We start from the raw sequence: 115,343 nt of genomic DNA on the forward strand, positions 1-115,343 counted from the left end.
CCTTTACTGCGGAGGCTGCTCTGTGGTGGCCATCTGCAATATAGACAGAGGAGATCCCGCCAAAAAGACTATGTATAGTCCGGATCTTTTCTTCCTCATCTACAACCCATACACGATGTGTGATCTCATCATCGGAAGTAAAATCATACACAGGAGCATGTGCATTTTTCCATTCTTCCATAAGAGTAAGAAGCTCTGCCGGATATCTGCACGCCAGAAAAATAGGGCCTGTGTTGGCATCACAGACATCCACATGACGGATGCGGTCCTGCTCCTTATCCTCTCTTGTAAGCTCATGCTTTTTGATCACACCATTCATGTAATCATCAATGGAGCTGACACCTACGATCCCGGTCTGGGATCTTCCCTTACGGATCAGTTCATACAGATAATAGTTCGGTTTCTCATCCTGGATCAGGATCCCTTCTTTCTGGAAACGATCCAGATTTTCCCTTGCCTTCTGATAAACCATCGGATCATAAAGATCGGTTTCCGGATCCAGATCCATCTCTGCACGGTCTATATGGAGAAAAGATTCCGGATTTTTTTCCCCGATCTCTCGCGCTTCCTCTCTGCTGACTACGTCATAGGGAAGTGCAGCCACCTTTTCTGCTTTTTCCGAAGCAGGTCTTACTGCCCGAAATGCCTGAAATAAAGCCATTATGTTTTCCTCTCATTCCTGCCCGGCCATACGCCGGACTTTCAAATCATCCCGTCCATTCTAACACATATCAAAATTTCCCGCAAACCCTTATCCGGCCCGTTTAAAGTCACTGTTCACTCCGTTCTCAGTAACACACTTCGCGATGCACAGAATTTATGCTAATCGCATAAATTCGCGCGGCCCGTCTTATGCCTTACGTTTGTTCAGCTCCGGCAGTACCGTTGCCAGCATGGTAAAAAAGCATGCACAGCCGCCTACAAGGTTGGAAACTGGTTCCGCCCAGAACACGCCGTCTGTTCCCAGGCCATTCACGTGAGGCAGCAGGAGCGTCAGCGGTACCACGATCACTACCTTTCGGAACAGAGAAAAAAAGGTAGCCTTTTTTGCCTTTCCAAGTGCTACGAACACACTTTGTCCGGTAAACTGCAAGGCCATAAAGCAGAAGCCGAAAAAGTAAATATGAAGGGCAGGAACTCCCTTTTCCAGAAGCCCGGGATCGCTGTTAAAGATCCGGATGAAAAATTCCGGAAGCAGCTTCAGGATTCCCCAGCCTGCCAGGGTATAGATCACACAGACAGCTGTAATAAATTTAATTGCTTTTTTGACTCTGTCGTATGCTTTTTCTCCATAATTGAAGCTCATGACCGGAGAAGCACCTGTAGTAAGCCCATGGACCGGCATGGTGAAAATGTCACGGACAGAATTTAAAACTGTCATGACACCAACGTAGATATCACCACCCCAGGTCTGGAGTGTGGCATTGCATACCACCTGCACAAGACTGTTTGTAAATGCCATAAAAAAACCGGACATACCCAGGCTTACGATACTGCCCACTCTTTTCCAGGAGATCCTCATGGCGCTTTTTTTCAGGTTCAGGATCGCCTTTTTTCCTGTAAGGAAGCGTAAGACCCAGATGGCGGAACAGAACTGGGAAATGATAGTCGCCAAAGCCGCTCCCCGGACTCCCATGTGCATCCCAAAGATAAACAGGGGATCCAGAAGAATGTTCAGTACAGCACCGATCAGTATCGTGAGCATCCCTGTGTTTCCAAAGCCCTGGCTGTTGATAAACGGGTTCATTCCCAGAGTGATCATCACAAACAGGGTTCCCAGAAGATAGATCCTTATGTAGTCTGACGCATAGGAAAAGGTTACATCACTGGCGCCAAAGGCATATAGGATCGGTCTGTAAAAGATAAGGCCAATGGCTGTCAGGATCACTCCTGTGCCGATCAGCATCACAAAGGTGTTTCCCATGAGCATTTCTGCTTCTTCCCGGTTTCCTCTTCCCCGTTCCATGGAGCAAAGCGGTGCTCCTCCATTTCCAAAAAGATAGGTAAATGCGGTGATCAGGGTGATAATAGGAAAACACAGTCCCACTCCTGTCAGTGCAGTGGCTCCGATCTCAGGAATCCTTCCGATATAGATCCGGTCTACAATGTTGTAAAGGAGGTTTAGGATCTGTGCAATGATCATCGGCACAGCCACTTCCATAATGTTACGATAGACATTTCCTGTTGAAAAGTCTGTCTGATGTATCTGCATTTCTTTACACCTTCCTACTTTTTTACTATTGTAAATAATACTATATCTGATATGCAAAGTAAATATTTCCCTGTAAGGCTGCTGTGGAAATATCAGACGTTACTGTTTGTTCACTGTAATATCCCGCAAACTGTTTTTTGTGAGCGAAGATCACAGAAAACCCGAGACATACCGCGCGAACTTATGCGATCAGCATAAATTCTGTACATCGCGAAGCATGTTGCTGCAAACGGAATGGACAGTAACTATCTGATTATCCGTGTATTTATTTCTTGCTATTTTTGTCTAAAAAAGTTATAATAAAGCCATAAAAACGGTAATGATTCCACGTAAAATCGGTCAAAAAACCACATCACTGGGAATCTGTTCCGCATGGAGGTATTTTTATGGATAATAATTATAAGGGCATGGCTGTAGGTGTTTTTGAGCTTGATAACCTGGTTGCCTGTTTTGTTGCTCTTGATGCTGCTTCCAAAGCAGCCAATGTCAGGATCCAAAGTGTTGAGCGTAACCGTCTGAAGAGTGGCGCCTGTGTCAAGATGCGTGGTTCTGTTTCTGACGTTAATGCAGCTATGGAGGTTGCGCTGGAGGCAGCCAAACCTCTTGGTAAGGTTGTTTCTCATACTGTGATCGCTTCTCCTTCTGAGGATACTGAGATTGCACTGAAGATGACGATCAATAAATAAAGGGGGCGACGGATTTATGAATTATGGTGCTTTTGGTTTAGTTGAGGTTGTTGGCAGCAGTAATGCAATCCTGGTGATCGACCAGATGCTGAAGACTTCTGATGTTTCTTTTCTTACCTGGCAGACAAAGTGTGGTGGACATGCCACTGTTTTTCTGACTGGTGATGTTTCTGCTGTTACGGCTGCCGTTGACAGTGTAAAAGGGAACCCGCCTTGTGAGATCGTAGCTTCAGCAGTGATCTCCAATCCTTCCGGTGAGACGGTTCGTCTGGCTGAGGAAGAAGCGGCTAAGAATCATTTTATTTGAGATTTGTCTACCTTATAATTATAAATTATAACGAACGTACGCAGGGAACCGCCCTGGCGTAGCGGGAAGGGCTTCGTCGTCCGCTGGCTTCTAAGGTGCTGCGGCTTCTGCTAAAACCATTCCAAAAAGTTCTGAACTCGCGTCCAGACGCTCAGACAGCAGAACTTTTTGGAATAACGCAGAAACCACACCACCTAAGAATCAGCAGGACTCCTGCAGAACATCCCACTACGCCAGGGCGGTTCCCTGCTGGCTTTTGTATGCGTGAAAATTGCCTCAGACACAGTGCTTTCACCCTAGCTCACTCTCTATGCCACACGTCAACAGCTCTTTTTGTCATCTTCTTCAACCTCACACCTTCACTCCAGCACATTCCCTCTGTCACACGTCAACAGCTCTTTTCGCTATATTCTTCGACCTCACGCCTCCACTATAGCCTTCCACTCCTTCGCACGTCAGCCGGCGAGGTACCGTCTGGTTTGGGCTGGCTCTGCAGGAGGGGTGCGCTTCTTAGGCGGTGGGAATCTGCGTTGCTGGAAAAAATCCAGCTGTTTGAGCGACGCAGGAGCGAGTTCTGGATTTTTTTCAGCGGTTTTAGCAGATTTCCAGCGCCTTAGAAGCCAGCCCCCGACGAAGCCCCAGCCCAAACCAGACGGTACCTCACCGGCGTCCGTCCGCAAAAACCACATCCACATCCACCATCTCCCGTCCATCTTCCACCTTCATCACAGCCACATCCCCCCGATGTGCCACAACCACCCTCTTCCCTCCGACATCACCGGAAAGTTCCATCAGCTCCCCATAATACTTCTTCGAAAAAACACAGGGATTCCCCATCTTCCCATCATGCTCCACACAGGCAATCCCCTTCCCATCTCTCAAAAACACATCCACCAGTCCAAAAACCGTCTCCCACCGCAACCACGGCTGATCTGCCACCGTAAACAAACAAGCATCCATCTCCCGGTTGACCCGCAGCCCAATCTTCAGTGAGGAAGATATCCCCTCATCCGGATGCAGATTATAAAGAAACCGCGCGCCAAGCTTCTCTGCTTCCTGCGCGATCTCCTCATACTGTGTGACAACTGTGATCTCACACCTGTGCCCCTGTTCCTCCAGTGCTGCTTTCACATTTTTCAGTTCCAGGAGAATATGCCTGTACATCGGCATTCCGTCTATCCCGTACAACAACTTATTGCTTCCAAACCGCCGGCTGTTTCCTGCTGCCAGCATGATCAGTCCCAGTTTCATATCACCGCTCCACTTCCTTTCGATTCTAGTACAGCGAATATTAAGTAACCGCCATATTGACTTGCCTGATTTTTCATCTGCTGCGTTGTCGTCAATCGTCGTAGCCACCGCTACGCCTCATTCCTCCGCCTTGCAGATGAAGAAATCATCCTGCGTCAATATAGCAGAAACTTAATTTTCGCTGTACTAGCTGTTTACACTTCTCTGCAGGCTTCCGCAGATCATCATGATCCCAGACTCCTGACCTTGTGCCATAAGCTTCTCCACCACACAAGGATCCTCCAGAGTATCTGCCTTGTTCAGATACGCAAGAAATCTTCGCCCGTCCACGCCTTTTTGCAATCCGTCTTCAGACCGGATGATCTTCCACACATCCATCCATGTCACAGGCTCATCTGTACGCTTTCCCAGAAATCCCGCCACATCATCCGGACGGTGTGCCGTATCACAGATCCTTTTGCCGATGCAGTCAAGACCGATCACTCCTACTACCATATCTGCAAAAGAAGGGATCACCGGCTCATGAACAGCCGGCACTTTAAGGGGTCGGCGCCTGGATCCGTCAGCTTCCACAAGAAGAAGATCACAAAAGCCGGGCAGCTTTTCCAGGATCTCCTTTTCGGGGCCGGAAATCTTTGGCTGCCCGGCCTTGTGATGAGCCGCGATGACGTATCCGTATTGTTCTATAAGCCGGCATGCTCCCGGAATGTCCTCTGCCTCCGCAAAAGGACGTTCCGGTTCCCATGCCATATGCGTGGTTGTGGTCACGATCACACGTTTTCCCTGTCCGGAAAATATTTCTGCCAGTCCAAGGATCAGACTGGTCTTTCCGCCGCCTCCTGTGAATGCCACAGTAAGCACTTTTTCATTTTTCTTCATGACACACTCCATTTATCTTCTAACTTCTTTCAGGAACACCAGGCTCTGTATCGGTCACAGATTCTCATTCCTCACAGATTTCTCTGTTCCCGGAAGCACTCCGCAGGAAAGCAGCACCTCCAGTACTCCCCCTGCGATACACCTCGCCTTGTCTGAGATCGTAAAACAGTTTTTCTTCTGTTCTGCCCTTGGGTCGATGTCCGCGATCTTCATTCCCTCAAAAACAGGGTAGCCGTCCCGGATCAGCCCCCGGATCACGCCGGAAATAGTAGCCTTCACCGGCGTATCACCTACCATGGCGATCACCTGGTCTTTTTCAACAAGATCTGCGATCTGACAGATGTTTTTCATGTTACCGGCTGCCGGTGAATGGATCACACGTTCCTTTCCGATCCCTGCGATCAGTCCCGGCACTCCGGTATTCGGCAGGGCACTGCCTGTTTTTATGATCCTTCCCAGGTTATGGCCGCGCATGGTCTCGATCACGTAATCCACATCCTCCCCTGCGGTAAAGCCCGGGCCAAGTCCCACAGTCAGTGGTGCCATATCCCTGCTGGTCCCAAGATTCTTTTTTGCAAGGATGGCATCGATCACTGCTTCCGGCTCCAGTTCGCGGATATGTTTTCCATGGGTATCTGTCAGAAGAGGGATCTCTCCCTGTGCCCAGCATTTCCTGCACTGGGTCCGGATATCGTTCTCCGTGATCCTCCTGCACACAACGCCTTCTACCTCCGCAGTTCCGTCATAAACAGCTTCACAGAAAGCCACATGACGGCGGATAGCACTTGGACGGTCACATTCCAGGATCAGGACCTGATAGCCACTCTGATGAAGCTTGTGGATCACTCCTGTGGCCAGATCTCCGCCACCTCTCACAAGGATCATTTTATTAGTAAATGCCGCTGCTTTCATCTTCATACACCTGCTGTCCGTTTCCCGGCATTCCTGCCGCAAGAGTATCATAAAGCTCCGCATAGGTTGCATCCTTATACGGGGATACATAAAAGAGTCCCGCGATCCCGGCCGTAATTGCCGAAAGGACAGACCAGGGAATAAAGGAAAGATCCAGGATAAAGGTATCCATCTTCTGTCCGTTCATCATCTCACGGCTTTTTGCAAACACTTCCTTTGTGCTCATATCCGGATATTCCGCAAGAAGATAAGGGATCATCTTATATTCGTAGGATTTTACCACTCCGGGAAGAATAAAAAGCAGCGTCCACAATACAAGATACAGGTCCCGTAAAAACATGGTTTTTACGATATTACCGTAATTCCCGGAACGAAATACACTGAGGAGCTTTCCGGGCCCGGGTACAGAATAAAGGTTCTCAATGTAAAAATCTCTTCCGCCTACCTCCAAAACATTTCCCACAAAGAAATGAAAAAGAATTCCGATCAGAGCCACAGCTACCACGGCACTGGCACTCAGAAGTGCAAAAAGCACTGCCAGTGGGGAGCGAAATACATGGCTGACATAAGAAGTAACACCATTGATATCCGTACCCAAACGATACGTTGTAACACCGTAGTCCGGACTTACCACATTTCCGGCACTGCCAGTGGCCGCACCGCTTCCGCCGGTTGCCATCACAATAGCCAGCACCAGACTTACCAGCACTGCTGACCAGTAATTTTTTTTGAATGCCTGTTTTCCACGCCATTTCAAGTCGCTGCGTTTCCAGCTGATCTTCTGCTCATTCATAACTTAACCCTCCATATATGATTCACGGACACAGAGCTCTCTCCGTCCCTTCTGCCACAGCGCAGGCTCCAGCTCTGCCAGATAACCGCCGCCGTTTTTTACATGCCATTCATAAAAAGCCCTGGGTCTGTCCGCATATTCTTCCATAATGTTCATGATCGTACCGCCATGTATCACAAGAGCCGCTGTCTTTATGTTGTTGCGGATACACTGTGTGACAGCCTTCTGAAATCCTGTAAGGCTCCGGTGCTTAAACGCTTCTCGACTTTCTCCTCCCGGAAAAGGAAGCGTTCCATTGCTATCAATCCACCTCTGATAATCCTGATTTCCGGAAAGCTCTTTATAATTTTTATTCTCAAACTCTCCAAAATCACACTCGGAAAGCTCTTCGATGATATGAAAGCTTTTTCCCGGAAAAAGGATTCCCGCAGTTTCCACACAGCGGCAGAGCGGACTTACATAAAGGGCCTCCGGCATGGGATAGGTCAGCTTTTCCAGAAATTCCTTTCCCTCCGTGCTCAGCGGTTCATCCGTTGTTCCGATATAACGCTGAAGCTTATTTCCGGGTGTCTGTCCGTGTCGTATCAGATATAATCTAATCATCCTTCAGCACCGTCCCGATCCCGCATACCACTCTTGTGACCCTGCTGCTTTTTGCAGCCAGTGCAGTGCACACCCGGCCAACAGCTTCTCGGTACTGCCGTTCAAAAGCATCCGCCGGAACGATCCCGTAGCCTACCTCCTCACTGACAAGGATCACATCCGGATCCTGCTGTGCCAGCTTTTCTGCCAGGCCGGTGAGATCTTCTCCTGCCTTCAGAGCTTTTCTTATGTATTCCTGAAATCCCAGAACACCCGCTGCCTTCAGAAGCTCCTCTTCTGTGATCTCTCCTCCGAATTTCCAGTCCACATCCGGGAACTGTGCTTTTGCATAGTCAGCTTTTCCCTGATATGCACCTCCGATTATCATTTCCATAATATTTTTACCTCATCCAAATCTTCATTACAGATTAAACGTGCCACCAAGAGCAAGCACCAGTGCCATCACAACCTCGCAGATGCAAAGGAAAAATCCGGAAAGATCACCTGTGGTCCCTCCAAAATATTTCAAAGCCATATGGTGATACCACCAGAATACCAGAAGTGCGCTGACAACTGCCAGAACACCCAGGACCGGATCTACCCATATCATCAGCGCTGCAAGGATCACAAACATCGTGATAAGAACATTTCGCACTGCGATCTCTGACGCATTTCTGGAAAATTCTGCCACAGTCCCGTCTGTCCTTGCCTTGGGAAATGTAATCACACCGATCCCGGAAAGACATCTGGACATCATAAAGCCCAGGCTCATGATACAGATCCCGTTATAATTTCCAAGGAGCTGATCCCAGGCTCCCAGCCAGAGGATAAAATATACACAGGCTGTGATAATGGCAAATGCACCTGCATGGGAATCCTTCAGGATCTCCAGCCTCCTTGTGCGTTCCTGCCAGGAGCTTAATGCATCTGACGTGTCCAAAAGCCCGTCTACATGAATGCCGCCGGTAATAAATACCGGGATCACAGTAAGGATCACAGCGAGAAAAAATGGCTCCAGAGCTACGTGTACACCGAGGACCCCTCCTGCAAGCCAGGTCAGGATGCCGATGGCAGTCCCCACAAAGGGGAAAAAGCACATCATATATTTTATGTTTTCCTTCTTCCAGTCCACCATGGGCATAGGAATCTTTGAAAACATGGCAAAGGCTGCCTTAAAACTGTTCCATAAGCTTTTCATGCTTCCTTTCCTCCTTTATGCCATACAGGGATCCCGTATACGACTTCCACAACCTCTTCTGCCAGCTCTGCCAGCTTCTGGTTGATCTGTCCCAGCTCTTTTTTGTACTGTTCTGATTCTTCCTCGTAGAGGATCCCGTCTGAAAAGATCTCGTTGGTGACGATCACCACATGCTTTGCCTGGGAAAGAAGATTTTTCACCCCTTCTGTGATCTTTTCTGCCACCTCCGGGTGGAAGCCGCCTTCCCGGAACATCTCATTTGCAACCAGATTGGACATGCACTCCAGAAGGACCACGCAGTCCTTCGGGATGAGCAGCTCATCCAGCTCTGTATATCTTTCAATTGTCTCGAAGCCTTTTCCTGCACGCATGTGCCGGTGTCTGCGGATGCGCCTGTGGCTTTCTTCGTCAAAAGCCTGCATGGTGGCGATATAGATCCTTCTGGCTTCGCCAAGGGAAAGTACGGTTTCTTCCGCAAAAGCAGATTTTCCGCTTCCGCTGCCTCCTGTTACAACAACCAGCATATTATTTCAGCTCCTCGTACTGTTCTACATTGATATCACCAAAGGTACTCATGGAATTATATACTGCACAGGACAGATCCATCATCGGAAACAGTGCCACAGCTCCGGTTCCCTCGCCCAGGCACATGCCTGCGTGGATGATCGCTTCCTTGCCAAGCTCCTTCAGGATCAGCTGTGCTGCAGGCTCTTTGGATACATGAGACGCAAGGATATGATCACTTACCTGCGGGCAGATCTTTATTGCGATCAGTGCAGATACGCAGGAAATAAATCCGTCCATGACAACCGGCATTCCAAGTGCTGCTCCTCCAATGAATACTCCTGCCATTCCTGCAATATCCAGTCCACCTACCTTTGCCAGGACGTCAATGGCATCTGAACGATCCGGATTATTCAGGGCGATCGCCTTTTTGATCGCATTGATCTTCCGTACAAGCCCTTCACTGGTCAATCCGGCACCACGTCCGGTCATATCTTCCACCGGTTTTCCGAGAAGCACAGCTGCTACCGCACTGCTGGTGGTGGTATTTCCAATGCCCATCTCGCCGGTTGCAAGAACCTGATAGCCTTTTTCCTTCAGCTCCTCTGCCATGGCAATTCCGGCTTCGATGCCACGGATCGCCTGATCTCTTGTCATCGCCGGCTCTCTGGTCATATTTCTGGTCCCATAAGCAACCTTAAGATCTGTACGGACCTTTGTATCTGTGACCATTCCCACATCTACAGGAAAAAGCTCTGCTCCACACTGACGGCACATCACACAGCAGGTAGTAGTCCCTTCCAGAAAATTCTCAGCCACAACAGCCGTCACTTCCTGTCCGGTCTGGGTCACACCCTCTTCTACAACTCCGTTATCCGCGCACATGGCAACCACTGCTTTTTTCTCCACACGTACCTCCGGTGTACCTGTGATACCGGCGATCTGTGTCAGCATATTCTCCAGCTCTCCCAGAGAATGCAGGGGCTTTGCAATACTGTCCCATCTCTTTCTCGCCCCCTCCATAGCCTTTTCATCCAGAGGGCGGACTTTCTTCACTGCCTCATCCAAAGTCATCATTTGCTACCTCCAATCCTTTTACCTGTGGTAAAAATAATAAATTTACTAAAGATATAATTCAACGCCAGCACGATAAATTGTGTGCAGAATTTTGCAAACATATCCCGGAATCCCAGGATCTCCGCCAGAAGCCATACGCCACCTACCTCAATGACCATGGTCACCAGACGGGCACTTATAAATTTCAGAAAGGGCCGTATATGATCCCTCCATGTTTCACAGCGGTCATGAAATACAAATCTGGAATTCACAACATAGGCAAACAGGATCGCCAGGATGATCGATATGATGTTGGCACTCATCAGTGGAATTCCCATTGCCCTCATGATATAAAAGCTTAACAGATTTACGAGAGTCGTACAACCACCCCAGAAAATATAACGGATCACATCATTTTCATAGAATTTAAGGATCCACTTTTTCATTGGTATCTCCTCCTCGTATGATCTTTGATACGATATATCTTGGACGGCGTTTTACTTCCTCATAGATCCTGGCAATATAATATCCGATGATCCCAAGGCTCATCATCACAGCACTTCCAATAAAGAGCATCACGATCAGAAGTGTGGTATAGCCTTCCACCGCATGCCCGGAAAAATACCGGACCAGAGAATAGACCAGAAGGAGCAGGGAGCACCCAAAGCAGCCCACAGCACCGGCTGTTACAAACTGCAGTGGAAGTGTTGTAAATGCCACGATATTCCGAAACGCATAGCTGATCAGCGTTCCTGCAGACCATTTGGATTCTCCGGCCTCACGCTCCTGCACCTCAAAAGGTACGGAGATGCTTTTGAAGCCTATCCAGGATGATGCCGCCCGGAAAAACATGCTGCGCTCAGGCATGGCGAGAACACTCTCCACCGCTTTCCTGTCCAGCAGCTTGAAGTCGGAAGCATTTTCCATATCAAAGCCGGTGGCATGGGACATGATCCGATAGAAAAATCCGGCACTTTTTCTGTGAAAAAGAGTTTCTTTTCCCCGTTTTTTCTTAATACCCTCCACAACCTCGTAGCCCTGCTTCCAGAGCCGGTACATTTCCAAGAGGATTTCCGGTGGATGCTGCAGGTCACAGTCCATCACTGCCACCGCATCTCCGCATGCCTGTGCAAGGCCGGCCACAATTGCTGCTTCTTTCCCGAAATTTCTGGAAAAATGCACACCTGTCACATTTTTATCTTCCCTGGATACTTTTTCTATGGCTGCCCAGGTCCCGTCAGAGGAACCGTCATCTACCAGGACCAGTTCATAACGGATCCCGGCCTGCCCCAGGAGCTCTCTGAGAGTCCGGCAGGTTTTCTCCACCATCGGTTCCTCGTTACAGGCAGGCAAAACTACCGATAATCGGCTCATTTCTCCTGTTTTCCCCTTTCTTTTTGTTTTCTCTGGCGCCGGTAAGATATCACGATTACGGCAAACAGGATCAGGCCGATCACCGTCAGTATCATTCCGGGCACAATATACGGTGTACAATATCTGAGTGCGATCGTATGCCTGCCTTTTTTTAATTCCAGCCCCATATACATACTGTTTGCCTGCACAAGTTCTGTTTTTTCTCCATCTACATAGGCGGTAAAGCCTGCGCTGTAGGGAAGGGAAAATACCAGGATCTTATCGGAAGTGGTTGTGATATCTCCACGAATGCAATTTGTCTCCATTTTGATATTCTGAAGACTTTCTTTTCCAAGCTCCTCTGTCTGTTCTTCAACAGAAGCCATGGGCTGACATACCACATACAGATCATCAAAGGTATATTCTCCCGGCATGGAGAATGTCAGTGTCATAGTTCCTGCAGAATAGTTTTTATATCCCATATTCAGAAGAAAATTATGTCTTCCGCTGTAGCCGTTGTATTTATCTGTAAAGATCCGGATAGTCTTGTCCACGGAGCCCATTGAAACATCCACTGCTGATTCCTTGCTTTCTTTCCAGTAGCGCCAGTTATTGTCTTCATAACGCACGGTATTCTTCTCATATTCTGTCATGGAATCCCATTTTTTATCACTGACCACTGCACGTGGAGAATAGGCATTAAAATCCAGATTTTTTGCCACAAGATAAACCTCAGCCTCCGGCTCTCCCTGATATCCGATCTGTACGGTTGCTCCTTTTTTGGCCACAATGATCTTTCCGTCTTTTATCTTACAGCCTTTTCCTGCTTCCAGTGTAAAATCTGCTTTCTTATCGTCAAAGGTGAGGTCTGTCTCAGGAAGACTGCTGTCCTCCAAAACTGCCCCCTGCAGGAGCGCCTGCTGCTTTTCGGTCACGGAAAGCTTTTCATACTTTTCTCTGGGGATCCAGGAATCGTAGGTATAACCAAGAGGAAGGGAATCCTCGTCTTCGTAGATCCTGTATTTTTTTGTGACTGCCGCTTCGCTGTCATAGCCGTATGGCAGAAACCCATATCCGCTTTTTTTGATGGCAAAATATTTCACCGAGGCAAGACGGTCCAGGATACTCCGTCCGTCCAGGCTGCTGTAACGATAATCCCAGGGGGTATTCAGATACATTTCATCAAAGAAACGGCTGATATTTCCATTTGCCACACTGAAATAATAGGAAGTACTGTTGGTTCCCATATACATGGCCGTATTCACATAGGAGCCCGTTTTGTACTGATCATATCTGGTAACCGCTGAATCGTCCATTGACAAGATCGCTTTGTCCGGTCCGGACTGAAGCTTCTCCAATGCCTGATTCTTTTCCTCGAATTCTGGCAGATAATTCTTTTCGTAAGAATACTGGTACGAAACATTCAGAAGGATACTTGTCACAAGCACGGCGACGATCATTCCACAGAGATATTTTCCCTGTGTAAATATGTTTCCGTAGGAAACCACGGTAAACACAGCCAGGACCAGCATCATCAGTGCCATGATATTGCGTTCCGTGCGGGCGGATTCTGAAAACAGTGCCAACCCGCAATATACCAGCAGCATTACAAATATCCGTCGTTTTTCCCTGATGCCCAGCGTAAACAGTTCCGGATATGCCTGTACCAGGATATATGCGATCAGCATTCCATATGCCCAGATCCATCGGTTGGACACGTATGAAAATCCATTCAGTACATGACCAGCAAAAGGGATCAGCAAAAACAGGTTCAGAAGCACAAAGCCCAGCTTCAGTCCCGTATATTTTTTCTTTTTGGAAAAGATCACAAACACGCCTGCCATTGCGACTGCGGAATATCCAGCAACTCCCCACTGGATCATATTTTCGCCGATCAGGCAGCCGAGATATTTTTCGTAGTAAATGCGGTCATATAACAGTGGCACATAATTCTGCGCCTGAAAGCGCTCTGTTCCAAACAGAGTCATGACCACAGGTAAAAAGATCAGTGCAGCGATCATAAGTGCGACCAGATAAAAGCCAGCAAATTTCAGGAACCACTGAAATACATCTTTTACTGAACGCTTGCGGAATATTCCAAAATACCGGAAAGCTGCATACAGCACCATAAAGATACTGATCATATAAAAGAAATAAAAATTAGACATTGCCGCTACAGCCGTCGCACAGATAAAAAGGTATGGCTTTTCTTTTTTGTAAATCTTTTCAATTCCCATAAGGACCAGCGGCAGATAGATCATGGGATTGGAAAAATATGGATGCTTCATGGACGCATAAATGGTCCATCCTGCAAAAATATAAACAAGGCTTCCAAGAAATGTAGCCTGTTTGGGATTCTTGCGGTAAAAGCAGTAAATGCTGAATGTAATACCCGCCAGATAAATGCGGAGAAAGATCAGAAGCTCATATAAGATCTCTGTGTCTTTTTCCGGTACAAAAACGGACAGTAAGGTCAGCGGATCACCGATCACATAATAATGAAGTGTTGTAAGGATATCGGAACCGTATCCGATATGCATATCCCACATAGGAAGGGAAAGCTTATGCTCCGTCACCAGCGTCTGCAGAACATTCCGCAGATATTTTCCATAATAGGCCAATGCATTGATGTGCTGCGGAACACCGTCATGACTCCAGATCAGGGATTTTCCATTAAAATAAAAACAACTGTAAATAAACAGCGAGATCGCCGCAAAAACAATCGTATACAGAATATAAAAATCTGCTTTTTTCTCTTTCCGGGATTTCTCCTTCGAAAAAATTCTCTTCATGTATATCTCTCCTGTATATGAAAAAAGGCCTGCGGTGCGCTAAACACCGCAGGCCTGTCACCTAATGCTTAATCAGCAAGCACACTGTATAAACAGTAACTATTGATCAATAATTAGTCTTCTTTCTTATCTGCTCCGTAAAGAGTGATAAGTTTCTGCAGATACTCATATCTAGCCTGAGCCTCAGACTCGTTCTTAGCAAACAGTCTTGCAGCTTTCTCAGGATTCTGACGCTGCAGAGAATTGTAACGAACCTCACCGTTCAGGAAGTCCATATAGTTCTCCATATCCGGTGTCTTGGAATCAAGGCTGAACTTGTTCTCAGCAGCCGGGTTGAATCTGAAGTTGTGCCAGTATCCGCACTTAACTGCCAGCTCTTCCTCTGTCTGAGCTTTGCTCATACCTTTCTTGATACCATGGTTGATACATGGAGCGTAAGCGATGATCAGGGATGGTCCCGGATATGCCTCTGCCTCTGCGATTGCTTTTACAGTCTGGTTGAAGTCAGCACCCATGGAAATCTGTGCTACATATACATAGCCATAGCTCATTGCGATAGATGCCATATCTTTCTTCTTAGTCTCTTTTCCGCCTGCTGCGAACTGAGCGATCGCACCTGTCGGTGTAGATTTGGAAGACTGTCCGCCTGTGTTGGAGTAAACCTCTGTATCGAATACCATAACGTTGATGTCACGTCCGCTTGCAAGAACGTGGTCAACACCACCGAATCCGATATCGTAAGCCCATCCGTCACCACCGAAGATCCACTGGGATTTCTTGGAGAGGAAGTCTTTCTGTGCAAGGATCTCGTTAGCCTTGTCACATCCGCAAGCCTCAAGAGCTGCAACGAGTTTCTCTGTAGCTGCACCATTTGTTGCGCCTACAGCATAAGTATCCAGCCATTCCTGACCAGCTGCCTTAACATCCTCGTTTGTTCCGTTAGCTACAAGGTCTTCGATCTTCTCTTTCAGACCGCCACGGATCGCACGCTGTGCAAGAAGCATACCATAACCGAACTCTGCGTTATCCTCGAACAGAGAGTTTGACCATGCAGGTCCCTGTCCCTTAGCGTTTGTTGTGTATGGTGTAGATGGTGAAGAGTTACCCCAGATAGAGGAACATCCTGTAGCATTTGCAATGTACATTCTGTCACCAAAGAGCTGTGTGATCAGCTTAGCGTATGGTGTCTCACCACAACCTGCACAAGCGCCGGAGAACTCAAGGAGCGGCTGTTTGAACTGGCTGCCTTTTACAGTTGTCTCTTTATATTTAGCGATAACGTCTTCCTTCTGAGGAAGTGTTACACCGTAATCGAAGAATTTCTGCTCTTCTGTGTTAGCTTCAAGCGGAGCCATCTCAAGAGCTTTGTTGCCTTTCTTTCCTGGGCAGACATTTGCGCAGGAACCACATCCTGTACAGTCAAGAGCGGATACAGTCATTGTGAATGTATAGTCTTTCATTCCTGTAAGTGGAAGTGTCTTGATTCCCTCTGGAGCGTTAGCTGTCTCATCTGCTGTCATAGCAACCGGACGGATTGCAGCATGTGGGCAGACGTATGCACAGCGGTTACACTGGATACAGTTGTCCGGAACCCATACAGGAACGTTAACTGCGATACCACGTTTCTCATATGCAGCTGTTCCGGATGGCGTTGTACCATCTACATAATCCTTGAATGCAGATACTGGGAGGCTGTTACCTTCCTGAGCATTGATCTTGCACTGGATGTTGTTTACGAAGTCCTGAGCTTCCTGAGCACCGTGGGATGCGTGAGACATGAAGAGTCCCTCGTCCTCAGCGTTCTTCCAGCTCTCCGGAACCTGAACCTCTACGATCTGTTTAGCACCAGCATCGATAGCTGCCCAGTTCTTCTTAACAACGTCATCACCTTTACGTCCGTAAGTAGCTTTAGCAGCAGCTTTCATAAGCTCGATAGCCTGCTCCTCAGGAATGATTCCTGTAAGTTTGAAGAATGCGGACTGAAGGATTGTGTTGATACGTGTTGGTCCCATGCCAGTCTCAATACCAATCTTAACACCATCGATGGTGTAGAATTTGATATTGTGGTTAGCGATGAAAGCTTTAACCTGTCCTGGAAGATGTTTCTCAAGTCCTTCCATATCCCAAGCACAGTTCAGAAGGAATGTACCTCCGTCAACAAGCTCCTGTACCATGTTATATTTGTTAACATAGGACGGATTATGACATGCAACGAAGTTTGCTTTGTGGATCAGGTATGTGGATTTGATCGGTTTCTTACCGAAACGAAGGTGAGACATTGTAACACCGCCGGACTTCTTGGAGTCATAATCGAAGTAAGCCTGAGCGTACATGTCTGTGTTATCACCGATGATCTTGATGGAGTTCTTGTTAGCACCTACAGTACCATCAGCTCCAAGTCCCCAGAACTTGCAGTTTGTTGTTCCCTCTGGTGTTGTAACAAGTGGTGCGCCTGTCTCAAGAGAAAGGTTTGTAACATCATCCACGATACCGATTGTGAATTTCTCTTTCTCAGTGTTCTCATATACTGCTACGATCTGTGCAGGTGTTGTATCTTTGGAACCAAGTCCATAACGTCCTGTAAAGATCTTAACATCGCTGAACTTGCTGTCGCGAAGAGCTGCAACAACATCAAGATACAGAGGCTCGCCAAGAGCTCCTGGCTCTTTTGTTCTGTCAAGAACAGAGATCTGCTTAACTGTATCCGGGATTGCATCGATAAGAGCCTGTGCACAGAATGGTCTGTAAAGACGAACTTTAACAACACCGACTTTCTTGCCAGCTGCCATAAGGTAATCGATTGTCTCCTCGATGGTATCGTTTACGGAACCCATAGCTACGATGATGTGCTCAGCGTCAGCAGCTCCGTAGTAGTTGAACAGTTTGTAGTCTGTTCCGATCTTCTCGTTAACTTTGTCCATGTACTCCTGAACAACTGCCGGAAGAGCGTCATAATATGGATTACATGCCTCTCTTGCCTGGAAGAAGATATCCGGGTTCTGAGCGGAACCTCTCTGACATGGATGGTTCGGGTTCAGAGCACGGTTACGGAACTCTGCGATTGCGTCCATATCTGCCATATCTTTCAGATCTTCATAGTCCCATGTCTCGATCTTCTGGATCTCATGAGATGTACGGAATCCGTCGAAGAAGTTGATGAATGGAACTTTTCCTTTGATTGCTGCAAGATGAGCAACCGGTGTAAGGTCCATAACCTCCTGTACAGAAGACTCACAAAGCATTGCACATCCAGTCTGACGACAGGCCATAACGTCGGAATGGTCACCGAAAATACAAAGTGCGTGGGAAGCAAGTGCACGGGCAGATACGTTGATAACTCCCGGAAGCTGCTCACCGGCGATCTTGTAAAGGTTCGGGATCATAAGCAGAAGACCCTGGGAAGCTGTGTAGGTTGTAGTCAGGGCACCTGCTGCCAGAGAACCGTGAACGGCACCTGCTGCACCTGCCTCAGACTGCATCTCTGTAACCTGTACTTCCTGTCCAAAGATGTTCTTTCTTCCCTGAGTTGCCCACTCGTCTGTAGCCTCAGCCATTACAGATGAAGGGGTAATCGGGTAAATAGCAGCTACATCAGAAAAAGCGTATGATGCATGAGCGGCTGCATGGTTACCATCCATGGTTTTCATCTTTCTTGCCATTGTTTTTTCCTCCTTAAAGGTTTGTTAAAAAATATATTATTTAGGCTTATGAAGGCCTAAAATTCCATTGGTTATTATATCATAGATTCCCAGTTATGTCCATTTTCTTTCATTGTTTTTTGTATATTATCCTGTACAAACGCCGTTATCTTTTTCACAAATAAAAAAGAGCTGTTCGGAATTTTTCCTCTCCAAACTGCTCTCCTTATCATCTCATACGCTTATCCCAACTCACATCCGGGAATCACTTCTCCTCTTTTCCGAAAAGATCCTTCATGGATTTCCGACGGAGCATTGTCCACAGCTGATCCTGGATCTCCTGAAGCTCATCATGTGCATGGCAGGGAACTCCGTCCTGTCCGTTCCTTGGACACTGATATGTACCGTTCAGGCACTCAATGATGGACATATCCGGATCGATCGCACTGTATATCTCATATAATGACAGTTCTTCCGGATCTCTCTTCAGCGCGTAACCGCCATGAACTCCGCGGTATCCTTCCACGAGCCCTGCATTCTGAAGCTTCTTCAGTATCTTGTATGCAAAGGGTGCTGTGATCGATTCCCTCTCACAGATCTCGCTGACGCTCAAACGCGGCTCCCACATCAATGCGCGGATAACCCGCATCGCATAATCGCTTTCTCTGGTGATAAACATTTTTAACCTCTCTTCTGTTCAACTAAGCTGCTGATTTATGATAGTTTCCGCATTCCATCCGATCTGCCACGTTCCTGGGTGTTTCTGATGTGCCAGAGAGCCGGATATCCATATCCCCGGAATACTTCATTACCACATACGACAGTATAACCCATTTTTTTATATAATAAAAGGTTATTATTTTCCTGTGATTCATAGTAATCCCCTGTTTTTCCTTTATTTAGCCGAAAAAAGGAAAATACAGCTTGCAAATTTTTCAGTTTACGGTACAATAGGAAACGATTGTAATGCTTTCGTATGTAATTGAAACGATATTTATTTAATGAAAAAAGAGGTATGATATGATTTCAGCAAATAACATCACACTGCGCGTTGGAAAAAAAGCGCTGTTTGAAGACGTTAACATCAAATTTACAGAGGGTAACTGTTATGGATTGATCGGCGCCAACGGCGCAGGAAAATCTACATTCCTCAAAATCCTTTCCGGTCAGCTTGAACCTACCAAGGGCGACATTGTGATCACCCCCGGTCAGAGACTTTCTTTCCTGCAGCAGGATCACTTCAAATATGATGCTTATCCGGTTCTGGATACTGTCATCATGGGTAATGAAAGACTCTATCAGATCATGAAAGAGAAAGAAGCCATTTACGCAAAGGAAGATTTCACAGACGAAGATGGCATCCGTGCCAGCGAGCTGGAGGGTGAGTTTGCAGAAATGAACGGATGGGAAGCAGAGTCCGATGCTGCTACTCTTCTCAACGGTCTCGGAGTCGACACCGAGTTCCACTATACACAGATGGCAGACCTTACCGGTAGTATGAAGGTCAAGGTTCTTCTTGCACAGGCTCTTTTCGGAAATCCTGATATCCTTCTTCTTGATGAGCCGACCAACCACCTGGATCTTCCTGCCATCGAATGGCTGGAGGAGTTCCTGATCAATTTTGACAATACGGTTATCGTAGTATCCCATGACCGTTATTTCCTGAACAAGGTCTGCACACATACTGCTGATATCGATTATGGCAAGATCCAGCTTTATGCCGGAAACTACGACTTCTGGTTTGAATCCAGCCAGCTTCTGATCAAGCAGATGAAAGAAGCCAACAAAAAGAAAGAGGAGAAGATCAAAGAGCTCCAGGAGTTCATCTCCCGTTTCAGCGCCAATGCTTCCAAATCCAAGCAGGCGACTTCCAGAAAGCGTGCCCTGGAAAAGATCCAGCTGGATGACATGCGTCCTTCCAGCCGTAAATATCCATACATCGACTTCCGCCCGAACCGTGAGATCGGAAACGAGGTCCTCATGGTGGAAAATCTGTCCAAGACCATTGATGGAGTAAAGGTTCTGGACGACATTTCCTTCACTCTTGGTCGTGAAGATAAGGTTGCCTTTGTGGGCGCCAACGAGCAGGCCATCACAACCTTCTTCAAGATCCTTACAGGTGAAATGGAGCCGGATGAAGGAAATTACAAATGGGGCGTTACCACTTCCCAGGCATATTTCCCGAAGGATAACACACAGGAATTCGATAACGACCTTACTATCACCGACTGGCTGACACAGTACTCCGAGATCAAGGACGCAACCTACGTCCGTGGATTCCTTGGCCGTATGCTTTTCCCTGGTGAGGATGGTGTAAAACGTGTCCGTGTTCTTTCCGGTGGTGAAAAAGTTCGCTGTCTTCTTTCCAAGATGATGATCTCCGGTGCCAATATCCTGATCCTGGATGAGCCAACCAACCATCTGGATATGGAGTCTATCACAGCACTGAACAACGGACTGATCAAATTCCCGGGAGTGATCCTTTTCACCTCACACGATCACCAGTTTGTACAGACAACTGCAAACCGCATCATGGAGATCCTTCCTAACGGCAAGCTGGTAGACAAGATCACCACTTACGACGAGTATCTTGCCAGCGACGAAATGGCCAAGAAGCGTCACGTATTCCAGGTTAACGAAGAGGACGCACAGGATAACTAAATCCCATGCTTCTGTAACAAAAAATCTCCCCTGCTTCCGCCTTTACAGGCAGTCAGGGGAGTTTTTTTATCTGTTTTATATGCGCTTACTCCATGGTGATCGGAGCAAGCTTGCCCTGTGTTACATCCAGAAGATCTTTAAGCGGTACCTTCAGGGTAAGGCCTACTCTTCCACCACTTACATAGATCTCATCAAAGTTTTCGGCAGACTGGTCAAACACCACCGGATAATTTTTTTTCATTCCAAGAGGGCTGCAGCCTCCGCGGATATAGCCCGTGATCTTTGTAAGATCCTTTACATGGATCATATCTACTGTTTTTTCGCCTACAGACTTTGCGGCTGCCTTACGGTCCACCTCTTTCTCGATCGGAACTACAAACACATAGTAGCCGCCGCTTTTCCCTTCCATGACCAGGGTCTTAAAGGACTGATCATGAGGGGCTCCTGTGATGTCTGCACAGTGGATCCCATCTATGAACTCTCCACAGTCATATGCGATTGCTTCATATTTTACTTTTTTTCGATCCAGCATTCTCATCGCGTTTGTTTTGGCTTCTTTTCCCATTTCTGTCACTCCTCGGATTTTTCTCAGTTGTCTTTCCACTCATCAAGCTCATCCAGATCCTCATCATTCATCAGATCCGGGTCATTCCTGTAATTTCCATATTCTTCCTGCTCATCAAAATCCGCCATATTTTCAATATCCATCCGGCGTCTTTTCTGCTGCAGTTTTTCAAAATCTTCATAGCTGTCCCTGTTTTCCGACTCATCAAAACGATCATAGTCTTCATGATCCTCCGGATCTGCATAGCGGGATCTGCTTCCCGTTCCTGCATTCCTTCGTTCCCTGGTGCTGCTGCTCTGGCTGTATCTGCGGCCTCTTCTGTCATCCGAAGCATAATTTCTGTCGGAGGTTCTGTTTCTGCCGGAGGTTCCGGAAGTGCTTCTTCTTTCAGTGGAACTGCCTTTGCTGTTTCTTTCGCTTCCGGATCTTTTTCGGCTGTCTGCATAATTTCTTTCTCGTCTGTCAGAGTTGCGTCCTTCTCTGTCAGATGGTCTGCGGGAACGTCTTTCACCCCGGCTTTCCCGGTCATCGTTTGCCCGGTTTTCGTATGTATATCTGTGATCGTCCCTGTTACGGTCAGAGGTGTATTCACGACTGTTTCCTCTACGGTCCCTTCCTGCCGGCTTCCTGGTCTCCTCCGGCAGAGTTCCATCGTCGTCATCCTCTTCTTCGTCATCTTCCTCATCGTATCGGTCTTTGTTGATGGCGAACTGGATCAGCATACCAAGGATCGCAATTCCCGCTGCCATACCGACGCCATATGGAAACTGCGCCAGCCCTGCGATCTTTGCAATGGATAATCCTGCCAGAACACCACCCAGTATACTGGTTCCGACAATGATCACTCCTTTCGCATAACGCATAGCAAGTACTCCCAGTCCCACGCCGATAAGGATGCACAGGAAAAAAGAAAAAGAACTGGTCGGATGGACCAGATAGATACTCAATGTTATTCCGATACCAAATCCCAGTACAAAGATTCCTGCCCTGTAGATCAGAAACGAAACAACAGCCAGTACGATCCCCAGTCCCGCCATGGCACCTGCGATCACCATTTTATCCTGAACACCGGACATATAGGTTACACCAAAGCCGGCGCCTGCTCCGATGATAAATCCAAAGATCATCATCCAGAACCGGAGGATACGATATCCCAGGATACAGTTCAAAAGCCCGAAAACGCAGAGCACTCCATATACGATCACCATCAGCTGGCTGATCTGTTCCATACCTCCTGCTCTCTGCAGTATGTCAAATCCTCTTGACAACATATCCATATTCATAACTTACTCCTCTCTTTCCAAAACCTCCGGAAATCTTCCCGAAGATGTTTCAGAAAATAAAATATATGGTATAAAAATTATCCATCACTCCATAATGATACTCCACCTGACCAAGTCCGTGAAGTTTCATATAATACTGTGCCACATTCTGTACCACGCCATCATCCAGCAGTTCCTGACAGGCTTCGGAAAAAGCTTCCTGACTGCCAAACTTGAAACGCACTACAGCCGCACCATTATCCAGTCTCATCTTACAATAATCATATATGTCCTGCCAGCTGTAATCTTCAAAGTACCCCTGGTTCAGCACATAAAAATCCAGATCCTTCGCAGTACATGCCGGAACTGTCAGTTCTTCCGATGGTGTATAGGTTTTTTCATATTCTTCCGGGAAAGGGCAGAGATAATCGTAAATGATCGTCTTATGTTCTTCCAGCTGTGCGGCATCTCCATTTAAAAAATCCGGCTGATCCCCATTGGTAGCATCTACATAATAATACTCCTGGCCTATTTTTACAATATCCCATGCATGACCCTCTGTACTTCCTTTTGTGCTTCCGTCCACATAAATACAGGGAATATCCAGCCTTTCCAGAAGATACTGGACAGCTCCTGCATATCCGGCACAGACTGCGGATTTTTTCCAGAAAACACCTGCTATGCTCTGATCATCCTCCCCGGTCTGATACTGGGTATGGTCAATAACATACGTATAAACAATGCGTACCTTCTCGTAGTCACCGGCATCCTCCGGGATCAGGGCTCTGACCTCCTGAAAGCTCTGCTCCATGGCCGTCTGTATCTCATCGATCTCGCTGTCTGTATAAGTATAGCCCGGAGTAAAAACGCAGTAATCACTGTCTGAATACGTAGTTTTGTAGATTTTTTCACGATTGTGGACCCAGAATATCTCCGGGTGGTCTTTCAATACTGCATGATAGCTTCTGTCAATACTGTCATCATCGGAGATCGTCAGATAAAACTCCTTTTCCCGGGCACGGATTCCTTTCAGCAGCTCCCGATATACTCTCTGCTCTTCTTCCGTAAGCTGTTTGAAATAATATTCCTGATGCCCTTCTTCGCTCTGGGCAACCTCCATCTGACGCAATTCCTCTACTTCCTTTGGTTCGCCTGAAATAATGCTCTTTGCTATGGAGCGGATCTGACCCAGTGCCCCTGCCGAAGTGCTAAAGGGCTGAAGGATCACTGCAGCTGTAAGCACTGCGGCTGCCATGGGGCAGAAATTTCTTTTTTTCATAATATCATGTCCTATGTCTGAAGCAGCGATTGTAAGAAAGGGCAGCCTCCCGTGGGAGACTGCCCTTATCTTCAATCGCTGTCCCTTAGTTTTCCATTTCCAGTGTTTCTACATCATCATCAAATGTATCCACTGCATCGTCCATGGTCTCCTGATCCAGAGTCAGCGTCTCAACTTCATCTTCTTCCTCATCCTCCTGCAAAGCCTTATTCTTAAAATCTGCAAGAAGGTCACTGGAAACAGTATCACCGGATGCCAGTGCATCCTTCAGTGCATCAGATCTAACCACATCCGTGAGGAGCTTTTCTGCACTCTCCTCTGTCAGAACATCATTCTCTGTAGCTGTGGTCTTATTTTCCTCCGCTGTTGTATCCTGATAGAAGGATGGCTTTCTGATATAACGGAAGCTTGCACTGTATGCCTCACCAACCGTTACACCATTCTTGCTTGAGGAACAATGTACTGCGATCCAGTCGCCGGAATCCGTCTTTCCGCACAGGATACCAACGTGGTTGTTGCTTCCTGCTTCCGGTCCTCTCTGGAATACCAGATCTCCTGGCTGTGCATCTGCTTCGCTGACAACACCGGCCTTCTCCCACTGGTCAGAGGTTCCGTCTCCAACTGCTGCCTGCATTCCCTGATCCTTATATCCATTGATCACTGCCCAGGTAACAAAGCCGCTGCAGTCCAGACCATATGCACGGAGCGTACCGGAGCTTCTGCTACCGTCTGCTGATACCTTCTCAACGGAGCCCCAGCTTGGATCTTCTCCAATCACCGTAGATTTGCCGCCCCAGAAATATCCGACCTTGCCAACCAGTGAATACGCTGCGGTGATAACATCTACACGATCCTCAGAAACATTGTCTCCCACGCTTTCACGGACAAAGCCTTTGGATGCGGTAACTACCGCACAGAGAAGCTTACAGTCTGTTTCCACATATTTCTTAAGGACGCTTCTGTCTTCCTTTGCAATATTGTTCTTCTTGATGTAGTAGTTGATCTTACGATTTCCGTAGGATATCTTGGTAATATCCTGCTTGTCCCTGACGATGGGGTTCATCTCCGCAAAGATCCTTGCCAGATCATCCTTGCAGGATGCATCCAATGTAAATGACGTTGCTCCTGCTTTGCTCTTTTCGTAAATATAAACAGCAAGGATATCCTGCCAGTTTCTTACCAGAAGTGTATTCTCCGTATCGGTAAGCTTGTTCTTCTCTTTATATTCTCTTTCGATCTCTTCCATTACAGAAGCAAAATCATCAGAGAAGGACAGATGATAATTGCTCTTAAGACTATCCAGATAAAAATCCTTGCCCGCATGGAGATTGGATACCATATTTGTCACATAAACAGGATCTCCGATCTGTGTTGCTGTGGCGTTATTTCCATCTGTGATCTCTGTATTCTTGTTATCTTCCGTGCTGCTATCATCTTTTTTGTTGCCTTTTTTGTTATCACTGTCGTTCTTGTCGACAGCTGCAAGCTTGGCTTCTGCCTCAGTCAGGATCTTATAATTCGTAACCTTGGCCTTTTCTGTATTAGACAGTGCCTCATAAGCTGCACGTACGCTATCTATCTCCGCTTTATCTGCTGCTGTGATCGTTCTACCTGCCAGTGCTTTGATCTTCCGGATCACCGCCTGTACCTTTGCAGAGTCATCCCTGGCCGGTGTTGCCGTCGGTGCAGGTGTTGCGGTTGGCTCCGGCGTTGCCGTTGGTGCAGGTGTCGCTGTCGGTTCCGGTGTTGCCGTTGGTGCAGGTGTCGCTGTCGGCTCCGGTGTTCCCGTCGGCGCAGGTGTTGCAGTTGGCTCCGGTGTTTCCGTCGGCGCAGGTGTCGGTGTATCTGTTGGCTCCGGCGCTGTAGTTGGTTCCGGGTCAGGTGCAGCAGTTATTTCCGGTTCCGGTGCAGCTGTCGGCACCGGTTCTGCCGGAACTTCCGGTTCCGGTTCACTTACCTCACTCCCGTCTCCTGAAACACCTTCCTCAGCAACAACATTATCTGCTTCCTCGGCGGCTTTTACTCCGGTTGGAATTGCCAGTACCATAGCTGATAACATCGTGATGCAAAAAAACTTATTCAGGTACTTGTTCTTCATATTTATTAAGATGCTCCCTTCTTTCCTTGAACATCCCTTTACTTCCCCTATAATAAAGGTCTGCCTTAAACCGTTTGATAACTTAAAGTTTAATTCAATTTATTTTAGCATACGAAAATCGTGAAATCAACTGTTCTGGTAGGATATCTCCTTCAATTCATCTATTTTTCACTTTTTATTCACATTTTTGTAAGATTTTTTAGAGTTTACCATAACGTGAAAAAGCCACAGTGCTCTCACACACTGCGGCTTTTTATATACTGTCAGACAGTCACTGCCGGCTGTCCACCCATATGAAACTGTTTTCTGACACAGAGCTGAAAAATCCCCTGTACAACCTGATAGCACACCCGAAGGATAAAACGGATGTCATCGGCAATGCACCGCGGGCTTTCCAGATAATATGCATGACGCTCACAGATATATTCCACAAGTTCCTCAAAGCTTTCAAACTGCTTCGCTTCTTCCAGCTGGCTGTCTGCTGCGCCGCTGAGGATACATTCTCTCAGGCGGTTCTTCAGCTCAGCTTCATAAGAATTATGTGCTGCAAGATTTCCTTTGTATGTTTTGTTATGAGGAAAAGTAAAATAATCAGCCATATAATGCATGACCTCACCGAATCTTCTCCAGTATACTCTGGCATTCTCTTCCTCCGGGTTCTTCTCGACAAGCGCCCTCATCTTATTCTGGAGGTGATCGAATGTTCCGAAAAACTCATGTCTGGTGGTGAGAAACGATGGTTTCAGATCAGGCATGATATTGCCCAGGCAAAACGCTTTTCTGTGCTGCTGGAGACTGTACACCTCAGACATCTGGTCAGCCAGGTATCTGCCTAACAGTATATGTGATTTTTTACGCAATTTTTTCCCTCTTCCTTCTTTCCTGATCCAGATCCTGACCGGTCAACAGTAATTTGGTTCCGCCCGGTCCTCTTCTGGGATCCATAAATCATCCTTTTACCGGAACCAACTTTACTATAGCACTGTTTTTTCAAATAATCAAATAAAGATTATGTAAATTTAATCCAGATCAAAAAGCTGCCGCTGCTTCAGATCAATAGATGCCCAGACGGTACTTGTCTTCGGTTCTCCGTAAAGATAAACCGTGCTGGAAACCTGAGCAGCATATATAATTCACTTTTTGTTCCAATCCCTCCGTCAAGTCCAACACTGTTGTGCGCAGCTTCAACCAGGATCTTTGCCCTATCTTCAGTAACTCCTCTGCCACGCATCTTTTTATCATGCCAGATCTTTCAGATCCCATTTACTCCAAGCGCAATCACATCTTTTGGCAATGGTGCTTTTTCAAGCACTGCCAGGCCGCTTATTGCATCAAATCGTGTATATAATCCCAGATATTCCGAGAAATGTATTGCAAGCCATCTCTGAATCCTGTTTGCAGATATGTTGTGCTGCTTCATGATCCCGTCACGGCTGTATACCAGGTCTCTTATCAGAACTGCAATCTTTTTATTCTCAGTCTTAAGTGTCTCTGCCCAAAGGCTGAAAGAATTGAACCCTTCCAGATCGTTATGAAAAGAAAAAATACGTTTTGTAAGTTCGCGTCCTCTGTTATCAAAAGCTCTTGCATAATGTATCTGGCTTCCGATATCAACTCCGACAACCATTGTTGAATCTGTTACTTGCTCAATCTTTTCATTCTGTGTATAATTCATTTGGAACCTCCAGTGCTTGATTGTTTTGTTTACATCCGCCAAGATGCAACTCAATCATACCTTGAGGTTCTTTTTTATTCAATTGGCGCTTTTAATTAATTACAGGAATGCTCCTTATTATATTTTTCAATCTCGTCATCAATAATTGAATCTACATGAGGGAACAGACAACCGGGACCTCCATAGGTAATACATGGAATGAAATGTCCGTGTGGTGCATACTCCTCACATGCTCTTCTGACCTCCTTGCGGATCTCTTCTTCTGTGGAATCCACTCGGTCTACGATCGAAGCATCGATTCCGCCCATAAGTGTCATTCTTCCGTTCAGCTGTTTCTGGAGCTTCGGAATATCATTCTGCGGAAGTGTTCCCTGCCAGATGTCAATCCCAAGATCAACCATATCCTCTATGATCGGTTCCATGAAGGAATCTGCGTGATGCATGACGATCACTCCATGGTCTTTCATATATTTATAGGATCTTTCATACTGTGGTTTGATAAATTCTCTCCATGTGTCCGGACTGATGAACAAGGACTGCTTGGAACCCCAGTCATCGTGGGAAAGGATGATATCCGGGTGGAGATTATCAACGATCAGCTTTGTAAGCTGGAACCGGTACTCCCCAATGGCATTGCAGAGATCCATCATATCCTCCGGCTCAAGAAGGAAGTTCACCAGCATATCCTCAAATCCCATCAGGAAGTGAAGCCTCTCAAAAACACCTGTAGGCATAAATGCCATGAAAAGGCTTCCTGAATCCTTTATCTCCTGTGCCTTCTGTTTAAATGGTTCCCATAAAGCCGGATCCGAGCACTGACCGACAATATCCGGGATCACCAGCTGCTCTTTCCATTCTGTGATATCATCAATGACCTTGTTGTCCTCTGTTACATGTGGCATTGCAGCCAGCTGTTCCTGGGGCCAGAGGATCTCAGTTCCGAAAAGATCCTTCATAGGCTCCATACCACGGTGACGGTTTCCACGCACATAATTATTTGCCGGGTTCGGCGGGTAAAAGGTCGCACCCTCATACTGTCTCAGAAGTCGTTCCGGCCTGCCATCCTTTTTTATCGTTTCAAGTAAAATCTCCGATGCTTTCAACATAATGCTTCCTCCTTTATTATCCTGTGATCTTTCGAAATACCCGATCACTTATCTTTATGATCTTGCGTCAATCTCAGCCTGATACTGAAGAACCTTTTCCTTTGTGATCTTAAATCCAAACACCAGAAGCAGAAGACCTGCCAGACAGAAAATAGCCGGAACAAGTGCAAAGGAAATCGTCATTCCCTGACGAGCCGTCCCCTCAAGAACAACTCCAGATTTCCAGCCTACCGCCACAAGACAGGCGCTGAGGATCGTTCCTCTTAAGAATACGGCAATCTTCAGCGGAAGATTCTGTAATCCCATGATCCATCCGGATGCATCTTTTCCGCTCTTCCATGTTGCATACACTACAGTGTCCGCATAAAGTGCAGGTGAAGCTGCAAAAGCCATACCATAGAAGAACTGGGCAAGTGTCATAAGGGCGATCACTGTCATTGCATTTCCATAGAAAATATATACAAGGAACAGTGATACTGCCATTCCTGCATAAGCAATGATCATAGTTGTACGGGACGATATTGCTTTTGCAATGTATCTCATGGAAAAAGCTCCGATGATGGCACCGATGGCAACACAGAGAAGATAAGTGGTCATCAGTCCCGGATTTCCCATTGCATCCCTGAAATAGTAAATAGCAGATGCTGCTGTTACAAATTTCACACACCATTTTGCAAGGTCTGCCAGCATCAGGACCATAAGAGGCGGATTCTGAAACAGGGAAGCAAACATCTCTCTGATCGTGATCTTTGTTTTGTCATTTTTCTTTCCTGCTGTTTCTGTTTCAATCTCTTCATAGCCTTCCGTCATCTTGAAATGGGCAAAATAGGTTACGACCATCAGAATACCCAGGCAGAAAGCTGCTGCTGCAAATTTATTTTTCTCACCGACATATCCGGCAAGAAGTGTTGCAAATGGAAGACCCATATAGGAAAACAATAGACCGCCTATGTTATTCCAGGTTGCCCTGGAGGATGCAAGCGTTGCTTTGTCTTCCGGTGTTTTGCCAACAATACTGATCAGGGTTGCATTGGCAACATAGCTGAAATTCCATGCCACATGAGATGCGATGGATGCGGCAATGATCACCACTGCCGAAAGCCATTCATTATCACTGACACGTATGAACATGAATGCGTACAGAAACGGCACCATCCACGGAACCATGATCAGCCAGGAACGATAACGCCCCCATTTCTTTGCTTTTGTGCCATTGATGATTCCTCCGTAAAGCCAGGACAGACATGCATCAACAATGGTAAATACGGAATTGATCACACCAGCTACACCAGCTGCAAAGCCTGCCAGATCCGTCAGAAATGTCATAAAGTAAAATGTCTCGATATTACTCATAAGAACAAATCCGGCATCACCAACACCAAAGAAATATTTCAGGGCATTTGTAAGACCCTTTTTCTGTTTCGGATCTTGTTTCGGTATTTCATTTTTACTCATTTTCTTTCCCCCTTCGCTGTTTTTTGTGGGGCCGGCCATTTCCACAACTTCACGTTACCTTTGATGGTTATAGTATAGTTGTTTTTTTCTTGTTCGTAAATCCGCACACTTCTTCATTCTTTCTCCAATGCTTCATACTTTTTGTACAGTTATTATTGTAAATATGCACAAATAATTTCCCCTCCGTTTTCTTTTTATTTTCCGTCTAATATGTTATAATTTCCTATAAATACAAGGCTTTTATGAATTGGAGGAAATATTTTGAATAAAAGAGAGCATTTTGTGAATAGCCCGCATACAGGCTTCCATCTTAATCTCCAGATCATTGCTGACGATTTTGCGGAGAAAAAAGAGGATGTTTCCATCCTCTGCCGTGAAGACCCCCTGACGCTGGATGGTCTTCGCATATATCAGGCAGGAGCCCTGCTGAAGCCATGCTACCTTTATCTTGTCTTCGGCAATTCTCTTTCCGAAAGCTTCCTGCGATACCAGAACATCGCATTTGTAGTGGTGGGCTCCGGTGATCTTTCCTGCTTTTCCGAAAGCTGCAGGATCCTTCACATTAAGGGAACCCTTTCTTTTTCTGAGGTCTTCAACCAAATACAGCAGACCTTTGACAGATATTCTGACTGGGACAGTAAACTCCAGCTTGCACTTGGAAGTATCGATCCGCTGAATGAGATGCTGGAAGCCAGTCTGGATATATTTCATAATCCGGTTTTTGCCCACGACACCAACTTTTATATCCTTTCTTCTCCCCGGCACGTAACCGGTATGTCCGAATGGGTCCATGACCAGCGTACAGGAAGACTCATCGCACCTTTAAGCCTGATTCAGGATTTCAAGCTTGACGCCGAATACCAGCGCACACTTATCACCCACGGCGCCAATATTTATTCCGAAGAGCTCCGCGGTTACCGTATCCTCTACATGAATCTCTGGGTCAGCGGCAATTATCAGGGCCGGCTTTGTGTGGATGAGCTCCAGACGGAGATACAGCCCGGACATTTTTCTGCTCTTGAGTATCTTGGCTCCTTTATCGAGCTGTGCATTCGTCGGCACAATCTGTTCCAAATTTCAATGGGAAATGACTCCCGGCAGTTTTTCACGGAGTATCTTTCCGGAAAGCTCACAGAACTACAAGCAGTTACCGATCAGATCCAGTATCTGAACTGGAATCGCCATGACCGGTATCTTGTACTTCGTCTGGAAACCCAGCAGCAGGATGACCGTATGCACTCTTCCATCGCCACACTGGGACACATTGAAGCCCAGATCCCGGAAGGTCTGGCTTTTACCTATCAGCAGGGAATCGTTGTGATCGTTAATCTGTCCTTTAAGCACTCTGTATCTTCCGATGTTATCAGTTCACTTGCGATCATCCTGCGCGAAGGGCTTTTTAAAATGGGAGTAAGCTCTGAATTTCGTGATTTTCTCCTGATCCCTCAGGGCTATATTCAGGCTGTTTCCGCCTTGCGCCTGGGCAAAAAAAGTCAGAGCATGGCCTGGTGCTATCATTTTGATGCTTATCTTCTGGAATATATGCTTTCCCAGATCAGCCATCAGATCAGTCCCGAGCTTCTGGTCTCTTCACGGCTGGATGCACTGCAGAATTATGACCGAAAAAACAATACTGAGCTGTATCACACACTCAAGGTCTATCTGGAGCATGAACGCAATTCTCTTCAGACAGCCCGGGAGCTTTTTATACACAGAAGCTCCCTGACCTACCGTCTGGAGCGCATCCAGAAGCTCACAAAGGTTGATCTGGATAATCCGAAAGACCGGCTTCTTCTGCAGCTCTGCTTTCTTCTGCAGGAAAAGGACCAGACTGTCACCTGACAACCTGGTCCTTTTTTCTGTTTATATCTGTAAAAACTCCAATCCGAAATAATGTTCCATCCATAGCCTGATGGTTTCTTCCGAATCACTTATTTTCGTTTCAATGGATCCATCTTCCTTCTGGATCGTAAGAACATCCCCAGTCAGCGCAACACTTCCTTCCGGTCTGCAGATGCTCACTACTCTTTTTCTGGTAAATAATACATCTGGAGATTTTGCACAATAGAAATTCAGCAGTTCAAAATCTGCTTCTACTGTAGGAGTCTGTGAAAATCTGAGTATTGGCAGATATTTTTCTTCTTTCCTTCGTTCAACAAGTATCTCTCCGTTTGTATTTCCCGGCTTCATGTTAACACGGTACCATCCGTTTTTTTCTCTGTGGATACCATCCTTCATAAGAACCGGCTTCTTGGGACCGGGACCTCCGTATCCTACATCACAGTAATAGCTTCCTTCCTCAAAAATAACAAGGGTTGCCCGGTGCAGGACCGGCGGAAGCTCTTCCCGGTTCCACAATATCCTTACCGCCACAGGGATCACACGGAAATCCAAAGCTTTCAGAAGCTCATAAAACAATTTATTCAGCTCAAAGCAATATCCGCCTCGTTTTCTGACAATGATCTTCTCATAAATATCTTCCGACCTCAGAGAAGGAATCCTTCCCTCGTCAAAAACTTCCAGATTTTCAAAGGGAATACTGCAAAGATGAAGGTCCATTATCTTTTCCAGACATTTTTTATCTGTTCTTAATTCACCCTCATATCCGATCCTGTTCAGATATGCCTCCCGTTCTCTGTCATTCATTTTTTCACTCCTGTTCTATTCAAGAAGATAACAGCTGGTATAGGCGATCGTACAGGGACCATAATAGTATTCCAGACCATTTGCCTGGCATACCTGTGTTACCAGCATTCCATAGGCTTCCATCGAAGAAAATGCCTGTTCGGGGAAACGGCATGGAGCATCCGGATATGTACACGTTTTACATTTTGTACAGCACCCGGCCCCTATGGGGAGCATGCCCGGCCATCTTTCTCTGAGCATTTTTTCAAATTCATAAAAATTCTGTTTATGAACCGCTTCGGTCTCCATCATCGTCTCTCCGTCCAAAGGATCCTCCAGTTTCCCCACTGTCTGGACAATAATGCCTTCCCTGTACTTTTCTATCTTTTTTCTGCATACTTCAAGATCTCCGCATCCGGGAGGACAGCTCCAGCGTTTTGCATACATATGGCAGGTATTATTTTTGCACATTTCCCTTACCTCCGGCATAAGCTGGATCGAATCGCTCTTCAGAAGTGCTACATGAGAAAATCCTGCCTTTTTTCCCATCTCTTCCAGTTCTTTTATATTAAGCATATCCATTCTCCTCGCATTACGGAAAGCATAAGCCATCCACAAAACAGTCCTGGAACTCCGGCGAAGCTGCCAGCTCCACAAAATCCATATTTTTGACAGTCCGATCCATTTCTTTTCTTTCCTCTTCATTCAGAAGCGCGATCCTTGCACCTTCGCCTGCCGCATTTCCCACCGGCTGTATCCTGGGCAGCAGTCCGGCCGGGAACATCCCGATCGCTGCCGCACTTTCCGGATTCATGTAATTGCCGAATGCACCGGCAAGATAGACCCGTTTAATATCCTTTTCTGTGATCTCCAGTCTTTTCATAAGAAGAAAGATTCCCGCTGCGATAGCCGCTTTTGCCAGCTGTACCTCTCCGATATCCTTCTGTGTCAGATAAACGCCCCTGTCATTTCCCGACTTTTCCGGAGGTACCAGCACAAACACTCCCGCCTTTTCCTGGCCGCTTTCCAGATGACCACTTTCATCAATAAAGCCAGCCAGGTACAGCTGTGCCACAAGATCGATCAGACCTGAACCGCATAAGCCTGCCGGAGCCTTATTTCCTATAGTCGTGTATTCCCATTTTCCATTTTTGTATACTACATGATCTACTGCTCCTGCTCCTCCACGCATCCCGCACTCGATCTTTGCACCTTCAAATGCCGGACCGGCAGCTGTTGAACAACAGGCTAATCTCGTTTTATTTCCAAGGACCATCTCCCCGTTCGTTCCAATATCGATCATAAGGCTGATCTCGTTCTGCTGATCCTGTCTGAGCGCCAAAATGCAGCCACAGGTATCTGCCCCTACATACCCGGCTATATCAGGCAGCATAAGCAGCTGCCCCTTTCTGTGGATATGGAGCCCATATTGCTCTGCATTCAGTGTAAGCCCCTGACTGATCGCCGGATTATACGGTGCATGGACCAGCGATGCCGGAGAAATCCCAAGAAAAAGATGATGCATGCAGGTATTTCCTACCACAGATACCTGACAGATATCTAATGTGCTTCTTCCTGCTTCCTCTGCCAGTTCCTGGAGCATTTCATCAACCGCATTCCGTATGCAGCCGGTCAGCTGCTCTACGCCATGCTCCAGAGCATGATCCGCCCGCATGATCACATCTGCGCCATACTGAGTCTGTGGGTTCATTCTGCTCTTGAGAGCCAGCTGCTTCCCGGTCAATGCATCCATAAGATAGCCGACCACCGTCGTTGTACCTATATCAAAAGCCGCAAAACAGATTTTTTTCTCTTCTCTGCTGATATCCAGGATCTTATTTCCTGCACAGATCACATACCATTCTTCTGCTTCTTTTCTGCAGCCATAAAGCTTCGATGCAATTTCAGTATCAGGCAGAACAGGTCTTTCCACATCCAGCTGTTCTGTCAGCCGCTCCCATTCAGAGCGGTTGTCTCCTGTCTCCGGTTTCTTAAGAATCACTTTTTTCTGTTTCAGATCAGGCCTGAACGCAACCGGTCTCTGCATTCCTTCTGTAAGGATCTCCTCTTCCTGGCATCCGGACAATGTATCTACTTCAAGGTCACTGTGGATTTCCGTCTGACATGCAAGCACCATGTGATCTTCTATTTTAACACGACATTTCCCGCACTTTCCCCGGCCTCCGCAGGGTGCATCAGGAACCAGCTTTGCTTTTCTTTCCGCCTCAAGGATCCTGGTACCCGGTTCCACCAGGATCTCCTTTTCCTCCCTGATAAATTTTATTCGGTACATTTTCATCCCTCCGATGGTCACTGTAAAGCAAAAGCCGCTCTGCCGTCTATGCCATGCACAGACAATACAGAGCGGCCCGTTTTATTTTCCCTTATGCTGCCAAAGCTTTTGCAAGAACTGCTGCGCTTGCTGCATCTTCTGAATATCCATCTGCGCCGATCTCATCTGCAAATTCCTTCGTGATCGGTGCTCCTCCAACCATGATCTTAACATTGCTTCTGAAATCTTCCGCATTAAGTGCTGCAACTGTATCCTTCAGAGCCGGCATTGTAGTTGTGAGCAGCGCTGAAAGTGCAATTACCTTAACATCCGGATTTTCTTTGTAACATTCAATAACCTTCGATGCAGGTACATCAACACCGAGATCAATAACTTCAAAGCCGGCACTTTCGATCATCATAGCAACAAGATTCTTTCCGATATCATGAAGATCTCCTGCTACAGTAGCGATGATAAGTTTTCCCATACTTCCTGTAGCGCCGGATGCAAGATGCGGTTTCAGAACCTCAACACCCTTTTTCATTGCACGGGCTGCTACCAGCATTTCCGGAACAAAGATTTCTCCGTTCTTAAATCTTTCACCTACAACAGCCATTGCATCGATCATGCTGTTAAGAATCTCTGTTGCCTCACAGCCTTCATCAAGAGCTGACTGTACAGCTGCACCTACAAGTTTTGCTTTTCCTTTTTCTACCAATTCTGCTACTTCTGTGATTTTTGACATAATCAAACACCTCCGCTTTTTATTTTTTATCCGCATTCCGCATATGCGTTTTATTTATTTTTTTACAGGTCCGATCAGACCTTCTCTGTATGCTCCGATGTATTCCATACAGTAATCATCCAGACCAAGCAATGCCTCTGTTGCATATACAAGTCCAAGCATATCTCTGTTTGTAGGATCCATGATTGCACTGTCAAGGCCGGCATTCATTGCAAGTACCACAAATCCGAAATTGATAAGCTTACGTACCGGCAGATTGAAGGAAATGTTGCTGATCGCCGCTGTAATGTGGATCATCGGATACTGTTTACGGACACTTGAAATTACTTCCACGTTCATCGCAATACCATCTTCAGATGTACAGAGCATCTCAACCAATGGATCAATATGGATACGATCCGGTGAAATTCCGTACTCTTTCGCTTTTGCCATGATCTTGTCAAATACCTTCAGCCTGTCTTCCGCACTTTTGGGGATACCTGTATCATCGCTTAGAAGTGCGATAACCTGCCACCCTTTATTTTCAGGCTGTGCCATAAGAGGAAAAATCTTATCGATCTTATCCCCTTCACCGGATACAGAGTTAAAAATACCCGGTTTTCTGCAGAATTTGTAAGCTTCTGTAAGAACATCTGCACTGGGACTGTCTACGGAAATCGGAAGATCTGTCACTTCCTGAATACAGTCGATCATCCATTTCAAGGTTTCTACTTCTTCTGCTTCCGGAACAGATGCGCAACAATCGATATAGCTTGCTCCTGAGTTTGCCTGAGCAAGTGCCCGCTGCTTGATGAATTCTGCATCTCTGTTTGCGATCGCCTCCGCCACAGAGGGGATGGATCCATTGATTTTTTCACCTATGATTATCATATTATTTATCCTCCCGTTAACATATTCTGGTCTGCATCAAGAATTGTTACTGTTCATTCCGTTCTCAGTAACACGCTTCGCAGAATATTACCAATGAACAGTAACCAGGAATTCTTATTTCAGTTCCATGTCTTTCATATAATGATTGTATCAAAATAAATGCAAAAAACCAGCCGCATTTCATACCATAAACATTGCATTTATTCCTACATTTTGTAGGAATGTTTTTCAGTGTTAAAGTCCGCTTGAAACAGCCAACCTAAGACCAGCAGAAACAACCAATCTGAGTCCAACAGAAAAAGCCACTCCGAGTCCAATTAGAAAAGCCATTACCATATTAATTCATGTTTTCTTCCTACTACACTATGAGTTGGAAACACTATAATACAGAAACTAAGAAAATCGAGGTTGTAAGAACTCTTGTCGGTGACATGGAGCAATTCGGGGCAATCGTTATGGAAGAAGATACATGGAATGTAATCTTGCAGGTCTCAGAACGTGTGCCATGGAGCAGACAGTCACGCATGAACACATTCGTTGATGATCTTCTTTTGATACTGGAACGCAGAGAAAACGAAACCGGAGATCCTTTTATCAGCAGACCATACGATTATATTATTCACATTGCACTTGATCCTGACGCTCAGAAAGATACTGCTCTTATCAGTGTTCAGAGAAAAAGCACCTATGAGTTTGTATGCAAAGATATCAACATCCCATTGAAAGAATTATAATCTTCTCTCCTGCTGCCGGGTTCACTCTCTGGCAGCAGGATTTCCAAGGCAATAGAATCCATCAGAAAGGCGGTATCCATTATGAGGAACTACGTACTTGCAGAAAACAGACCTTATACAGTTTGTCCCATCTGGAAAAAAGATCTCAGAAAGCTGATGATTGATTTCTGTATACCGGAGCCAACCATTGACCAGATCATTTCTCAGACCGAACAGGAAGCGAAACCAACAGAAACAGCTCGACAGGTTTATAACCGTGCATGGCAGAAATTCCGTAAACATCTGCTGACAAATTAGTGGTAAAAGTAAGGTAGTATGCAAAAAGTAGTAAAACCATTACTATTTCAGGCTCCAAGGCAGTCTTATTACAGTGTCATTTTAAGGGAGCCTTAAATTTACTACAGGAAGGGAACATCATGAACAGATATTTTGGTTACGCAAGAATCAGCACACCACAGCAAAGCATTGAAAGGCAGATCAGGAATATACTTGCTGCATATCCACAGTCTGAGATCATCCGAGAAGTTTTTACCGGAACGAAATTTCAGGGACGAAGAGAATTTGAAAAGCTCCTGAAGAAGCTCAACGCAGGTGATACCATTATCTTTGATTCTGTTTCCAGAATGTCCCGTGATGCAGAAGAAGGTTTTACCATGTATGAGGATCTTTTCAGCAAAGGAATTAATCTTGTATTCCTGAAGGAACCACACATAAACACAGAAACCTATAAAAGTGCGCTGCAAGGTGGCATCCCAACTACAGGGACCGACATTGACTGTATTCTGGAAGGGATCAATAAATATTTGCTCCTGCTTGCCAAGGAACAGATCCGACTTGCTTTTGAACAGTCAGAAAAAGAGGTTCAGGATCTCAGGCAACGTACTAAAGAAGGAATGCAGACCGCAAGGCTTTCCGGTAAACAGATCGGACAGGCTTCCGGTTCAAAGCTTGTAACGAAGAAATCTATAGCAGCAAAAGAAATCATCCTGAAGCATAACAAAACGTTCGGCGGATCACTCAACGATCTGGAAACCATTACTCAGGCCGGGATTACCAGAAAGACATTCTATAAATATAAGAAGGAACTGCTCTCTGAAATGATAGAGCAAACGAATCAGCGTTGAATGTTTTGCTGCAATCCGTTATAATGAGAACAGGGACATGACTTATTAAGAAGGGAGTGTGAAATATGCCATTACTCAAAGAAAATACTTATACTATAGAAGATATATATGCACTTCCAGAGGGAGAACGTGCCGAACTGATTGACGGACAGATTTATTACATGGCTCCGCCTAGTCGCAAGCATCAACGGATTTCAACAAGGCTCACCAGTATTATTGATCGTTACATTGAAGATCATCAGGGACAGTGCCAAGTTTATGCTGCCCCGTTTGCAGTTTATCTGGATGAATCCACGAACACATATGTTGAACCGGATATCTCTGTTATCTGTGATCCAAACAAGCTGAATGATAAGGGCTGCAATGGTGCTCCTGACTGGATTATAGAGATCGTTTCTCCTGCAAGTAAACGGATGGATTATTATACCAAGCTCTTTAAGTACAGAACGGCAGGTGTAAAAGAATATTGGATTGTTGATCCTGACAAGAGCAGAATTATTGTATACAATTTTGAACAATCAACAATGGACGAGTATTCCTTTACGGATTCTGTTAAGGCTGGAATCTATAATGATCTGTTGATTGATTTTAATGTGTTAAGTTTTTAACATAGTCATGCGCTGACCATGCTCAAAAATTGAAGCTTTTCTGAAAAATAAAAGTTGGCGTAAACCCTTGCTCTATATAGGGAATCGCCAACTTTTTTATTGTGTCTCTGTTGAAATTCTAAATTGCTACAGACTGCATATGGAATAACGCTGGATCATTCTGATCCGTCCTGATCGTAGAAGGATAATGTGATCCAGTCTGAAAAAGCTTGTATCTGGCAGCAGGAATTACTTACAGTGAGGAATAATACTGTAATCTCCTGTTAAAAGGACAGCGCAGATTATTGGTTATCGTACTCATATTCTGTGGATGAATACATATGAGTGCTCGCTCACATGTTAAGAGTTTGTCAATCCCACCGATCCATCACCAACCAGGCACATCTCATTCCGCTCACCTGCCAGATCCAACTCGGCCCCGATTTAACAATATTCATCTTGGATTCTTCTATCTTCCAGTCCTCAGATTTTACTCCAACCATCCAACCCGATCCGTCCTCTCACCACCACAACTCCGTCCCGGCTCCACCGCAGCTCCATCTCACACTTAGTACAGCTATTTCTCCTAGATCTTCCCTGCACTTTCTACAGATCTGACCTTCTTTTCATCCTCTCTGAATCGACCTTACCGGAGCAACAACGGCTGCACGATAACTTAAGCTTAATACAACCTGCTGCCGTTTGCTCTTTCCGGTGATTTTCGGGTCGATTCTGTTCAATTCCAGTGATCGAATTTTACACCACTCAGGACGAATAAACTGAGTGTTTTAACGGATTTTCCGATAGACTAACCGACAAAAATTTTGAGGGTAACAATCGGAATAATCGGTGTGATTGCTGGGAAAATTGGAAATATGTTCACATCATCATTCCTATAATTAAAAAACTTTTTGTTCTTCCATAAGATTCAAATTGTGTTTGAGCATGTAAAAGATATACTTTATGAAATGGGACGGGGTCAAGTTTTTTACATATATCATTTGGTGAAATAATGGTATATATTCTTTTTTCACAATCTGGATTCTCTCGATACAACCTATAACATTCTTCAGCAACACCACCTGTATCAGTTTCATTTGTAATCGTATAATTTTTTAGATTTGTTATTAAAACTCCTGAACGTTCCCATTCTCTCAAATTTATAAAATTTCTCATAATAATAAGATATCCTATATTAGTATCTAAAAATAAATAGTCTTTATCCGAATGCTCAAAGTCACTCATTGCTTTTTTTGTACTGCCATATATATTTTTTAACATACTATTTTGTGATGTAATCCTTCTTGTTAATTGAAGAATGTTGAGATCAATCATGTTCTCATAATGTTCTATAGCTTCTATTTTTTTTTGCAAAGTATTCTTTACTTTTTGATGTAATTTTAACAGATTTTTAAACTCTCCATTCTCAACATTTTCCACAGACATATTATCTAACATTTTTATTAGTTTATATTTATTAAGTGAATTCTTTTGAACATCATCCATACATTCATTCGAAACAGTTATATACCAATCTATATAACTATCTTCTTTATGCTTTAAAGATAAATATTCACTGTAATAATCATTACTTTCTTTTTCAATTTTTTTCAGTTCTTCAGTATATATTTCCTCTTGAAGTTCTGTAAATGACATTTTCCCCATATTATTCTCTCCCCTTGTTATATTACTTTTACTTCTTAATGTACTTATTAATGATCCTCTTCTCCAATGTTTTTCCAGAATCCCGGTACCATGGCAAGATCACGCCGCAGTATTCCTGTACTCTCATGGAGTATATCTCGCCACATATCATAAACACAATTAATCCGATTGCAGCAATCAGTCCTCCGTTGGCCACAATACATAATAGCAGACATGGTACAACCCAATACCAGTTATATGAGAAATGACACCATTTCACCAGCCATTCTTCACTCATCATATCAAAACGTCTAATCTCATCCTGAGATAAAGAAGTCTTAGGAGGATTTGCAGCTGCCTTGCGTCTCATTAATTCAGCATAACCAACCGTTGGTTCGTCCGGGCTGGTATATTTCTTAACATCCTCCTGCATCTGCTTTATTCTGCGTTCTTCCTCTTCTTTCTTCCTTCGCAAACTAGGACTGTTCCTATATTTAAACTCCTCATACGTGTTTCTTATTAACTGTTCCATCTGTGGAGGAGTTCCTGATTTAGTACAAATTTGATTATAAATATACTTCATCTCTTCAAGCTCTATATATGCTTTAGGGACGCTGTAACGTTCATAATAATTTTTCATACTTTCCGTTTGGCGTTTTGCTCCTTTTACAGCATCTTTTACATATCGCACATAGTCTTCGTAATGTTCTTTATTTGTTATTATACGATCACCGAACTGAATAATACAATTACATTTTGCATTTGCCTCTTCAGGAGTAAGATTATTAACAATATCCTCACACTTTTTAATCAGGTCGTCCGTAGAATCTGCATACTCCTTATAATTCTGTGCATCTTTAAAACTCATAATCATAAGTGTTTACCTCCCTTCCTTTTGTATTAGTAGTCCTGTATGTGCTTTCTGATTTTAATTTCAAAAATATTCTGAATTTATTTTTTGGTGTAAAAAAAAGATACACTATACCTGTGTATCAAACAATCACTTTATTTTTACTTTTGCTTACCTTAGCAAGCGGTGTTCTTCTATATGACATGGCATAATAATCCTCAACGTGGCATATCCCGCATGGCATATACACTACCTTCTCAACGAGCGCAAAGAAGGAATATACATTTACTAATTATTTTCCAAGACTTTGTAAGGTACGCTTACAGCACATTTCTTCTGTAATCATTTTAACCATAGCACCGTTAGTTGAAGTTGTAAAGAAAATTTATATATTTCAGCAATTAGTCTAAAAACGGATCGTAATTTTCGGTAATTATTACCAGATATCAGTATTGATATTTTTAGTTCATTTTGTTCTATGAGATAAGATTTTATCCTCTTAGTCCTCAAAAAATTCCTCATAGTCTACAGCAAATAATTTCTGCAATGCTTTAAGATCACTGGCTTTTATGTTTCTTCTGCCCGATTCAATATTAGCAAGTGTACTTCTGGACATACTGCTTCCCATCAACTGTAACTGACCTACGACTTCAGCCTGTGTCATGTTCTTTTTCATCCGTATGTTCTGGATATTTCTACCTATTGGAACGTCCTGTAAAATCCACTGCATAAGATATACTCCTGTGACTAATTAGTAACTTTTGTATTGAGTATATCTGGAAAACATGATATTATTGTCACTAGATAGAAACAATCGTATTAGAGAGGAATATAGCATTATGGATATCATAGATCAGCTTTACAACTCACATGTAAGTGCAGCCACACTGGACACCCTGGACAAGTACCGTATACATAAGGATCAGGCTTTACATGGTTATCATGTTCTTAAAGAACAACTCACAGAAGATCAGGCTGCCGCTCTGGATCAGGTCATGAATGAGAACCTTAATCTTCTGACAGACGAGTTGGAGCAGAATTTCAGAAACGGCTTCTGTCTTGGAGTGAAGATGATGTGTGAGGTGTTTGGGAAAGATGTGTAAGTATGCTATAATATATAAAAAGCTGACCTGTCAAATCGACGGTGCAGGTCAATAAGTAAATTTGGTGGCAGGGTACGCAAATTATATAAAACCTTATACCTAATTCAGGTATCTGGTTTTTGTACCCCTTCTTCCACTTCCCAGTGCGAAATCTTTAATCATCCAGAATTCGGAAATCTGCGCTGCATTGAGAAAGATGGAGAACCTTGGTTCGTGGGAAAAGATGTGGCAATGGCGTTGGGATATAGTAATACAAGAGATGCATTAAGTCGTCATGTGGATGTCGAAGATAAGGGCGTCGTGAATCACGACACCCCCTCTGGAATCCAGAAAATGACCATTATCAATGAATCCGGTCTCTATTCTCTCATCCTCAGCAGTAAACTTGAATCTGCAAAACGTTTCAAACGCTGGGTAACATCTGAGGTATTGCCGTGTATCCGGAAACATGGTGGATACTTAGAAAATTATTTTTACCTTGTTCTCCTTCATCATTTGCAGTATTCTTATGATATCAAGAATCATTGAAGGAGGAAACATCTATGAAAAAGAAGCTCAAAAAATCACTTATCATTCTTTTGTCTGTTATCATGATCTTCTCACTCCCGATCTCAGCATCAGCAGCCACCAGAAAAGACGTAACAAAAACATACCGCAAATCGGTTACTAAGATGTTAGAAGGATTTGACAGTTATTTTGCTTACTGTTGTGGTAGAAGGCAATATTTCAAATTCGATGATTACGCCAGAACAACCATGGTAACTATGAAAAATTACAATTTGTGGGAGAAAAATATTTCTTACGTAAAGAAAAAAATTCAGCCACAACTGAAGCTTTACTTCAATACTTCTACCGTAAAATTTACGAAATTTACAAAATATGGTATCCCTAGAAATCCTTCTTACTTGCTTTGTAATAAGAATGGTAAGATTGTTTATACTGGCGGTAACTGGGGCGAAGATTCTCCAAATGGTGTCGTAAAAAAGATCATGAAAACAGGTTCCAAGACATACGAAGTAACATATAATCTTTACTTTTATAATTGGATGACCAAGAAAAACTATGGGTATATGGGAACATACAAAATATATTTAAAAAAAGCCAATAACAAAAACGGCTTCATTATTACCAATATCAAACAAACTGTAAATAAAAAGAACTCTCTTTAGTCTTTTCATAGAGGGGCAGATTCCTAAATCGGGGATCTGCTCTTTTTTCGGCCTTGTAATTCGTCCTATAATCCGTTTTTATTTTTCAAGCGAACAAATCCTCGTCTTAACGCTTTCAATCCCTTTACAGATCAAATACGTACTCACAGGGCAGCTATATATGCAAGTCCCGGTGAAGATGTGAATACTGGATAAATAACAGATAAACGATATGAAAATTTGGCATAAAAGTTCAGAATAAAAAGTAAAAAAAGGCTCATGACTTGTCCGCAAACTATACCTCTACAGTCTCGACTTATCATGAGCCTTGAAATTCGTCTCTCATATACTACGACAGATGGGTTATTTGCTGAAAAGGTTCCATCGTATATGTAGGATTTTCTCTACGCCATTTTTTCTTGTTCTTTACGCCATTTTTACCCCATTTTTGTAAAAACTTACGTGAAATTACGGTAACTTACGTGAAGTTATTCGCCCTCGGACTTTTTTGTGTCAAATCCCGGGAAATGGCTCAACCATGCGGGTTTCATATTCCTTAAATTTCCCTGAAATCCGGTGTCCCGTACAGGTCATACGGAGTACTCTGGTATACGTAATAATTCAACCAGTTCGTATACAGGTTGTTGGCATGGGCCCTCCAGGTAAGGAGTGGTTTGTTGTTTGGATCGTCATCTTTGTAATAGTTCTTCGGGATTTCAATAGGCAGACCCTTGGCAAGGTCTCTCTTATATTCGCCATCCAAAGTCACGCGGTCGTATTCCGGATGTCCCATAACAAAGATTTTACGTCCTCCCTCTGCCATTGCAAGGAACAGACCAGCCTCTTCGCTTTCCGCCAGGACCGTAAGGTCTTTGCATGCATGGATATCTGCAATAGGAACTTCTGTGTGTCTGGAATGCGGCGCAAGAAATACATCATCAAAGCCCCGGACCAGAGGGATCTTACGGTTCAGTACCCTGTGCTGGAAAAGTCCGAACATTTTCTTATCCAGAGGTTTTTTCTCCAGGCCATAAAAATGATAAAGACTGGCCTGCGCTGCCCAACAGAGAAAGATCGTGGAAGTCACATGCTTCTCAGTCCAATCCATGATCTCAGTCAGCTCATTCCAGTAATCCACTTCCTCAAAAGGCATCTGCTCCACCGGTGCTCCTGTGATGATCATTCCATCAAATTTACGTTTCTTTATATCGGTGAATGTTTCATAAAACTTGTTCAGATGGCTGAGAGATGTATTCTTGGCTTCATGGCTCTCCACAGCCATAAATGTCACATCCACCTGCAGCGGTGTATTGGAAAGAGAACGCAGAAGCTGCAGCTCTGTTTCTTCTTTCAGCGGCATCAGATTCAGGATCAGAATATGGATCGGACGGATATCCTGGTGCATGGCACGTTTTTCGTCCATTACAAATATATTTTCTCTCTCCAGGATCTCCTTTACCGGAAGATCCCCCTGTGTTTTGATCGGCATTGTTTGCCCTCCTTATATATAAAGCGTCTCTTATAAAGGAGCCGCTCGGCTTTTTTCTTCAGATAAAAAGTATCTCCAGTCTGTACGGCCTTTACTGCACTCCGGCAAGTTTCCGAAAATCTTCTTCTGAAAGGATCGGAATCCCCAGTTCTCTTGCCTTTTTGTTTTTGGATGAATTGGACTGGATGTCGTTATTGATCAGATAATTGGTCTTTTTGGTAACTGAACCGGTAACCTTGCCTCCCAGGGATTCGATCAGCTCTTTGGCCTCACTTCGATTTTCAAAGTGCACCAGACTTCCTGTGATCACAAAATTCATTCCTTCAAAGATCTGTTCCTGTTTGGGACTGTCCTCCTGAATATGAAGAAAGCTCATCAGATGATCCAGGCGGCGATCATTATCCTCATCCCTAAAATAAGCTACCAGATTTCCGGCAATGACCGGCCCGATGGTATCAATATCACTGACCTCTTCCAGACTGGCATGACGTATCCTGTCCAGATCATTGTCAAAATGGCGGCAGATCACTTTTGCATTAGCCAGACCGATATTTGCGATCCCAAGACTGTAGATCACTCTTGGAAGTGTAGTCTCTTTCGCCCGTTCCAGACTTTCCATAAGATTATCATAGGATTTCTGCCCAAAGCCTTCCATTTCCACGATCTCATCTTTATACCGGCTGATCTCAAAAATATCGCCAAAGTCATGGATAAATCCCCTGGCAATAAATTTCTCCAGTGTTGCCTCGGAAAGTCCGTCGATATTCATGGCATCCCTGCTTGTAAAAAGCCCAAAGGATTTGATTTTCTTGGCCGGGCACTCCGGATTGACGCAGAAAAGACATTCCACATCGTTTTCTTTCTTCACTACCGTTTCCTGTCCGCAGGCCGGGCAGGTATGCGGGATCGGTGCATTACCGCTTCCGGTCAGATTTTCCGCGATCTGAGGAATGATCATATTTGCTTTGTATACACGAATGGTATCTCCAATCCCCAGCTTCAGTTCCTTCATGATACTGATGTTATGCACACTGGCCCTGCTCACTGTGGTTCCTTCCAGTTCCACCGGCTCAAAAATTGCTACCGGATTGATCAGTCCGGTCCTGGACGGGCTCCACTCAATCTCCAGAAGTCTCGTATCACGCATCTCATCGGCCCATTTAAATGCCATGGCGTTCCTTGGAAACTTGGCCGTAGTTCCCAGAGATTCTCCGTAAGCAATATCATCATACAATGCCACAAGCCCATCTGACGGAAAATCATTGGTCGTAACTGCTTCCGCAAAGTAATCCATCGCTTCATCCAGAGTTTCCGCTGTGACTTTTCGATATTCCACAACCTCAAAGCCCTGTTCATTCAGCCACCGGAACTGCACCTCCCTGGAATTCCGGAAATCTACGCCTTCCGCACTCACTAAAGAAAAAGCATAAAACCGAACGTTTCTCTTCGCTGTAATTTCGTTATTCAGCTGGCGGACAGAACCACTGCAGAGATTTCTGGGATTTTTGTATTTGGCATCTGCATCTCCGATAGTTTCGTTGATCTTTTCAAAATCCGAATAGGTAATGATGGCTTCTCCGCGAAGTACCAGTCTCCCTTTAAAAGAAATTTTCAGAGGTATGTTCTTAAATACTCTGGCATTATTGGTAATAACCTCTCCCACAATACCATTTCCTCTGGTAACTGCCTTTATAAGCTCTCCGTTTTCATAGGTAAGCACGATCGTTAAGCCATCCAGCTTCCAGGATAAAAGTGTAGGATGTTCCCCGATAAACTCTCTCAAAGCTTCTCTCTCTTTGGTCTTATCCAGAGACAGCATCGGTCTCTCATGTTCCTCCTTGGGGAGCTGCTCCACTGCCTCATATCCTACATTAACGGTTGGACTGTCTGCCAGAACGATCCCTGTTTCTTTCTCCAGTGCGCTCAGAGTGTCGTACAGGGCGTCGTACTCCACGTTGGACATGATCTCCCTGTCTTCCTGATAATAGGCCCTGGACGCTTCCCGGAGCTTTTCTCCCAGCTCTTTCATTTTTTTTATGGATGATTCGTTCATGGCTTCCTCCCGTCCTTTTTTCTGATTTTTCGGAGGAAAGCATCTCCTCCAGTTCTTTTCGTTCTTCCGGCCGGATCTCACGATATTTCCCCTCTTCCAGGCCATCAATATACAGATTCATGATCCGAACACGTTTCAGTGTTACGACTTTATATCCGAAATATTCACACATACGACGGATCTGGCGGTTCAGACCCTGGGTAAGGATGATACGAAAACTGTTTTTCCCTGTTTTTGTAACCTTGCAGGGACGTGTGACCGTATCAAGGATCGGCACTCCGCCGCCCATACCACGGATAAATTCTTCTGTCACCGGTTTATTCACGGTCACCTGATATTCCTTTTCATGGTAGTTCCCCGCCTTCATGATACGGTTCACCAGATCTCCTTCATTGGTAAGGAGAAGCAGTCCTTCGGAATCTTTATCCAGCCGTCCTATGGGATAGATCCGCACCGGATAATCCAGATATTCTGTTACTGTCATCTCATTCCGCTGTTGTCTGGTGCTGCAGACAATCCCTTTTGGTTTATGAAAAAGAAGCAGGATCTTTTTTTCCTGTTTTTTTACAGGCTTTCCGTCAATACAGATCTCCGCATCCGGAAGGATCTTCATTCCTGTGGAAACAAGTTCTCCATTAGCAGTAACTCTCCCCGCTTCTGTCAGTCGGTCTGCCTCTCTTCTTGAGCAGACTCCTATATCGCTTAAATATTTATTGATTCTGATTTTTTCGTCCATTGTTCTATTATATATTTTTTCCCACGTGTTCGCAACCGGTTATTTTTCTTGTATTTTCTTTCTCATTATTGTATGATAAACAGAAATATACTTAAATATCAGGAGGAAAAACATGTCAGAGCATACTCCACGTATGAACCGGCTGCTGATCTTTGTCGCTGTTTTCCTGTGTCTGATCTGCGGTATTCTCTTTACCCAGTCATCGGCCGGTCCTTTTGAAAGCAGCAGTACCTCCGTAGTTTCCATAAATACCAGCGATATTTCGACTATTGAACTAAGTTCAGATCGCGATCACCATACAGATGCATCGATATCTTCCGGCGCTCCCTCACCTTCAGCCACACCGTCTCCTGTTCCCACAGAGATTCCCGAAACAGAAAAGGTTTCGCCGGAGGCAGAAAACGGAGTCTGGACACCGGATGGCACCAACTGGAAATTTATGGTTGACGGAACCGCCTATACCGGATGGCTTACCGACACAGATGGTCATCGATATTATTTCAATAAGGACGGAATCATGCAGACCGGCTGGATCACCCTAGGCAAAAAACGTTATTATCTGGACGAAGACGGAATCATGCAGACCGGAACCATCACCGTAAATGGAAAAAAATACACATTGGCAGCAGACGGTTCACTCAAAAAATGATCTTTCGTTATATCAGAGCAACAAAAATGCAGGTTCTTCCGGAACCTGCATTTTATTAACCCTTATTATTCTAACAGACCACTATAGACATAACCGGTCTGTCCATCATAATCAACCTGTATCCAGTCGCCTTCCTGCCCTTTCTTTTCAACTTCCGTTCCTGCAGAAAAACCACCGATAACCTCACCCTCTGAATCTGCGGAAGCACGAACATTACAATCCTCTGTAACTGTAAGCATTGTTCCTGCATCTGCGGAAGCACTGGCATCTTCACCAAGGCCCTGAAGGAATTCTGCCAGAGAGGGATCACTCTCCTGCGCAGCTTCATAGTCCGTCTTTACCTTTGTGATAAGCTCCTGCACATCCTTCTCAGATTCCAGTTTTTTCACATAGGCACTGATATCTGCATCGTCATCAGCACCACCTTTAATCTTCAGATTGCCGTCACTGCCCGTCTCCACATAAAACTGGCTCAGTGCCGGAACCGGAGTCTCAATTCCAGTACAGATATAATTAAAGACTACATAAACGACATACGAATCGTCCGTCAGTCCCTTCTTAGCGTAAACATTCTGTACTTCATACCCATCAATATAATCCCTTGAATTAATCTGCGACTCGTCAGCCGGCGTAAATCCGTCCTCAATCGTCTTAAGTGTTGCAATGTCTTTTTCCCCAAAAGCTTTATAATAGCTCTGAATCAGCTCGGTTACTTCCGTGCTGGCTTTTTCCATGGTTGTCTCCGCATCCGTATCTGCCGCGGAACTGGCGTCTTTCTTCTCGTCTGTCTCCCCATCATTTGCCGGAGAAGAAGGATCATTTTCCTGGTTACTTTGGGCTGTTGTCTGATCTTTATTGGAATTCCCCTTCTTACCTCCAACACAGGCGCGGACGCCAAAGATCAGAACAAGCACGATCACCAGAATGGCTCCGCCTAACATAAAATAGCGAAGGTTATCTGATAACCATTCTCTGAAATCATCCAAGTTCTTGTCCTCCTTATCATAACAACACGCCGGAACAATTCCCACTGTTCCGGGTAACACACCTGAAGGGAATCGAACCCCCGCACATGGTACCGGAAACCACTGCTCTATCCACTGAGCTACAGGTGCATAATGAAAAACATAACTTCTAAATTCAGGTATGAAATTATCAAAGTAGGTTTACACTGTTTATGATTTTAACACAAATCCATGAAATTGTAAAGATTTTTTTAAACAGTACATATTCATCACACATTTTATGGTTGCTGTTCACTCCGTTCTCCGTATCATTTTACGCACTTTAGTCATTTTTCCAGGCCAGAAGGGCGAATATATTCACCCTTCAAACCTGTATACCACATATTTTTCTGTCTGCGCAATAGGGGTACATCCTGCCTGACGGATATAGTCATGATTTGTAAGATCTACCGGAAGAACAAGATAATCGGTTTCCGTTCTTTTCAATACCTGCCGGAACTTATCGATCCCTACATCCATCTGATAACTTATCACATCCATGATCACTTTCTGGATCTGGTAGGCCTTGCTGTTTTCGTAGTTTCCTACCACAGTACTTCCTGCACGATACAGGATAAAATTACGATCCAGAACAAGGATCAGTGACGGATCATACTGTCTAGCCACCAGATTCAGCTCATTGTCAAAAACAACCTTGGGTTGTTCTTTATCGCAGTCCTGATGGATCACATCGCATACTGAGCGCAGCTCATTCGGGACTTTATAGATGTTTTCCGCCATCACATAATCTTTTGCAATGCCGGGAACAGGTGTCCCCGTAGTGACGATCACTGCCGCAAGGATCAGCGCTGTTACAGCCTTCAGCCATCGAAACCTTACCGCTTCCACGATCCGTACAGCATAATAGGCAGCACCCGGGATCACCGGAAGGATCCAGATAAAACGATAATATTCACTTTCAAAATGTACCTTTGGTATCACATCTTTTACAAGAACCGGATTATATACCGTAAGTGCCAGAAAGACTAGATAATACAGGAACACTCTGGATTCTTTTCTCCTGCGGTAAAAAATATCCCAGAGTATACCTGCCAGAAAAAATACAGGCAGCAGACAGCCACTCCAGTAATTCTCCATACAGATCTGCACAAAACGCAATCCCAGTTCTTCGATCGTTACTCCCGCCATTTTCTTCTCCTATCTATGGTATCTTCCCAGTTTCTTATGATGCCGGAAATGCGATCCATCCAAGCTTCGCCGAAAAATAAACCAGGGCATACAAAAATCCCGGCAGCATACAAAGCGCATAGGGAATCGCGTAGGAAAGCTTTTTCTTCAGCACCATCACCGGAAGGATCGCCGTACTGACTACTGCAGGATAAATAAGGGAGGATCCTGAAAACGTCAACGCACTGACTGCAGCAATGAAAAGCAGCACCCAGCTCTCTTTATTTCTGCCATCTTTGTTGAGCCAGAGCCGTATACTTACCAGAAGCGCTGCCGGAATGGAAATATTTGCCAGCAGGGCCTTCCCTTCATAAACCCGCATAAACGCAAAGGTTCCTGTTGTATAGATAGAAAAAGAAAACAATTGCATCAGACACACAAAAAGAACCATCAGGTCTGCTTTTTTTTCATCTCCACGAAAAAAGCTTTTTCCGATCTGGTAGATCAGAAGGTTGATCATCAGCATGTTGATCACAGACATCACGACCTTGGACTGAACGATCGGGTGGATGCCCAGAAGGACACACCACACCGCATTGTTCATCGGATATGCAGAAAGATCATAGCGGAGATTAAAATTTCTCTGGATAACACCGGTAAGCGGACTGTATCGGGCAAGAGTGTCTGTATACACAGAAGTGCTTACTGCACCAATATAATGTGTTGCATCTGCAGTAACGTCCTGATATGCAGCCACCAGAAAACACTGCAGGATCACTGCCGCAGCGGTCAAAAGCAGCAGCAGTGAATGCTTCCGAAATGTTTCTCCTATCCGGTCCAGCTGTCCCTTCCAAAGTTTATGCGCAAACAGACATGCTGCCAGTACACAAGCTGCCATGATCACCATCCACAGATACGAAAAGGTACTCAGTTTTACCCATTTCAGTGTCATAGGAACTGCAAGTATCTCAAAAGCCGCAAAATACAGAAGATATCCCAAGACCAGTTCCATGGTTACTTCCGCCTTCATTTTCAGTATCCGTGTCAGCAGACTTCCTGCACAGAAAAATACCAGCAGCTCCAGGATCAGTCCGGCAATTGCCAGTATCAGCTCCTGCATTTCACACCTTCTCTCCGGCTTCTCTGGCAAGGATTCCCATTGCAACCTTCTCCGGAGTGATCGGGAGCTCTCTGACACGTACACCTGTTGCATTATAAACCGCATTGGCAATAGCCGGACAAGGTGTATCGATCACAAGCTCACCAATGGATTTTGCACCGAAAGGACCTGTCTTCTCGTAGCTGCTCTCAAACTCGATCCGCACCTTCGGAATATCCATACGGTTGGGGATCTTATACTGCATAAAAGAATTGTTACGGATCTTTCCCTTATCTGTATACTGCACATCCTCATACAGAACCATTCCGATTCCCTGACCGATACCGCCTTCTGCCTGCACTCTGGCAAGATTTGGATTGATCGGAGTTCCACAGTCGATCACGCCCACATAATCAATGACATCGATCTGTCCGGTCTCTTTATCGACCTCCACTTCAGCGGCACCTACCATAAACGGTGGCGGAGAGATCGGAGAAGAATATTCTTTTACAACCTGAAGCTCACTGCAGACTCCACAGGTCGCTTTTCCTGCAATCTGCTGCAGCGTTACCTCTTTTCCGTCTTCTGTGCGGACTTTTTCTCCGTCAAAATCAGAATCCTCTGCAGATACTCCAAGCATCTGTGCGCCAAAAGCGTGGATTCTCTTTCTGAGTTCTCCGCAGGCCTGGATCACGGCATTTCCGGTTGCATAGGTTGTGGAAGATGCATAAGAACCGGAATCATAGGGAGAAATATCTGTATCCACACTGAATACCACGATATTTTTCATATCTGTATCCAGACAGTCTGCTGCCATCTGAGCAAGAATGGTATCACAGCCGGTTCCCATATCAGAACATCCAAGTGCCAGGGTATAGGAACCATCCTCATTTAATTTAATGTCTGCTCCGCCGACATCGATCCCTGCAATAGATGAGCCCTGCATAGCCATAGCGATACCGACACCCCGTACTTTGCCGTTACCCATATCACGGAACGGATATTTCTCATCCCATCCGATCATTTCCTTTGCACGGGCGAGGCATTTATCCATGGTACAGCTGCCGTTGATCGGTACATCCGGATATCCCGGAAGTGCCTCTCCCTCCATAGGCATGTTCAGCTCACGGAATTTTACCGGATCCATCCCCATCTTATGAGCCAGCTCATCTGCTGCGGACTCCACAGCAAAAATACCCTGTGTGGCACCATAGCCACGATAAGCGCCAGCTGCCTGCATATTGGTGTAAACAACATCATAAGCAAAACGGTAGGCTTCCGTATGACGATACAGCGCAATGGATTTATGGCCTGAAAGTCCTACGGTTGTAGGCCCATGCTCTCCATAGGCACCGGTGTTGGAAAGAGTATAAAGATCGATTGCCTTTACAATACCGTTTTCGTCTGCACCCATACGGATATGGACTTCCATCTCATGACGCGGAGAAGACGCGATCATGGATTCCTTTCTGGAAAAAACGATCTTGGACGGACGCCCGGTAACCCATGTTACCAGTGCCGGGAAAACCTCACTGACAGAAGACTGTTTTGCACCAAAGCCCCCGCCGATACGAGGCTTGATCACACGAACTTTGGAAGACGGAATGTTCAGCGCATTTCCTACGATCCTTCGGATATGGAACGGGATCTGGGTGGAAGAAACCACCGTCAGTCTCTGAAAATGGTCCATATAACAGTAGGTACGGAAGGTCTCCATCATGGTCTGCTGATTTGCCTTTGTGTGGTAAACCTGGTCTACTGTATACGCACATTTTTCCAGCATGGCATCCACATCACCCACTTCTTCTACATTGGAGGAACAGAGATTACGCTTATTATCTCCGCCGGCCGGGATCGGCATATACCAGTCATCCTCCGGGTGCACCAGAATGGGATTATCCTTGGCTGTGTGGATATCCAGAACCGCTTCCTCCACACGATATTTTACCTTAATGCGTTTCAGGGCTTTATCTACTGCCTCTTCTGTCTCACCGGCTACGATGGCAACCGGATCCCCTACAAAACGCACATGCTTATCTATGATATAACGATCCCATGGACTGATCTCCGGCGCTGTCTGCCCGGCCAGAGTAAATCTTTTGTGGGAAACATCCTCATAGGTCAGAACACAGGCAATCCCCTCGATCTTCTTTGCAGCCTCTGTCTTGATCTCTTCCACCCAGGCATTGGCATGAGGACTTCTTAAGATCTTGACGATCAGGCAGTCAGAAGGTGCAAGATCATCGGTATAGACCGGTTTTCCGGTTACCAGCGACATTGCATCTGTTTTTGGCACCGGCTTGTTTACGTATTTCATTTTCCTTCCTCCTGTCCTTTTTTATAGTCGAGAAATTTCAGGATACTTCTGGTCTGTCCCACAAATCCCGAGCAACGGCACAGATTTCCGGAAAGATACTCCAGGATATCCTCTTCTGTGGGATCTTCCAGTTCCTTTAACATGGCAAATACATTCATGATAAATCCCGGATTGCAGAAGCCGCACTGCTCTGCTCCCTCATTTGCCATAAAAGCGCCGAATTCCTTTGCTTCCTCCTGCATTCCCTCCAGAGTCACGATCCGTTTCCCGTCTGCGCGGGCAGCCAGCATGGAGCAGGACAGTACCGGACGTTCATCCATCAGCACAGTACAGAGACCACAGTTTGCAGTCTCACAGCCACGTTTTACGCTGTAACAGCTGTTTTTCCGCAGGAAATCCAGAAGCAGTTCATCCGGACGTACCTCTGCCTGCCGTTTTACACCATTCAGCCAGAAAGTGATATTCATTCTGCTCTCCCTCCGATCTCTTCCCAGGCTCTTCTTGTAAGGACTTTCACAAGAAGACTTCTGTATTCTTTTGAAGCACGCATGTTCTTGTCTGTAGGAACATGTTCCGCCGCATATGCGGCAAAAGATGCTGCTGCATCCTTTTTCTGCTGTGCATTCATCTGTACAAAATCTTTTAAGATTTCCTCTTCATCTTCCACGATCATTGCTTTTCCGGGTCTGGCCCCAATGACAGTTCTTGCTTTTCCGCCAATAAGAGCGGCCGCACAGGTGAGCACAGGAAAATCTGTGGAATTGTTCCGCTGACTTAAGTACACACTGTTCAGCGGCTGTTTTTTTACAATGATATTTACCAGGATATCGTTATCCTTTTCCATGGATGCAAACTGTGCCAGCGGAATGGTTCCGCCATTGTACAGCTCCACCCAGGTATCCAGTGCCAGAAACATGGTCAGTACATCGGAAAATCCGAATCTTCCGAAAATACTTCCGCCCACTGTGGCACAGTTTCGAAACTGCACACCCACAATGTGCCGTACACTTTCACGGATAGCACTGTTTGTATAGGCATTCAGCTCTTTGTGGGTTTCCAGCGCATGAAGTGGTGTCATGCAGCCGATCACAAATGCTTCTTCTGTTTCTGTAATAGTATCCAGCCCAAGACCTGACAGATCAATGGCTGTCATAATGTTCCGGTTTCCCATTTTCAGCCAGACCATACCGCCCAGCACACAGGCTGTTCTTTTCTGGTTCAGTTCATATGCCTGTTCAAGGCTTTCTGCCTTTACGTAATTCTTTATCTTCAGCATACTTTATTCCCTTCTGAATTCTCATTCTCTTTCTTTACGGCTGTTTTTTCAGCCGAGCATTTATTTTAACAGACTGTCAGCTAAATAGCTATTGTTTTTTTCTCTGCTGTTCTGATGCCGCATCAGTCAGCGGTCTCCAGAACGATAAACTGATACGGTTTCAAAATGATTTCTTTTTCTGTGATCTCCACAGCTTTCTGATTATTCAGAAGCACCTCTTTTACTTCTCCCGGCAAAGATACCTTCTGTGACTGTGCCTGCATATTTCCCAGGATCAGAAGATTTTTCTCACCGTTTCTTGTATATGCGATCAGATTCTTCTGTTCTTCCTGATATGGAGCGAATGTTCCGTATACAAGCGTTTCTTTATATTCCGGAGCTTTTCTCAATGCAGTCAGCTTTTTGTAGAAAGAAAGGAGGGAGTTACTATCCGTTAATTGAGACTCTATATTGATCTCCTTATAATTCGGATTAACCCCAAGCCACGGCTCTCCTTCTGAAAATCCCGCATTTTTCTCTGCGCTCCACTGTACCGGAGTTCTGGCATTGTCTCTGGAAAATGCGGAAGCAGCATCAAGCGCTTCTTTTTCACTGCATCCGGCACGGAGCGCTACCTGGTATTCATCGATGGTACTGATGTCATCGATCTGATCCATAGAAGTAAACTCCATATTTTCCATACCGATCTCCTGCCCCTGATAAATAAACGGAATTCCCTTCAGCAGAAAATAAACACCTGCCAGGAGCTTCCTTGAATCCGGACAGCGGTCTTCCGGAGAAATATAGTGACAGACACCTCTTGGCTCATCATGATTCTCAATAATGTTGGAGATCATGCCGGTATCCCCAATCTTTTTCTGCGTATGGAAAATACACTTCTTGTACTCTTCCGGAGTCAGGTACGGTTTGGATGCATACCAGCCATCCTCGCTCTTTCCGTAACAGGTTTCTTCAAAATCAAACATGGATGAAAAATATCCGTTTTCTCCGATAAAATCTTTGATCTCATCTTCCTTTTCATTGAAGACCTCTCCTACAGTAAAAGCATCATAGGGATGAAAGCACTTCTCAGCCATCTCTCCCAGAAATTCTCCAATCCCTTCTGCCTCCTCCAGCATCCTCCCGACGCTGCAGAGCCCATCTGCACGATCGGCAGGATAATCGGAAAACGGAAGCTTCTTCTTGATATTGATAATGGCATCAATACGGAATCCGCCAAGCCCTTTTTCCATCCACCAGCGGATGTTTTTGTAGACTTCCTCTCTTACTTCAGGATTCTCCCAGTTGAGATCCGGCTGCTTCTTGTGGAATACATGGAGATACTGTTTATCCGGATGTCCCGGAAGCTCTTCCCATACCGGACCACCGAAATAGCTTCTCCAGTTGCAGGGAACTTTATCATCCTTTTTGTCCCGGATATAAAAGAAATTTCCATACTTTCCGTCCGGATCCTTAATGGCCTGCTGAAACCACTCATGCTCATCGGAGCAGTGATTTACCACCAGATCCATAAGGATGTACATTTCTCTTTTTTTTGCTTCTGCGATCAGACGATCCATATCCTCCATGGTCCCAAACCTCGGATCAATCGCATAATAATCTGCAATGTCATATCCCTGGTCTGCAAGGGGAGATTTATAGATTGGGGAAAGCCAGAGGATATCTGCTCCCAGTTCCTTAAGATAATCAAGCTTGCTGATGATTCCCGGGATGTCTCCGATCCCGTCTCCGTTGGAATCATAAAAGCTCTTGGGGTATATCTGATATACCACTTTGTCATGCCACCATTTTCGTTTCATCGTAATTCCTCCTATGCCTGTTTGATCATGCAGTACTGCTTCAGATCAAATCCTTTTTTCTGTACAATGCCGTATAATTTAAATCCGAATTTCTCATACATGGAAACATTTGCCGGATTATGGGTTTCCAGAGAGATCATCAGCTTATGCCTGTCCGCATAATCGATCACCTCATCCATCAGCTTTTCAGCAAGACCGTGATGCTGCATCTTCGGCGCCACTGCCAGATAGATCACATGAAGCCTTTCTGCTGTATGAAGCTGGGAAGTCCAGCTGGAATTCAGATAGTCTTTTCCCTGGATGAATTTCCGCAGGGTCGCAAGACTTGGATCCTCTTTGATCAGATAGCCATCTGTTTTCAGAAGGGCAAAAAAATCCACCATCAGATTATGTAAGGCTGCTTCATGCTCCGTTCCGTCGGATACTACCAGGATACTGTTCAACTCACTGCTGTCTGCATAAATCTCGCAGGTCTCAAAAAACTCCGTAAGATCACAGGTAAAAAGCTCCGGCATCAGCCGTTCTCTGGTATCCCTGTCCGGGATCAGTGCATGATACAGAGGATCCTCCGAAAAACATACGGTCAATATCCGGATCAGCTTATCCAGATCTTCTTCTTTCACTCGGTATAAATTATGGCTTTCCATTCTTTCCTCCAGGTATGGTTTTATTCTGTTCCTTTTTCAAACATATCACTGACCTCGCAGATCAGATTCCTGAGCTTTTCCGCTGCACGGATCAGATATTCAATATCATCGGCATAATAACGCTTCTGTCTTTCCCAGGCTTCCTTGAGGCTCTGCTTTTCCGCCTCCAGACTGTCACCCGGCTTCTTTTCCTTCAGCCTTTCCACAAGATCATAAAGGTTCTCATGATGGATGATCCTGCCCTTTCCCCACATCAGGCGATCCGGGGACTGCTTCAAGATATATTCCGTAAAATGATAAAAGACTTCCCGCTCAAACTGAAAGGCATAACAGTTGTTGTCAATACTGTAAAAAGCCTCCAGCGCAGGTGCGATCTCTCCTTTTTCCAGATATCCCATCGCTTTCTTCAGTGCATAAAGATTGTTCTGCACTGCCTGCTGCGGAAAGATCACATTGTCATCCCAGTCCAGACGTACCAGATAATCCTGGGATTTTCGGAATACACCGAGAAGCTTTTCGGTAATGGCATCGGCTTTTTTCCAGTCACGTTTTTCTTCCGGAAGGCTGTTGAAGTGCCGTACCTGCTCTGCAAGGATGGCAGCCGCTTTTTTTGCCTCTTCTGTTTTTTTCAGAAGGAGTGTACTGTCGGCGCCGGTCTGCATACACAGATCCGTATCCAGGGTCTTAATACTTTGGTCCAGTACCCGCCCGAAATCCATTGGCGGCAGAGCAAGGCTGTCAATAGCCAGAAGAAGTTTCAGATAAAATTCATGATGGAATCTGTATACCTCTTCCTCATAAACATCCTGGTTATCGTATTGGGAATGATAATAATTTTCCATAAACGGGCCACCGCTGAAATCATTGACCATGGACGGGATCCCGGAAATAGCCATGGTAAAATCATCAGACCAGGTTTCAATGGGATACAACGTGGTCATGCCCTCCGGATAAATCCCCTCCGGCATCTGCACAGCATCCACGAAGCTGCGCACAAAATCCGCATACTCATAGGTACATCGTACTGCATCTCTGGTACTGTGTGCATGAGCCGGAAGCTCAAAATTCAGATCTGCGATCACGTGCCCCTGCCACTCCGGTCTCGCCTCAAATACCTGGCGGTAAGCACCTGTGGACCAGTCATATTTTGTGTCGGAAATCCCCCATTCTTCTGCTGCAAGAGCACATACCACAATAGTATGGCGAGGTTTATAGCCACCACGGAGCAGCGCCCTGGCAATTCCAATGATCATGGCCACTGCCGCATTATCGTCCTGAAATCCCTCAAAATAGGAATCATAGTGAGCACTTAACAGGATCATGGAATCCGAATCGGTTCCCGGGATTTTGCCAACGATATTGTAGGTATACTGGTCTTTGATCACCTCTGTGTCCGCATCAAATTCCACGGAAAGCTCCGGAACACGATTCCCATTCTCATTTTTTTCCTCCATCAGCTGACGGATCATAAGAAAATCTGCCCGTGACATGGAAAATGCAGGCGCACAGGAAGGTCCTGCGATATCCTGTGCATTCAAAGCCGTATCATCGATCTGTGCGTATCCTCTGCTCTGTACAGCGATCAGAGCTGCTGCACCCTTCAGGTGTGCCTGATACACCGGGTAGTTGATCCACCATTCTTCTCTCTGATTGATCTCGATAAGAACCAGCTTTCCTTTCACATTGATATCCTTATATTCGTCAGCTGTACCCTTTCCAAGATATACAAGATCAAACCTCTGAAAGCCATTGGTCTTAAAATCTGTCTGATATGCGCCAAGCTGGATCTCCCGGCAGGTTCCCTCTCTGTCATGGCAGCGCATCACAGCTTTTTTAAATTCCCATGCATCCACACGGATCTTATCTTTTTCTACCTGTGTGAGACCGGCTTTTTTCATTTCTTCCAAAAGCATATCTCCGGTTTTTCGCTCTGCCAGGGAGCCTGCTGTACGGTATCCCAGAACCGGATTTGTTTTTTCCTGTTCCATGCGCCTGGCCAGATCATAAGATTCTTTTATATTCAGGCATGAAACACATTTCTCCACGATGTTCAAATTTACTGTCATCCCTTTCTCGGCAGTTCCCTGCCGGCAGTTCCGTCCTCCCGGCAGAGATATTCCTCTAACTGTTATAGATTATACCTTATCAATGTGCGGATTTCCAGATAAAAAAACGCGATTTGTTCTGATCATCAGAGACATGGTGTTGGTGACACCGAACATGGCTTCCATGATCTCTGACTGATCCACAATGGAAAAAGCGTCTTCGTCCTGCTCAAAGCGTTCCATCAGGAGCTCTGTAAACGCATTTTCTGCCAGATCCAGCTTACCGGTACCCACACTCGTCTTGGAAAGGTTCCCTTTTTTCGCCTCCGCCGATTGCGTTTTCGCTGCTGTTTTCTGCGCCAGCTTCGTATGCGCCACTTTAAAATATCCCACAGTTCCCGCACCTGCCACACAGACAGCCGCCACCGGGATGATCACCATAAGCCTTTTACACCGTCGTTTCATTTTCCTTAACCTCCAAATATGCTGTGTATGTTCTCTCTGTTTTAAAAATATTTTAAAAAAAATGTGTAAAGTCTTTGTGTGATCTGTGAAAAAGGCATCCTGTTTTTTATATACAAATACAAATAATTAATTATATTTTCTGTCTGCTACCATTATTTTTTGTATATATTAAATATTATTTTAAAAATTATATATTATTTTCTGGTATTTTTTACCGAAATATGTTATAAAAGAAATAAGAAAAACTACCGGAAATCAGATATTCCTGCTTCCGGTCCGAGATAAAGGAGGTATCTTTATGGCAAAACGTATTATCACCATCAATCGTATGTTTGGAAGCAACGGACGCCTTATCGGCAAGACTCTGGCTGAAAACCTGGACATCGGTTTTTATGATAAAGAACTGATCGACATGGCTGCCAAGAAAAACAATATCCCCTTCGACACCCTGGCAAAGGTAGACGAGAAAAAAGCCAGTCAGTGGGTATTTCCCGTTGACAGTGAGCTGCAGTTTACAGATAATTTCTCTTTTGTACCAATGAACGATGTGCTCTATGATCTCCAGAGAAAGATCATCCTGTCCCTTCCGCAGAGAGAGGACTGCGTAATTGTCGGCCGCTGTGCGACCAATATCCTGAAGGATAAATCACTTAAACTTTTTATCCATGCACCTTTTGAGGAAAGAGTTCAGAATGTGATACGCCGTACCAGCAGAGAAGAAGCCAGCGCACGGAAGCTGGTCAAAAAAATGGATAAAGAGAGAAAAGCTTACTATGAATACTTTACAGACAGCAAATGGCTGGATATGACACAGTATGATCTCTGTATTGACAGCAGCCGGTTTTCTATGGAGCAGATTATTGAGATTGTAAAGAGATGTCTTTAGGATTCTTTTTTTCTGAAAATTCTTTTCTGAAAAATGTTTTTACGCTTTGGAAGCGTAAGTGAAACCGCAGGGGAGGGGAAGCACTCGTAGTTGCGAAAGGCCGTTTCCCCTCCCCTGCACCCCTTCCCTCAGGCCCCGCTAGAAATCGTACGTTTTGGTCATGTTACGTTACTGACAGGGCGATGGATTCTGCGTTTGTTTAAAACGCCAGGCTGTGCCGATCTCATCGGCATAACACCTTTCAACAAGAAGACGTATCCTTCCCACCATTCCAACACATTGAGCAACACCAAAATATTTATTGACCAGACGCTATCCTTCCCACATCTCCAACTGCGGACGCTCAACTCATCAAAACGTAAGGACAGGACACCACGCGTCCGCTTCCACCTCTCCGTCTGAAACGTCAGCCGGGGAAGTGACAGTCCTCCGGGCTGCTACGGAGGAGGGGTGATGATGGTTAGGTTGCGGGAGACGGCGTTATTGCGGAAGGGCCCAGCTGTTTGAGCCGAAGGCGAGTTCTGGGCCCTTCCGCAATGGTTTTAGCCGGCTCACGGAACCTTAGCAGCATCCCCCGACGGAGTCCGGCCCGGAGGACTGTCACTTCCCCGGCGTCCGTTCACCAATATACTCTTTCAAAAACTCATATATATCCCCCTCCAGCGGCGGACACCCCTCCACATAATTCTGAAACTTACAGGTACAGTGTCCCACACCAAGCACTCCCGTCTTACCACGATACCCCTGTCCGATGCAGATCTTTTCATCCAGCTTCTCAAAAAGCCCCTCTTCCTTCAGCATCTCCAATGCCGGGATCAGATACCCGTAGCAGGCACTGCAGGATTCCACTTCCTCTACGGCATCCGCAAGCTCCACAACCTTTCTGGATATCGGCATCCTCTGATCCGCACCATCCTCCAGAAATCTGACATCTGCTTTGGAAATATCTGAGCAGCCCACGCCAAGCTCACCTGCCAGCTTCACATAAGGAACCTCAGCTACCTCATAATGCATCATCTGACACACATATGCATCCACAAGAACCGGATCACAGGCAGCCATCACCCGGTTCATCACGACAGGATTTCCGCCATCCTCAAAATCCAGATCCCCGCAGATATTATCCACAACAATAAAGTCCTGCTGTATCCCCATATTCAGATGAGCAATGGGTTTATGAAGCCCCAGAGAATGAAACCGTCTCTTTTCCTTATTTGGGATCAACCCCTTCATATTCTTAAGGGCACAGGTGATCTTTGTCTGACAATGGCCTTTCAGAACCGGCACATTGATCAGAAAATCAAGCTCCTTTACCCGCTCACAGACATTCAGCTCCATTCCGCCGCAGTCCACAGAAATACCCTTATCCTTCTGCATATCCCAGAACGGCACCTGATACTCTTCCTCAAGCCTGTCAAAGCCACAGGTCTCAAAGGCCTCCCTTGTCTTATCTCCTACCCAGGATCCCTCCAGCATCACCATATCCCGGAAGCCATGCTCCTTCAGATACTCGATAATTCCTGCAACCACTTCCGGATGAGTCGTTGCACCCCAAGAAGCCTCTGAAGGAGAAACCAGATTCGGCTTGATCCCGATCTTTTTCTTTCTGTCCCCGATATGGGACTGAAGATCCGCTTTTTCCAGAAGCTCCTTTGTCATTCTTTTATATTCCGTACCACTGGTAATAAAAATCTGATTTTTATCCATAATTATCAAAATTCCTTTCTTTCTGCAATGTGAATGTTGATCCAGATCCACACCAAAGCCCTGCAAAGCTTTTATCATCAGATGAGCCAGACAAAACAGCCGACAAATACAGCAGTCATCACATGCATCACAATCATAAAAAATACCCTCTCTACCGGTTTCCCGGTAAAAAGGATATTTTATCCGACACAGCAGTCTCGTATTATCTTTCGATCTTTGCCCCGTTCCACCATGGGAATTCTCGGTTCAGCCATTTTCCTGCAAGCTCACTCCATGGTTCACAGGCTCTTGCGATCCCTCTGCCGTTTTCGTTGGCAGTCAGCTCATTTGCCAGGCCGATCCCATGGGGTCCCTGCGGAAAAACATGATACTCCACTGGAATGCCCTTTTTATAGAGTGCCTGAACAAAGAGAAGTGTATTATCCAGCAGCACCGTCTGATCCTCAAAGGTATGCCAGATAAAGGTTCTGGGTGTATCTTCCGTAACCTGAAATTCCAGAGACATCCGATCTTTCAGCTCCTCATAACGATCTCCCAGAAGATTTCGAAAGCTTTCTTCATGACCAGCTTCCCCTGAAGTGATCACCGGATAATTCAGGATCATACCATTGGGACGGATCCTCTCGTTTTCCATTCCCGTGATCCCTGCAAGCTCCTCCGTATTCCAGAATACTCCCAAAGAAGCTGCCAGATGGCCTCCTGCTGAAAAGCCGGACACAATGATCTTATTCTTTTCAATATGCCACTTATCGCTGTTCTCTCTGAGAAGAGCTACTGTTTTTGCCAGCTGACGGAGGGCCACCGGATATCTGGCAGGTGCCACACTGTAACGAAGCACCACTGCGTGATAGCCCATTCCCATAAACCGGACAGCAATGGCTTCTGCCTCTCTGTCTGAAGTCATGCCATAAGCTCCGCCCGGACAGATCACTATGACCGGACGCTTCTGCCCCGGATAGAGTTCTTCCGACTCCTGCCAGAAATAGGTCTCTATCCATGCCTCATTATAGTCCTTTGTTTTTTCTTCGATCACAATTCTTTCGTTGATCATTCCGACTTTCCCTTCTTCATTTCATTGCTTCTCTGATCGCTGCAAGAAGTTCATCGTACTCTTCGTAAGCCGGAATTTCCGGATGATCTGCACGGATCTGTTCTGTACTGCGGAAGAGGAAGCCTGCTTTGCTTGCCTGGATCATTCCAAGATCATTGTAGGAATCTCCACTTGCGATAGTCTCAAATCCCATGGACTGCAGTGCCTTCACAGTTGTCAGCTTGGATTTTTCACAGCGCATCTTAAAGCCTGTGATCTCTCCGTTCTCTGCTACTTCCAGGGAATTACAGAAAAGTGTCGGCCGTCCAAGCTTCTCCATCAGTGGAGTTGCAAACTGTGTAAATGTATCACTGATCAGTATCACCTGGGAAAAGGATCTCAGCTCATCCAGAAATTCCTTTGCTCCCGGAAGGGGATCAATCTTTGCGATAGTCTCCTGGATCTCTTTCAGTCCCAGACCATGTTCTTTCAGAATTCCAAGTCTCCAGTTCATCAGCTTATCATAATCCGGCTCATCACGAGTTGTTCTCTTGAGCTCCGGGATTCCGCTTGCCTCTGCAAATGCGATCCAGATCTCCGGTACCAGTACACCTTCTACGTCCAGACATGTAATATACATCTTTCATATCCTCCTCTTGATCCAACTTACCGTTGATATTTCACAGAGTCTGACTCCTTCCGGCTGTCAGAACTCTTTAATCTTTTAGCGCTTTACCCTGATATTACCATATGCTCTCAAGGTCTGTAAACAGTTTTATTTTTTCTTCTTTTCCGATTCATAGATCTTCAGCTCTTTCAGTGCTTTTTCCCCAAGAGGATACAGCATGAAAATATTAAAGATCGTCATCAAGCCGATTCCTACATCTCCCAGATCCCATACAAATGTGTAAGCCGCGATCCCACCGATAAACAGCATCACCAGTGCCAGCACCTTATATCCTGTCTGTGAACCCCAGTTATCACCGAAAAGATAGGCCACATTGCCTCTTGCATAAAACAGGATTCCCAGGAATGTGGAAAAGCTGAACATAAACAGTGTTGCAGCAATAAAGATCACTCCAAACTGTCCCATATGATAATGCATGGCAGTCTGAAGAAGTTCCATTCCGGAAAGCCCCTGTACCAGATCTTCCGGGGCCAGAAGCATGATCATAGCTGTACAGCTGCAGATCACGATCGTATCCACAAATACACCCAGGGCCTGGACAAATCCGGCTTTTACCGGACTGTCACATTCTGCTGCCGCTGCTGCACAGGGAGCGGAGCCGCTTCCCGCCTCATTGGAAAACAGACCTCTTTTTACTCCGTTCATCAGCACGACGCCAAATCCGCCGGCAACAGCCTGACGAAATCCGAAAGCTTCTTCAAAAATCCGTTTAAATACTCCCGGCATACTTCCAAGATTTGTAAATATAATAAACAGCGTGATCACAAAATAAAGCACTGCCATCACCGGCACCAGAAGATCCAGAACTTTAACCGTTGCATTCTTCCGAAGCACGATCACAGCTGCGATCACTACCAGCACGATGGTAGTATACATCGGCGGAATATCAAAAGCATTTTTGAAAGACGCCGTGACGGAATTGCTGATAACCTGACTGATCCCACACCAGCAGATCAGGCCGGAAATGGCAAACAGAACGGAAAGCAGAACCTTTTTTCGTTTTCTGCCCTGTTTTTCTTCCCAGTAACGGTGGATATAGTAGGCAGGACCGCCCCTGTAGCCACCATAAAGAGGATCCTTTTCTTTATAGAGCTGTGCCAGGGTTGCTTCGATAAAAGCAGTAGAGGAACCGATCAGCGCCGTGATCCACATCCAGAATACCGCTCCTGCACCTCCTGCTGAGATCGCAGCTACCACACCGACCAGGTTTCCCATTCCCACACGGGTAGCTGTAGATACGATCAGCGTCTGAAATGCTGAAAGATTATTTTTGTCACTTTTCTTTTCTGACAGGGCTCGTACCATATCCGGAAAAAGACGGATCGGCAGAAGCTTTGTCCTAATGGTAAAATAGATACCGGTCGGAATCAGAAGCAGGATCAGAAGTGAGATTCCCAGCGTACTTCCTCCCGGAAGCGGGATCCTTATCAGATCTCCCCACAGAAATGTATAGACCTTTTCGATCATTGTTACTATCATGTTACTGTTTCCTTTCCCAAATCACCCCATGTGATCGTTTTGTTCTCTTTTTCTGCCCGTTGTTTGTATTTATTTCTGCAACGTTTTAAACGGGCAAAGCGTGTCTTTCATTATAATAGCTTTCTGTTTGTATGTAAAGAAAAATCCCGAATCTTTCGATCCGGAATTTTTTTGTATTGGTAACTTTTCTGTTATTCGACAGATTTCTGATATCTGTCTATTTTTATGAGCATAGCTGCATTTTACTCTCAGCCAGCCAGGTGGAACATCTCGATCAGGAATATCCAGCTCATTCCATAGTATGTTATCACGGCTACAAGGTCATTCATCGTAGTGATCAGAGGACCTGAGGCTACTGCCGGATCCACACCAACCTTTTTGAAAAACAGCGGTATGCAGGTTCCCACTGCACTGGATACCAGCATGGCCACCAGCAGGGATAATCCGATACAGCCGGATACCGCATAGGCAAATACGAGTGTTTTTCCTTTGAATAAGAAAATATACAATCCGATCAGTACAAAAGACAGAATGCCGAGCAAACCACCGTTGCAAAGACCAATCCGCATTTCCTTCAGCACAAGCTCTGCTTTCTGTCTGCCCGTCAGCGTTTCATCCATCAGTACACGGATGGTTACAGCCAGGGACTGGGTTCCAACATTTCCTGCCATATCCAGGATCAGAGACTGAAAGCACATGATGATCGGCAGACAGGTAACTACTTTTTCAAACATTCCCACAACAGAAGATACCACCATACCAAGGCCCAGAAGAACGATCAGCCAAGGCATTCTTTTTTTCATGCTTTCAAAAAGAGGTTCTTTCAGATCTTCCTCTGCAGTCAGACCAGCCAGCTTTGCATAATCCTCTCCCATCTCATCGTCTACCAGATCGATGATCCCTGCGGATGTGATCACTCCAAGGAAACGATTGTCATCGTCCAATACAGGAATGGAATCTTCAGAATAATCCTTCAGCCGTTCCATACAGTCGTCGATCTGCTCAGTACCATACACATATGGATAGGAAGTTACGATCAGCTCTTCCATAGGGTGGTCCTGTCTTGCTGTGATCAGATCCTTCAGATCCAGGGCTCCATAAAACTCCCCTCTGTCCGTCACTGCAAAGATCGTAGAAATATTATCATTATCTGCCGCCTGGGAAACCAGCTCACTCATGGCCTGCTTTACGGTCAGGTTTTCACGGATCACAATGCAGTTCGTTGTCATTCTGCTTCCGATCTCATCCTCATCAAAGGAGCGGATCATTTCAATATCTTTCCGCACCTGTTCATCCAGAAGCTGGATCAGAAGCTTGCGTTTTTCTTTATCGATCTGCTTTAAAACATCTGCCAGGGCATCGGTTTCCATTTTGGAAAGAATGGCTGCCGCTTTTTTTACATCCATCTCTTCCAGATATTGTACAGTTTCTTCTTCCTCCAGATATTCAAAAACATCTGCCAGCATACTGCTTTCCAGGATACGGTATAGTCTGCTGCGCTCCGCAGTGCTTAATTCTCTTAATACTTCCGCCAGATCGTTTTCGTGGAAATCCTGCAGCCTTTCACTTAAAACTGCCGGAGAAACACTGCTTCGGATCAGACTCAGAATATCTTTTGAAAAATCCTGATTTCTTTTTGTCATTTTCTCATCCTCCTCACATAGTTTCGCACAAAACACGCACACCAAAAACAGACATGTTAAAGCGCATGTCTATGTGCTGTTTGATTTTCGATTGTGTTTCCTTGGGATTTGAGTATAAAGCGAAATGAATTTATACATGATCGCCTTACTGTAAGATTCTCAGAATGAGAAGAATGAAAAAGATATCTATTATAATCCTGCAACAATTATAATGTAATAATATCGTACAGATTCTGATGACACCGATACATCCTGTCAAATATATCCTTCTGATATATAGATATAATATTCTCACAGATATTCTGTACACTTAAAACAGAATGGAACATTCTCATCCCTCTCTGTTCTTTCCATCTTTCACTCCGAGAGCTACAACTTCGCCCATGAGAATCACAACTGTCCATTCTGTTCACCTGCCTTTTTTTCTTAATTTTTTTATCAACCCGGCCATTATAACGTTCCCGGCCGGGTTTTGTCAACCGGATTTATGGTTAAATTTATTGTAAATCCGGTTGAAATTTTATGTTTTACAGAGGTGGATGTTTATGCAGCAGCATTTGCGTTGATCGTATCAATGACTTTTTTTATTCCAAGCCAAACACCCATATCTGTAAAGATTTCCGAAATGCTCCCACGATCCGTAAACGGAGATTCCAGCAAAACAGAAAGATCCTTCATCATTCCATTATGAACAATATACTCAATGATCTGATTTACAAAATAAATCTGCCTGCTGTCCAGATTTACATCCTCAAGATACTTTGAAAAAGCTTCCTTTGCTGCATTCATATCAAGACCTACCATTTCTCTGACAAATTCTCCCAATGGCTTTCTGCCAAATTCTGCTTCATAATCCTCTTTTGTACCAAGCTCTCTCCAGAGAATTTTTTCCAGTTCATCTACATCTTTTTCTGTAAGTGGCTGATTCTTTTTCAGCTTTGATATCACATAATTATCCTGATGCTGTCGGACATAATATTCTACTCGTACCTTATAATTTTCCAGATCATTGTTTTCCAATTCTGCTTCTTTCCATTCCGTTGAAAGAATTTCGTCTGTAAAATTGGTCATATATTTATTCCTGCTCTTATCCGGAATATACTTCATAAGATCTCTCAGATTTTTCCTGATATTTTCAAATTCATCAATTCCTGCATTTTCCACATAATCTGTGTGCAAAATCTGATCGATCAGCTCTGTCTGTGCCTGAATCTCCGGTATATTTGCCACTCCGGCAATTCCGGAAACCTTTTTTAAAAGATCTTTTCGCGCACTTGTATATTTCTTTCCAACCAGAGATGCAAGTTCTATTCCATACATAAGTGCATCAAAACGTACTGCTGTTACTTCATCACTTTCAGGCAAAATCAAGGGTGCAACCTCTTCCCGTACAAGTAAAGTATCTTCATAAGTAAGCATCTGATAGTTCGACTCTTCTGAATATAATTCTACATATTTCAAATGTTGGCGAACTGTAAAACTATCTCTTGGGAGCTCTTTTATTTTTTCAGTCATGTGCTTTACAAGTGCAGTCCTGTACGCAGTTAATTTATCTGTCTGATATTTAATATCCTGAAGCTTGTACGAAATCTCAAACTGAAGATTAAAAACTGCACTTTGCAACGCCATCAGATTTGCGCTTGCCTTTCCTTTATTCATTCGGAAAAACTCAAAATTCCCACAGAAATCAAAAATGTAAAACTTTTTCTTATCTTCCCCATCCAACAATCCCGGGCATAGTCTTGTTCCTCGTCCGATCATCTGCCAGAATTTTGCTTTACTCATAACTTTCTTAAAGAATACAAGATTAAGAACTTCAGGTACATCAATTCCGGTATCTAACATATCTACAGAAATTGCGATCTGCGGTAGTTTTTTCGGATCTGAAAACTCATCAATTGCACTCTGTGCATATTTCATTCTGTTATCGATCACCATGGCGTAATTCTTTAAATGCGGATATTCCTTATTAAAAATCTCAAGGATTTTTTCCGCATGATCATGATTTTTCGCAAAAATAATTGTTTTTCCAATCTTCTGTCCATATTCAATTTTAATTCCATCTCTCATCAGGACATGAAGAACTTTTTTAATTGTATCTTCGTTGAAAATCCAGGTATTCAATGCAGCCGAATTTATCGCTTCCGGAAGCTTTCCATTTTCGTCTTCAAAAGTATTTTCATAGATTTCTTTATCTGCTTCTGAAAGTTCATCATATACAATTCCCTGATCAATAAATTTTACCCTGGATTCTACTGACAGATAATCAACCAGATATCCATCCTTAACCGCCTGCGCCAGATCATATCCATAAGTAGGATCCCCGTTTGCCAGTTCAAATACTTCATATGTATTTTTGTCAATCTCATCTTTCGGTGTTGCAGTAAGTCCTACAAGCAGTGCATCAAAATATGTAAAAATATCTTTATACTTATTATAAATAGATCTGTGCGCTTCATCACAAATGATCAGATCAAAATGACCACAGGTAAAAACTTTTCCTTCTTTATCATTTATCACATCAATACAATTTATCATGGTCTGATATGTGGAGAAAACACATCGCGACATATAATTATTCTTTTCTTCAACCAGATTTGTACAGGAAAAATCCTGCATCCAGTTTACAAAATTTCTTTTCGCCTGCGTTACCAGTGAATTTCTGTCCGCCAGAAAAAGTATATTCTTTACCCAGCCCGCATCAACCAGTACCTTGCACAAAGCCATTACTGTTCTGGTTTTTCCGGAACCTGTGGCCATAACAAGCAGGGCTTTTCTCCGATTCTTTTCATCAAAGCTCTGGCATACTGCTTTTATCGCGGCTTCCTGATAATAGCGGTCTGCTATCTTTTTATCTACAGAAATATTTTGCAGGCTTGTCCGCATACTCAAAAGGTTAAACCATTTCTCCAGATCTCGTTTAGAATAAATAACCGAACATTTTCTTTCTGGATATTGTCCGTCTATGATCCGTGTTTCAAAACCATTTGTAAGGAAAATTACCGGACGTCGTTCATATTTCTTTTCCAATAAATCTGCGTAAAGTTTCGCCTGCTGTCTGCCTTCAGCAATGTCCTTACAGGTACGTTTTGCTTCTATAATTGCCAGTGGTTTACTCCTATCATCATAGAGGACATAATCAATACGCCCAATTCCTGATTTATTCGGCATGCCTGTCACAGTCATCTCATTTAACCAGTCTTTTCCCTGGGTCCATCCTGCATCAATGAGCATGGAATCTATGTAAAGTTTTCTGGTTTCATATTCAGACAGATCCAGAGGTTTCGGAACATATGTCTGCTGCTGTTTCTCGTGACGTGCGGACAGTTCTTCCCTGAGGAAAGTATTTTCTGCCATCAGTTTTTGTAGATCCAGTTCCTGCTGAGCAGTTTTTTCTTGTTCTTTCAGAAGTGTTTCCTTTGCTTTTCTGGCTGTTTCCCTGGATGCCTTTGCCTTCTCAATTCTGCCATCAATAATCGACTTGTCAAATGGATGCTCCTGATACTGTTCTCCATAACAATATGCAACGTAATCTAAAAAAATCGACAGATTTTCAAGACACAGCATCGCTGCATCTCTGCCAGGTTTTTTATTGCTATGTGCCACACTGTTTCCACATCTGCGGATATAATCCATCCGTTTCCAAAGATCCGGTCCCACTAACTGTCTGAATTCCTCTGCATTCATCAGAGTATGAAGATTATCCTGGTACGGAATCTGCAAACTGTTTTCCACAGAATACAACCATTTTACAGCAAATTCCATAGCCCGGCGGCTGTTAAGAATACTCGCATCCGGATCTGCTAATATGATCTTCTCCGCAGAGATGGCAACATTCGCAAATGCAGAGAATTTTGATTCATTTTTTAAATAATCAAAGTTTGTTACCATTGTGAAATCTCCCTCTTTTACTTTCACTTTACATTGACAATAAATTCATTACCAAATTAACCATAATATCTTTTTCTTTTGGATCTGACTCTGCAATCATCAATGTAATTGCTACTAATGCACCATCACTTATCCTTTTCTGTCCATCTTTGTAGAGTACATCATTGCGAGCTAAAAATTCCAAAAATAACGATGCAGCAATTCTCTTACATCCATCAGCATAGGGATGATCTTTTATCATAAAATACAAAAGATTAGCGGCTTTCTCTTCTAAAGAAGGATAAACCTCTCCTCCGAAAACATTTTGGTAAATTGCTGCAAGAATACCTTCAACTTTCCCCGTTTCTTTTTCAACACCAAAGACATCCGAATGAAATGAATCTTCCATTGCATTCACCATATTTCTACAATCCTCGTATGTAATTCTGTATATAGCTTTATTTCCTGCAGGCTTTTTAATCGACTGGTGATCATACTGGTCTAATAACATCAAGGCATTTGTATATAAATCAACAGCTTTTAGCACCTCTGCTTCATCTATTTCCAAAGTACATGCAAGCATTTTGGTTTGAATATTTACTGTTCTCTGTAAGGCTTCTAATCTTTTTTTATTGATTGCATAGCCTTGTAGGATATACTGTTTCAGAACATTATTTGCCCATTTTCTAAATTCTACACCTCTGTTAGATTTGACTCTATAGCCTATAGAAATAATCATATCTAAATTATAATGTTCTACTTGATACACTTTTCCATCTGAAGCAGTTGTCGCAAAATTTGCGACAACTGAATTATCCAGTTCTTCTTTTAATGCATTATTAATATGTTTACCAATTGTCTTTACATCTCTTCCAAATAATTTAGCTAGCTGATTCCTATTAAGCCATACGGTATTATTTTTGACAGACACAGTTAATTTTATTTCCTTATCAGCAGTTTCAAATAAGATTATTTCATTTTGCATATTTAACCCTCTTCTGAAAATATACCATTGTAAATTTCATTCCCATCGCAGTAAGCAATTTCTCTCATGTGTCTTCATAAAACATTTCTTTTGCTTTATTTCACTTTCTCGATTGTATCGTGACATATATAATTCCATTTTCTATAAAAGCTGATTGATAAATTTTGATTTGTTGACTTGTTTGACAAAAATCTCAAATTCTCTTTGTACATCTAAATCTGGATTCATCACTTCAACTGTCCTCACTTTTTGTATACCAAATGCAGCTTGCGAAGTGGAATTCTTTGCTTCAGCAAATTGTCTTTCGACAAAATCTGATTCAAATGAGTACTTCAAGAAATACGGATTTACTAATTCACTATTAGGTTGGACCAACACTACATTAGCAGATAATGTATAGTCATTACGTGCTGGAACAAACACTGGATTACCAATAGTTCCAATCTTTCCAACAACAAAATCTCCGTCATGTAAAGTATATCTATTCATATGTTCTTCTAACACTTTAGGACTGACCTTTCGAGCACCTTCGAAATCTATTTTACCTGTTTTATAATCGCAATCCTTGATACTTACATAAGGGATTCCACCTTCTTCAACCGGTGGTGTTCTATGACTTGGTTGTGGGTCTACTGAATTAGCAACTTCTCCGACTTGATGAATCGGATATTTAGCTGTACCATCAAGCGGATTACCAAACAGCTCGACAAATCGGGCTTTAATAAGGTCATCCATCTTCCGAAGTTCTCGCTGGCGATCTTCAATCACTTGATTCACTCTATTAAGAATGTCAATAACCTCACATTGTTCAGATAAATCAGGAACAATAATTTTGATTTTTTTCAAATCTGCCACTGCAAAACTCGCTTGATTAACAGACTTTTTTGTTATTCTTCCAATTTGTTCTCTAAACGGCTGAGAATAAAAACAGTATCTCGCATAAGCTGGTATGATAATATCTCTTCTAGCCTTTAGTCCAAGCAAATTCATACCATGAATTATCTTTTCATCACCTTGTTTTTCATAAAGTACTGTTCTTCCCAAATATTGTGTACTATTAATATGCGACATTAACAAATCCCCATCCTGAAGAACATAATTTTCATATTTTTTTATATCGGTAATTCCTGCATATCCCATTCTATCACGGTTAAATCTGTCATTTGCAGTCGTTTCTATACGCGTAATTGGATATCCTCCATCCACTGCTCCCTGCTTTATATTGGCACCGTTTCGAATTTGATAAAAGCATTCATCAATAGTCCGTACACTCATATCATTCTTCCCACACAAACCCGAATTTGAATAAAATTCAGCTCATAAATTTCTGATGAGATGTTTTGACATTGTTTTGATTCACCATCGCATACTGCATCGTTGTATCAATTTGTGAATGTCCTAATATTTTTTGCACCTGTTCTATTGGCATTCCTTTATCTATTGCTCTGGTTGCCATGGTTCTTCGAAATTTATGGGGATGAATACGTTCCAGATCAATTCTTTTTCCTAATTCCCTTAAACGAATTTCCACTCCGCTTATTTTTAATCTATCATGTGGTGCATCCAGAGTTACAAATAATGCAGAATTATTATCTTTTCGATGAGCAATGTATTCTTTTAAATGCACCTTCGCTTTTGCATCAAAATATACACGCCTCTCTTTGTCTCCCTTTCCGTATACAATGCACTCACGCCCTTCCAAATCAATATCATCAACATTCAGATTTACCAGTTCACCTACTCGTATTCCTGTAGAATATAGCAAATCTATAATTGCCAGATCCCTAATTTCTTTGCAGTTATCCCTGAGTCGTTCAATCCCTTCATCTGTAATAACGCTTTTTACTACCGTTTTAGTTTTAATCTTATGAATCCGTTTCATAGGACTTTTTAAAATATAATCTTCTTCCTCTAACCAGGAGAAAAAGCTGGAAATATTTCTTCGAATGTTATCCACCGTAACATTTGAACATTTATTATTTTTCTGATATTCTGCCAAATATGTCCGTATTTCTTCTGTTGTAATCTTCCTTACAGATGTTTCAATATGGGATAACAAATGTTCTACCGTAACTTTATAATATTGAATGGTTCTTTCTGAACAACCTTCTATCTTCTTTGCATCCAAAAACATTTCAAGAAAATCTGTATTGGATATTTCCATTTTATCAGCTTCATTCTCTGCACATACTTTTAAGATTACTTCCTGAAGTTTTTTCATTTGTGTAATTGACAGATATTCTGACATTTCATTCAGTATTTTCACTATTTTTTCTTCCATGCTGGCATACTCCTTTCAAAATATACCAGCATCCTTCAACCATTTTGTTTATAGCATTTTGTTTTCTCGGTACGATTCAAATATATATGCCGGATTTTCGTAATATACACTGCTGTTGTAGTTATCAATCTTTGCACTGATAAAGGAATTGTATACTTTTATTAAAGCATCTACGATTCCAATATTTTCATCTGCAGCAACCATTTTTATCAGCCGCTTATATACCTTTCCAATGTCCCAATGTGATGGGATGCTGTATTTACACTCACCTACATTGTCAAAATTTCCTTCTTGTATTCCTGCTTCTTCAATAAAATCATCACTGACTCTGTCAATGTTGTCACAATGGTAAATATCTGCCAGGTCATAGATTTTATCAATTCTCTGCTTTCCAAGTTTATTTACAACGTCTGCCCGTGTATTCTTTGTTTTCCTGGCAATGTAATCAATCAGGCTGCATGTGTAAAATAAATCGTTATCTTTTTTGCTTTCCCGTCCTTCTCCTATCACTACAACTTCCCCTTTCTATCCAAAGTACTGTTGCATGAGACTGTCGAATAACTTCTGTGTTTCATCCAGTGCTTTTTGCACTTTAACTTTTGATTTGTTGACTTGTTTGACGAAGTCGGAAAACTGTTCCTGCAAATCCATCGGTGGAATAATAAACTCTTTTTCCTCAAGCTTCGATTTAGACAATATACCTTTTAATGCCATATTTATATCTTCCACAAGATAATCTTTGGACATCTGAAGCAGCACATACAAAAACAGAATATTGTATTGTTCAGGTACTACTGCATTAATCTGCTGGTTAAATGCCACTATTCTATCTGTAATGCAAACTCTACCAATACTTGCTATACTTCCAGCAATACAAGCCATAAGAATAGAATCCTTTTCAACTGTACGTCCAACATTCATACCCTTTTCAGACAAACTCTCTGTCGCTTGAGTTGGATTAAGAATTCCAGAAACAATATTATCTGTCTTTATCCATTCTATATAATCACCATAATATTCTGCTATTGCTCGTGAAGGTGTATTGCCAGTAATAACTTTGCACGTATCTTTTAACATCTTCTTCTCGAATCCAAACGGATTACTTCTAGGGTCTCCAAACAGCTCGACAAATCGGGCTTTAATAAGGTCATCCATCTTCCGAAGTTCTCGCTGGCGATCTTCAATCACTTGATTCACTCTATTAAGAATGTCAATAACCTCACATTGTTCAGATAAATCAGGAACAATAATTTTGATTTTTTTCAAATCTGCCACTGCAAAACTCGCTTGATTAACAGACTTTTTTGTTATTCTTCCAATTTGTTCTCTAAACGGCTGAGAATAAAAACAGTATCTCGCATAAGCTGGTATGATAATATCTCTTCTAGCCTTTAGTCCAAGCAAATTCATACCATGAATTATCTTTTCATCACCTTGTTTTTCATAAAGTACTGTTCTTCCCAAATATTGTGTACTATTAATATGCGACATTAACAAATCCCCATCCTGAAGAACATAATTTTCATATTTTTTTATATCGGTAATTCCTGCATATCCCATTCTATCACGGTTAAATCTGTCATTTGCAGTCGTTTCTATACGCGTAATTGGATATCCTCCATCCACTGCTCCCTGCTTTATATTGGCACCGTTTCGAATTTGATAAAAGCATTCATCAATAGTCCGTACACTCATATCATTCTTCCCACACAAACCCGAATTTTCGAATCTGCCATCCTTTCTTCTATAATCCCAACAACCGTTCCAGCTCATCCATTTCTTTTCCGATTTCCAGCTCCAGTTCCCGGATATTGGCCATGATTTCTGATGTTGGAGGATATTCCACTGGGGTGTATTCAATTTCTTTGTATTTATTGATACTGAGATCATAATCATTCTCCACAATATCTTTTTTCGGTACCATAAATGACTGGTCTGTTCGTTTCCGTTCTGCTTCTTTATCAAGGTTTTTGAAACGCTCTATAATATCCGGAATGTCATTCTCTGTGACCGGAGTACGTTTATCGTCCAGACTGAATCCGTCTGCTTTCATATCGTAGAACCATACCTGATCTGTTCCACCGTGTTCTGTTTTTGTAAAAATGAGGATCGCTGTGGATACTCCTGCATAGGGTTTAAATACACCGGAAGGCATGGATATTACAGCTTCCAGTCTCTGATTCTCAACAATTTCCTTACGGATGGATTTATGTGCCCGTGATGATCCGAAAAGTACACCATCTGGTACAATACAGGCGCATCTTCCTCCAATTTTCATAATCCTCAGGAACAAAGCAAGAAATAAAAGTTCTGTTTTCTTTGTCTTGCAAACTTTAAGAAGATCTCCGGAAACAGATTCTGCATCCAGGCTTCCTTTAAAAGGTGGGTTTGCCAGCACAAGGGAATACTGATCTTTATCTGCATTCTGATCAGATAAGCTGTCCCGATACTCAATATAAGGATTTTCTATTCCGTGAGTCATCATATTCATGGCTCCAATACGAAGCATGGTGCGGTCCATATCATATCCATGGAACATATGATTCATGTAATGATCTTTTTTCTGCTTATCATAAAAAATTTCTTCTTTTCTTTTTTCTTTCAGATATTCTCCTGCTGCAACCAGAAATCCGGAGGTTCCACATGCCGGATCACAGATAATCTCATCACTGGACGGATCCATCATCTCAACCATCATCCGGATAATATGTCTTGGTGTACGGAACTGTCCATTCCGTCCGGACTGAGCTATTTTTGAAAGAAGATATTCATATACATCTCCTCTGACATCTGCTGTCTGGATTTCATTCATAAGTTTGTAAATTTCATCCAGAGAATCCACCACTTTGGATAAAAGGAGTGGTGTCGGAAGCTTAAATATCGCATCGTCCATATATTTGGAATATGCACTGTTTTTATCATTATGAAGATTTTTTATAAACGGAAATACCCATTCCTGCATGATCATATACATTCTGTCTGCCGGAAAATCATGGAATACGGACCATTTCAGCTGACTTCCGTCAATTGTTCTCTCACCTATTTTTACTTCTCCGGAAAAAATACTCTGAAATGGCAAGCCAAGCATTGCACTTTCTCTTGCACGCATATTATCGGAATCATCCAGATCATGAATAAACATCAGGTATGTAATCTGTTCGATTACTTCCAGTGGATTGACAAGTCCTCCTGCCGCAAATATATCCCATAAACCATCTATTTTGTTTTTTAATTCACCAGTGATCATTTTTTATCTCCCATCTATCGTTCATTATTCCAGGTATATTTCGTATACCTGCCACCGCCGATTTTTAAAATTTTTTCTGCTGTCAGTAATTCTGCCAGTGTTCTCTGTATCGTTACCACACTGATATCCGGACATTTTTCTGCGATTTCTTTTTTTGTAATTATACCCGGATTATTTTTTATAATCTCTTCTATTCGCTCCGGTTTTGATATATTCTGCGTTATCAGCAATTTTATCCTTGAAGAAAATTCTCTGTATGCTCCTACGATAACGCCAAGCATATATTTTACAAATGGTATATAATCATTCTTATTCTCATACCAGTTCTCAGAACTTTCCCTTAAACATTCATAGTATAATTCCTTTGAATTTTCTATCATTCTCTCGATACTGATATATTTTCCCACAATATAGCCGGATCTGTACAAAAGTAATAGTGTAAGTAAACGGCTCATTCTTCCATTGCCGTCATTAAACGGATGTATGCATAGGAAATCCAGAATAAACATTGGAATCAAAAGAAGTGGATCTATTTCTCCTGTTGCCATTGCCTCTTCAAATGCTCTGCATAGTTCTTCCATTGCTTCCGGTGTTTCCCAGGCCGGTACTGGTTTAAACCGTATTTTTTTTATTCCCCGGGAATCTTCTTCCTCAATTATATTATCCGCAGTTTTATATTTCCCTCCAATATTGTAGCTTTCAAATTTATACAAATCTCTGTGGAGCTGTAAAATAATCGCAGACTTTGGTGGGATATGGTCATGACTTTCATGAATTGTATTCAATACATCTCTGTATCCGGCAATTTCCTGTTCATTTCTTGTCCTTGGCCTTGTTTTGTCTTTTACCAATTCCCGCAATCTGATATCTGATGTATAAATACCTTCTATTTTATTGGAACTTTCCGTACTTTGAATCTTGGCGATTTCAACTAATTGTGTAAGAGTATCTGCTTTGGCCTCAATAAAAAGAGTTTGTTCTCCTTTAAATTCATGTATCTGTGTCAGGTAAGATACAATTTCAGGAGTCAACAGATTTTTCCACTTTTCCCGATAATCAAACTGTCTCATATATTTTTCATCACCTTCTTTATCACTCTTTTTTCGATTTTATTTACTTCAAGTATATAAATCAATCTTATCATTGTCAACTTTAATTTGATCATTTTCTCAAGAATGATTAAATTGAAAGTGAAATGATAAAATTAAAAAGCCCAACAATAAATGCTTCTGCACGGATTTTCAGCATTTACTGTCGGACTTTTATCCTTTTTTTATTCCTTTTTGAAATATATCACAATATCATATTGTAGAGCAAAAGATTATTCTGCATGGTCTTTCAGGTACTCTGCACGCCCCTCTTCGTAGAGGTTATTTCCCTCGCTGTCAATGATGACTACAAGCGGCATGTCTTCCACATAAAGCTTGCGGAGTGCTTCTGCTCCGAGGTCTTCGTAAGCGATAAGCTCTGCTTTTTTGATGCATTTTGCAAGAAGTGCACCTGCACCGCCGATGGCTCCGAAATATACGCCGTCATATTTTTTCATTGCATCTACGACTTCCGGAAGGCGGGCACCTTTTCCGATCATTCCTCTGGCGCCTACGGACATCATGGTCGGTGCATAGGCATCCATACGGCCGCTGGTTGTAGGGCCTGCGGAGCCGATGACTTCGCCTGGTTTTGCCGGAGTCGGACCTACATAGTAAATAGTAGCATCTGTAGGGTCAAAAGGAATCTTTTCTCCTTTTGCAAGGGCCTCGCACATTCTCTTGTGACCTGCATCACGGGATGTATAGATGGTTCCTGTCAGTAAAACCTGGTCGCCTGCATGGAGAGTTCTTGCCAGCTCTCTTGTCAGAGGCAGTGTGATCTTTCTTCTTTCCATATTAAAGCACCTCCGTTTTATGACGTGTTACATGGCAGTTGATGTTAACTGCACATGGCATACCTGCGATATGAGTAGGCATAGTCTCAATGTTCAGACCGATAGCTGTGGTCTTTCCGCCAAAGCCCTGAGGTCCGATACCAAGCTTGTTGATCTTCTCCAGCATCTCTTTCTCAAGATCTGCATAGTAAGGATCCGGGTTCTCTGTATTCAGAGGACGCATCAGCGCTTTCTTTGCAAGAAGTGCACATTTGTCAAAAGTTCCTCCGATACCAACACCAACTACCATAGGCGGACATGGGTTCGGACCTGCAGTTTCTACAACCTCAAGAATGAAATCCTTGATTCCCTGAAGGCCTGCAGATGGCTTGAACATACGGATCTGGCTCATATTCTCGCTTCCGAAGCCTTTTGGTCCTACAGTTACTTTCACCTGATCTCCAGGAACGATCTCTGTATAGATCATAGCCGGTGTATTGTCACCTGTGTTTCCACGGCGTACCGGATCCTTGACAACGGATTTTCTCAGGTAACCTTTATCGTATCCGCGGCGTACACCTTCATTGATGGCATCATTTAAATCTCCGCCTGTAAAGTGGACATCCTGGCCAATTTCAAGGAATACGCATGCCATTCCGGTATCCTGACAGATCGGAACATTCTCACTGTCCGCAATATCAAAATTCTCGATAATGTTATCAAGGACACCTTTTGCGATCTCGCCGTCCTCGCAGGCACGGCAGGTTTTGATAGCATCCTTCACATCTTCCGGGAGATGTTCATTGGCTTCGATACAGAGTTTTTCGATAATCTCTGTAAGTCTGTTTACTTCGATTTCTCTCATAATAGACTCCTTTCGCTTATCTCATATGTTTTTATTATCATAACATATTGTTAACGTTCGTGGCGGGCATATTTCGGCAGAAGCATAGGAGATACGTCTCCTGTATCAACTCCTGCATTTTTCAGTTCCTCTTCATATTTTCTGATATGATCCAGATTCATAGTGCCAAGCTCTACCTCTTTGCATTTGGCAGCTGCTTTTTTACCTGCATTTCGTCCGAATACAATTACATCAAGAAGAGAGTTGCCCATCAGTCGGTTTCTTCCGTGGATTCCGCCTGCTGCCTCTCCTGCAACCAGAAGGTTCGGGATTTCTTTTGTAAAGCCGTCTCCGTTGATCTCAAGACCACCGTTCTGATAATGAAGGGTCGGGTAGATCACGATCGGGACTTTTCTCATATCAATGCCGTAATTCATGTACATACGGAACATGGCAGGGATCCTCTTTTCGATAGTTCCCTCACCGCCCAGGATCTCGATCATCGGAGTATCCAGCCATACACCTTTTCGTCCACCTGGAACTTCAACGCCACGGCCTTCCTCACACTCGCGGATAACACCGGAAGCATTTACGTCACGGGTTTCCAGCGGATGAATATAAGCCTCTCCGTTTGCATTTACAAGCTGTGCACCAACGGAACGAACCTTCTCTGTTACCAGGGCACCAAGGATCTGTGACGGATAGATCGCACCTGTTGGATGATACTGGATAGAATCCTGGTAAAGAAGGGAAGCGCCTGCTCTGTATCCAAGCACGAGTCCGTCAGCAGTTGCTCCGTAGTGATTGGAGGTCGGGAATCCCTGATAATGCATTCTTCCTGCACCACCGGTTGCAATTACAACTGTTTTTGCTCTTGCAACGGAATAGTCTCCGGTTTCCATGTTGAGAAGAACTGCACCGGCAGTCTGACCTTTTTCATCCTTCAGAAGTTCTACAGCGGATGTAAATTCCACTACCGGGATCTTAAGATTTAAGACCTCATCACGGATAGTACGCATGATCTCTGATCCGGAATAATCCTTTGCAGCATGCATTCTCTTTCTGGAGGTACCGCCGCCATGTGTAGTGACCATGGTTCCGTCTTCTGCTTTATCAAACTCAACACCAAGGTCGTTGAGCCATTTGATCGCATCCGGTGCTTCCATTACCAGTCTTTTTACAAGCTCCGGTTTTGCGGCAAAATGTCCGCCTCCAAAGCAGTCCAGATAATGCTGTACCGGGGAATCATTTTCTTTATCTGCTGCCTGGATCCCGCCTTCTGCCATCATGGTGTTGGCATCACCGATACGGAGTTTTGTAACGATCATAACGTTGGCACCTGCGTTGTGGGCCTCGATGGCACAGGAAGAGCCTGCTCCACCACCGCCGATGATCAGTACATCTACATCATAATCGATTTTTGTAAGATCGATTTTTTCGTTGAGCAGACGGCTTTCTGAATGGAGCATTTTTGTCAGTTCCAGTGGTGCTTTCTGTCCCTTGTTCGGTCCTACCTTAATCTCTGCAAATGCATCCGGGTTATAGTCCGGATGGAATTTTTTGAGAAGAGCATCTTTCTCATCTGCACTCAGACGTCTTGGCTCTGTTGCCATACGCTCCGCTCTTGTAGCCTCTACCTTTTTGATGGATTCCATCATATTTTCTGGATATGGTGCATACATGTTTTACGCCCTCCTACTTCTCGATTTCTCTGCTGTTGTAAAGTTCCTGCATCTCTGTGATCGGCTTCTGCATGATCTTCTCGATCATATCGTCAAATTTGCCCTCGTGGATCTCTTCCACACGTTTCTCCAGATGCTCGCTTTTCGGCGCAATATATTTTCCGGTGAGACGTCTTGCCAGAAGGCCTACCATCGGATGGGAAATTCCTGCCGGACATCTTACGGAACAGCAGCCGCAGCTTACGCAGTCAAAGGATTCCTCTGCACATTTTTCAAGCTCGCCTCTCTGCGCATATGCAATATACTGCATGACATTTAAGTCCTGTGTACAGGCCTTTGTGCAGGCATTGCATCCGATGCAGCTGTAGATCTCCGGATAAAGCTCCATCATTACCTGCTGGTTCGGCTTAAGATCTTCTATATTATAAAGTCTCTTGTCTGTAGGGAAGAACGGGATACTTGCCACATACATTCCCTCCTGCACCTGTGTCTGACAGGCGAGACAGGTTTTCAGCTCATTCTGTCCCTTGATCCTGTAGATGGTCGCACAGGCACCGCAGAATCCGTGTCTGCAGCCGCATCCTCTTTTTAATGTGTAACCGGCATATTCCATAGCTGTCATAATGGTCAGATCACCGGGAACGCTGTATTTTTTACCGAAAAAATATACGTTTACCATATTATTTTCCATGTTGGTGTCCTTTCTTTTATCCAAATCGTACGCCATGTGGAACAGCCATCTCACACGTGCCCGTCGCAACGCTCTGCTGAACTAAGTACTAACTGCGACTAAGGAGTTCAGGAGAGCCTTCACTCCTAAGTCTTCGTAAGTACTGGATTTCAGCGCCGCTAAAATCGCTCCTAAAATGGGCATCTTAGCGAGATGGCTGTTCCACATGGCTGTGTACTGGCTATAACCAGCGCATATATTTGAAAGTTTCTTAAGGTGCAATCTATAACTTAGTACTCATTAGGTAATTCATCCACCTCATCACATCGGAATACTGGGCCGTCTTTGCAGACGTATTTGTCTCCGATGTTGCAGCGGCCGCATTTTCCGACACCGCATTTCATACGAAGCTCCAGTGTGGTATATACCTGATCTCTGGAGAAGCCCAGCTCTTCCAGTCCTGCCAGAACGAATTTGATCATGATCGGCGGGCCGCAGACCAGAGCGGTCTTATTGGTATCAAAACCAATCTCCTTCAGATAATTCGGAACAAATCCTACATGACCGTCCCAGCCTTCCTGCTCACGGTCAATGGTAAGATATACATTTACACCTTCTGTTTTCATCCATACTTCCTGGATTTCCTTAAGCTGCACCAGATCATCTGCGGAACGGGAACCATAGAGAATATCTACTGTTCCGTAATCCTCACGGTTATCCAGCACATAATTGATCACGGAACGAAGAGGTGCCAGACCGATTCCACCTGCGATGAACAGGAGATTTTTTCCCTTTAACTTATCTTCCACCGGAAAATGATTTCCGTATGGTCCGCGGACTGCGATCTCATCTCCAACCTGAAGGCTGTGGAGATAATCGGTAAGGGATCCGCATTTTTTGATGCTGAATTCCTGATAATCCTTTACAGTCGGAGAAGAAGTAATGGAAAACATACCTTCACTGACGCCTGGTGCACAGACCATGGCACACTGTCCTGGCATATGCTCGAAAAGCTTTCCACCCTCCGGAGCTTCCACACGGAAGGTTTTTACATCCGGTGTCTCCTGACGGATATCTGTGATCACGCCAACCTTGGGGATCAGCGTATCCAGTGTATAATTTTTATGACAGGTACATTCACTCATTCTTTTCACCTCCCTGTGTTTCAAAGGCCTTGATGACTTTTACGATATTTAAAGATTCCGGACATTTCTCCACGCAGCGGCCGCAGCCAACACAGGAGAACATGCCGTCATTATTTAACGGATAATAAACAAGCTTATGCATAAATCTCTGACGGAATCTCTGCATCTGGCTGGTACGGTTGTTTCCGTGAGCCATCATGGTAAAATCAGAGTACATGCAGGAATCCCAGCAGCGGTAACGGTGAACACCGTGCCCTGTATCGTAATCCTTAATGTCATAGCACTGACAGGTCGGACATACGAAGGTACAGGTTCCGCAGGCAAGACAAGGCTTGTACAGTTTCTCCCATACAGGAGAATTGAAACGGTCCATGTATTCTTCCTGCGCCCATCCTTCCAGTGAAAGATGTGTATATGGAAGAAGCTCGATAATACCACGGATTGCCTTCTTCTCCTCTTCTACCTTTGTCTCATCAGCATCTGCCAAAAGCTCCTTCACAGCTTCTGTCAGAGCATTTCCTTTTTCTGTGAGAGGCTTCCAGAAAAGTTCTCCCTCGATGATCCAGGCTGCAACATCTGCTTCCGGATCTGCAGCATCAATGCCAAATACTTTACAGAAGCAGCTTTCCTCCGGTTCATGACAGGCAAGAGCTACGATAGTTCCATGTTCTCTTCTTGCCTGGTAAAAAGTATCCACCGGATCCCCAAGGAACACATTGTCGAGAACTTTCACGCCCTGTACATCACAGGCTCTCATTCCGAATACGACAAAATTCTGGTCTTTCAGTGCCTGAGGCTCAATGCTGATATTTTTCCCATCTTTTTTACAGGTATAGAGATTTTCACTCTGCGGAAAGAAAGCATCCTTCGGTGATTTCACGGTTTTCAGTGTTTCAAGGGAAACTTCTGCATCCTCGCTCCATGCCTTGAAGTTCACCTGCTCACTTACCTTTACCGGTAAATATAATTCCTGGTCTGCGGCAATTTTCCGGAATAATGCCGGCAGATTTTCTACTGCGATCTTATACATACATTATCCCCTTTCTGCCACGATCCCTGGCTCTACATCCTCAAAGGTAAAGCTGGTAAGCGGACCCTTTGACTCCGCATCCTCGCCTGCCTGATACTCACCGTAAAACGCATCAATATCCTTGATAAACTTACGGTTAAACAGATGAAGGGGAATTCCCTGCGGGCAGACTCTGCTGCACTCGCCACAGTCCGTACATCTTCCGGCTACATGGAAGGCACGAATCACATGGAACATCTTTTCCTCAAAGGAATCCACATTTGCCTTCTGGGCGCTATCGAACTTGTTGCTGTCAAAAACGCATTTGCGGCAGCTGCAGGCCGGACATACATTACGGCAGGCATTACAGCGGATACATTTACTCAGCTCGCTCTGCCAGAATGCAAATTTTTCTTCCGGACTCATTGCCTCGATCCGCTCAACTTCTGCGAAACGGTCAGCGTCCTTTGTCTCCTTTGACTCACCGATTAGTTCATCGTAAATTTTATGCTCTTTTCCTTTACATACATGGCAGCGTTCCAGCATGGCATCTTTGTATGCACAGGTTTTTTCTCCGTAAACAGTATCCACAGTCAATGTCTCTGCATCTCCGGTAATCTCTGCTCCGGAAATTCCCCGGATACCCTTGATCCCCATTTTACGGATCTTTTCAATATCCAGCTTTCCTTTACAGCCAACACCTACGATATAGGCTTTTTCTCTGTCTACACGATGCTCTTTCAAAAGCTGGTTAAAGCTATATGTATCGCAGGGCTTCAGACAGACCATGGTTTTTCCTTCCAGCTTGGAAGCTTCGATCATATATTTGCTTAAATTGGCACCGCAGAATCCATCATAGACAAAATCCTCCAGAGATTCCGGTGTTTCAAAATAGGCTGGTTCCGGATTAAAGGCAAGATCTCCGGCTTTCCACCCAAGAACCCGGACTACCGTGCCATCTGCAAGCAGTTCTTTTGCACGTTTTATCAGCTCCTGCATCTTATATCCTCCAATCTCACGTTTTTACCAAGTGAATGGATCTTCTCAACAAACTCATTCATAGTCTGTGAAAATTTCACACCTTCTGCGGCAGATACCCATTCCACACGTGTTCTTCCGTTTTCCACCCCAATATAATCCAGCATTGAAAACAGAAGTGTCATACGTCTTCTTGCATAATAGTTTCCGGTACTGTAATGGCAGTCTCCCGGATGGCATCCGCACATAATCACACCATCGGCTCCTTTTTCAAAGGCACGGAGGATGAACATGGGATTGACACGGCAGGAACATGGAACACGGATGATCTTTACATCCGCCGGATAGCTCAAACGGCTGCTTCCGGCAAGGTCTGCTCCGGCGTAACTGCACCAGTTACAGCAGAATGCCACGATCTTTGGTCTGAATTCTTCCTTTGTTTCTATCGACATATTGCATCCACCTCCGCGATAATCTGTCTGTTGGAGAAGCCCTGAAGGTCCATGGCTCCTGACGGGCAGGCTACTGTGCAGGCACCGCAGCCCTGGCAAAGTGCTGTATTGACAACCGCAACTCTTCTTGTCTCACGGATACCGTGATCGTTGACCTGTTTCTCCTCATAGGAAATCGCTCCGTAAGGACATACATTTGCACAGGTAGAGCATCCGTTACAGAGAAGCTCGTCGGATCTTGCCGTACATGGATTGGTTGTCAGCTTGTCCTTTGCAAGAAGTCCTATGGCCTTTACAGCCGCAGCTCCTGCCTGGGCAACTGTCTCCGGGATATCCTTTGGTCCCTGGCATACACCGGAAAGGAAAATTCCTGCTGTCGGTGATTCTACAGGACGAAGCTTTGCATGAGCTTCTGTAAGGAAATTGTTGGTGTCAATACTTGCAGTAAGCATAGTAGCGATCTTACGTACATCCGGATTCGGTTCAATGGCTGTTGCAAGAACTACCATATCTGCTTTCTTGAAGATCTGCTTATTATCAAGAAGATCCGAGCCCTGAACAAGAAGTGTTCCATCCGGCTGCGGAATTACTTTTCCTACCTGACCTTTGATGTAGTTTACGTTATACTGCTCAACTGCTCTTCTGTAAAACTCATCGAAGTTTTTACCAGGTGTACGGACATCAATATAAAATACCGTCACATTGGTATCCGGATATTTATCACGGATCAGCATGGCATGCTTAGCTGTGTACATACAGCAGATCTTGGAACAGTATGGCTTTCCACGGTCATCGGAGCAACGGCTTCCAACACACTGGATAAATACGATCTCCTTCGGTGCTTTTCCATCGGAAAGGCGCTCAAGATGTCCTTTTGTAGGTCCTGCAGCATTCATGATACGCTCCAGCTCCAGAGATGTGATCACATCCTTGCTCTGGCTGTATGCGTATTCATCGTATTTGTCAAGCTTGATGGTATCAAATCCGGTTGCCACCACGATCGCTCCGTATTTCTGTGTTACGATCTCATCCTGCTGATCGTAATCAATGGCTCCTGCCTGACATACTTTGGAGCAGACACCACATTTGCCTGTCTTAAATTTCAGGCAATGCTCTCTGTCGATCACAGGAACATTTGGAATCGCCTGTGCAAACGGAGTATAAATAGCTGACCGGTTGTTCAGCCCTCTGTTGAACTCATTTGGAATCTTTTTGGAAGGACATTTTTCCTGGCAGACTCCACAGCCTGTACATTTGTCCATGTTGACACTTCGCGCTTTTTTGCGGATATCAACAGTAAAATCTCCTACAAAACCTGCAACTTTTTCTACTTCACTGTATGTATAGATATTGATCTTTTCGTGAGCTGCAGCCTCCACCATTTTGGGAGTAAGGATACATGCGGAGCAATCCAGAGTAGGGAAGGTTTTGTCAAGCTGTGACATTCTTCCGCCGATACTTGGTGTTTTTTCCACAATATCAACTTCATAGCCTGCATCGGCAATATCAAGAGCCGTCTGGATTCCGGCGATACCGCCTCCGATGATCAGGGCTCTCTTTGTAACCTGGCTTTCTCCCGGCTGAAGAGGAGCATTTAAATTGACTTTTGCTACTGCTGCTCTTGCAAGGATCACGGCCTTCTCCGTAGCCTCCTGCATATCCTTGTGGATCCAGGAACAGTGCTCACGGATATTTGCGATCTCCACCATATATGGATTCAGGCCGGCCTTTTCCGCTGCTTTACGGAAAGTTGCCTCATGCATACGCGGAGAACAGGAACAGACAACCACTCCTGTGAGATTTTTTTCACGGATGGCTTCCTGGATCCTGGACTGTCCTGCTTCAGAACACATATACTGATAATCTTCTGCATGGACAACTCCTGGCTCTTTTGCAATGATCTCCACAACTTTTTTCACGTCTACCGTAGCGGCAATATTACTTCCGCAATGACAGACAAATACACCGATTCTCTGCACTTTCTCACCTCCTGTATCTTCTGAACGCACTTACAAGCAGCTGCTGAGGAAGCTCCGGATCAAGAAGCTCCGGAATTTCATTTGGTGAAAGATAGTCTCCGCCTTTTTCCCGAACAACCAGCTGTCTTGCCCCGTCAATGATCTTTCCGGGTTTTACGTCTCGCGGACAGCGCTCCACACAGGCAAAACAGGAAAGACATTTCCACAGGGATGCTGAATTTACAAGTGCTTCGATATTTTCATTGATCACGTAGGACACAAACTGATGAGGCTTGATATCCATCTCGTCAAAGGATGGGCAGGTAGCAGAGCATTTGCCACACTTCATACATTTCAGAGGATTGGTCCCGCTGATCTCCTTTATTTTTTCCGCAGCAGAATGGTTATCTCTCATTTTGCCACCTCCTCTTTGACGCCAAGGGCTTCTGCCAGAAGCTCTGTAAAATAGTAAACCGGCATTTTATTTCCGGAATTTTTATTCAGATTGTATTTGCAAAGCGGACAGGCAGTGATCAGCATATCTGCGCCAAAGCCTGCTGCGCTTTCTTCAATCTTTTCACACATATTCTGTGACATTTCTTTTTCTTTCAGGGATATATATCCTCCACAGCATTCATTTCTGTAAGGATAGATCACAGGCTCAGCGCCAAGGGCACGAATAAAATCCTCCATGATCCTTGGATTTTCCGGATCATCAAATGCCATGATCTTTCCAGGTCTCAGAAGCAGACATCCGTAATAGGCTCCGATCTTCTTTCCGGTAAAAGGATTTACTACTTTTTCTTTCAGTTTATCAAAACCGACTCTGTCCCGGAGAACCTCCAGATAATGGAGAACGGTTGTCTCTCCTTCATAGGGAGCTTCCAACTGCATATAATTGTTGGCTCTGGTCCGGATATCTTCCACATTTTTCATATCATCATTGACACGCTTGATCACATGATGACAGGCTGAACAGATCGTCACCAGATCCTGGCCTTTTTCTTTTGCCTGGTTTAACGCACGGACGGAAGAAAGCTTTGTGGCGATCTCGTCTGTGCCAAGCGGATAAACACCACCACAACACTGCCAGTCCTCGATCTCCTCAAGCTCAAACCCAAGGGCTGTGGCACTGGCTCTGGCATACTCATCCAGATCTTTGGCCTTTGTTCTCAGGGTGCAACCCGGATAATAACTGTACTTCATACCTTTCATTATCCTTTCTTAGTCTAAAATCTGACGTTTCTAGTAGATATTCTTGTTCATATATTGTCTTTTTTTTAACGATACATGAATAAAAAAATGAAATCTCAACTAACACTTATTTGAGTTTTTTTATCAATTTGCACCCAAATAAAAGAGAAAAACACTCTTCCTCCGCAATTAAGAAGTGTATTAGCTCGATTTCCGAAATCATCATATCACGTTATTTCTGTTTCGACAAGGCTTTTTCGATATTTTTTTGTGTTTTTTTTAACGTACTTTTGAAAAACCTTATCATTTACGATCCTGTTTCCATGATAATTTTCATTTTCGGGCATAAAAAAAGCTCCGGATCTCTCCGAAGCTTTTTTGCTCCTATCAGTAAATAATGATCGGATAACCTGCATCAATGGTGTTATAGATCAGTGCTGCCTGATCCTTAGGCAGATTGATGCAGCCGTGGCTTCCGTTGGTTTTATAACGGTTCCCGCCAAAGGATGACTGCCAGGACGCATCATGAAGTCCCTGTCCGTAGACAAAAGGCATCCAGTAATTAACCTTTACATCGTAACCATATTCATTGCTGGTAAGGTTAAAGGGACTCGCCTTGTAGGCGATCGGCCATGCACCACGATATGTTTCACGCCCCTTCACCGGCTTACCGCTGACAATATCTGTTTCCGTCACAAGGCTTCCGTCCTTATACAGCCACAAATGCTGTGCATCCAGACTGACCTCTATGTAACTGCCTGCCAGATCGTCTGTTCCGTTTCTCTGGTATCCTTTTTTGCTGTAAACAGGCTCTCTTGTTACAGCAGTACCACTTTTCAGGTCTTCCAGAAGCTGAGCATATTCTCCGTCCTGATCGATCCGATAGCCGTACTCATTTCCCTCAATGGTCACATCCGTTCCCGCAGATGTATGAAAGGTACGGGGAACATAAATGGTATTGTATTTGTTGGCAAGCTCACTGATGTAGGCTTTAATGGCTTCTTCATCTAAAGTCAGCGTCTCCCCTTCAGCCTTCAGCCAGGATGTGATCGTATCGGAATCCAGAACAGCCGTTTCACTTCCGAATGTATAAGTTACTGTACTGCTGCGGTATTTCTTCAGCTGGCTGTTCAGGTCTGTAACCTTATTTTTCATATCCTCTGTTACAGTGACAGTCGGACTTACATACACATGCTTGTTGATCGGTACTGTAATGATATCTCCAAGAAGAGCCGTATCAAATGCTACGTTCAGATTTGTGTCCACAGTAGTCTCCAGCTTATCCGGATCGATTTCCGTCCCCTGTACCTGCTTCACAAGGGTGAATTCTTTTTTCTCCTTATCGTACTGAATGGCTGCATCAACAGAAGCTTTTCTTTCTTCCGTACCGAAATTTGAAAGATCAAGAGCCTGCTTTTCCTGCTCCTCATCTTCCTCGATCTGACATTCCGGTTCTATATTTTCTTCCTTTGGAAAAAGCTTCCGGCTCTCTTCCCGCTGTTTCTGAATTTCTGTAAGCTTACTCAGAAGGGCTTCTTCATTGAGACTGTAGCCCAGCTCTTTCAAAGTAGTACTGTAAACTTCCTGATCATTTTCCTGAAAGGATACCGGACGATCTGCAAATTCCGCAGTGATCTTTTCTTCTGCCTGCTTTGCATCCAGTCCGGAAACATCCACTCCCCATATGGAAATCTTCCGTCCCAGCGTATTGTGATCTGCCAAGTATGTATAGACAAATAATCCTGCCACTGCCAGGATCGTTACGCCAATACAGATCCCAAGTATGATCTTCAGTGTCTTTTTACTGATGGTTGATCTTTTCTCCATACCCTTATCCCTCGAGTCTTATGTAATATATGTTATGTTGTCACACTGGCTGTTATTATAATACAATAAATCCCATTTTCTGTAAAAATGACTTATCCCGGATCCTTCTGATCCGGTAAAAAAAGACAGACTGACGCCTCTGCGAAAATCTGTCTTTCTCATACGTTTCTTTATCTGTTTCTGGCAGCAGTATTTCTCTCAGGATCTTCTGCTTCTTATTCCGGCATTACGATCTTGCCTGCAACGGCACAGGCTGCTGCTGTTTTCGGAGATGCCAGATAGATCTGAACCTTGGAAGTTCCCATACGTCCCAGGAAATTACGATTGTTGGTTGCCACAACCTTTTCACCGTCTGTCAGGATTCCGCCGGTCCTTCCGCAGCAAAGTCCGCAGCCCGGATGTGTAATGATAGCCCCTGCTTCCGCAAGAGTATCCAGAATGCCAAGCTCAATAGCCTGACGGTAAATTTTGCGGCTGGCAGGAGTCACAATCAGCTTTACAAAGTCTGCAACCTTTTTGCCCTTCAGCACCTCTGCTACCGCCATAAGATCCTCCAGACGTCCGTTGGTGCAGGAACCGATGAATACCTGGTCGATGGTCTCACCCTGAAGCTCACTGACATCACGGATCTTGTCCACCTGAGACGGACATGCCATTACCGGCACAAAATCCTCTGCTTTATAAGTTATGGTCTTCATGTAGACAGCATCCTCATCTCCCACAAGACTCTTCTGATAATCATCAAGCTCTACGTTGCAGTAAGCAGCTGTCTTCTCATCCGGTGTAAAAAGTGCACATTTCGCACCGGCCTCAATTGCCATATTCGCCATAGTCATACGGCTTGCCACAGACATGTTTTCAATGGTGCTTCCGGAAAATTCCAGAGCACGGTAAGTAGCTCCATCTGCACGAAGGTCACCGATCAGGCGGAGGATGATATCCTTGGACATGACATTCTCCGGAAGTTCTCCGTCGATCACAACCTTTATGGTTTCCGGAACCTTGATCCACATGGTTCCCGTTCCCAAGATGCTGGCCATCTCTGTGTAACCGATGCCGGAAGAAAACGCACCGACACATCCATAAGTCGTGGTATGGCTGTCTGTGCCAAATACAATATTACCGGGTTTAACATAACCTGCCTCAGTCATAAGCTGATGACAGATACCGTCACTTCTGTGTACGTTTTTCATGCCATATTTAGCTGCAAAAGCATCTCCCACATGGAAATGTCTGGTATCATCCTGCTGACTTGCCGGTACAAGATGGTCATAGATCAGAACAACCTTGTCCGGATCCCACAGCTTCTGAAAGCCCATCTCCTCAAATTTTTCCGCTACAAACGGAATAAAGATATCATGGATCATCACTCTGTCCACATTGACCGTCACGATATCACCAGGTTTTACTGCCTTGCCTGTATTATGTCTGATAATTTTTTCAATGATCGTCTCGCCCATTATTTCTCTCCTCTCCGTTTTTTAGTCCAGGCCGTTCAGCTTACGCATGGCTTTTACCAGTCCGCCAGCCTGGATGATATCCATCAGATTCTCCGGAAGAGAAGCGATCGGGTACTGTTTTCCATTGTGCTCTACATGCTCATTCATTACTACCGTAACCTGATCTCCCTCTTTTACATTGTCATGAAGATCCGGCTGCTCAATAAGAAGAAGGCCGTTGTTAATGGAGTTGCGGAAAAAGATCCGGGCAAAAGATTTCGCAATGACACACTGCACACCCAGTGCCTTGATGATCTCCGGTGCCTGCTCTCTGGAGGATCCGCATCCGAAGTTCTTTCCTGCTACAATAATGTCGCCCTTTTGGATCTGTCCGGCCAGCTCCGGACGAAGGGGGCTGAATCCGTACTGTTTCATATCGTCAATGGTTTTCAGTGCAAGGTACTCCGTCGGGATAATGATATCCGTATCAATATCATCACCAAGTACCCACACTTTTCCTGTAAATGCTTCCATATGTATATCTCCTGTTTATTCCGTTCCGTATCATCAGGCAAATCTTTTCTGTCTGCTCTGTTATAAGAACCCACGCCGAAACGGATCATCCTCTGATAATTTCTGAATATATTATTTAAATCTTTTCTGAAACTCTTATACTCTGTCAGCAGTTGCGATCTCACCTGCAACGGCAGATGCAGTAACTGTTGCCGCAGATCCCAGGTAAACCTTGGAGCTCGGATGCCCTGCACGTCCCTTGAAATTACGGGTTCCTGTGCTGATCAGAACCTCATTCTCGCCGATAACACCCTGGCAGCTTCCCCAGCATACACTGCAGTTCGGGTTCATAACAATAGCCCCTGCTTCCATGAAGATATCGATAAGCCCCTCCTTTAATGCCTGACGATAGATGGTCTGGCTTGCAGGAACAACCAGGAAACGAATTCCCTCTGCAACTTTTTTGCCTTTGATCACCTCTGCGCCTACACGGAGATCTTCAATACGGCCGTTATTGCAGGAGCCAAGGAACGCTTCGTTGATCTTGATGCCACAGGTTTCCTTAGCCGGAACCACATTGTCAACAAAGTCTGGCTTCGCTACAACCGGACGGACTTTTGAAAGATCAAAGGTATACTCTCTTGCGTAAACGGCATCCGGATCGCTGTGATATACCGCTTTTGGCTCACGTCCATGCTCTTTCAGATATTCCAGAGCTTTATCATCAGCCTCAAAGATTCCTGTCTTCGCACCAGCCTCAACAGCCATGTTGCAAAGTGCCATACGGTCGCTGATGCTTAATGTTCTGGCGCCCTCACCGGTAAACTCCATTGCCTGATAGTTGCAGCCGTTTGCCCCGATCTCGCCGATAATGGTAAGGATCAGATCTCTTGCGTAAACGCCCTCAGGAAGCTTCCCTGTCAGGTTAAATTTTACGGTTTCCGGAACCATGACCCAGGAAGTTCCGGTTACCATTCCGTAAAGGAAATCTGTACATCCTACACCGGTACCGAAAGCACCAAGTGCTCCGTAGGAACAGGTATGGCTGTCAGCACCGAAGATCAACTGTCCCGGACGGACATAATTCTCGATCATGATCTGGTGGCAGACACCCTTTCCTTCCCAGAAATCAATATTATTTTCTCTTGCAAAATCTCTCATCTTTTTCTGGGATGCCGCTGTTTTCGGGCTGTCAGACGGTACGTTATGGTCTACGATAAATACCAGCTTCTTTGTATCTGCAATATGAGGATTTTTTAATTTATTGTTGTACATATCAACAGTCAGATGTGTGGTTCCGTCATTACTCATCAGATGATCCAGTGAAACTGTATAGATATCTCCGGGTTTTACACTGTCCACTCCAGCCGCTGCCGCGATGATTTTTTCTGCGATCGTCATTCCCATCTCTTATTCCTCCTCACGGTTCAGAGAAGCGATAAGGCCGCCCTGATTCAGTATATTCTGCATGTATTCCGGCAGTTTTGTGCAGGAATAAGTCTTACCATTGGCAACAGCAGTTCCCTCGGACATATGAAGCTCCAGGGTATCTCCTGTCTTCACAGCATCCGGAAGATCCTTACAGACAATTGCCGGAAGTCCGATATTAATGGCATTGCGGAAAAAAATACGGGCAAAAGATTTCGCAATAACTGCCTTTACTCCAAGTGCCTTAAGAACACCCGGTGCCTGCTCTCTGGAGGATCCGCATCCGAAGTTCTCTCCTCCAACTACAAAATCTCCCGGTTTAACCTTTTTGGAAAAATCCGGATCCAGTGATTCAAATGTGTGGCCCTTCATTTCATCCAGATTCGGCAGAAGCAGATACTGGGATGCAATGATCTGATCGGTATCAAGGTCATTATGAAATTTAAAAATTGTTCCCTTATCCATAAAACAAGTTCCTTTCTGATCGTTATCCATTTCCGGGTTAACATTCCTCTGTTACCCTTTTCGTCCTATATTCTAACACAAAACGTCATATAATTAAAATGTATATTTTTAATACTTAATATAACTTTAAGTTATAAAGTCATTTCCCTGTGATCAGCGCAAAATATCCCCACTCCCACAGAAGCTCTTCAAAACTGTTCTCAAGATATTCCCGGATATCGTCTTCCTCATATCCGGTCATTCTGGAGATCACTACCATATAATCCCGGAGTGTTTCGTAGGGAAGAGATCCCCGTCCATCTTTCTGCCACCGAAGAAAAACAGCCTGGCGGATGGTGGCATATTCCATACCGATCCACTGCATATGGACCAGGGCATCTTCCAAATCTCCCTCCGGTGTCAGAAGATCTGAATATACTTCGTTGGCAAGAAAGCTCCGGAGAAGGTCTTCATATACACGAAATTTCCGATAAAAATCCTCCCGGGCTTCCACCAGTTCCTCTTCCTCATATTCTTCGGACAATTCCTCCGCAAGTTCCATCACCGGCTCCAGATATTTCCGGTAAAGTCCCTCTTTCCGGTAATTTACAGCCAGGTCCTGCAAAAGTTCATTGCATTCGTCCATGGTATCCAGAACAGGCAGCTCTATTTCATTAATAGCATGTTCCAGTTGGCGAATCGTTTTCTCTGAAAAATAATCTTCCACAAGCTCTGTGGTAAGCGGCATGTTCCAGTGAAGTTCCTTCAGAACATAAAAACTTTCAAGAAGGATTTCCTCCGGTGTTTTTTCAGGATCCATTATAAGATCCATAACCTTCCGGCGCACAAGAAAAAGCGGCTGTTCCTTTTCTTTTGGAGTTTCCGGAAAAGCGATTCTTTTCTTCTCCTTCCAGATGTCCAGGACAGCCGGGCAACAGGGCATCATGGTCGCTTCCTTATGATCCTGAAATTCATGGATCTCCCTTGGAAAAATCTGGCAGGTCTCTGAAAGCATCGAATCCCCATAAGCACTTACCAGATAGCACAGTCTGTTCTTTGCCAGGAAAGGACAGTCGTGCTCTTCCGTCATCTTCATGATCCGGCTGCCGTCCTTTTTCATGGTATAGGCCTGCAGGCAGCTTCTGTGTCCGGGCACCTCTGACGGCGGCTGGATGGTTTTCCAGTTTCTGTAGGTTTCATCATCTATGTTGATCTTCCATTCCCTGCAGCAGCTGATGGTGCATTTGTCTGCAATACAGGTAAATTCGTCGTAATAATCAGGTTTTAATAATTCCATGTTTCCTCCATATTCTTTATTTTTCAGCTCCAATGTCTCCTGTTTGCAAAATGGACATGAGCTGACATGTTTTATTTTTCCCCATAAACACAGAAAAGCGGAATTCTATCCGCTTTCTCTGATATTCTGTGTATTCGTTTTTATTCTGCATTCTCTCCCAAAAGTTGTCTGTGCACCTTCCGCCTTACAAACCAGAAACAGGTCACCTGCATGATGATCGTAATGATCCAGGATGCCGGATAGGAAATAAACAGTACTTTCAATGATCTGTGAACCGGGAAGATTCCGAAGATCCACACAATTCGAAGGCCGACCGTTCCGATAATAGACAGGATCATCGGCACACCGGAGCGTCCCATTCCACGCAGTGCTCCCGGAAACAGATCCATCTGTCCGCAGAGGAAATAGGTAACTGTGGTATAGGCAAGAATCTCCATTCCGCATTGGATAACCTTAGGGTCTTCCGTATAGATCTTCAGGAGCTGCGGACCGAAAAAGTATGCACCACAGCCCATGGCAAAGGATACGACAAAGGACAGGATCATACAGTCAACAAGTACCCGGTCCATACGTTTCGGTTTTCGCACACCATAATTCTGACTGGTAAAGCTCATGCAGGCCTGGGTAACTGAATTTACAGACACATACAGAAATCCGAAGATATTGTTTGCTGCCGTATATCCTGCCATTGCAATGGAGCCAAAAGAATTTACAGAGGACTGGAGCAGCACATTGGAAAAATTAATCACCGTACTCTGGATTCCTGCTGGAAGCCCTACCTGAAAGATCTGTTTCAGATATTCCATATTTATGGACAAACTCGAAAAACGCAGCTGATAGCTTCCCTCTGTCTGATACAGGCATCGGAGAACAAGGATACAGGAGATCAGCTGAGAAATCACGGTTCCGATTCCGACACCTGCCACACTTAAATGACAAATGATCACAAAAAACAGGTTCAGAAGCGCATTGGCGCAACCGGAAATGATCAAAAAGACCAACGGCCGCTTGGTATCTCCCACTGCACGCAGAATTGCTGCGCCATAGTTATACAGCATAAAAAACGGCATTCCCAGAAAATAGATACGCATATAAAGAGCGGAAAGATCGATCACATCCTCCGGCGTATCCATCAGCTCCAGGCAGATTCTGGCAAAGATCACTCCCAGAAATGCCATGATGATTCCGCTGATCAGAGCCAGCAGGATCGATGTATGTACTGTTTCTGACATTTCTTCATCCTTACCGGAAGCATAAAATCTGGCTGCCAGCACATTGGCACCAAGAGAGATTCCGATAAAAAGGTTGGTAAACACATTGATCAGTGCGGTAGTGGAGCCTACTGCCGCCAGTGCCTCACTTCCGCTGAAACGTCCCACTACCACGATATCCACTGCATTGAACATCAGCTGCAGGATACCGGACAGCATCAGCGGCAGTGAAAACGAAATCAGCTTGTCCATGATCGACCCATTACACATATCGATCTCATACTTGTTTTTTTTCACGATTTCATCCCCCATGTTCATACTTACATAAGAATATTATAGCACCTTTCGTCGGAAAGCTACAATGAAATATTTTTATGGAGAATATGCAGCGGCTGCATAAAATACGCAGCCGCACAGTAACGTGTGTTTATCATTTCACTATCTTTCCAGGAGTCCTGCATCACGAAGGTTTGCAAGAAGTGCATTAAAATCCTCCACAATATCATCTACCGTTGTTGCATTTCCAACAGCAGCTGCCGGGGTTACTGTTCCGGCAGGGCCGGTGGCTCCGGCTGCTCCTGCAGGGCCAGTGGCTCCTGTTGCTCCTGTTGGACCTGCTGGACCGGTGGCTCCGATCGCACCAGCCGGACCTGTTACCCCCGTCGTTCCCGCTGGACCAGTGGCTCCTGTTGCTCCCGTCGCTCCCATTGCTCCCGCTGGACCGGTGGCTCCCGTTGCTCCCGTCGGACCTGTTACTCCTGCAGGACCGGTGGCTCCTGTTGCTCCCGTCGGACCGATGACTCCGGCTGGACCCGTTGCTCCAGCCGGACCAGTGGCTCCCGTATATCCCTGTATTCCCGGTTCCCCCTGCGGTCCCTGAGGACCCATAGGACCCGGAACTCCCGGACAGCCTCTGGGACCGGTTGGTCCTGTAGGTCCCACAGGGCCTGGGCAGCCTCTTGTTCCACATCTGTCACATCCACAGGAACTATGATTTCCATAACAGGACATACAGGACAAATCCTCATGACTGTCCTGCTGCATTTCCATTTCCTTACGTTTTCGATGCCTGAACAGCATTCTTCGATCACCTCATAGGAAAATAACTTTCCCTACAGTATATGACAACAGCTTTTACCTGTGCATAGGATCCCCGCAAGCTTGTACCCTGCCAGGAAAAATATAATAAAGATATCTTTTCTTTTATACCAGACCATATTTTTCCCAGAAATATTTCTGGTCATACAATACTCCCGGATCTTCCGGCTTCAGTCCCTTCGCTTTCTTATGAAAAAAGAATGCCTGCTCCGGACATCCCATCTTATCATAACAAACGCAAAGCTGCATATATGGCACAAATCCATGACACTCAGCCATAAAAAATCCACATTTTTTCTTATCTGACGGCACAGTAAGCGCCTGCCCATACCAATAGCCAGCCTGTCTGGGAAGCTCTCTTTCCAGAAAAATCTTTCCGACCTCACAACAGATTTCCGCCCTCGGCACATCCATAGTCAGACTGTACAGAAAAGCTTCCAGTGCGTACTTTTTTTCTCCCATTTTCCGGTAGCACTGTCCAAGTACAAAACAGGCATCGATCTTATTTTCCAGCCATCCGGATGGATTTTTCAGGAACTCCACCAACACAGCCTCTGTCTCCGGATAACGCTGATGATAATACAGTTCTCTCCCATAATAAAGCTGATGTCTGGGTTCCAGCGTTTCTCCTCCTGCCAGCATTTTTTCATAAATGCGAAGATTACGGTCCGGATCACCTTTTCCACATTTCCGGTGCCGGATCACCACATCTGAATAAATGATATTTCCCTCCGGAATCACAGTTTCATGAACTGCCCCATTCCATCTGAAATTTCTGGATGTTTTCATTATCCGCTCCCGAAAATATGAAAATGTTGTTCTCCCGCTCTGGTCAAACCCTGCCGCATATTCCATCATTACAACATCTGTTCCGGGATCCAGAGTTTCTTTAAGACTCTTCAGTTTTTCCAGATTTTCTTCATCCAGGACATCATCCGCATCCAGCCACATCCAGTAATCGGTGCGGACTTTTTCCAGAAGAAAATTACGCGGAGCAGAAAAATCATCACACCAGGGAAAATCAAACACCTGCGACGTATACTGCTCCGCGATCTCTTTTGTTCTGTCTGAAGAACCGGTATCTGCGATCAGGATCGCATCCATCACCTGAGAAACCGGCTTCAAGATCCTCTCAAGAACTGCTTCTTCATTTTTTACGATCATACATAGACTGAGGGAAATCATATTTCAGGATCCTTCGGATTTTTATAATATTTATGCCGTTCCCGTCAGTCCTATGCCTTCTGTCAGTGTACAGCTTCTACTTTCGGATAAAGCTGAACTCATCCTCATATCACCAACTGTGGTATATCCTCTATATGTTCTGCAAGACGATCTGCTCCGTTCAGCTCCCCGCTCTCACCATATCCATACAGGCATCCTATAAATGGGCTTTTGCAGGCTCTGGCACATTCCAGATCCTGCCTCCTGTCTCCGACCACCAGATAAGGGCCTGTATATTCCCGGATGATTTCCTGCACAATTTCTGTCTTTGGACGGAATCCATACGATTCGCAGTCATAAAAATGATCGAACCATCGTTCCATCCCAAATTCCTTCCAGTGCGCCTCACGATAGGAAGCTTTACAGTTACTTAAGATCACAAGATGATATCCCCGGTTCTTCAAGGCTGTAAGCATCTCCTCTGCTCCCGGATACCACACTGCCTTATGCTTCCTGATCTGTCTGACCATCAGTTCTCCTACCATCCTGCTCGCCTGCTCTTTATAGCTCTGATCCAGCTCCGGCAAAAATGTATTCCACATCTCCTTACTGTTAAATCCCAGCCAGCCGGCAATTTCCGCCGAGCCTATCTCCCGTTCTTCTGCAGCCTTCTGTTCTGTCAGCCACTGATAGGTTTCACAAAATGCCGGTTCATAGATTCCAATGGTATGATGGATCGTTCCATCATAATCGAATATGATTGTTTTTGTCATCATTTATTTCCCTATCTATTAGAGCTGCTTCATCAGATTGACCATCTCGATCGCAGATAACGCACAGTCATAGCCTTTATTTCCCGCTTTGCTTCCTGCCCGCGCAATAGCCTGCTCGATATTCTCAGTCGTGATCACTCCGAATAAGACCGGGATCCCTGTTGCAAGTTCAACCTGTGCGATCCCCTTGGCAGATTCATTGCACACCAGATCATAATGTGAAGTATCTCCACGAATGACAGCTCCCACGCAGATAACTGCATCATATTTTCCTGACTGTGCCATTTTCTGTGCTGTAAGCGGAATCTCAAATGCTCCCGGCACCCATGCTGCAGTAATATTCTCTTTTTCTACTCCATGTCTTACCAGTCCGTCGACTGCCCCTCCCAATAATTTATTCACAATGATCTCATTGAATCTCGCTGCCACGATACCAACCTTCATTCCCTCCGGTGCTACTACTTTTCCTTCTACTAAATTGATCTGTCTCATTTTTTCTTCCTCCTGCTATTTGCTGTTTTTTATAAATTTATTTCTTTAAAAATATGACCCATCTTTTCCTGCTTCGTCTTCATATACTTCCGGTCATACTTTTGTACCGGAATCTCCAATGGTACTCTCTCATTGATCTTCAACCCGAATTCGCCAAGCCCATAGACTTTATCCGGGTTATTGGTCAGTAATCTTAATGATTTCACACCAAGGTCTGACAGTATCTGTGCCCCAACCCAGTACTCTCTGAGATCCGGTGCAAACCCTAACTTCACATTAGCCTCCACGGTATCATATCCCTGTTCCTGAAGCGCATAGGCTTTGATCTTATTGATCAGTCCGATCCCTCTGCCTTCCTGTCTCATATACAGAATGATCCCTCTGCCTTCCGCCTCTACCTGGCGCATCGCTGTCTGCAGCTGCAGGCCGCAGTCACATCTGAGCGATCCGAATGCATCTCCTGTCAGGCACTCCGAATGTACACGGCAAAGCACATCCTCACCATCTCCTAGATCACCTTTTACCAGTGCCAGATGATGCTCTCCTGTAATGTCATTGATATAGCCATACATTTTAAAATCACCGTACTGCGTTGGGAGGTTTGCAGCTGCTTCCTCCTTTACATGCTTTTCATGTATTCTTATATAATCCTGCAGATCACGGATCGTAATAAATGTAAGGTTATGCTCTTTTGCCATTTCCCATAGCTGTGATGTACGCATCATAGTGCCATCTTCTTTCATAACTTCACAGCACACGCCGCATTCTTTCAGTCCGGCAAGTCTCATAAGATCTGTTGTTGCCTCCGTATGACCATTTCGTACCAGAACCCCGCCTTTTCTGGAAATAAGCGGAAATACATGTCCCGGTCTTCTGAAATCCTCCGGTTTTGACTGATCATCCACACACTTCATAATGGTATAGGAGCGTTCTGCCGCAGAGATACCGGTGGTTGTATCTGCGTGATCCACTGCCACGGTAAATGCTGTACTGTGATTGTCCGTGTTCTCAGCAACCATCGGCGGAAAATTCAATCTCGCCGCAATTTTTGCACTCATCGGTGTACAGATAAGACCCTTTGCATAAGTCGCCATGAAATTAATATTTTCCCGGGTCGCAAACTCTGCCGCACATATCAGATCTCCCTCATTTTCTCTGTCCGGATCATCTGTGACCAGAACTATTTTTCCTTCCTTAAGATCCCTAAGTGCCTCTTCAATTGTGTTGTACTGATAATTTTGTGACATACTGTATATCCTCCTGTTCTAAAACCCGAATTCTTCAAGAAACTCCATCGTAATTCCGGATTTTTTTTTCTCTTCTTCGTTTTTTCTGATGCCAAGCAGTTTTTCTACATATTTTCCGATCACATCATTTTCCAGATTAACCAGATCCCCCGGCATCTTTTCCAAAAGGGTGGTTTCTTCTCCTGTATGTGGAATGACCGACACCTGAAAACCAGCTTCATCAACCCTTGCAACTGTCAGGCTGATCCCATCAATACAAACGGATCCTTTTTCCACGATCAGATGCAAGATCTGTGGCGATGTCTCAATTGATACCCAGATGGCATTTTCTTCCCGGAGCATGGAACGTATCACTCCAGTCCCATCAATATGACCGCTTACTATGTGTCCCCCGAACCTGCCATCTGCAGCCATTGCACGTTCCAGGTTTACCTGGCTTCCAGCTTTACAACTGCCAAGACTGCTTCTTCTGATCGTCTCTGCCATCACATCGGCAGTAAATCCGTCCGGCTGGATCGACGTAACTGTCAGACACACACCATTCACAGCAATACTGTCACCGATCCTTGTCCCTTCCAGGACTTTCCGGGCTTTCACTGCCAGGATCCCTGATTCTCCTGTCAGCTGTATATAACGGACTTTTCCTTTCTCTTCTACGATTCCTGTAAACATGATTCCTCCTGTTTTTTCTCACACACCTGACATCTTATCCGGATGTCCTCACCGATCTGGCAGATATCTGTATATTTCAGTTCTACTGCTTCAGACGGGAATTCAACTCCGATACCTTCTACCGGTGTCTTCCCGGCCACACCACCAAACAGCTTTGGTGCCACAAAAGCCTGTACTTCCTTTACAATTCCGGCTCGCAGGGCACTGTCATTTAACGTACCGCCTCCCTCCAGGAGGATGCTGTCAATACCCCTGTTTCCAAGATCTGTCATCAACTTTTTAAGGTCTATCTGATCCTTTTCATCCGGACAGTAAATGGTCTCAACTCCCATGGTATGTAATATTTTTATTTTTTCTTCTGTATTTTTCTGATCTGCATAAGCCACGATCGTCCGGTACTTTTCCGCACTTTTTACGATCTGACTGTCCGGCGGGATCCTGAGCTTACTGTCGCACACAATCCTGACAGGACTTTTCCAGCCTTCTACCCGGACGTTCAACATCGGATCATCTGCAAGCACAGTTCCAATACCTGCCATGATCCCCATGTACTGATGCCGCATATGCTGTACTTCTTTTCTTGCCGCTTCTCCGGTGATCCATTTTGATGCTCCTGTCTTCGTTGCGATCTTCCCATCCAGTGTCATGGCATACTTCATCACCACGTATGGGGTTTTCGTAGTAATATAATGGAAAAAAACCGGATTCAGCTGATCACATTCTTCTCTCATAAAATCTTCAACTACTGTTACACCGGCTTCCCTTAACATCTGTACACCTTTTCCTGCCACTTTCGGATTCGGATCTCGGGAACCGATCACCACTTTTCTGATCTTCTGTTCAATGATCGCTTCCGTACATGGAGGTGTTTTTCCATGATGACAGCAAGGCTCCAGCGTAACATAAATCACCGCACCTTCTGCTGATTCTGTGAGGGAAGCAATTGCATTACGTTCCGCATGAAGTTCTCCATACTTTTTATGATAGCCTTCCCCGATGATCCTTCCGTCTTTTACGATCACTGCCCCTACCATCGGATTGGGATTCGTCCAGCCTTCTCCTTTTTTGGCCAGCTGAATCGCCCGAAGCATATATTCCTGATCCGTCATTTTTATTCCTTCTTTCTTATTCCTGTTCTTTGCCTGGTGCGCCGAGGCTTTTAGACCTGTGCAATCGGATTCACAGGCAAGTGAGTGGTATATTTATTTCGAAAACGATGTGCCAAATACAAAAAAAGCCTGCAGAAATATCTGCAGGGTGGAATTGATCTGTTACATATGATCAATAAATGAATGTCTGATTATTTCCTACATAAAAAGCTCTGAAATGGATCACCATCTCAGAGCTCTGATACTACATTCATTCATACAAAAATCAACTGTACTATCATCTTCTTCCATCCAGACTATACTGTCGGCCCCGGAATCTCACCGGATCATACCTTTCGGCTCGCGGGCTCTACCGCCGGTAGGGAATCACACCCTGCCCTGAAGATATCTTTTTGTTTATTTTAATACTTTATCTGTCATTTGTAAAGCGGAATTTTTATTTTACTCATTCCATGCGGAATATTATCATTGAACGGTAACGAAACTAATCACTAATCCGCATACTATACTCATCTTTTTTTGTATATAACCAATTCAGGATTTTCACCGTCTTTCTCATATGTACATATCATAATAAAATCCATATTTGCCAGAATACCGAAGTATCTGTCCCCTCCGAATTCAGATTCCATTTGATTTCCCAGATAAGTTTTCTGGTCATCCAGAAATTTCACTTTTTGTCCATTTGGCAGTGCATATTCCAGATTTACATATTTACCTACAAGTGCATTCAGTCTGTCTACCCTTGGAAGTCCATCTATATGTAAATCATTTATTTCATTTATCAATTGCATTTTAAACTCTTCAAACTGCCCATTGTCACTAAGTTCATCATACCTTTTCCAGTAATCTAACTTTGGAAGCATTTCTTTCAGATAAGTGCGTGCCTGTTCTTCGGTAAAGCTTTCATTTACCATATTCTTTACACAAACATCAATCAATTCATCCATATCATTATATGTGTATGTTCCATCTGCATAGCACCACTTACAATACTCCTCATTTAATGTGCCATCCTTATCACGTCCCAATATGGAATCATCATCAATTGACATCCCGCAGCACTGACAGATCAGCTTTCTGGGTTCTCCCAAAAGCGTATTGATCGATACATCAAATTCTTTCGATAAGAGCTTAAGTGTATCAGTATTCGGAACGGTATCTCCATTTTCCCAGCGTGATACAGCCTGTCTCGTTACCATGATTTTATCTGCCAGCTCGTCCTGTGACATTCCTCTTTCCGTTCTAAGTTTTAAGATTACATTTTTTGTTTCCATAGCCGTCACCTCCATTATCCTATTATAAAGATAGATCCATGTTCTGAAAAGCAACTTCCTGTTACTATAGTCTATCCATATTTTATAATGTAGTATATGAAGTGGATAATATAAGAAAAACCCTTGAAAATACTGGATTTTCAAGGGTTTTATGGATCTTATTAAAGATCTGCAGATATCAGATTATTTACCCATCTGCTTTGCAACTTCCTCAGCGAAGTTCTCTTCTTTTTTCTCAAGACCATCGCCTGTCTCGTAGCGAACGAAGCCTTTGATCTGGATCTTAGCGCCGTTCTCTTTTGCTACCTGCTCTACGTATTTAGCAACGGACTGTTTTCCGTCCTCTGCTTTTACGTATGTCTGGTCAAGAAGACAGATCTCTTTGAGCTCTTTCTTAATACGTCCTGTGATCATTCCCTCGATAACCTTAGCCGGTTTCTGGGACTCCTTCGGGTCGTTCTGAATCTGAGCCATAAGGATCTCTTTCTCATGCTCGATATAGTCAGCGCTTACTTCCTTGTCGCTTGTGTACTGCGGTTTCAGAGCTGCGATCTGCATAGCTACGTTCTTAGCCATCTCTTTAACAGCATCGTTAACAACATCTGTCTCAACGTCTACAAGAACGCCGATCTTTCCACCCATATGAGTGTAGGAAGCGATGAATCCGTTCTGCTCCTCAACCTGAGCAAATCTACGGATGTTCATGTTCTCGCCGATTACTGCGATCTGAGCTGCAAGAGCCTCTTTTACAGTCTTAGTTGTATCAAGTGCCCATGCCTCAGCAAGGAAAGCATCGATATCAGCTGCTGTTGTGTTAAGTGCCTGTGCTGCAACATCTGCAACATAGCTCTGGAATTTTTCGTTCTTTGCAACGAAGTCTGTCTCAGCATTAACCTCAACAACGACTGCTTTCTTTCCATCCTCTGTTACTAGAGTTTTGCAAAGACCCTCTGCTGCAATACGGCTTGCTTTCTTCTGTGCTGTAGCAAGACCCTTCTCACGCAGGAACTCAACTGCTTTATCCATATCACCATCTGTAGATGTAAGAGCTTTCTTACAATCCATCATTCCGGCGCCGGTCATCTCTCTTAACTCTTTTACCTGTGCTGCTGTAATAGCCATTGTTCGTTTCCTCCTGAAATATTCTGTTTATACGAATTATTCCTCTGTAGCTGCAAACTCCTCAGACTCAGCCTCGATCTCGCCATCTGCCTCAGCAGTTCCCTGCTTAGCCTCGATAACAGCGTCAGCCATCTTGGAAACGATGAGTTTTACTGCACGGATAGCATCGTCATTTCCCGGGATCACATAGTCAAGCTCTTCCGGATCACAGTTAGTATCGCAGATACCGATAAGCGGGATTCCAAGTGTATGAGCCTCCTGTACGCAGATTCTCTCTTTCTTAGGATCTACGATAAAGATAGCATCCGGGATTCTCTTCATCTCTTTGATTCCGCCAAGGTTCTTCTGAAGCTTAACAAGCTCTTTGCGAAGCTCGATAACTTCTTTCTTAGGAAGTACGTCGAATGTTCCGTCAGCTTCCATTGTCTCGATCTCTTTCAGTCTTGCGATACGGCTCTGGATTGTCTTGAAGTTTGTAAGCATACCACCAAGCCATCTCTCATTTACGAAGAACTCTCCACAACGCTCTGCCTCTGTACGGATAGCATCCTGAGCCTGTTTCTTAGTTCCTACGAAAAGGATGTGTCCACCGTTGGCAACGATATCTGCTACTGCATTGTAAGCATCGTCAACCATTCCTACAGACTGCTGAAGATCGATGATATAGATACCATTTCTCTCTGTGTAGATGTACGGAGCCATTTTAGGGTTCCATCTTCTTGTCTGATGTCCGAAATGAACACCTGCCTCTAAAAGCTGCTTCATTGAAATAACGCTCATGTCTTTTCTCCTTTTTGGTTAAATTCTTCCGCACAGGTCGCCTTCTCTCTGGACCCATCCTCACACCGTAGGGCACCATCCTTATAGAATCGCCGTGCGTGCTTATTTTTGCAACTTCTGAATTATAGCATAGAAAATCCCCTTATGTAAAGGGGATTTTTCCAATTTTTTTCTGTTTTTCAGCGGTTTCCGGCAGACTTCAGAAGCTCCAGCTCTTTTTCGGTGAGCGAACGATATTTTCCTGTCGGAAGATCTGAAGGAAGCGCCAGCGGCCCCATGGATAGTCTTTTCAAATAAGTTACTTTTTTTCCCAGTGCCTCCATCATCCGTTTTACCTGATGGAATTTTCCCTCGTGGATGGTAAGTCGGATCTCAGATTCCCAGTTCTTACCGGCTTCTGCAGATTCTGTGCCGGACTCCCAGGTAGAAAGGATCTCCAGCCTTGCCGGTCGTGTGAGATCTTTTTCCCCGATATCCACGCCTTCTGCCAGCTTCACGACATCTTCTTCTGTCACTTTCCCGGATACTTTTGCATAGTAGGTCTTATCCACATGCTTTTTCGGAGAAAGAAGCTCGTGTGCCAGAGGACCGTCATCTGTGATCAGAAGAAAGCCTTCTGTATCTTTATCCAAGCGTCCCACCGGAAAAAGACCCTTTCTTCTGTCTTTCTCTTCAATGTAGTCGAGAACCGTTTTATCTCTGAAGTCCTCCGTTGCGCTGACACAGCCTGCCGGCTTGTTAAAAAGATAGTATACATATTCCGGTGCAGCATGGAGCTCCTGCCCGTTCATAACCACCTGATCTTCTTCTGTTACCTTCAGCTCCGGTTTCTTCACAGATTTCCCGTTAACCTGCACCTGACCCTTCTGTATGTATTTTTTTACCTCGCTTCTTGTACCTGCGCCGGCATCTGCCAGAAATTTATCCAGCCGGACTGGTTTTTCCATTAATCATTTACCTCCCATTCTGTTACATGGGCTGCCTTTGCATCTGCTCTGATAAAATCCGGGATCTCACCGACAAATGTCATATAAAGTCCGGAATCCCCGCCGGTGCTCTCTTGTCCTTCCAGAACCACTTCCATTGTGGCATCTGCATTCCAGATAGTCCATCCGTTTACCAGCTGTGATGGACGGATACATTTTTTCAGGGCTTCCAGCTGTTCCTTTTTATCGTAACGGACTTTATAACCGTTCTCTGTTTCTTCAAGATCCGAAATGGGCTCAGTGTCGGAAAAAGCTTCTTCATCTTCGCCGGCAGCTTCGGAGCTGAAGTAATAAACATCAATATACTCAACAGACAGCTCATCCATAGAAAGAGGATATCCTGTTTCTTCCAAAATTGCAAGTGTTCTCTTATATGACGGATACACCAGAACGGAGGTGGACACATTCTCTCCTTCCTGCACAGCCGGTACATTCATTCCCCATTCATCCATGTAGCCTTCTGACGGAATTCCCGTATAATCGAACATCAGCATTGCACATGGCTGGTCTTTTACTGTCTGACCGCCGTTTTCCAGAATGTCCTTTCTCAGTGCCTCTGCCAGCGCCTGACGCTTCTCTGCATTTTTTTCAAATAAGGAATGAATATCTCCGTCACAGAAAACACCGGTGACCTCTTTCAGATACTGTTTGTCCAGCTGAAAAAATGAATATCTGTCTTCTTTCCATGTCTGCTCATCATACAGGGCTTCCATAAGGTTCTGCGCCTGTGCAGAAGATACACTATAGCTTCTGCAGACACTGAACCCTTGTTTATTTATGTAGCGTACATACATACGCCTTCCGGATCTTTTTTCTTTTTCATTCTGAAGCTTGATATCCTTCAGACTGTTGTACAATGCTTTACTCTTCATCACCGGCTGATCCAGCAGACCGGAACTATTGTCTGATGTAGCAGTATACCGGATCTTATAGATTCCGTCTTCTTTCTTTTCCACATTGCAAAGCTGCTCTGTATATGAGAGATTGCATACATTTACCACAACTCCCTGAAGATTGTCATAAGCCGGAAAATAACTGTCATATCCCAGGAGATCCATTTTCATGGTCAGCGCACAGATTGCCACAACACCTCCAAGGATCATAAGCTGCACTTTTCTGCGGAAAAATCTGCGAAAATCCATTTCATAGATCACTTCCAGAATTCCATGGACCAGGATCGTTCCCAGTATCATTCCGAAGATCCACCATGCTGTTTTGGATGAATCTTCCGGAATCATATAAAAGATCAGACCGATCCCCAGTCCGGATGGTATTGTGATCAGGGCACTTAAGACCGGCTCCATCCAGGTATATACCAGAGCTTTTCCGGTATTCTCTGACCTTCGTCTGCAAAATGCCATCCAGGAAAGTGCTGCCATGATAAACAGCGTGAGGATTAGTATCAGCAACTGCTTTCCAAAGCTTCCGCTGCTGTATCTATCTATAAAGCTTACGATCACCATAAGAGGAGATCCCAGATTCCGCACTGCTGCCAGAATTCCGTAACTGCCCTCGTACCAGGTATCAAAAAATAAATGTCCGCTTAACTGCAGCATCACTGCCAGAACGATACTGTAGGTAAACACCCCTGCCCATGCAAGTGCTCCCATCAACATGGTACCGGTGCAGGCGATCACCAGCACTGTGGAAAAATACACCAGAAGATACATCAGGAGATGGAGCACCAGCAGGATCAGTGCCTTTTTCATAATGGAAAGGCTGTAATATCCTCTGGCTGCCCCGATGCATACCGCAGCAAATTCCATGATCACATATGGCACCAGATAATAAAGAACAGCCAACAATACTCTGTGCAGAAACAGTGCACTTCGCTTTACCGGAAGGCTGTGATAGAAATCCACTTTTCTCGGGGAATACAGATACCAGAAGCCGCTTACTGCTGCAAAAAATGCGGTTACCGCAGCCACAGCTGCTCCCATTGTGAGAAAGTCACTGCTCCACAGGCTGGAATACAGATAAGAAAGCTGACTCTGAGTATAACTGCGCTCATTCCATTTTCCCATCAGAATAAGTTCCGCTACCGGAAATGCAAGGAGAAATGCGATCATGGCAAATGCCGGGATCCATCTTTGTCCTTTAGAAGAGGATTTCATATACTCACTGGAATAAATTTTTGACTTCATAGCCTGCCACCTCCGTTTCGCTGATAAATATTTCTTCCAGAGTCAGTGGGAGCACTTCGCAGAAAAGAGGATTTTTTGCCTGTATCTTCTCCATGATCTCTCTTCTTGTTCCCCTTGCAGTAATAAGCAGCAGGGAGCCCTGATGCTCTGTTTTTAAAATATCCAGCTCTTTCTTTAATTCTTCTTCTTTCTTTTTGTCAGTAAGTACACACTGGATCTTATGGATGTGGAATTTCATATCCTCCAGATCTCTGGAAAGGAGAATTCCTCCCTGATGAAGAAGCCCGATGTGATCGCAGATATCTTCCAGCTCACGGAGATTATGGGAAGCGATCACCGGCGTAAATTCACGACTCATGATCTCCGATGCAAAAATACTTTTTACTGCCTGGCGCATTACCGGGTCCAGGCCATCAAAGGTTTCATCACAAAACAGATATTTCGTTCCTGTACTGATTCCCAGGATCACCAGAAGCTGTTTCTTCATTCCCTTGGAAAAAGTACTGATTTTTCGTTTTCCATCCAGATGAAACTGCTTCATCATTGTCTCAAAACGCGCCTGCTGAAATCCCGGATAAATACAACGGTAAAATTCTGCCATGTCCAGAGCATTGTAATTTGCCGGAATATATGCATCGTCCGGGATGTAGAAAAAATGCTCTTTGATCCTTTCATTTTCAAAAACCGGTTCTTCATCCATCAGCACCTCTCCTCTGTCCTGACGGATGATCCCGGCCATGATACGGAGCAGAGTACTTTTTCCCGCACCGTTGGAGCCGATCAGTCCAAAAACCTCCCGTTCCCCGATATCCATGGTGACCTTATTTACTGCCTGTATCTTACCAAAAGCTTTGCTGCAGTTTTTTATCTCAATCATTGTTTCCCTCCTTATAGCATAAGCGGATCACACCGATCATTTCTTCCTCCCCTACTCCCAGAGCCATTCCCTTTTCTGTGATCTTTTTCAGCTCACTTAAGGTTTCTTCCATACCGATCTGCCTGATCCTGCTGCTGTCTGTGACAAAACTGCCTTTTCCCTTCACCGGACAGATCAGCCCCTGCTGCTCCAGTTCCATATATGCCCGCTGGATGGTATTGGGATTGATGGATAATTCCACGGCCAGCTGCCGCACAGACGGCATCTTGGAAGATGGCTCCACAGCTCCTGACAGGATCAGCATCCGGAATTTCTCTACGATCTGCTCGTAAATGGGACGTCTGTCCTGATAGTCCAAGAATAACATACGACGCTCCTTTCTCTGTAATCTGTGTATTAAGTGTATTAATTCTTTTAATACACTTATGATAGCACATGATACAAAGGTACGCAAGAAATGGTCTCTTAAATAAATATAAAATCTATATAAATTTACCGGCAGCAAAAGATTCCGGCATATTTTTATAAAAAAATCTGTAATGGCATCCTTATACTATGATTCCACTACAGATTCTCTGTAAAGCAAATATTCATCTATCACTCTGCCTGATCCAGTAGCAGGCAGACATTCGTGTTCCATATTGGATCAGACAGCCCGGTAGCCACGTTTTTCTCCCCGGCGTGCAAAATACTGATATCCTCCAATCATCGTTGCCGCAAAAACACCATAGATCATCAGAAGGCTTCCTGCTCCGGCTTTTTCCACCAGAGTCTGGGCGTATTCACTGAAAATAAGTATCCAGGTATTGGCTCCGATGTGCATCAGCACACTGGTCCACTTATTACCGCCCATCTCCAGAAACCACGCAAAAATCCCTCCCAGAACAAACGCATACACAGCCTGCAGGACATTTCCGTGATAAATTCCGAAAAACGCCGCAGAGATCACAGCGGAAAACAGTACAGAAAAGTGATCCCGAAGTCGCAGATAGATCAGCCAGCGAAAGATCATTTCTTCTGCAACAGGCGCTATGATCCCCATCCAGAAGATCATCATAAACAAACTCTTTCCTGAGGTAATCTTCGTCATCGTCTCTCCATAGCTGGATGAGATCCAGTTCTGCAGGATCGCCACCAGCACATTGGCATACTGGGCAAATCCGGCTCCAGCAGCAAGAAGAAGCAGCATTTCAGGAATAGATAGCCTTTGTTCCTCAACGGAAGTCAAACCGCCGATCAGCCTTCCTATACGATCCTTCCGGTAAAAATATACTGCCGGAAACATAACCAGCACTCCGGTAAGTCCGGTGATCACCAGCGTATAACTATAGTACCTTTCCTGTGCGTTGCCGACATGCCCTGCCAGCCAGAGAAGCACGGCGCTTCCGAGGATCTGTCCGATAAGATAATGGATTCCTGCCGGATAAAGCTCCCTCCACACTATTTGAAAAATATTCTGTCTGTGCAGAGGGGTCAGACGAAAAAATTCAGAAGTTCATCTGCGGAAGCTACGATCTGAAGAGGCTGTGCCTTTTCCAGTTCTTCTCTGCTTCCATATCCGTAAGATACAGCCACACACTGGATCCCGCATCGTCTGGCTCCGAAAATGTCATGTTCTCTGTCACCCACCATGATCACCTGGTCACGGTGGTCAGAAAGGCTCATTCTTTCCAGAGCTTCCTCGATCACCTGAGATTTGGTTACTTTCGGTCCATTGAGGTCCGTCCCGGCGATCACCTCAAAATACCGGCTCAAATTAAAATGGTCCATGATCTGTGTTACGTAAAAGGTCGGTTTCGCAGACGCCACAGCCAGTCTGTAACCACGACGTTTCAGTTCTGCCAGAGTGTTTTCCACACCGGGATAAACGGTGTTCTCATACATTCCTTTTTCTGAATACCGCTCTCTGTAATATTCAATTCCCTTCTGTGCTGTCTCTTTATCAAATCCCGCATACTTCATAAACTGTTCCAGAAGCGGCGGACCCACAAAAACCTTCAATGGCTCCAGCTCCGGTGCCGAAACTCCAAGCTTCTCCAGTGCATACTGTACAGATTTCGTAATCCCCTCTCCGGATTCTGTCAGTGTTCCGTCCAGATCAAAAAAGATTGCCTTATACATAAATTCCTCCTGTTGTATAAAATAATCAGTAAGTATGCCTATTGTATCACTGTTTTTCTGGTAAGTCCATGGTTTCATAGTACAGCTTCCCGGATTTCACAAAACCCATGAGTTCTGCTTTCCAGGGATTTCTGCTTTTTTTCGGTAATTCCGCCAGAAGCTTTTTTCCTTGCCAGTAAAAATCACATTCTTTTCCATTGATCCGAAATGAAAGGATCTGGAACGGAATATCCGGACTGATCTCTATCCGGATCCTGTTACCGTCTGTTTTCATTCGGATCACCGGTTTTTGCTCTTTTTCTTTTTTCCTATCCGACGTTCCTGTTGGTTCTGTCCGATAGTAAGATAATGCCGGATTTTGCTTCTTCTCCCTCTTTGATGCATCTGTCACTGACTTTCGAACTGGTTTTTGAGTCAACGTTACAGATGGACTTGCTGTCACTGTCTGTATAGGGATCGGTTGTTCAGTCAGTATTGGCAGTTTTGTTGGTATCGGCGTTTCCGTCAGTTTTTCCGCAGGTGTATCAGCTATTTCTACTTCTGCCGCAGTATTTCCATTTTCCATAAAGCTTTCTTCCTGAGAACGTACCTCATCTGTCTGAAAATCTAAATTCCATTGTGCAGACTCCTCCTGATCATTCTCTGATTCTGCCCAGGCAGCGGAATACTCCTCAGTATTTCCTTCTTCTCTGTTCCAATTACTATCATCACTTCCTTCTCCTGCATAGCTTTCTTCCCAGTCTTCCGGCAGCTGTCCGGTTCCTTCTCCCACATTCATATCAAATCCGCCGGTATCAAAACTATCCATTCCTGACACATCAAATCCATAGACAGCAATGGAAGGGATCATCCAGCTGCATAAGACCAGCAGAAACAAAATAATAAAGCAGGCTTTCCTACTAGGAATTTTCATTTCTTTTGGTTTTTTCTGATCACTTTCTCTTCTTTTTCTCATTGATCTCCTCCCAAAGCTGCAGATTTCTGCTTTCACTGTCATCCAGTAATTCCGCTTTTTCTTTCTCTTTATAATCTTCCCA

105 protein-coding genes, 1 tRNA gene, 2 pseudogenes and 1 riboswitch (1 of these 109 cut by a window edge) are annotated in these 115,343 nt (G+C 44.5%); of the genes and pseudogenes, 13 read left to right on the forward strand and 95 right to left on the reverse strand.

Going from position 1 to position 115,343, the window contains the following annotated elements; translation table 11 throughout:
• A partial coding sequence (locus tag AB5026_RS00025; protein WP_368212579.1) for a DUF1015 domain-containing protein occupies positions 1 to 661 on the reverse strand: 661 nt, incomplete at its 3' end.
• A 189-nt stretch (positions 662 to 850) separates the two neighbouring features.
• Complete coding sequence (locus AB5026_RS00030; RefSeq protein WP_022426460.1) at positions 851 to 2,212, reverse strand: MATE family efflux transporter; 1,362 nt, start codon at positions 2,210 to 2,212, stop codon at positions 851 to 853.
• Between the two features lie 386 nt (positions 2,213 to 2,598).
• Between AB5026_RS00030 and AB5026_RS00035 the strand changes: the two genes are divergently transcribed.
• Both AB5026_RS00035 and AB5026_RS00040 read left to right on the forward strand, forming a co-directional pair.
• Positions 2,599 to 2,898: a BMC domain-containing protein gene (locus AB5026_RS00035; RefSeq protein WP_015524766.1), complete on the forward strand. Its 300-nt coding sequence runs from the start codon at positions 2,599 to 2,601 to the stop codon at positions 2,896 to 2,898.
• Positions 2,899 to 2,914: 16 nt separating this feature from the next.
• Entirely contained in the window at positions 2,915 to 3,205 is a 291-nt protein-coding gene (locus AB5026_RS00040; RefSeq protein ID WP_015524765.1) for a BMC domain-containing protein, read from the forward strand.
• Positions 3,206 to 3,865: 660 nt separating this feature from the next.
• Here AB5026_RS00040 and AB5026_RS00045 read toward each other — a convergent pair.
• From AB5026_RS00045 to AB5026_RS00110, 14 genes are all read right to left on the reverse strand, one after another.
• The gene (locus AB5026_RS00045; protein ID WP_368212580.1) at positions 3,866 to 4,564 is read right to left on the reverse strand and encodes an NTP transferase domain-containing protein; all 699 of its coding nucleotides are present in this window, start codon (positions 4,562 to 4,564) and stop codon (positions 3,866 to 3,868) included.
• A gap of 78 nt (positions 4,565 to 4,642) precedes the next feature.
• Complete coding sequence (yqeC, locus tag AB5026_RS00050) at positions 4,643 to 5,335, reverse strand: selenium cofactor biosynthesis protein YqeC (protein ID WP_368212581.1); 693 nt, start codon at positions 5,333 to 5,335, stop codon at positions 4,643 to 4,645.
• Positions 5,336 to 5,389: 54 nt separating this feature from the next.
• Positions 5,390 to 6,253 (reverse strand): selenium-dependent molybdenum cofactor biosynthesis protein YqeB, encoded by an 864-nt coding sequence (yqeB, locus tag AB5026_RS00055; protein WP_368212582.1) that lies wholly within the window; start codon positions 6,251 to 6,253, stop codon positions 5,390 to 5,392.
• Positions 6,225 to 7,040 (reverse strand): DUF975 family protein, encoded by an 816-nt coding sequence (locus AB5026_RS00060; RefSeq protein WP_368212583.1) that lies wholly within the window; start codon positions 7,038 to 7,040, stop codon positions 6,225 to 6,227. Before AB5026_RS00060 ends, yqeB begins: the two co-directional genes overlap by 29 nt.
• A 3-nt stretch (positions 7,041 to 7,043) precedes the next feature.
• The gene (locus tag AB5026_RS00065; RefSeq protein WP_015524757.1) at positions 7,044 to 7,643 is read right to left on the reverse strand and encodes a histidine phosphatase family protein; all 600 of its coding nucleotides are present in this window, start codon (positions 7,641 to 7,643) and stop codon (positions 7,044 to 7,046) included.
• Positions 7,636 to 8,016: a bifunctional adenosylcobinamide kinase/adenosylcobinamide-phosphate guanylyltransferase gene (locus tag AB5026_RS00070; protein WP_015524756.1), complete on the reverse strand. Its 381-nt coding sequence runs from the start codon at positions 8,014 to 8,016 to the stop codon at positions 7,636 to 7,638. Before AB5026_RS00070 ends, AB5026_RS00065 begins: the two co-directional genes overlap by 8 nt.
• 27 nt (positions 8,017 to 8,043) lie before the next feature.
• Positions 8,044 to 8,820, reverse strand: a complete 777-nt coding sequence (gene cobS, locus AB5026_RS00075) for an adenosylcobinamide-GDP ribazoletransferase (protein ID WP_015524755.1) — start codon at positions 8,818 to 8,820, stop codon at positions 8,044 to 8,046.
• Positions 8,817 to 9,344, reverse strand: coding sequence for a bifunctional adenosylcobinamide kinase/adenosylcobinamide-phosphate guanylyltransferase (locus tag AB5026_RS00080; RefSeq protein WP_015524754.1), 528 nt, complete (start codon positions 9,342 to 9,344; stop codon positions 8,817 to 8,819). The genes cobS and AB5026_RS00080 overlap by 4 nt, the downstream gene beginning before the upstream one ends.
• Position 9,345: 1 nt before the next feature.
• On the reverse strand, positions 9,346 to 10,398 hold the full coding sequence (gene cobT / locus AB5026_RS00085) for a nicotinate-nucleotide--dimethylbenzimidazole phosphoribosyltransferase (protein ID WP_015524753.1): 1,053 nt from the start codon (positions 10,396 to 10,398) through the stop codon (positions 9,346 to 9,348).
• Positions 10,398 to 10,826, reverse strand: coding sequence for a GtrA family protein (locus AB5026_RS00090; RefSeq protein ID WP_015524752.1), 429 nt, complete (start codon positions 10,824 to 10,826; stop codon positions 10,398 to 10,400). The genes cobT and AB5026_RS00090 overlap by 1 nt, the downstream gene beginning before the upstream one ends.
• Positions 10,807 to 11,754 carry a glycosyltransferase family 2 protein gene (locus AB5026_RS00095; protein WP_173758149.1) on the reverse strand — a complete coding sequence of 316 codons (948 nt, stop codon included), beginning with the start codon at positions 11,752 to 11,754 and terminating at the stop codon, positions 10,807 to 10,809. The genes AB5026_RS00090 and AB5026_RS00095 overlap by 20 nt, the downstream gene beginning before the upstream one ends.
• Positions 11,751 to 14,525, reverse strand: a complete 2,775-nt coding sequence (locus AB5026_RS00100) for a YfhO family protein (protein WP_368212584.1) — start codon at positions 14,523 to 14,525, stop codon at positions 11,751 to 11,753. The genes AB5026_RS00095 and AB5026_RS00100 overlap by 4 nt, the downstream gene beginning before the upstream one ends.
• Positions 14,526 to 14,638: 113 nt before the next feature.
• Positions 14,639 to 18,184 carry a pyruvate:ferredoxin (flavodoxin) oxidoreductase gene (gene nifJ / locus AB5026_RS00105; protein ID WP_015524748.1) on the reverse strand — a complete coding sequence of 1,182 codons (3,546 nt, stop codon included), beginning with the start codon at positions 18,182 to 18,184 and terminating at the stop codon, positions 14,639 to 14,641.
• Positions 18,185 to 18,428: 244 nt separating this feature from the next.
• Positions 18,429 to 18,842 carry an Rrf2 family transcriptional regulator gene (locus tag AB5026_RS00110; protein ID WP_015524747.1) on the reverse strand — a complete coding sequence of 138 codons (414 nt, stop codon included), beginning with the start codon at positions 18,840 to 18,842 and terminating at the stop codon, positions 18,429 to 18,431.
• A gap of 341 nt (positions 18,843 to 19,183) precedes the next feature.
• On the opposite strand from AB5026_RS00110, the gene AB5026_RS00115 reads away from it, so the two are divergent.
• Complete coding sequence (locus tag AB5026_RS00115; protein WP_015524746.1) at positions 19,184 to 20,824, forward strand: ABC-F family ATP-binding cassette domain-containing protein; 1,641 nt, start codon at positions 19,184 to 19,186, stop codon at positions 20,822 to 20,824.
• Between the two features lie 85 nt (positions 20,825 to 20,909).
• Here AB5026_RS00115 and ybaK read toward each other — a convergent pair whose 3' ends face one another.
• The 8 genes from ybaK to AB5026_RS00155 all read right to left on the reverse strand — a co-directional run bounded on the left by ybaK (position 20,910) and on the right by AB5026_RS00155 (position 30,264).
• Entirely contained in the window at positions 20,910 to 21,389 is a 480-nt protein-coding gene (ybaK, locus tag AB5026_RS00120) for a Cys-tRNA(Pro) deacylase (RefSeq protein WP_022426473.1), read from the reverse strand.
• A gap of 23 nt (positions 21,390 to 21,412) precedes the next feature.
• Positions 21,413 to 22,672 (reverse strand): DUF4203 domain-containing protein, encoded by a 1,260-nt coding sequence (locus AB5026_RS00125; RefSeq protein WP_059085598.1) that lies wholly within the window; start codon positions 22,670 to 22,672, stop codon positions 21,413 to 21,415.
• Between the two features lie 49 nt (positions 22,673 to 22,721).
• Positions 22,722 to 23,930, reverse strand: coding sequence for a transglutaminase domain-containing protein (locus AB5026_RS00130; protein WP_021650408.1), 1,209 nt, complete (start codon positions 23,928 to 23,930; stop codon positions 22,722 to 22,724).
• 85 nt (positions 23,931 to 24,015) lie between these two features.
• On the reverse strand, positions 24,016 to 26,028 hold the full coding sequence (locus AB5026_RS00135) for a C40 family peptidase (RefSeq protein ID WP_368212585.1): 2,013 nt from the start codon (positions 26,026 to 26,028) through the stop codon (positions 24,016 to 24,018).
• 263 nt (positions 26,029 to 26,291) lie between these two features.
• Positions 26,292 to 26,888, reverse strand: a complete 597-nt coding sequence (locus tag AB5026_RS00140) for a zinc dependent phospholipase C family protein (protein ID WP_368212586.1) — start codon at positions 26,886 to 26,888, stop codon at positions 26,292 to 26,294.
• A 392-nt stretch (positions 26,889 to 27,280) separates the two neighbouring features.
• Positions 27,281 to 27,703: a hypothetical protein gene (locus AB5026_RS00145; protein WP_368212587.1), complete on the reverse strand. Its 423-nt coding sequence runs from the start codon at positions 27,701 to 27,703 to the stop codon at positions 27,281 to 27,283.
• Between the two features lie 95 nt (positions 27,704 to 27,798).
• The gene (locus AB5026_RS00150) at positions 27,799 to 28,809 is read right to left on the reverse strand and encodes a uroporphyrinogen decarboxylase family protein (protein WP_173758531.1); all 1,011 of its coding nucleotides are present in this window, start codon (positions 28,807 to 28,809) and stop codon (positions 27,799 to 27,801) included.
• 54 nt (positions 28,810 to 28,863) lie between these two features.
• Positions 28,864 to 30,264, reverse strand: a complete 1,401-nt coding sequence (locus AB5026_RS00155) for an MFS transporter (RefSeq protein WP_022426479.1) — start codon at positions 30,262 to 30,264, stop codon at positions 28,864 to 28,866.
• A 261-nt stretch (positions 30,265 to 30,525) separates the two neighbouring features.
• On the opposite strand from AB5026_RS00155, the gene AB5026_RS00160 reads away from it, so the two are divergent.
• The gene (locus AB5026_RS00160) at positions 30,526 to 32,106 is read left to right on the forward strand and encodes a CdaR family transcriptional regulator (protein WP_022426480.1); all 1,581 of its coding nucleotides are present in this window, start codon (positions 30,526 to 30,528) and stop codon (positions 32,104 to 32,106) included.
• Positions 32,107 to 32,127: 21 nt separating this feature from the next.
• On the opposite strand, the gene AB5026_RS00165 is transcribed toward AB5026_RS00160, so the two are convergent.
• The 5 genes from AB5026_RS00165 to AB5026_RS00185 form a co-directional block, all read right to left on the reverse strand.
• Complete coding sequence (locus AB5026_RS00165) at positions 32,128 to 32,910, reverse strand: arylamine N-acetyltransferase (protein WP_118752964.1); 783 nt, start codon at positions 32,908 to 32,910, stop codon at positions 32,128 to 32,130.
• A 15-nt stretch (positions 32,911 to 32,925) separates the two neighbouring features.
• On the reverse strand, positions 32,926 to 33,465 hold the full coding sequence (locus tag AB5026_RS00170; RefSeq protein WP_049946982.1) for a DUF2284 domain-containing protein: 540 nt from the start codon (positions 33,463 to 33,465) through the stop codon (positions 32,926 to 32,928).
• A gap of 16 nt (positions 33,466 to 33,481) precedes the next feature.
• Complete coding sequence (locus tag AB5026_RS00175; protein WP_256163526.1) at positions 33,482 to 35,182, reverse strand: ASKHA domain-containing protein; 1,701 nt, start codon at positions 35,180 to 35,182, stop codon at positions 33,482 to 33,484.
• 91 nt (positions 35,183 to 35,273) lie between these two features.
• Positions 35,274 to 35,906 carry a corrinoid protein gene (locus AB5026_RS00180; RefSeq protein ID WP_015524728.1) on the reverse strand — a complete coding sequence of 211 codons (633 nt, stop codon included), beginning with the start codon at positions 35,904 to 35,906 and terminating at the stop codon, positions 35,274 to 35,276.
• A 54-nt stretch (positions 35,907 to 35,960) separates the two neighbouring features.
• Complete coding sequence (locus AB5026_RS00185) at positions 35,961 to 36,776, reverse strand: methyltetrahydrofolate cobalamin methyltransferase (protein ID WP_021650848.1); 816 nt, start codon at positions 36,774 to 36,776, stop codon at positions 35,961 to 35,963.
• A gap of 524 nt (positions 36,777 to 37,300) precedes the next feature.
• Between AB5026_RS00185 and AB5026_RS00190 the strand changes: the two genes are divergently transcribed.
• The 4 genes from AB5026_RS00190 to AB5026_RS00205 all read left to right on the forward strand — a co-directional run bounded on the left by AB5026_RS00190 (position 37,301) and on the right by AB5026_RS00205 (position 39,242).
• The gene (locus AB5026_RS00190) at positions 37,301 to 37,510 is read left to right on the forward strand and encodes a hypothetical protein (RefSeq protein WP_161208488.1); all 210 of its coding nucleotides are present in this window, start codon (positions 37,301 to 37,303) and stop codon (positions 37,508 to 37,510) included.
• Positions 37,511 to 37,591: 81 nt separating this feature from the next.
• Positions 37,592 to 37,807: a hypothetical protein gene (locus AB5026_RS00195; RefSeq protein WP_022426486.1), complete on the forward strand. Its 216-nt coding sequence runs from the start codon at positions 37,592 to 37,594 to the stop codon at positions 37,805 to 37,807.
• A 119-nt stretch (positions 37,808 to 37,926) separates the two neighbouring features.
• On the forward strand, positions 37,927 to 38,634 hold the full coding sequence (locus AB5026_RS00200) for a recombinase family protein (protein WP_021650850.1): 708 nt from the start codon (positions 37,927 to 37,929) through the stop codon (positions 38,632 to 38,634).
• 65 nt (positions 38,635 to 38,699) lie between these two features.
• Positions 38,700 to 39,242: a Uma2 family endonuclease gene (locus tag AB5026_RS00205; protein WP_015525854.1), complete on the forward strand. Its 543-nt coding sequence runs from the start codon at positions 38,700 to 38,702 to the stop codon at positions 39,240 to 39,242.
• A gap of 858 nt (positions 39,243 to 40,100) precedes the next feature.
• Here the strand turns inward: AB5026_RS00205 and AB5026_RS00210 are convergent.
• The 3 genes from AB5026_RS00210 to AB5026_RS00220 form a co-directional block, all read right to left on the reverse strand.
• The gene (locus AB5026_RS00210; protein ID WP_110103901.1) at positions 40,101 to 40,886 is read right to left on the reverse strand and encodes a hypothetical protein; all 786 of its coding nucleotides are present in this window, start codon (positions 40,884 to 40,886) and stop codon (positions 40,101 to 40,103) included.
• Between the two features lie 28 nt (positions 40,887 to 40,914).
• Positions 40,915 to 41,739 carry a hypothetical protein gene (locus AB5026_RS00215; RefSeq protein ID WP_021650855.1) on the reverse strand — a complete coding sequence of 275 codons (825 nt, stop codon included), beginning with the start codon at positions 41,737 to 41,739 and terminating at the stop codon, positions 40,915 to 40,917.
• Between the two features lie 475 nt (positions 41,740 to 42,214).
• Complete coding sequence (locus AB5026_RS00220) at positions 42,215 to 42,445, reverse strand: helix-turn-helix domain-containing protein (protein WP_021650856.1); 231 nt, start codon at positions 42,443 to 42,445, stop codon at positions 42,215 to 42,217.
• A gap of 109 nt (positions 42,446 to 42,554) precedes the next feature.
• On the opposite strand from AB5026_RS00220, the gene AB5026_RS00225 reads away from it, so the two are divergent.
• From AB5026_RS00225 to AB5026_RS00235, 3 genes and pseudogenes are all read left to right on the forward strand, one after another.
• A complete protein-coding gene (locus AB5026_RS00225) occupies positions 42,555 to 42,818 on the forward strand; it encodes a DUF6809 family protein (protein ID WP_129974955.1) in 264 nt (87 codons plus the stop codon).
• Between the two features lie 150 nt (positions 42,819 to 42,968).
• Positions 42,969 to 43,280 (forward strand): annotated as a pseudogene (locus AB5026_RS00230) (Bro-N domain-containing protein); the annotation flags it as partial.
• Between the two features lie 80 nt (positions 43,281 to 43,360).
• The gene (locus AB5026_RS00235) at positions 43,361 to 43,987 is read left to right on the forward strand and encodes a hypothetical protein (protein WP_022426063.1); all 627 of its coding nucleotides are present in this window, start codon (positions 43,361 to 43,363) and stop codon (positions 43,985 to 43,987) included.
• A gap of 535 nt (positions 43,988 to 44,522) precedes the next feature.
• On the opposite strand, the gene metA is transcribed toward AB5026_RS00235, so the two are convergent.
• From metA to AB5026_RS00250, 3 genes and pseudogenes are all read right to left on the reverse strand, one after another.
• Positions 44,523 to 45,455: a homoserine O-succinyltransferase gene (gene metA / locus AB5026_RS00240; RefSeq protein WP_015524726.1), complete on the reverse strand. Its 933-nt coding sequence runs from the start codon at positions 45,453 to 45,455 to the stop codon at positions 44,523 to 44,525.
• Between the two features lie 91 nt (positions 45,456 to 45,546).
• Positions 45,547 to 47,508: an NAD-dependent DNA ligase LigA gene (ligA, locus tag AB5026_RS00245; RefSeq protein WP_022426064.1), complete on the reverse strand. Its 1,962-nt coding sequence runs from the start codon at positions 47,506 to 47,508 to the stop codon at positions 45,547 to 45,549.
• 85 nt (positions 47,509 to 47,593) lie between these two features.
• Positions 47,594 to 48,244, reverse strand: a pseudogene (locus AB5026_RS00250) (pseudouridine synthase); the annotation flags it as partial.
• Between the two features lie 112 nt (positions 48,245 to 48,356).
• Between AB5026_RS00250 and AB5026_RS00255 the strand changes: the two are divergent.
• Positions 48,357 to 48,893 (forward strand): N-acetylmuramoyl-L-alanine amidase family protein, encoded by a 537-nt coding sequence (locus AB5026_RS00255; RefSeq protein ID WP_368212588.1) that lies wholly within the window; start codon positions 48,357 to 48,359, stop codon positions 48,891 to 48,893.
• A 65-nt stretch (positions 48,894 to 48,958) separates the two neighbouring features.
• Here AB5026_RS00255 and AB5026_RS00260 read toward each other — a convergent pair whose 3' ends face one another.
• The 11 genes from AB5026_RS00260 to AB5026_RS00310 all read right to left on the reverse strand — a co-directional run bounded on the left by AB5026_RS00260 (position 48,959) and on the right by AB5026_RS00310 (position 60,673).
• Entirely contained in the window at positions 48,959 to 49,879 is a 921-nt protein-coding gene (locus AB5026_RS00260; protein ID WP_022426066.1) for an SH3 domain-containing protein, read from the reverse strand.
• Positions 49,880 to 49,936: 57 nt separating this feature from the next.
• A tRNA-Arg gene (locus tag AB5026_RS00265) sits at positions 49,937 to 50,008 on the reverse strand.
• A gap of 207 nt (positions 50,009 to 50,215) precedes the next feature.
• Positions 50,216 to 51,046, reverse strand: coding sequence for a hypothetical protein (locus AB5026_RS00270; protein ID WP_368212589.1), 831 nt, complete (start codon positions 51,044 to 51,046; stop codon positions 50,216 to 50,218).
• 34 nt (positions 51,047 to 51,080) lie between these two features.
• The gene (locus AB5026_RS00275; protein WP_092068974.1) at positions 51,081 to 52,145 is read right to left on the reverse strand and encodes a DUF6077 domain-containing protein; all 1,065 of its coding nucleotides are present in this window, start codon (positions 52,143 to 52,145) and stop codon (positions 51,081 to 51,083) included.
• Between the two features lies 1 nt (position 52,146).
• On the reverse strand, positions 52,147 to 54,441 hold the full coding sequence (locus AB5026_RS00280) for a xanthine dehydrogenase family protein molybdopterin-binding subunit (RefSeq protein ID WP_173740486.1): 2,295 nt from the start codon (positions 54,439 to 54,441) through the stop codon (positions 52,147 to 52,149).
• Positions 54,438 to 54,908, reverse strand: a complete 471-nt coding sequence (locus tag AB5026_RS00285; protein WP_015524717.1) for a (2Fe-2S)-binding protein — start codon at positions 54,906 to 54,908, stop codon at positions 54,438 to 54,440. The genes AB5026_RS00280 and AB5026_RS00285 overlap by 4 nt, the downstream gene beginning before the upstream one ends.
• On the reverse strand, positions 54,905 to 55,717 hold the full coding sequence (locus tag AB5026_RS00290; protein WP_270652197.1) for a xanthine dehydrogenase family protein subunit M: 813 nt from the start codon (positions 55,715 to 55,717) through the stop codon (positions 54,905 to 54,907). Before AB5026_RS00290 ends, AB5026_RS00285 begins: the two co-directional genes overlap by 4 nt.
• A 122-nt stretch (positions 55,718 to 55,839) precedes the next feature.
• On the reverse strand, positions 55,840 to 57,516 hold the full coding sequence (locus tag AB5026_RS00295) for an alpha-glucosidase (protein WP_237971283.1): 1,677 nt from the start codon (positions 57,514 to 57,516) through the stop codon (positions 55,840 to 55,842).
• Between the two features lie 11 nt (positions 57,517 to 57,527).
• Positions 57,528 to 58,163, reverse strand: coding sequence for an N-acetyltransferase (locus AB5026_RS00300; RefSeq protein WP_015524714.1), 636 nt, complete (start codon positions 58,161 to 58,163; stop codon positions 57,528 to 57,530).
• Between the two features lie 20 nt (positions 58,164 to 58,183).
• Positions 58,184 to 60,229, reverse strand: a complete 2,046-nt coding sequence (locus AB5026_RS00305; protein ID WP_237971284.1) for a M28 family peptidase — start codon at positions 60,227 to 60,229, stop codon at positions 58,184 to 58,186.
• Positions 60,230 to 60,298: 69 nt separating this feature from the next.
• Positions 60,299 to 60,673, reverse strand: a complete 375-nt coding sequence (locus AB5026_RS00310; RefSeq protein WP_173740483.1) for a hypothetical protein — start codon at positions 60,671 to 60,673, stop codon at positions 60,299 to 60,301.
• Positions 60,674 to 60,971: 298 nt separating this feature from the next.
• On the opposite strand from AB5026_RS00310, the gene AB5026_RS00315 reads away from it, so the two are divergent.
• Positions 60,972 to 61,559: an AAA family ATPase gene (locus tag AB5026_RS00315; RefSeq protein WP_237971285.1), complete on the forward strand. Its 588-nt coding sequence runs from the start codon at positions 60,972 to 60,974 to the stop codon at positions 61,557 to 61,559.
• 600 nt (positions 61,560 to 62,159) lie between these two features.
• Here AB5026_RS00315 and AB5026_RS00320 read toward each other — a convergent pair.
• The 49 genes from AB5026_RS00320 to AB5026_RS00560 all read right to left on the reverse strand — a co-directional run.
• A complete protein-coding gene (locus AB5026_RS00320; protein WP_118752954.1) occupies positions 62,160 to 63,266 on the reverse strand; it encodes a DUF362 domain-containing protein in 1,107 nt (368 codons plus the stop codon).
• Between the two features lie 202 nt (positions 63,267 to 63,468).
• On the reverse strand, positions 63,469 to 64,317 hold the full coding sequence (locus AB5026_RS00325; RefSeq protein ID WP_118752953.1) for an alpha/beta hydrolase: 849 nt from the start codon (positions 64,315 to 64,317) through the stop codon (positions 63,469 to 63,471).
• A gap of 16 nt (positions 64,318 to 64,333) precedes the next feature.
• Positions 64,334 to 64,936 (reverse strand): bifunctional phosphoserine phosphatase/homoserine phosphotransferase ThrH, encoded by a 603-nt coding sequence (thrH, locus tag AB5026_RS00330; RefSeq protein ID WP_015524708.1) that lies wholly within the window; start codon positions 64,934 to 64,936, stop codon positions 64,334 to 64,336.
• 135 nt (positions 64,937 to 65,071) lie between these two features.
• Positions 65,072 to 66,463: an alanine/glycine:cation symporter family protein gene (locus AB5026_RS00335; RefSeq protein WP_022427211.1), complete on the reverse strand. Its 1,392-nt coding sequence runs from the start codon at positions 66,461 to 66,463 to the stop codon at positions 65,072 to 65,074.
• Positions 66,464 to 66,711: 248 nt separating this feature from the next.
• Positions 66,712 to 68,106 carry a magnesium transporter gene (gene mgtE / locus AB5026_RS00340; RefSeq protein ID WP_015524706.1) on the reverse strand — a complete coding sequence of 465 codons (1,395 nt, stop codon included), beginning with the start codon at positions 68,104 to 68,106 and terminating at the stop codon, positions 66,712 to 66,714.
• 543 nt (positions 68,107 to 68,649) lie between these two features.
• Positions 68,650 to 71,997 carry a DEAD/DEAH box helicase family protein gene (locus AB5026_RS00345; protein WP_173723358.1) on the reverse strand — a complete coding sequence of 1,116 codons (3,348 nt, stop codon included), beginning with the start codon at positions 71,995 to 71,997 and terminating at the stop codon, positions 68,650 to 68,652.
• Between the two features lie 28 nt (positions 71,998 to 72,025).
• Complete coding sequence (gene rhuM, locus AB5026_RS00350; protein WP_021651421.1) at positions 72,026 to 72,961, reverse strand: RhuM family protein; 936 nt, start codon at positions 72,959 to 72,961, stop codon at positions 72,026 to 72,028.
• A 141-nt stretch (positions 72,962 to 73,102) separates the two neighbouring features.
• Positions 73,103 to 74,236 (reverse strand): restriction endonuclease subunit S, encoded by a 1,134-nt coding sequence (locus tag AB5026_RS00355; protein ID WP_368212590.1) that lies wholly within the window; start codon positions 74,234 to 74,236, stop codon positions 73,103 to 73,105.
• 37 nt (positions 74,237 to 74,273) lie between these two features.
• The gene (gene xerA, locus AB5026_RS00360; RefSeq protein WP_015524701.1) at positions 74,274 to 75,242 is read right to left on the reverse strand and encodes a site-specific tyrosine recombinase/integron integrase; all 969 of its coding nucleotides are present in this window, start codon (positions 75,240 to 75,242) and stop codon (positions 74,274 to 74,276) included.
• A 48-nt stretch (positions 75,243 to 75,290) separates the two neighbouring features.
• A complete protein-coding gene (locus tag AB5026_RS00365) occupies positions 75,291 to 75,752 on the reverse strand; it encodes a hypothetical protein (RefSeq protein WP_173722402.1) in 462 nt (153 codons plus the stop codon).
• Positions 75,753 to 75,767: 15 nt separating this feature from the next.
• On the reverse strand, positions 75,768 to 76,937 hold the full coding sequence (locus AB5026_RS00370) for a restriction endonuclease subunit S (RefSeq protein WP_173722401.1): 1,170 nt from the start codon (positions 76,935 to 76,937) through the stop codon (positions 75,768 to 75,770).
• 49 nt (positions 76,938 to 76,986) lie between these two features.
• A complete protein-coding gene (locus tag AB5026_RS00375) occupies positions 76,987 to 78,489 on the reverse strand; it encodes a class I SAM-dependent DNA methyltransferase (RefSeq protein WP_114002624.1) in 1,503 nt (500 codons plus the stop codon).
• A 14-nt stretch (positions 78,490 to 78,503) separates the two neighbouring features.
• A complete protein-coding gene (locus AB5026_RS00380) occupies positions 78,504 to 79,559 on the reverse strand; it encodes a Fic family protein (RefSeq protein WP_161208510.1) in 1,056 nt (351 codons plus the stop codon).
• Positions 79,560 to 79,810: 251 nt separating this feature from the next.
• Complete coding sequence (locus tag AB5026_RS00385; protein WP_022426051.1) at positions 79,811 to 80,374, reverse strand: Fe-S-containing hydro-lyase; 564 nt, start codon at positions 80,372 to 80,374, stop codon at positions 79,811 to 79,813.
• A gap of 1 nt (position 80,375) precedes the next feature.
• Positions 80,376 to 81,218, reverse strand: coding sequence for a fumarate hydratase (locus AB5026_RS00390; protein ID WP_015524694.1), 843 nt, complete (start codon positions 81,216 to 81,218; stop codon positions 80,376 to 80,378).
• Between the two features lie 50 nt (positions 81,219 to 81,268).
• Entirely contained in the window at positions 81,269 to 82,879 is a 1,611-nt protein-coding gene (locus AB5026_RS00395; RefSeq protein ID WP_022426050.1) for an FAD-dependent oxidoreductase, read from the reverse strand.
• A 13-nt stretch (positions 82,880 to 82,892) separates the two neighbouring features.
• The gene (locus AB5026_RS00400) at positions 82,893 to 83,570 is read right to left on the reverse strand and encodes a 4Fe-4S dicluster domain-containing protein (RefSeq protein WP_021652990.1); all 678 of its coding nucleotides are present in this window, start codon (positions 83,568 to 83,570) and stop codon (positions 82,893 to 82,895) included.
• A gap of 269 nt (positions 83,571 to 83,839) precedes the next feature.
• Positions 83,840 to 84,694: an FAD/NAD(P)-binding protein gene (locus AB5026_RS00405; RefSeq protein WP_015524689.1), complete on the reverse strand. Its 855-nt coding sequence runs from the start codon at positions 84,692 to 84,694 to the stop codon at positions 83,840 to 83,842.
• Positions 84,687 to 85,724 (reverse strand): 4Fe-4S dicluster domain-containing protein, encoded by a 1,038-nt coding sequence (locus tag AB5026_RS00410; RefSeq protein ID WP_022426049.1) that lies wholly within the window; start codon positions 85,722 to 85,724, stop codon positions 84,687 to 84,689. The genes AB5026_RS00405 and AB5026_RS00410 overlap by 8 nt, the downstream gene beginning before the upstream one ends.
• 3 nt (positions 85,725 to 85,727) lie before the next feature.
• Entirely contained in the window at positions 85,728 to 86,702 is a 975-nt protein-coding gene (locus AB5026_RS00415; protein ID WP_015524687.1) for a 4Fe-4S dicluster domain-containing protein, read from the reverse strand.
• A complete protein-coding gene (locus tag AB5026_RS00420) occupies positions 86,690 to 87,133 on the reverse strand; it encodes a hydrogenase iron-sulfur subunit (RefSeq protein ID WP_015524686.1) in 444 nt (147 codons plus the stop codon). Before AB5026_RS00420 ends, AB5026_RS00415 begins: the two co-directional genes overlap by 13 nt.
• A complete protein-coding gene (locus tag AB5026_RS00425; protein ID WP_022426048.1) occupies positions 87,124 to 89,112 on the reverse strand; it encodes a CoB--CoM heterodisulfide reductase iron-sulfur subunit A family protein in 1,989 nt (662 codons plus the stop codon). Before AB5026_RS00425 ends, AB5026_RS00420 begins: the two co-directional genes overlap by 10 nt.
• Before the next feature lie 4 nt (positions 89,113 to 89,116).
• Positions 89,117 to 89,506, reverse strand: a complete 390-nt coding sequence (locus AB5026_RS00430) for a 4Fe-4S dicluster domain-containing protein (protein ID WP_015524685.1) — start codon at positions 89,504 to 89,506, stop codon at positions 89,117 to 89,119.
• Complete coding sequence (locus AB5026_RS00435; RefSeq protein WP_022426047.1) at positions 89,503 to 90,297, reverse strand: CoB--CoM heterodisulfide reductase iron-sulfur subunit B family protein; 795 nt, start codon at positions 90,295 to 90,297, stop codon at positions 89,503 to 89,505. Before AB5026_RS00435 ends, AB5026_RS00430 begins: the two co-directional genes overlap by 4 nt.
• 375 nt (positions 90,298 to 90,672) lie before the next feature.
• The gene (locus tag AB5026_RS00440; protein WP_022426045.1) at positions 90,673 to 92,112 is read right to left on the reverse strand and encodes a L,D-transpeptidase family protein; all 1,440 of its coding nucleotides are present in this window, start codon (positions 92,110 to 92,112) and stop codon (positions 90,673 to 90,675) included.
• A gap of 215 nt (positions 92,113 to 92,327) precedes the next feature.
• On the reverse strand, positions 92,328 to 93,572 hold the full coding sequence (locus AB5026_RS00445; RefSeq protein ID WP_022426044.1) for a 3-isopropylmalate dehydratase large subunit: 1,245 nt from the start codon (positions 93,570 to 93,572) through the stop codon (positions 92,328 to 92,330).
• Positions 93,573 to 93,593: 21 nt separating this feature from the next.
• Complete coding sequence (locus AB5026_RS00450) at positions 93,594 to 94,085, reverse strand: 3-isopropylmalate dehydratase small subunit (protein ID WP_015524680.1); 492 nt, start codon at positions 94,083 to 94,085, stop codon at positions 93,594 to 93,596.
• A gap of 135 nt (positions 94,086 to 94,220) precedes the next feature.
• Entirely contained in the window at positions 94,221 to 95,471 is a 1,251-nt protein-coding gene (locus AB5026_RS00455; protein WP_022426043.1) for an aconitase/3-isopropylmalate dehydratase large subunit family protein, read from the reverse strand.
• 3 nt (positions 95,472 to 95,474) lie between these two features.
• Positions 95,475 to 95,957, reverse strand: a complete 483-nt coding sequence (leuD, locus tag AB5026_RS00460) for a 3-isopropylmalate dehydratase small subunit 2 (RefSeq protein ID WP_022426042.1) — start codon at positions 95,955 to 95,957, stop codon at positions 95,475 to 95,477.
• Positions 95,958 to 96,096: 139 nt separating this feature from the next.
• On the reverse strand, positions 96,097 to 97,233 hold the full coding sequence (gene fliB / locus AB5026_RS00465; protein ID WP_059086870.1) for a flagellin lysine-N-methylase: 1,137 nt from the start codon (positions 97,231 to 97,233) through the stop codon (positions 96,097 to 96,099).
• A gap of 140 nt (positions 97,234 to 97,373) precedes the next feature.
• Complete coding sequence (locus tag AB5026_RS00470) at positions 97,374 to 98,756, reverse strand: MATE family efflux transporter (RefSeq protein ID WP_334297866.1); 1,383 nt, start codon at positions 98,754 to 98,756, stop codon at positions 97,374 to 97,376.
• Positions 98,757 to 98,882: 126 nt separating this feature from the next.
• Positions 98,883 to 99,524, reverse strand: coding sequence for a collagen-like protein (locus tag AB5026_RS00475; RefSeq protein WP_147603065.1), 642 nt, complete (start codon positions 99,522 to 99,524; stop codon positions 98,883 to 98,885).
• A gap of 123 nt (positions 99,525 to 99,647) precedes the next feature.
• Positions 99,648 to 100,727, reverse strand: a complete 1,080-nt coding sequence (locus tag AB5026_RS00480; protein ID WP_092068911.1) for a glycosyltransferase — start codon at positions 100,725 to 100,727, stop codon at positions 99,648 to 99,650.
• Positions 100,728 to 100,831: 104 nt separating this feature from the next.
• Entirely contained in the window at positions 100,832 to 101,482 is a 651-nt protein-coding gene (locus tag AB5026_RS00485; RefSeq protein ID WP_368212591.1) for an HAD family hydrolase, read from the reverse strand.
• Between the two features lie 15 nt (positions 101,483 to 101,497).
• Positions 101,498 to 101,971 (reverse strand): 6,7-dimethyl-8-ribityllumazine synthase, encoded by a 474-nt coding sequence (gene ribE, locus AB5026_RS00490; protein WP_368212592.1) that lies wholly within the window; start codon positions 101,969 to 101,971, stop codon positions 101,498 to 101,500.
• Between the two features lie 29 nt (positions 101,972 to 102,000).
• Positions 102,001 to 103,218, reverse strand: coding sequence for a bifunctional 3,4-dihydroxy-2-butanone-4-phosphate synthase/GTP cyclohydrolase II (locus AB5026_RS00495; RefSeq protein WP_368212593.1), 1,218 nt, complete (start codon positions 103,216 to 103,218; stop codon positions 102,001 to 102,003).
• An 18-nt stretch (positions 103,219 to 103,236) separates the two neighbouring features.
• Positions 103,237 to 103,890 carry a riboflavin synthase gene (ribE, locus tag AB5026_RS00500; RefSeq protein WP_368212594.1) on the reverse strand — a complete coding sequence of 218 codons (654 nt, stop codon included), beginning with the start codon at positions 103,888 to 103,890 and terminating at the stop codon, positions 103,237 to 103,239.
• Positions 103,872 to 104,999, reverse strand: coding sequence for a bifunctional diaminohydroxyphosphoribosylaminopyrimidine deaminase/5-amino-6-(5-phosphoribosylamino)uracil reductase RibD (gene ribD, locus AB5026_RS00505; RefSeq protein WP_110102469.1), 1,128 nt, complete (start codon positions 104,997 to 104,999; stop codon positions 103,872 to 103,874). The genes ribE (AB5026_RS00500) and ribD overlap by 19 nt, the downstream gene beginning before the upstream one ends.
• 275 nt (positions 105,000 to 105,274) lie before the next feature.
• Positions 105,275 to 105,389: riboswitch (FMN riboswitch) on the reverse strand.
• Positions 105,390 to 105,508: 119 nt separating this feature from the next.
• Entirely contained in the window at positions 105,509 to 106,276 is a 768-nt protein-coding gene (locus AB5026_RS00510) for a zinc ribbon domain-containing protein (protein ID WP_368212595.1), read from the reverse strand.
• 183 nt (positions 106,277 to 106,459) lie between these two features.
• Positions 106,460 to 107,398, reverse strand: a complete 939-nt coding sequence (tsf, locus tag AB5026_RS00515) for a translation elongation factor Ts (protein ID WP_110102467.1) — start codon at positions 107,396 to 107,398, stop codon at positions 106,460 to 106,462.
• A gap of 36 nt (positions 107,399 to 107,434) precedes the next feature.
• Complete coding sequence (gene rpsB, locus AB5026_RS00520; RefSeq protein WP_044960678.1) at positions 107,435 to 108,178, reverse strand: 30S ribosomal protein S2; 744 nt, start codon at positions 108,176 to 108,178, stop codon at positions 107,435 to 107,437.
• A gap of 179 nt (positions 108,179 to 108,357) precedes the next feature.
• Positions 108,358 to 109,125 (reverse strand): pseudouridine synthase, encoded by a 768-nt coding sequence (locus AB5026_RS00525; RefSeq protein ID WP_110102466.1) that lies wholly within the window; start codon positions 109,123 to 109,125, stop codon positions 108,358 to 108,360.
• The gene (locus AB5026_RS00530; protein WP_368212596.1) at positions 109,125 to 111,308 is read right to left on the reverse strand and encodes a DUF6449 domain-containing protein; all 2,184 of its coding nucleotides are present in this window, start codon (positions 111,306 to 111,308) and stop codon (positions 109,125 to 109,127) included. The genes AB5026_RS00525 and AB5026_RS00530 overlap by 1 nt, the downstream gene beginning before the upstream one ends.
• Entirely contained in the window at positions 111,283 to 112,185 is a 903-nt protein-coding gene (locus AB5026_RS00535) for an ABC transporter ATP-binding protein (RefSeq protein WP_173722391.1), read from the reverse strand. Before AB5026_RS00535 ends, AB5026_RS00530 begins: the two co-directional genes overlap by 26 nt.
• Positions 112,178 to 112,552 (reverse strand): GntR family transcriptional regulator, encoded by a 375-nt coding sequence (locus tag AB5026_RS00540; RefSeq protein ID WP_015524662.1) that lies wholly within the window; start codon positions 112,550 to 112,552, stop codon positions 112,178 to 112,180. The genes AB5026_RS00535 and AB5026_RS00540 overlap by 8 nt, the downstream gene beginning before the upstream one ends.
• Positions 112,553 to 112,831: 279 nt before the next feature.
• A complete protein-coding gene (locus AB5026_RS00545) occupies positions 112,832 to 113,626 on the reverse strand; it encodes a CPBP family intramembrane glutamic endopeptidase (RefSeq protein WP_242872534.1) in 795 nt (264 codons plus the stop codon).
• Between the two features lie 32 nt (positions 113,627 to 113,658).
• Positions 113,659 to 114,306: an HAD family hydrolase gene (locus AB5026_RS00550; protein WP_015524661.1), complete on the reverse strand. Its 648-nt coding sequence runs from the start codon at positions 114,304 to 114,306 to the stop codon at positions 113,659 to 113,661.
• A gap of 46 nt (positions 114,307 to 114,352) precedes the next feature.
• Complete coding sequence (locus tag AB5026_RS00555) at positions 114,353 to 115,261, reverse strand: hypothetical protein (protein WP_015524660.1); 909 nt, start codon at positions 115,259 to 115,261, stop codon at positions 114,353 to 114,355.
• On the reverse strand, positions 115,239 to 115,343 hold the 3' end of the coding sequence (locus AB5026_RS00560) for a serine/threonine protein kinase (RefSeq protein ID WP_368212597.1). Its footprint extends 1,161 nt past the window's final position; 105 of the gene's 1,266 nt are visible here — the last part of the coding sequence; its start codon lies off the right edge, out of view — the gene reads right to left on this strand; the stop codon is at positions 115,239 to 115,241. The genes AB5026_RS00555 and AB5026_RS00560 overlap by 23 nt, the downstream gene beginning before the upstream one ends.

The sequence above is a fragment of the Blautia sp. RTP21359st1_E11_RTP21359_211015 genome (assembly GCF_040910705.1).
Taxonomy (GTDB): Bacteria; Bacillota; Clostridia; order Lachnospirales; family Lachnospiraceae; genus Blautia_A; species Blautia_A fusiformis.

Excerpts from the sequence above, each read along its gene's own strand:
- AB5026_RS00030 (WP_022426460.1), bottom strand. The coding sequence starts at position 2,212 with ATGCAGATACATCAGACAGACTTTTCAACAGGAAATGTCTATCGTAAC.
- AB5026_RS00035 (WP_015524766.1), top strand. The coding sequence starts at position 2,599 with ATGGATAATAATTATAAGGGCATGGCTGTAGGTGTTTTTGAGCTTGAT.
- AB5026_RS00040 (WP_015524765.1), top strand. The coding sequence starts at position 2,915 with ATGAATTATGGTGCTTTTGGTTTAGTTGAGGTTGTTGGCAGCAGTAAT.
- yqeC (WP_368212581.1), bottom strand. The coding sequence starts at position 5,335 with ATGAAGAAAAATGAAAAAGTGCTTACTGTGGCATTCACAGGAGGCGGC.
- yqeB (WP_368212582.1), bottom strand. The coding sequence starts at position 6,253 with ATGAAGATGAAAGCAGCGGCATTTACTAATAAAATGATCCTTGTGAGA.
- AB5026_RS00060 (WP_368212583.1), bottom strand. The coding sequence starts at position 7,040 with ATGAATGAGCAGAAGATCAGCTGGAAACGCAGCGACTTGAAATGGCGT.
- AB5026_RS00065 (WP_015524757.1), bottom strand. The coding sequence starts at position 7,643 with ATGATTAGATTATATCTGATACGACACGGACAGACACCCGGAAATAAG.
- AB5026_RS00070 (WP_015524756.1), bottom strand. The coding sequence starts at position 8,016 with ATGGAAATGATAATCGGAGGTGCATATCAGGGAAAAGCTGACTATGCA.
- cobS (WP_015524755.1), bottom strand. The coding sequence starts at position 8,820 with ATGAAAAGCTTATGGAACAGTTTTAAGGCAGCCTTTGCCATGTTTTCA.
- AB5026_RS00080 (WP_015524754.1), bottom strand. The coding sequence starts at position 9,344 with ATGCTGGTTGTTGTAACAGGAGGCAGCGGAAGCGGAAAATCTGCTTTT.
- cobT (WP_015524753.1), bottom strand. The coding sequence starts at position 10,398 with ATGACTTTGGATGAGGCAGTGAAGAAAGTCCGCCCTCTGGATGAAAAG.
- AB5026_RS00090 (WP_015524752.1), bottom strand. The coding sequence starts at position 10,826 with ATGAAAAAGTGGATCCTTAAATTCTATGAAAATGATGTGATCCGTTAT.
- AB5026_RS00095 (WP_173758149.1), bottom strand. The coding sequence starts at position 11,754 with ATGAGCCGATTATCGGTAGTTTTGCCTGCCTGTAACGAGGAACCGATG.
- AB5026_RS00100 (WP_368212584.1), bottom strand. The coding sequence starts at position 14,525 with ATGAAGAGAATTTTTTCGAAGGAGAAATCCCGGAAAGAGAAAAAAGCA.
- nifJ (WP_015524748.1), bottom strand. The coding sequence starts at position 18,184 with ATGGCAAGAAAGATGAAAACCATGGATGGTAACCATGCAGCCGCTCAT.
- AB5026_RS00110 (WP_015524747.1), bottom strand. The coding sequence starts at position 18,842 with ATGTTTATCACCAGAGAAAGCGATTATGCGATGCGGGTTATCCGCGCA.
- AB5026_RS00115 (WP_015524746.1), top strand. The coding sequence starts at position 19,184 with ATGATTTCAGCAAATAACATCACACTGCGCGTTGGAAAAAAAGCGCTG.
- ybaK (WP_022426473.1), bottom strand. The coding sequence starts at position 21,389 with ATGGGAAAAGAAGCCAAAACAAACGCGATGAGAATGCTGGATCGAAAA.
- AB5026_RS00125 (WP_059085598.1), bottom strand. The coding sequence starts at position 22,672 with ATGAATATGGATATGTTGTCAAGAGGATTTGACATACTGCAGAGAGCA.
- AB5026_RS00130 (WP_021650408.1), bottom strand. The coding sequence starts at position 23,930 with ATGAAAAAAAGAAATTTCTGCCCCATGGCAGCCGCAGTGCTTACAGCT.
- AB5026_RS00135 (WP_368212585.1), bottom strand. The coding sequence starts at position 26,028 with ATGAAGAACAAGTACCTGAATAAGTTTTTTTGCATCACGATGTTATCA.
- AB5026_RS00145 (WP_368212587.1), bottom strand. The coding sequence starts at position 27,703 with ATGAATTATACACAGAATGAAAAGATTGAGCAAGTAACAGATTCAACA.
- AB5026_RS00150 (WP_173758531.1), bottom strand. The coding sequence starts at position 28,809 with ATGTTGAAAGCATCGGAGATTTTACTTGAAACGATAAAAAAGGATGGC.
- AB5026_RS00155 (WP_022426479.1), bottom strand. The coding sequence starts at position 30,264 with ATGAGTAAAAATGAAATACCGAAACAAGATCCGAAACAGAAAAAGGGT.
- AB5026_RS00165 (WP_118752964.1), bottom strand. The coding sequence starts at position 32,910 with ATGAATGACAGAGAACGGGAGGCATATCTGAACAGGATCGGATATGAG.
- AB5026_RS00170 (WP_049946982.1), bottom strand. The coding sequence starts at position 33,465 with ATGCTTAATATAAAAGAACTGGAAGAGATGGGAAAAAAGGCAGGATTT.
- AB5026_RS00175 (WP_256163526.1), bottom strand. The coding sequence starts at position 35,182 with ATGTACCGAATAAAATTTATCAGGGAGGAAAAGGAGATCCTGGTGGAA.
- AB5026_RS00180 (WP_015524728.1), bottom strand. The coding sequence starts at position 35,906 with ATGTCAAAAATCACAGAAGTAGCAGAATTGGTAGAAAAAGGAAAAGCA.
- AB5026_RS00185 (WP_021650848.1), bottom strand. The coding sequence starts at position 36,776 with ATGATAATCATAGGTGAAAAAATCAATGGATCCATCCCCTCTGTGGCG.
- AB5026_RS00190 (WP_161208488.1), top strand. The coding sequence starts at position 37,301 with ATGAACACATTCGTTGATGATCTTCTTTTGATACTGGAACGCAGAGAA.
- AB5026_RS00195 (WP_022426486.1), top strand. The coding sequence starts at position 37,592 with ATGAGGAACTACGTACTTGCAGAAAACAGACCTTATACAGTTTGTCCC.
- AB5026_RS00200 (WP_021650850.1), top strand. The coding sequence starts at position 37,927 with ATGAACAGATATTTTGGTTACGCAAGAATCAGCACACCACAGCAAAGC.
- AB5026_RS00205 (WP_015525854.1), top strand. The coding sequence starts at position 38,700 with ATGCCATTACTCAAAGAAAATACTTATACTATAGAAGATATATATGCA.
- AB5026_RS00210 (WP_110103901.1), bottom strand. The coding sequence starts at position 40,886 with ATGGGGAAAATGTCATTTACAGAACTTCAAGAGGAAATATATACTGAA.
- AB5026_RS00215 (WP_021650855.1), bottom strand. The coding sequence starts at position 41,739 with ATGATTATGAGTTTTAAAGATGCACAGAATTATAAGGAGTATGCAGAT.
- AB5026_RS00220 (WP_021650856.1), bottom strand. The coding sequence starts at position 42,445 with ATGCAGTGGATTTTACAGGACGTTCCAATAGGTAGAAATATCCAGAAC.
- AB5026_RS00225 (WP_129974955.1), top strand. The coding sequence starts at position 42,555 with ATGGATATCATAGATCAGCTTTACAACTCACATGTAAGTGCAGCCACA.
- AB5026_RS00235 (WP_022426063.1), top strand. The coding sequence starts at position 43,361 with ATGAAAAAGAAGCTCAAAAAATCACTTATCATTCTTTTGTCTGTTATC.
- metA (WP_015524726.1), bottom strand. The coding sequence starts at position 45,455 with ATGCCGATCAAAACACAGGGGGATCTTCCGGTAAAGGAGATCCTGGAG.
- ligA (WP_022426064.1), bottom strand. The coding sequence starts at position 47,508 with ATGAACGAATCATCCATAAAAAAAATGAAAGAGCTGGGAGAAAAGCTC.
- AB5026_RS00255 (WP_368212588.1), top strand. The coding sequence starts at position 48,357 with ATGTCAGAGCATACTCCACGTATGAACCGGCTGCTGATCTTTGTCGCT.
- AB5026_RS00270 (WP_368212589.1), bottom strand. The coding sequence starts at position 51,046 with ATGGCGGGAGTAACGATCGAAGAACTGGGATTGCGTTTTGTGCAGATC.
- AB5026_RS00275 (WP_092068974.1), bottom strand. The coding sequence starts at position 52,145 with ATGCAGGAGCTGATACTGGCAATTGCCGGACTGATCCTGGAGCTGCTG.
- AB5026_RS00280 (WP_173740486.1), bottom strand. The coding sequence starts at position 54,441 with ATGAAATACGTAAACAAGCCGGTGCCAAAAACAGATGCAATGTCGCTG.
- AB5026_RS00285 (WP_015524717.1), bottom strand. The coding sequence starts at position 54,908 with ATGAATATCACTTTCTGGCTGAATGGTGTAAAACGGCAGGCAGAGGTA.
- AB5026_RS00290 (WP_270652197.1), bottom strand. The coding sequence starts at position 55,717 with ATGCTGAAGATAAAGAATTACGTAAAGGCAGAAAGCCTTGAACAGGCA.
- AB5026_RS00295 (WP_237971283.1), bottom strand. The coding sequence starts at position 57,516 with ATGAAACGAAAATGGTGGCATGACAAAGTGGTATATCAGATATACCCC.
- AB5026_RS00300 (WP_015524714.1), bottom strand. The coding sequence starts at position 58,163 with ATGGAAAGCCATAATTTATACCGAGTGAAAGAAGAAGATCTGGATAAG.
- AB5026_RS00305 (WP_237971284.1), bottom strand. The coding sequence starts at position 60,229 with ATGACAGTAAATTTGAACATCGTGGAGAAATGTGTTTCATGCCTGAAT.
- AB5026_RS00310 (WP_173740483.1), bottom strand. The coding sequence starts at position 60,673 with ATGAAACGACGGTGTAAAAGGCTTATGGTGATCATCCCGGTGGCGGCT.
- AB5026_RS00315 (WP_237971285.1), top strand. The coding sequence starts at position 60,972 with ATGGCAAAACGTATTATCACCATCAATCGTATGTTTGGAAGCAACGGA.
- AB5026_RS00320 (WP_118752954.1), bottom strand. The coding sequence starts at position 63,266 with ATGGATAAAAATCAGATTTTTATTACCAGTGGTACGGAATATAAAAGA.
- AB5026_RS00325 (WP_118752953.1), bottom strand. The coding sequence starts at position 64,317 with ATGATCAACGAAAGAATTGTGATCGAAGAAAAAACAAAGGACTATAAT.
- thrH (WP_015524708.1), bottom strand. The coding sequence starts at position 64,936 with ATGTATATTACATGTCTGGACGTAGAAGGTGTACTGGTACCGGAGATC.
- AB5026_RS00335 (WP_022427211.1), bottom strand. The coding sequence starts at position 66,463 with ATGATAGTAACAATGATCGAAAAGGTCTATACATTTCTGTGGGGAGAT.
- mgtE (WP_015524706.1), bottom strand. The coding sequence starts at position 68,106 with ATGACAAAAAGAAATCAGGATTTTTCAAAAGATATTCTGAGTCTGATC.
- AB5026_RS00345 (WP_173723358.1), bottom strand. The coding sequence starts at position 71,997 with ATGGTAACAAACTTTGATTATTTAAAAAATGAATCAAAATTCTCTGCA.
- rhuM (WP_021651421.1), bottom strand. The coding sequence starts at position 72,961 with ATGCAAAATGAAATAATCTTATTTGAAACTGCTGATAAGGAAATAAAA.
- AB5026_RS00355 (WP_368212590.1), bottom strand. The coding sequence starts at position 74,236 with ATGAGTGTACGGACTATTGATGAATGCTTTTATCAAATTCGAAACGGT.
- xerA (WP_015524701.1), bottom strand. The coding sequence starts at position 75,242 with ATGGAAGAAAAAATAGTGAAAATACTGAATGAAATGTCAGAATATCTG.
- AB5026_RS00370 (WP_173722401.1), bottom strand. The coding sequence starts at position 76,937 with ATGAGTGTACGGACTATTGATGAATGCTTTTATCAAATTCGAAACGGT.
- AB5026_RS00375 (WP_114002624.1), bottom strand. The coding sequence starts at position 78,489 with ATGATCACTGGTGAATTAAAAAACAAAATAGATGGTTTATGGGATATA.
- AB5026_RS00380 (WP_161208510.1), bottom strand. The coding sequence starts at position 79,559 with ATGAGACAGTTTGATTATCGGGAAAAGTGGAAAAATCTGTTGACTCCT.
- AB5026_RS00385 (WP_022426051.1), bottom strand. The coding sequence starts at position 80,374 with ATGGAAAGAAGAAAGATCACACTGCCTCTGACAAGAGAGCTGGCAAGA.
- AB5026_RS00390 (WP_015524694.1), bottom strand. The coding sequence starts at position 81,218 with ATGAGAGAAATCGAAGTAAACAGACTTACAGAGATTATCGAAAAACTC.
- AB5026_RS00395 (WP_022426050.1), bottom strand. The coding sequence starts at position 82,879 with ATGTATGCACCATATCCAGAAAATATGATGGAATCCATCAAAAAGGTA.
- AB5026_RS00400 (WP_021652990.1), bottom strand. The coding sequence starts at position 83,570 with ATGGAAAATAATATGGTAAACGTATATTTTTTCGGTAAAAAATACAGC.
- AB5026_RS00405 (WP_015524689.1), bottom strand. The coding sequence starts at position 84,694 with ATGAGTGAATGTACCTGTCATAAAAATTATACACTGGATACGCTGATC.
- AB5026_RS00410 (WP_022426049.1), bottom strand. The coding sequence starts at position 85,724 with ATGTATAAGATCGCAGTAGAAAATCTGCCGGCATTATTCCGGAAAATT.
- AB5026_RS00415 (WP_015524687.1), bottom strand. The coding sequence starts at position 86,702 with ATGCAGGAGCTGATAAAACGTGCAAAAGAACTGCTTGCAGATGGCACG.
- AB5026_RS00420 (WP_015524686.1), bottom strand. The coding sequence starts at position 87,133 with ATGTCGATAGAAACAAAGGAAGAATTCAGACCAAAGATCGTGGCATTC.
- AB5026_RS00430 (WP_015524685.1), bottom strand. The coding sequence starts at position 89,506 with ATGAGAGATAACCATTCTGCTGCGGAAAAAATAAAGGAGATCAGCGGG.
- AB5026_RS00435 (WP_022426047.1), bottom strand. The coding sequence starts at position 90,297 with ATGAAGTACAGTTATTATCCGGGTTGCACCCTGAGAACAAAGGCCAAA.
- AB5026_RS00440 (WP_022426045.1), bottom strand. The coding sequence starts at position 92,112 with ATGGAGAAAAGATCAACCATCAGTAAAAAGACACTGAAGATCATACTT.
- AB5026_RS00445 (WP_022426044.1), bottom strand. The coding sequence starts at position 93,572 with ATGGGCGAGACGATCATTGAAAAAATTATCAGACATAATACAGGCAAG.
- AB5026_RS00450 (WP_015524680.1), bottom strand. The coding sequence starts at position 94,085 with ATGGAAGCATTTACAGGAAAAGTGTGGGTACTTGGTGATGATATTGAT.
- AB5026_RS00455 (WP_022426043.1), bottom strand. The coding sequence starts at position 95,471 with ATGGGAATGACGATCGCAGAAAAAATCATCGCGGCAGCGGCTGGAGTG.
- leuD (WP_022426042.1), bottom strand. The coding sequence starts at position 95,957 with ATGGATAAGGGAACAATTTTTAAATTTCATAATGACCTTGATACCGAT.
- fliB (WP_059086870.1), bottom strand. The coding sequence starts at position 97,233 with ATGGAATTATTAAAACCTGATTATTACGACGAATTTACCTGTATTGCA.
- AB5026_RS00470 (WP_334297866.1), bottom strand. The coding sequence starts at position 98,756 with ATGGGGGATGAAATCGTGAAAAAAAACAAGTATGAGATCGATATGTGT.
- AB5026_RS00475 (WP_147603065.1), bottom strand. The coding sequence starts at position 99,524 with ATGCTGTTCAGGCATCGAAAACGTAAGGAAATGGAAATGCAGCAGGAC.
- AB5026_RS00480 (WP_092068911.1), bottom strand. The coding sequence starts at position 100,727 with ATGATTTCCCTCAGTCTATGTATGATCGTAAAAAATGAAGAAGCAGTT.
- AB5026_RS00485 (WP_368212591.1), bottom strand. The coding sequence starts at position 101,482 with ATGATGACAAAAACAATCATATTCGATTATGATGGAACGATCCATCAT.
- ribE (WP_368212592.1), bottom strand. The coding sequence starts at position 101,971 with ATGAGACAGATCAATTTAGTAGAAGGAAAAGTAGTAGCACCGGAGGGA.
- AB5026_RS00495 (WP_368212593.1), bottom strand. The coding sequence starts at position 103,218 with ATGTCACAAAATTATCAGTACAACACAATTGAAGAGGCACTTAGGGAT.
- ribE (WP_368212594.1), bottom strand. The coding sequence starts at position 103,890 with ATGTTTACAGGAATCGTAGAAGAGAAAGGAAAAGTCCGTTATATACAG.
- ribD (WP_110102469.1), bottom strand. The coding sequence starts at position 104,999 with ATGACGGATCAGGAATATATGCTTCGGGCGATTCAGCTGGCCAAAAAA.
- AB5026_RS00510 (WP_368212595.1), bottom strand. The coding sequence starts at position 106,276 with ATGGAAACAAAAAATGTAATCTTAAAACTTAGAACGGAAAGAGGAATG.
- tsf (WP_110102467.1), bottom strand. The coding sequence starts at position 107,398 with ATGGCTATTACAGCAGCACAGGTAAAAGAGTTAAGAGAGATGACCGGC.
- rpsB (WP_044960678.1), bottom strand. The coding sequence starts at position 108,178 with ATGAGCGTTATTTCAATGAAGCAGCTTTTAGAGGCAGGTGTTCATTTC.
- AB5026_RS00525 (WP_110102466.1), bottom strand. The coding sequence starts at position 109,125 with ATGGAAAAACCAGTCCGGCTGGATAAATTTCTGGCAGATGCCGGCGCA.
- AB5026_RS00530 (WP_368212596.1), bottom strand. The coding sequence starts at position 111,308 with ATGAAGTCAAAAATTTATTCCAGTGAGTATATGAAATCCTCTTCTAAA.
- AB5026_RS00535 (WP_173722391.1), bottom strand. The coding sequence starts at position 112,185 with ATGATTGAGATAAAAAACTGCAGCAAAGCTTTTGGTAAGATACAGGCA.
- AB5026_RS00540 (WP_015524662.1), bottom strand. The coding sequence starts at position 112,552 with ATGTTATTCTTGGACTATCAGGACAGACGTCCCATTTACGAGCAGATC.
- AB5026_RS00550 (WP_015524661.1), bottom strand. The coding sequence starts at position 114,306 with ATGTATAAGGCAATCTTTTTTGATCTGGACGGAACACTGACAGAATCC.
- AB5026_RS00555 (WP_015524660.1), bottom strand. The coding sequence starts at position 115,261 with ATGAGAAAAAGAAGAGAAAGTGATCAGAAAAAACCAAAAGAAATGAAA.